This window comes from Litorilituus lipolyticus (assembly GCF_006439335.1).
Taxonomy (GTDB): domain Bacteria; phylum Pseudomonadota; class Gammaproteobacteria; order Enterobacterales; family Alteromonadaceae; genus Colwellia; species Colwellia lipolytica.
This window is the reverse complement of the sequence record NZ_SAWY01000041.1, coordinates 130,775-246,117: the sequence shown is the minus strand read 5'-3', so window position 1 is coordinate 246,117 and position 115,343 is coordinate 130,775. Positions and strand designations below refer to the sequence as shown.

88 protein-coding genes (1 of these 88 cut by a window edge) are annotated in these 115,343 nt (G+C 37.8%); 36 read left to right on the top strand and 52 right to left on the bottom strand.

All coding sequences use genetic code 11. The features are described from left to right. Positions 1–10: the 3' portion of a sensor histidine kinase gene (locus EPA86_RS17805; RefSeq protein ID WP_170309698.1), read on the top strand. The gene continues 1,637 nt to the left of window position 1, outside the view; the window shows 10 of its 1,647 coding nt (coding positions 1,638–1,647); its start codon lies off the left edge, out of view; it ends in the stop codon at positions 8–10. A gap of 117 nt (positions 11–127) precedes the next feature. Further along, the gene (arcA, locus tag EPA86_RS17800; RefSeq protein WP_140605731.1) at positions 128–832 is read left to right on the top strand and encodes a two-component system response regulator ArcA; all 705 of its coding nucleotides are present in this window, start codon (positions 128–130) and stop codon (positions 830–832) included. Positions 833–893: 61 nt separating this feature from the next. Here arcA and EPA86_RS17795 read toward each other — a convergent pair whose 3' ends face one another. Next, a complete protein-coding gene (locus EPA86_RS17795; protein WP_246058468.1) occupies positions 894–1,250 on the bottom strand; it encodes an Hpt domain-containing protein in 357 nt (118 codons plus the stop codon). A gap of 313 nt (positions 1,251–1,563) precedes the next feature. Here EPA86_RS17795 and folE2 point away from each other — a divergent pair, with 313 nt between their 5' ends. The 3 genes from folE2 to EPA86_RS17780 all read left to right on the top strand — a co-directional run bounded on the left by folE2 (position 1,564) and on the right by EPA86_RS17780 (position 8,981). Continuing rightward, complete coding sequence (gene folE2 / locus EPA86_RS17790; RefSeq protein WP_140605729.1) at positions 1,564–2,490, top strand: GTP cyclohydrolase FolE2; 927 nt, start codon at positions 1,564–1,566, stop codon at positions 2,488–2,490. A gap of 569 nt (positions 2,491–3,059) precedes the next feature. After that, entirely contained in the window at positions 3,060–7,520 is a 4,461-nt protein-coding gene (gltB, locus tag EPA86_RS17785; RefSeq protein ID WP_140605728.1) for a glutamate synthase large subunit, read from the top strand. 30 nt (positions 7,521–7,550) lie between these two features. Beyond that, positions 7,551–8,981: an FAD-dependent oxidoreductase gene (locus EPA86_RS17780; RefSeq protein ID WP_140605727.1), complete on the top strand. Its 1,431-nt coding sequence runs from the start codon at positions 7,551–7,553 to the stop codon at positions 8,979–8,981. A 288-nt stretch (positions 8,982–9,269) separates the two neighbouring features. Here EPA86_RS17780 and EPA86_RS17775 read toward each other — a convergent pair whose 3' ends face one another. The 5 genes from EPA86_RS17775 to rplU form a co-directional block, all read right to left on the bottom strand. Continuing rightward, complete coding sequence (locus EPA86_RS17775) at positions 9,270–9,947, bottom strand: hypothetical protein (RefSeq protein WP_140605726.1); 678 nt, start codon at positions 9,945–9,947, stop codon at positions 9,270–9,272. Positions 9,948–10,223: 276 nt separating this feature from the next. Next, a complete protein-coding gene (folA, locus tag EPA86_RS17770) occupies positions 10,224–10,715 on the bottom strand; it encodes a type 3 dihydrofolate reductase (protein ID WP_140605725.1) in 492 nt (163 codons plus the stop codon). 87 nt (positions 10,716–10,802) lie between these two features. Next, positions 10,803–11,960, bottom strand: coding sequence for an Obg family GTPase CgtA (gene cgtA / locus EPA86_RS17765; RefSeq protein WP_140605724.1), 1,158 nt, complete (start codon positions 11,958–11,960; stop codon positions 10,803–10,805). A 170-nt stretch (positions 11,961–12,130) separates the two neighbouring features. Continuing rightward, on the bottom strand, positions 12,131–12,388 hold the full coding sequence (rpmA, locus tag EPA86_RS17760; RefSeq protein ID WP_118959172.1) for a 50S ribosomal protein L27: 258 nt from the start codon (positions 12,386–12,388) through the stop codon (positions 12,131–12,133). Between the two features lie 16 nt (positions 12,389–12,404). After that, the gene (gene rplU, locus EPA86_RS17755) at positions 12,405–12,716 is read right to left on the bottom strand and encodes a 50S ribosomal protein L21 (RefSeq protein WP_140605723.1); all 312 of its coding nucleotides are present in this window, start codon (positions 12,714–12,716) and stop codon (positions 12,405–12,407) included. 242 nt (positions 12,717–12,958) lie between these two features. Here rplU and ispB point away from each other — a divergent pair, with 242 nt between their 5' ends. After that, on the top strand, positions 12,959–13,930 hold the full coding sequence (ispB, locus tag EPA86_RS17750; RefSeq protein WP_140605813.1) for an octaprenyl diphosphate synthase: 972 nt from the start codon (positions 12,959–12,961) through the stop codon (positions 13,928–13,930). 219 nt (positions 13,931–14,149) lie between these two features. Next, entirely contained in the window at positions 14,150–14,557 is a 408-nt protein-coding gene (locus EPA86_RS17745; protein ID WP_140605722.1) for a bacteriohemerythrin, read from the top strand. Between the two features lie 108 nt (positions 14,558–14,665). Here the strand turns inward: EPA86_RS17745 and mdh are convergent, their stop codons facing one another. Further along, complete coding sequence (gene mdh, locus EPA86_RS17740; RefSeq protein ID WP_140605721.1) at positions 14,666–15,601, bottom strand: malate dehydrogenase; 936 nt, start codon at positions 15,599–15,601, stop codon at positions 14,666–14,668. Between the two features lie 278 nt (positions 15,602–15,879). Here mdh and argR point away from each other — a divergent pair, with 278 nt between their 5' ends. Next, on the top strand, positions 15,880–16,353 hold the full coding sequence (gene argR, locus EPA86_RS17735; protein WP_140605720.1) for a transcriptional regulator ArgR: 474 nt from the start codon (positions 15,880–15,882) through the stop codon (positions 16,351–16,353). A gap of 60 nt (positions 16,354–16,413) precedes the next feature. Here argR and EPA86_RS17730 read toward each other — a convergent pair whose 3' ends face one another. The 5 genes from EPA86_RS17730 to EPA86_RS17710 all read right to left on the bottom strand — a co-directional run bounded on the left by EPA86_RS17730 (position 16,414) and on the right by EPA86_RS17710 (position 25,107). Beyond that, positions 16,414–19,689 (bottom strand): ATP-binding protein, encoded by a 3,276-nt coding sequence (locus tag EPA86_RS17730; RefSeq protein ID WP_140605719.1) that lies wholly within the window; start codon positions 19,687–19,689, stop codon positions 16,414–16,416. Positions 19,690–19,829: 140 nt separating this feature from the next. Further along, complete coding sequence (locus EPA86_RS17725) at positions 19,830–20,405, bottom strand: methyltransferase domain-containing protein (RefSeq protein ID WP_140605718.1); 576 nt, start codon at positions 20,403–20,405, stop codon at positions 19,830–19,832. Continuing rightward, complete coding sequence (locus tag EPA86_RS17720; RefSeq protein ID WP_140605717.1) at positions 20,389–20,784, bottom strand: hypothetical protein; 396 nt, start codon at positions 20,782–20,784, stop codon at positions 20,389–20,391. Before EPA86_RS17720 ends, EPA86_RS17725 begins: the two co-directional genes overlap by 17 nt. A gap of 135 nt (positions 20,785–20,919) precedes the next feature. After that, the gene (locus EPA86_RS17715; protein ID WP_140605716.1) at positions 20,920–21,984 is read right to left on the bottom strand and encodes an efflux RND transporter periplasmic adaptor subunit; all 1,065 of its coding nucleotides are present in this window, start codon (positions 21,982–21,984) and stop codon (positions 20,920–20,922) included. A 9-nt stretch (positions 21,985–21,993) separates the two neighbouring features. Continuing rightward, positions 21,994–25,107 (bottom strand): efflux RND transporter permease subunit, encoded by a 3,114-nt coding sequence (locus EPA86_RS17710; protein ID WP_140605715.1) that lies wholly within the window; start codon positions 25,105–25,107, stop codon positions 21,994–21,996. Positions 25,108–25,313: 206 nt separating this feature from the next. On the opposite strand from EPA86_RS17710, the gene EPA86_RS17705 reads away from it, so the two are divergent. Then, positions 25,314–25,871, top strand: a complete 558-nt coding sequence (locus EPA86_RS17705; protein ID WP_140605714.1) for a dihydrofolate reductase family protein — start codon at positions 25,314–25,316, stop codon at positions 25,869–25,871. A 63-nt stretch (positions 25,872–25,934) separates the two neighbouring features. On the opposite strand, the gene EPA86_RS17700 is transcribed toward EPA86_RS17705, so the two are convergent. Further along, positions 25,935–26,591 carry a nitroreductase family protein gene (locus EPA86_RS17700; RefSeq protein ID WP_140605713.1) on the bottom strand — a complete coding sequence of 219 codons (657 nt, stop codon included), beginning with the start codon at positions 26,589–26,591 and terminating at the stop codon, positions 25,935–25,937. Between the two features lie 244 nt (positions 26,592–26,835). On the opposite strand from EPA86_RS17700, the gene EPA86_RS17695 reads away from it, so the two are divergent. Next, a complete protein-coding gene (locus tag EPA86_RS17695; protein WP_140605712.1) occupies positions 26,836–27,558 on the top strand; it encodes a type 2 periplasmic-binding domain-containing protein in 723 nt (240 codons plus the stop codon). 76 nt (positions 27,559–27,634) lie between these two features. Here EPA86_RS17695 and EPA86_RS17690 read toward each other — a convergent pair whose 3' ends face one another. The 5 genes from EPA86_RS17690 to EPA86_RS17670 form a co-directional block, all read right to left on the bottom strand. After that, a complete protein-coding gene (locus tag EPA86_RS17690; RefSeq protein ID WP_140605711.1) occupies positions 27,635–28,033 on the bottom strand; it encodes a CBS domain-containing protein in 399 nt (132 codons plus the stop codon). Then, positions 28,030–28,380, bottom strand: a complete 351-nt coding sequence (locus EPA86_RS17685; RefSeq protein WP_140605710.1) for a P-II family nitrogen regulator — start codon at positions 28,378–28,380, stop codon at positions 28,030–28,032. Before EPA86_RS17685 ends, EPA86_RS17690 begins: the two co-directional genes overlap by 4 nt. A gap of 1 nt (position 28,381) precedes the next feature. Then, positions 28,382–29,173, bottom strand: coding sequence for a DUF1538 domain-containing protein (locus EPA86_RS17680; RefSeq protein WP_140605709.1), 792 nt, complete (start codon positions 29,171–29,173; stop codon positions 28,382–28,384). After that, entirely contained in the window at positions 29,174–29,914 is a 741-nt protein-coding gene (locus EPA86_RS17675; protein ID WP_140605708.1) for a DUF1538 domain-containing protein, read from the bottom strand. It lies immediately after the preceding gene. Positions 29,915–30,105: 191 nt separating this feature from the next. Further along, positions 30,106–30,951: a hypothetical protein gene (locus tag EPA86_RS17670; RefSeq protein ID WP_140605707.1), complete on the bottom strand. Its 846-nt coding sequence runs from the start codon at positions 30,949–30,951 to the stop codon at positions 30,106–30,108. 127 nt (positions 30,952–31,078) lie between these two features. Between EPA86_RS17670 and EPA86_RS17665 the strand changes: the two genes are divergently transcribed. Then, a complete protein-coding gene (locus EPA86_RS17665; protein WP_170309697.1) occupies positions 31,079–31,846 on the top strand; it encodes a substrate-binding periplasmic protein in 768 nt (255 codons plus the stop codon). A gap of 23 nt (positions 31,847–31,869) precedes the next feature. On the opposite strand, the gene EPA86_RS17660 is transcribed toward EPA86_RS17665, so the two are convergent. After that, positions 31,870–33,279 (bottom strand): PhoH family protein, encoded by a 1,410-nt coding sequence (locus tag EPA86_RS17660; protein WP_140605812.1) that lies wholly within the window; start codon positions 33,277–33,279, stop codon positions 31,870–31,872. A gap of 358 nt (positions 33,280–33,637) precedes the next feature. Here EPA86_RS17660 and rapA point away from each other — a divergent pair, with 358 nt between their 5' ends. From rapA to EPA86_RS17645, 3 genes are all read left to right on the top strand, one after another. After that, a complete protein-coding gene (gene rapA / locus EPA86_RS17655; protein WP_140605705.1) occupies positions 33,638–36,556 on the top strand; it encodes an RNA polymerase-associated protein RapA in 2,919 nt (972 codons plus the stop codon). Positions 36,557–36,579: 23 nt separating this feature from the next. Then, positions 36,580–37,248 carry an RluA family pseudouridine synthase gene (locus tag EPA86_RS17650; RefSeq protein ID WP_140605704.1) on the top strand — a complete coding sequence of 223 codons (669 nt, stop codon included), beginning with the start codon at positions 36,580–36,582 and terminating at the stop codon, positions 37,246–37,248. A 194-nt stretch (positions 37,249–37,442) separates the two neighbouring features. Beyond that, entirely contained in the window at positions 37,443–38,387 is a 945-nt protein-coding gene (locus EPA86_RS17645) for a DUF3530 family protein (protein WP_246058466.1), read from the top strand. Between the two features lie 32 nt (positions 38,388–38,419). Here the strand turns inward: EPA86_RS17645 and djlA are convergent, their stop codons facing one another. After that, positions 38,420–39,238, bottom strand: a complete 819-nt coding sequence (gene djlA, locus EPA86_RS17640) for a co-chaperone DjlA (protein ID WP_140605703.1) — start codon at positions 39,236–39,238, stop codon at positions 38,420–38,422. A 213-nt stretch (positions 39,239–39,451) separates the two neighbouring features. Between djlA and EPA86_RS17635 the strand changes: the two genes are divergently transcribed. The 6 genes from EPA86_RS17635 to EPA86_RS17610 all read left to right on the top strand — a co-directional run bounded on the left by EPA86_RS17635 (position 39,452) and on the right by EPA86_RS17610 (position 48,056). Continuing rightward, positions 39,452–41,731 (top strand): LPS-assembly protein LptD, encoded by a 2,280-nt coding sequence (locus EPA86_RS17635; protein WP_140605702.1) that lies wholly within the window; start codon positions 39,452–39,454, stop codon positions 41,729–41,731. A gap of 40 nt (positions 41,732–41,771) precedes the next feature. Beyond that, the gene (gene surA / locus EPA86_RS17630) at positions 41,772–43,079 is read left to right on the top strand and encodes a peptidylprolyl isomerase SurA (protein ID WP_140605701.1); all 1,308 of its coding nucleotides are present in this window, start codon (positions 41,772–41,774) and stop codon (positions 43,077–43,079) included. Beyond that, a complete protein-coding gene (gene pdxA / locus EPA86_RS17625; protein ID WP_140605700.1) occupies positions 43,072–44,052 on the top strand; it encodes a 4-hydroxythreonine-4-phosphate dehydrogenase PdxA in 981 nt (326 codons plus the stop codon). Before surA ends, pdxA begins: the two co-directional genes overlap by 8 nt. An 81-nt stretch (positions 44,053–44,133) precedes the next feature. Next, entirely contained in the window at positions 44,134–44,982 is an 849-nt protein-coding gene (gene rsmA, locus EPA86_RS17620; RefSeq protein ID WP_140605699.1) for a 16S rRNA (adenine(1518)-N(6)/adenine(1519)-N(6))-dimethyltransferase RsmA, read from the top strand. A gap of 16 nt (positions 44,983–44,998) precedes the next feature. Beyond that, a complete protein-coding gene (locus EPA86_RS17615; protein WP_140605698.1) occupies positions 44,999–45,835 on the top strand; it encodes a symmetrical bis(5'-nucleosyl)-tetraphosphatase in 837 nt (278 codons plus the stop codon). A gap of 202 nt (positions 45,836–46,037) precedes the next feature. After that, complete coding sequence (locus tag EPA86_RS17610) at positions 46,038–48,056, top strand: HAMP domain-containing methyl-accepting chemotaxis protein (protein ID WP_140605697.1); 2,019 nt, start codon at positions 46,038–46,040, stop codon at positions 48,054–48,056. 147 nt (positions 48,057–48,203) lie between these two features. Here EPA86_RS17610 and EPA86_RS17605 read toward each other — a convergent pair whose 3' ends face one another. From EPA86_RS17605 to arfB, 3 genes are all read right to left on the bottom strand, one after another. Beyond that, positions 48,204–49,073, bottom strand: coding sequence for an HDOD domain-containing protein (locus tag EPA86_RS17605; RefSeq protein ID WP_246058464.1), 870 nt, complete (start codon positions 49,071–49,073; stop codon positions 48,204–48,206). A 96-nt stretch (positions 49,074–49,169) separates the two neighbouring features. Beyond that, positions 49,170–50,021, bottom strand: a complete 852-nt coding sequence (locus tag EPA86_RS17600) for a DUF2797 domain-containing protein (protein WP_140605696.1) — start codon at positions 50,019–50,021, stop codon at positions 49,170–49,172. Between the two features lie 25 nt (positions 50,022–50,046). After that, the gene (gene arfB / locus EPA86_RS17595) at positions 50,047–50,460 is read right to left on the bottom strand and encodes an alternative ribosome rescue aminoacyl-tRNA hydrolase ArfB (protein ID WP_140605695.1); all 414 of its coding nucleotides are present in this window, start codon (positions 50,458–50,460) and stop codon (positions 50,047–50,049) included. 137 nt (positions 50,461–50,597) lie between these two features. Here arfB and EPA86_RS17590 point away from each other — a divergent pair, with 137 nt between their 5' ends. Together EPA86_RS17590 and EPA86_RS17585 are read left to right on the top strand one after the other, a co-directional pair. Next, positions 50,598–50,876, top strand: a complete 279-nt coding sequence (locus tag EPA86_RS17590) for a GIY-YIG nuclease family protein (RefSeq protein WP_140605694.1) — start codon at positions 50,598–50,600, stop codon at positions 50,874–50,876. Between the two features lie 107 nt (positions 50,877–50,983). Next, positions 50,984–51,721 (top strand): DUF3581 family protein, encoded by a 738-nt coding sequence (locus tag EPA86_RS17585; RefSeq protein WP_246058462.1) that lies wholly within the window; start codon positions 50,984–50,986, stop codon positions 51,719–51,721. Between the two features lie 249 nt (positions 51,722–51,970). On the opposite strand, the gene EPA86_RS17580 is transcribed toward EPA86_RS17585, so the two are convergent. After that, positions 51,971–52,543, bottom strand: a complete 573-nt coding sequence (locus EPA86_RS17580; protein WP_140605693.1) for a hypothetical protein — start codon at positions 52,541–52,543, stop codon at positions 51,971–51,973. An 89-nt stretch (positions 52,544–52,632) separates the two neighbouring features. Between EPA86_RS17580 and EPA86_RS17575 the strand changes: the two genes are divergently transcribed. Beyond that, complete coding sequence (locus EPA86_RS17575; protein ID WP_140605692.1) at positions 52,633–53,484, top strand: DNA ligase; 852 nt, start codon at positions 52,633–52,635, stop codon at positions 53,482–53,484. 99 nt (positions 53,485–53,583) lie between these two features. Beyond that, positions 53,584–54,474 carry a class I SAM-dependent methyltransferase gene (locus EPA86_RS17570; protein WP_140605691.1) on the top strand — a complete coding sequence of 297 codons (891 nt, stop codon included), beginning with the start codon at positions 53,584–53,586 and terminating at the stop codon, positions 54,472–54,474. 87 nt (positions 54,475–54,561) lie between these two features. Here the strand turns inward: EPA86_RS17570 and EPA86_RS17565 are convergent, their stop codons facing one another. The 4 genes from EPA86_RS17565 to putA form a co-directional block, all read right to left on the bottom strand. Continuing rightward, positions 54,562–55,986 (bottom strand): sodium-dependent transporter, encoded by a 1,425-nt coding sequence (locus EPA86_RS17565; protein WP_140605690.1) that lies wholly within the window; start codon positions 55,984–55,986, stop codon positions 54,562–54,564. Between the two features lie 226 nt (positions 55,987–56,212). Beyond that, entirely contained in the window at positions 56,213–57,055 is an 843-nt protein-coding gene (locus EPA86_RS17560) for an HDOD domain-containing protein (RefSeq protein WP_140605689.1), read from the bottom strand. Positions 57,056–57,190: 135 nt separating this feature from the next. After that, entirely contained in the window at positions 57,191–57,667 is a 477-nt protein-coding gene (locus EPA86_RS17555) for an Lrp/AsnC ligand binding domain-containing protein (RefSeq protein WP_140605688.1), read from the bottom strand. Positions 57,668–57,796: 129 nt separating this feature from the next. Next, complete coding sequence (gene putA, locus EPA86_RS17550; protein ID WP_140605687.1) at positions 57,797–61,609, bottom strand: bifunctional proline dehydrogenase/L-glutamate gamma-semialdehyde dehydrogenase PutA; 3,813 nt, start codon at positions 61,607–61,609, stop codon at positions 57,797–57,799. Between the two features lie 377 nt (positions 61,610–61,986). Here putA and EPA86_RS17545 point away from each other — a divergent pair, with 377 nt between their 5' ends. Further along, a complete protein-coding gene (locus EPA86_RS17545) occupies positions 61,987–62,928 on the top strand; it encodes a phosphotransferase (protein ID WP_140605686.1) in 942 nt (313 codons plus the stop codon). Positions 62,929–62,970: 42 nt separating this feature from the next. On the opposite strand, the gene EPA86_RS17540 is transcribed toward EPA86_RS17545, so the two are convergent. From EPA86_RS17540 to EPA86_RS17520, 5 genes are all read right to left on the bottom strand, one after another. Then, positions 62,971–65,562 (bottom strand): sensor domain-containing diguanylate cyclase, encoded by a 2,592-nt coding sequence (locus EPA86_RS17540; RefSeq protein WP_246058460.1) that lies wholly within the window; start codon positions 65,560–65,562, stop codon positions 62,971–62,973. 123 nt (positions 65,563–65,685) lie between these two features. Beyond that, a complete protein-coding gene (locus EPA86_RS17535) occupies positions 65,686–65,988 on the bottom strand; it encodes a hypothetical protein (RefSeq protein WP_140605685.1) in 303 nt (100 codons plus the stop codon). Positions 65,989–66,070: 82 nt separating this feature from the next. Further along, entirely contained in the window at positions 66,071–66,805 is a 735-nt protein-coding gene (locus EPA86_RS17530) for a 16S rRNA pseudouridine(516) synthase (RefSeq protein ID WP_140605684.1), read from the bottom strand. A gap of 11 nt (positions 66,806–66,816) precedes the next feature. Further along, the gene (locus EPA86_RS17525) at positions 66,817–67,254 is read right to left on the bottom strand and encodes a hypothetical protein (RefSeq protein WP_246058458.1); all 438 of its coding nucleotides are present in this window, start codon (positions 67,252–67,254) and stop codon (positions 66,817–66,819) included. Positions 67,255–67,267: 13 nt separating this feature from the next. Further along, entirely contained in the window at positions 67,268–68,371 is a 1,104-nt protein-coding gene (locus tag EPA86_RS17520; RefSeq protein WP_140605683.1) for a hypothetical protein, read from the bottom strand. A 161-nt stretch (positions 68,372–68,532) separates the two neighbouring features. Here EPA86_RS17520 and acuR point away from each other — a divergent pair, with 161 nt between their 5' ends. Both acuR and acuI read left to right on the top strand, forming a co-directional pair. Beyond that, on the top strand, positions 68,533–69,165 hold the full coding sequence (gene acuR, locus EPA86_RS17515; protein ID WP_140605682.1) for an acrylate utilization transcriptional regulator AcuR: 633 nt from the start codon (positions 68,533–68,535) through the stop codon (positions 69,163–69,165). Between the two features lie 74 nt (positions 69,166–69,239). Beyond that, the gene (gene acuI / locus EPA86_RS17510; protein WP_140605681.1) at positions 69,240–70,223 is read left to right on the top strand and encodes an acrylyl-CoA reductase (NADPH); all 984 of its coding nucleotides are present in this window, start codon (positions 69,240–69,242) and stop codon (positions 70,221–70,223) included. Between the two features lie 75 nt (positions 70,224–70,298). On the opposite strand, the gene EPA86_RS17505 is transcribed toward acuI, so the two are convergent. Further along, positions 70,299–72,584, bottom strand: coding sequence for a putative bifunctional diguanylate cyclase/phosphodiesterase (locus EPA86_RS17505; protein ID WP_140605680.1), 2,286 nt, complete (start codon positions 72,582–72,584; stop codon positions 70,299–70,301). Between the two features lie 195 nt (positions 72,585–72,779). On the opposite strand from EPA86_RS17505, the gene EPA86_RS17500 reads away from it, so the two are divergent. Continuing rightward, the gene (locus EPA86_RS17500; protein ID WP_246058456.1) at positions 72,780–72,968 is read left to right on the top strand and encodes a DUF1289 domain-containing protein; all 189 of its coding nucleotides are present in this window, start codon (positions 72,780–72,782) and stop codon (positions 72,966–72,968) included. Here EPA86_RS17500 and EPA86_RS17495 read toward each other — a convergent pair. Continuing rightward, a complete protein-coding gene (locus tag EPA86_RS17495) occupies positions 72,965–73,915 on the bottom strand; it encodes an ABC transporter substrate-binding protein (RefSeq protein ID WP_140605678.1) in 951 nt (316 codons plus the stop codon). The two genes, EPA86_RS17500 and EPA86_RS17495, sit on opposite strands and share 4 nt — an antisense overlap. 476 nt (positions 73,916–74,391) lie before the next feature. Between EPA86_RS17495 and EPA86_RS17490 the strand changes: the two genes are divergently transcribed. From EPA86_RS17490 to EPA86_RS17470, 5 genes are all read left to right on the top strand, one after another. Next, positions 74,392–75,630 carry an efflux RND transporter periplasmic adaptor subunit gene (locus tag EPA86_RS17490; protein ID WP_140605677.1) on the top strand — a complete coding sequence of 413 codons (1,239 nt, stop codon included), beginning with the start codon at positions 74,392–74,394 and terminating at the stop codon, positions 75,628–75,630. Between the two features lie 65 nt (positions 75,631–75,695). Beyond that, positions 75,696–76,406 carry an ABC transporter ATP-binding protein gene (locus tag EPA86_RS17485; protein WP_140605676.1) on the top strand — a complete coding sequence of 237 codons (711 nt, stop codon included), beginning with the start codon at positions 75,696–75,698 and terminating at the stop codon, positions 76,404–76,406. After that, positions 76,403–78,898 (top strand): FtsX-like permease family protein, encoded by a 2,496-nt coding sequence (locus tag EPA86_RS17480; protein WP_140605675.1) that lies wholly within the window; start codon positions 76,403–76,405, stop codon positions 78,896–78,898. The genes EPA86_RS17485 and EPA86_RS17480 overlap by 4 nt, the downstream gene beginning before the upstream one ends. 146 nt (positions 78,899–79,044) lie before the next feature. Continuing rightward, complete coding sequence (locus EPA86_RS17475) at positions 79,045–80,400, top strand: sigma-54-dependent transcriptional regulator (protein WP_140605674.1); 1,356 nt, start codon at positions 79,045–79,047, stop codon at positions 80,398–80,400. Continuing rightward, positions 80,390–81,661, top strand: a complete 1,272-nt coding sequence (locus EPA86_RS17470) for a sensor histidine kinase (protein ID WP_140605673.1) — start codon at positions 80,390–80,392, stop codon at positions 81,659–81,661. Before EPA86_RS17475 ends, EPA86_RS17470 begins: the two co-directional genes overlap by 11 nt. A gap of 53 nt (positions 81,662–81,714) precedes the next feature. Here the strand turns inward: EPA86_RS17470 and EPA86_RS17465 are convergent, their stop codons facing one another. Together EPA86_RS17465 and EPA86_RS17460 are read right to left on the bottom strand one after the other, a co-directional pair. Then, positions 81,715–82,587, bottom strand: a complete 873-nt coding sequence (locus tag EPA86_RS17465) for an alpha/beta hydrolase (RefSeq protein ID WP_246058454.1) — start codon at positions 82,585–82,587, stop codon at positions 81,715–81,717. Positions 82,588–82,632: 45 nt separating this feature from the next. Beyond that, positions 82,633–83,124: a VF530 family protein gene (locus EPA86_RS17460; protein ID WP_140605672.1), complete on the bottom strand. Its 492-nt coding sequence runs from the start codon at positions 83,122–83,124 to the stop codon at positions 82,633–82,635. Between the two features lie 186 nt (positions 83,125–83,310). Here EPA86_RS17460 and EPA86_RS17455 point away from each other — a divergent pair, with 186 nt between their 5' ends. Continuing rightward, a complete protein-coding gene (locus EPA86_RS17455; protein ID WP_140605671.1) occupies positions 83,311–85,515 on the top strand; it encodes a marine proteobacterial sortase target protein in 2,205 nt (734 codons plus the stop codon). Continuing rightward, the gene (locus EPA86_RS17450; RefSeq protein ID WP_140605670.1) at positions 85,502–86,086 is read left to right on the top strand and encodes a class GN sortase; all 585 of its coding nucleotides are present in this window, start codon (positions 85,502–85,504) and stop codon (positions 86,084–86,086) included. The genes EPA86_RS17455 and EPA86_RS17450 overlap by 14 nt, the downstream gene beginning before the upstream one ends. Here EPA86_RS17450 and EPA86_RS17445 read toward each other — a convergent pair. The 13 genes from EPA86_RS17445 to EPA86_RS17385 all read right to left on the bottom strand — a co-directional run bounded on the left by EPA86_RS17445 (position 86,079) and on the right by EPA86_RS17385 (position 109,948). Continuing rightward, positions 86,079–88,448 carry an EAL domain-containing protein gene (locus tag EPA86_RS17445; protein WP_140605669.1) on the bottom strand — a complete coding sequence of 790 codons (2,370 nt, stop codon included), beginning with the start codon at positions 88,446–88,448 and terminating at the stop codon, positions 86,079–86,081. The genes EPA86_RS17450 and EPA86_RS17445 overlap by 8 nt on opposite strands. A 141-nt stretch (positions 88,449–88,589) precedes the next feature. Next, positions 88,590–89,330 carry a substrate-binding periplasmic protein gene (locus EPA86_RS17440; RefSeq protein WP_140605668.1) on the bottom strand — a complete coding sequence of 247 codons (741 nt, stop codon included), beginning with the start codon at positions 89,328–89,330 and terminating at the stop codon, positions 88,590–88,592. 244 nt (positions 89,331–89,574) lie between these two features. Then, positions 89,575–92,100 carry a glycoside hydrolase family 3 protein gene (locus tag EPA86_RS17435; RefSeq protein ID WP_140605805.1) on the bottom strand — a complete coding sequence of 842 codons (2,526 nt, stop codon included), beginning with the start codon at positions 92,098–92,100 and terminating at the stop codon, positions 89,575–89,577. 43 nt (positions 92,101–92,143) lie between these two features. Then, complete coding sequence (locus EPA86_RS17430; protein ID WP_140605667.1) at positions 92,144–93,388, bottom strand: sugar MFS transporter; 1,245 nt, start codon at positions 93,386–93,388, stop codon at positions 92,144–92,146. 237 nt (positions 93,389–93,625) lie between these two features. Further along, complete coding sequence (locus EPA86_RS17425; RefSeq protein ID WP_140605666.1) at positions 93,626–96,589, bottom strand: TonB-dependent receptor; 2,964 nt, start codon at positions 96,587–96,589, stop codon at positions 93,626–93,628. Between the two features lie 70 nt (positions 96,590–96,659). Continuing rightward, on the bottom strand, positions 96,660–99,341 hold the full coding sequence (locus tag EPA86_RS17420; protein ID WP_140605665.1) for a glycoside hydrolase family 16 protein: 2,682 nt from the start codon (positions 99,339–99,341) through the stop codon (positions 96,660–96,662). A 266-nt stretch (positions 99,342–99,607) separates the two neighbouring features. After that, positions 99,608–100,450, bottom strand: coding sequence for a LytR/AlgR family response regulator transcription factor (locus tag EPA86_RS17415; RefSeq protein ID WP_140605664.1), 843 nt, complete (start codon positions 100,448–100,450; stop codon positions 99,608–99,610). A 2-nt stretch (positions 100,451–100,452) separates the two neighbouring features. Beyond that, positions 100,453–101,577: a sensor histidine kinase gene (locus tag EPA86_RS17410; RefSeq protein WP_140605663.1), complete on the bottom strand. Its 1,125-nt coding sequence runs from the start codon at positions 101,575–101,577 to the stop codon at positions 100,453–100,455. Between the two features lie 687 nt (positions 101,578–102,264). Then, a complete protein-coding gene (locus tag EPA86_RS17405; protein ID WP_140605662.1) occupies positions 102,265–103,356 on the bottom strand; it encodes a hypothetical protein in 1,092 nt (363 codons plus the stop codon). Positions 103,357–104,117: 761 nt separating this feature from the next. Continuing rightward, the gene (locus tag EPA86_RS17400; protein WP_140605661.1) at positions 104,118–104,786 is read right to left on the bottom strand and encodes a TetR/AcrR family transcriptional regulator; all 669 of its coding nucleotides are present in this window, start codon (positions 104,784–104,786) and stop codon (positions 104,118–104,120) included. Positions 104,787–104,936: 150 nt separating this feature from the next. Then, on the bottom strand, positions 104,937–106,244 hold the full coding sequence (locus tag EPA86_RS17395; RefSeq protein ID WP_140605660.1) for an amidohydrolase: 1,308 nt from the start codon (positions 106,242–106,244) through the stop codon (positions 104,937–104,939). 234 nt (positions 106,245–106,478) lie between these two features. After that, positions 106,479–108,206, bottom strand: coding sequence for a thiamine pyrophosphate-binding protein (locus tag EPA86_RS17390; RefSeq protein ID WP_140605659.1), 1,728 nt, complete (start codon positions 108,204–108,206; stop codon positions 106,479–106,481). Positions 108,207–108,247: 41 nt separating this feature from the next. Beyond that, positions 108,248–109,948, bottom strand: coding sequence for an FAD-dependent oxidoreductase (locus tag EPA86_RS17385; RefSeq protein ID WP_140605658.1), 1,701 nt, complete (start codon positions 109,946–109,948; stop codon positions 108,248–108,250). Positions 109,949–110,093: 145 nt separating this feature from the next. Here EPA86_RS17385 and EPA86_RS17380 point away from each other — a divergent pair, with 145 nt between their 5' ends. Further along, a complete protein-coding gene (locus EPA86_RS17380) occupies positions 110,094–111,056 on the top strand; it encodes a helix-turn-helix transcriptional regulator (protein ID WP_140605657.1) in 963 nt (320 codons plus the stop codon). A 16-nt stretch (positions 111,057–111,072) separates the two neighbouring features. Here the strand turns inward: EPA86_RS17380 and EPA86_RS17375 are convergent, their stop codons facing one another. Together EPA86_RS17375 and EPA86_RS17370 are read right to left on the bottom strand one after the other, a co-directional pair. Then, the gene (locus tag EPA86_RS17375; RefSeq protein ID WP_140605656.1) at positions 111,073–111,780 is read right to left on the bottom strand and encodes an outer membrane beta-barrel protein; all 708 of its coding nucleotides are present in this window, start codon (positions 111,778–111,780) and stop codon (positions 111,073–111,075) included. After that, positions 111,780–115,343: Ig-like domain-containing protein (locus tag EPA86_RS17370; RefSeq protein WP_140605655.1), on the bottom strand; the 3,564-nt coding region annotated here is incomplete at its 5' end. The genes EPA86_RS17370 and EPA86_RS17375, both read right to left, overlap by 1 nt.

Sequence of the window (115,343 nt, the reverse complement as noted above, 5' to 3'; positions counted from 1 at the left end):
TGATAACTAAAGCGCTGTCCTGATTGTTTTTTTGTAATGACTTAGCTAACATAGTTAATTAATTGTTAATAATGTCATGTACTTTAAGTTATTAGTTGTGACAAACAAAGCTGGTGTAAATATAAACATGGAAACTTACCAAATTCTCATCGTTGAAGATGAAGATGTCACTCGATTCAATTTACGAAACTTATTTGAAGCAGAAGGCTATCAAGTATTTGAAGCAATCGACGGTGAATCCATGGCTCAGCAGCTTGAGCAAAACAATATCAATCTTGTTATTATGGATATAAACCTGCCAGGCAAGAATGGTTTATTACTTGCTCGTGAGCTAACCAATAATCGCGAGTTAGGTTTAATCTTCTTAACGGGCCGAGATAGTGACATTGATAAAGTATTAGGTTTAGAAATTGGTGCTGATGACTATCTTACGAAACCTTTTAATCCGCGTGAGTTAACCATAAGAGCTAGGAATATTCTTAGTAGAATAGGCCAACAAAAGCCTGATGAAGAGGCTAATAGTATCATTACCTTCAATCAGTGGACGCTAGATGGTAACTCTCGCCAAATGACTAGTCCAACAGGTGAAGTCATTGCCATCCCTCGAGGCGAGTATCGCGCCTTAAACTTATTGATTAAAAATGCTGGGAAAATCATCTCTCGTCAGGAACTAATCAAAGAAATGACTGGCAGAGATTTAAGAGCAAATGATAGAACAGTTGATGTAACCATTAGAAGGTTACGTAAACATTTTGAATCTGTAGAAGATGCCAACGAATTGATCAACACCATACACGGTGAAGGTTACCGCTTTGTTGGTACTTTAGATTAATCAGGAAGTTTCAACTAAAAAGGGTGGCTATTAGCCACCCTTTTTAATTTATTAACCAGATTTAAACAGCCGTTAACCATTCTTCAAACGCTTGCAGTGCAAGAGCGTTTTCTTCCTTTAATTGTGTTAATAACTCAGCCTTTTCCACTTGCGACGCTGATGTCTTTTCCAGTACCACTAATTTTTTATGAAGCTGTAATAGACCTACACTCGCTGAAGCCCCTTTCATTTTATGGCAATGCTCTTGCCAACTTTCTTTAGCATCCTCACCTTGAGCTTTTTCAATGTCAGCCAAATAGACTTGAGCTTGCTGCTGATATAAAGCAAACATTTGCTCAACAATATTTTTCCCTAAACTATCTATATACCCTTGCAGTAGCGCTATATCTAATAGTGGTATTGTTTGCTCTGAATTCACAACAACCCCATTCTCAAACAGAAATAGCACCACTTTACCTAAATTTAGACACTTCAACAAGCAACAAAATCATCAAACCACCTCACCAACACATTATTTACAATTATTATTATCTCTATGTAAAATAAAGAGTTATTTAGATAATCTAGCCATTTACACTAACCAAAGCGCAACAATAGTTAGAACAATAATGATCCGCATTAAAAAATAAGCTAGAATATGCGCCCTTAGATTTACTTGTGGTGGGTACTAAGGTTTTTTGATTTATACCTACCTATTTATTTTATATATTTTTGATTTATGCGGAGCCGTAATGCCGACATCAATGCCTGATATTGCAAACCATACTAGAGCCCAAACCGAAGGTACACTTGATTGGGTTGGCATGAGTAATATAGAAATGCCAATTATGGTTGCCTCAAAAGGCGAAGCAGAGCGTATGGTTTCAGCTCACGTTGATGCTTTTGTAAACCTTAAAGAAGCACAAGCGAAAGGCATTCATATGTCGCGCTTATATTTATTATTAGATGAACTTTCTACAAACGGTACATTAACTTACCAAAGTTTGGTTACTTTACTAGATGGCTTTATTTCGAGCCACGATGATTTATCAGATCAAGCTAAGGTACAATTTAACTTTGAATATCATTTACGAAGAAAATCACTCATTAGTGGCAAAGAAGGCTGGAAAGCCTACCCTGTTACCGTTACAGGTTTACTTAATCAAGGTCAGCTTACTGTTGAATTAGCCATAGATGTTCGCTATTCGTCAACATGCCCTTGTTCAGCCGCGCTTGCGAGACAATTAATTCAGCAAGCATTTCAAGATAAGTTTTCTAAGCAAAGTGAGCTTGCTTTAGCTGATGTGCATGAATGGTTAGGAACTACAGAAGGGATTGTGGCAACACCTCATTCTCAGCGCTCTGTTGCCGAAGTTAAAGTGAAATTGAATAGCCAAGTAAGTGACTTCCCTATCACTAGCTTAGTTGATCTCATCGAAGACTCACTTCAAACACCAGTACAAGCAGCAGTTAAACGTGAAGACGAGCAAGAATTCGCACGCCTTAATGGGCAAAACTTAATGTTTTGTGAAGATGCAGCTAGGAGATTACAACACAGTATGAACCTAGCAACACAATACGATGACTTTTGGCTTAAAATCAATCACCTCGAATCTCTTCATGCCCATGACGCTGTGAGCATCACGACTAAGGGCATAAGTGGTGGCTACCAGCCATAAGCAAAGTAATGCTCTTCTCCAATTAAAACCAATAGTCTTGCTATTGGTTTTTTTATCACTAAATTTTGAAAATCATAATCTGAAGATGCTAAGTATTCTACAGAGTCTCATTGTACTTATAATACTTCGCGCTTATGACGAACTGGCTTTTTGCAATAAGAGAGAATATCTTTAACGCCTTAGCTTTTATTCACTACCAATAACAATCAATCCGCTTAAACCATCAATTGAATAAATACTGAATATTCCTTAAAACTATATAACCAATCAAAATGTAATAAAATTACAATATAAAACTCTTTTTTTGGTAGCAAAACACCAACAAAAACAAAACAACCCGCAAAAACAGACACTTAAAAATATCACTTAAAGCTTAAACTAATTAAAAGCTTACAATTAATGAAAATAAATTACGAGCAAAAGCTCTATTTTAATTGACCTTTCTGCTATAAGTGGGTAATGTTGAAAGTTCCACTTACTTTAAAGAAGAGTATTTATGCATTTTTTCCATGCCTTTATTCTTTTTTATTCGTCCTGTGAGTAAGTCGAATTTATTTTAGGAGAAAAAAATGCAGCTTTATGATCATAGCGTCCAAAAAGACAACTGTGGCTTTGGCTTAATAGCCCATCAACAAGGTGAAACCAGTCATAAACTTATTAAGACAGCTATTTCTGCTCTTGATCGTATGCAACATCGCGGCGGTATAGCTGCCGACGGTAAAACAGGTGATGGCTGTGGTTTACTACTACAAAAACCTGATAGTTTTTTCCGTGCAGTTGCCGAAGACAACAATTGGAAATTAGGTAAGAAATATGCTGTAGGTATGATTTTCTTAAATCCTGATCCTATTGAAGCTGCATTATCTAAAAAGGTACTAGAAGAAGAGCTAGCTAATGAAAGCTTAACATTAATTGGCTGGAGAACCGTGCCAGTAGATACATCGGTTTTAGGTGAAATTGCCCTAGGGAACTTACCTAAGATAGAGCAAGTATTCGTTGATGCACCTCCAGGTTGGAGAAATAGAGATCTAGAACGTCGTTTGTACATGGCACGTCGTCGTGCAGAGAAGCGTATCACCGATGAAAAGTTCTATGTTGCCAGCCTTTCCTGTTTAGTAACCATCTACAAAGGCTTAATGATGCCAGTAGATTTACCTAACTTTTACCTAGATCTTGCAGATATACGTATGCAAACTGCCATATGTGTATTCCATCAACGTTTCTCAACAAATACGTCACCACAGTGGCATTTGGCCCAGCCGTTCCGTTATTTAGCACATAATGGTGAAATTAATACCATTAATGGTAACCGTCAGTGGAGTCGTGCACGTACTTATCGTTTTAAGTCACCTCTATTACCTGATTTACAAGATGCTGCACCATTTGTTGGTCAAAGCGGTTCAGACTCTTCTTCATTAGACAACATGCTTGAGCTTTTCTTAGCAGGCGGTATGGATTTATACCGCGCTATGCGTTTACTTATGCCTCCTGCATGGCAAAACAATCCATTAATGGATGACGAGTTACGCGCCTTTTACGAGTTTAACTCCATGCACATGGAACCATGGGATGGCCCTGCTGGGGTTGTTATGACTAATGGCCGTCATGTTGCCTGTAACTTAGATAGAAATGGACTACGCCCTGCTCGCTATGTTATTACGCGAGATGGTTTTATAACTTTAGCCTCTGAAGTCGGTATATGGGATTATGGCGAAGATGAAGTCATTGAAAAAGGTCGCGTCGGCCCTGGTGAAATGCTCGCTTTAGATACCTACACTGGTAAACTATTTAATTCTTCTGATATCGATAACGACCTTAAAGAACGTCACCCATATCGTGACTGGCTAAACAAAAACATTCGACGCCTTGTACCATTTGATGAACTAGAAGCCAACTTAATTGGCACACGTGTCTTTTCTGATGAAGAAATGGCGCAATTTCATAAAATGTTCAATTATAGCTATGAAGAAATTCATCAAGTTATTAAAACCCTTGCAGAAAATGGTCAAGAAGCTACAGGCTCTATGGGTGATGATACACCAATGGCGGTATTGTCATCACAACCAAGAACCTTATACGATTATTTCCGTCAACAATTTGCCCAAGTAACAAATCCACCTATTGATCCGCTTCGTGAACGATACGTAATGTCATTGGGTACCTGTATTGGTCGTGAGCATAATGTTTTTAATGAAACATCAGGTCACGCTGATCGTATGTTATTTTCCACACCTGTTTTAATGTATACCGGTTTAAAGCAGTTAAAAGAATTAGATCCTGAGCATTATCGTTCAGACACCCTAACACTGAATTACGATGCTGAAGAAGGGTTAGAAGCCGCTATTATTCGTCTTTGTAATGAAGCAGAAGATCTAGTCAGAAATAAAGAAACGGTAATCCTTGTTCTATCTGACAGACAAATTCATCCAGGTTTATTAGTGATACCTGCACCAATGGCAGTCGGAGCGGTACAAAAACGGTTGGTAGATCAACAGCTTCGCTGTGACTCTAACATTATTGTTGAAACCGCTTCAGTGCGTGATTCTCATCAATATGCCGTACTTTTAGGCTTAGGCGCAACAGCAATTTACCCGTACTTGGCATTCGAAACTATTGAGCAGCTTGTAGAGCAAGGTCAAATTAATTTATCAGCTCGTGATGCTATTGTGAATTACCGCGAAGGTATCAATAAAGGCCTATTCAAAATTCTATCTAAAATGGGCATTTCAACTATTGCCAGTTATCGTTGTGCCGGTTTATTTGAAGTAATTGGCCTCAATGATGACATTATGGAACTGTGCTTTAGTGATTTACCTAGTCGAATCAAAGGTGCTAATTTTAAAGATATTGAGCAAGATGGTATTAACTTAGCGCGAAAAGCCTTCTTACCACATCAAAAAGTTAATCATGGCGGATTATTAAAATACGTTCATGGTGGCGAGTATCATGCATTTAACCCTGATGTCGTTAACTACCTACAACGTGCTGTGCAAAATGGTGACTACAGCGACTATCGAAAATTTGCCGAAGAGGTCAATGAACGCCCAATCGCCATGCTGCGTGACTTATTGCAATTTAAAGAAGGCACTGAGCAAATCAGCTTAGATAAAGTAGAAAGTGAAACGGAAATGTTTAAGCGCTTTGATTCTGCTGCAATGTCTATTGGTGCATTAAGCCCAGAAGCACATGAAGCCTTAGCTATCGCAATGAACCGTTTAGGGGGCTTCTCCAATTCAGGTGAAGGTGGTGAAGATGAACGCCGCTTTGGTACCGTTAAAAATTCTCGTATCAAGCAAATTGCCTCAGGTCGATTTGGCGTAACACCACATTATTTGGTTAATGCTGATGTGCTACAAATTAAAGTTGCGCAAGGTGCTAAGCCTGGCGAAGGTGGTCAATTACCCGGAGATAAAGTATCACCACTAATTGCTAAGCTTCGTTACTCTGTACCAGGTGTAACCTTAATTTCACCTCCACCACATCACGATATTTATTCAATCGAGGATTTAGCTCAGCTTATTTTCGATTTAAAACAAGTTAACCCAAAAGCGGTTATCTCCGTTAAATTAGTTTCTGGCCCGGGTGTAGGTACTATTGCCTCAGGGGTAGCCAAAGCTTACGCTGATTTTATTACCATTTCAGGTTACGACGGTGGCACCGCTGCTAGCCCCTTAACATCAGTAAAATATGCGGGTTGTCCTTGGGAGTTAGGTCTTGCTGAAGCGCATCAATCATTGGTAGAAAATGGTTTGCGTCATAAAGTTCGCTTGCAAGTTGATGGCGGCTTAAAAACAGGTGTGGATATTGTGAAAGCAGCTATTTTAGGAGCAGAAAGCTTTGGCTTTGGTACTGCACCTATGGTTGCTTTAGGCTGTAAATTTTTAAGAATATGTCATTTAAATAACTGTGCAACAGGTGTTGCAACTCAAGATGATGTTTTACGTGAACAATTCTTTAAAGGATTGCCTGATCAGGTAATGAACTACTTTAAATTTATCGCTCGTGATGTCCGCGAAATTTTAGCTAAGTTAGGTGTTGAAAGCTTAACAGACATTATTGGTCGAACCGACTTATTAGTACAAGTTGAAGGTATCAGTGCTAAACAGCAAAAACTTGATTTATCGCCTATTATCGCACCTGTTGTAGCCGGTGAACATACCGCATTACATCAAACTGAGGAAAATACTGCATTTGATGAAGGTAAGTTAAATCAACAAATATTAGCAGCATGCCAAGATGCCGTTGCACATAATAGCGGTGGTGAATATCGCTTTACCATTCAAAATACTGATCGTTCAGTAGGTGCAACCTTATCCGGTGAGATTGCTCGTCATCATGGTGACCAAGGTATGGCAGCTTACCCTGTGACTATCCATTTATCAGGCACAGCTGGGCAAAGCTTTGGCGTATGGAATGCTGGAGGTTTACACCTGAACTTAACTGGTGATGCTAATGACTATGTAGGTAAAGGCATGACCGGTGGTAAGTTAACCATCAAACCACCACGTGGTGTCGAATACTTAAGTCATAAAACTATGATCATGGGTAATACCTGTTTGTATGGGGCTACAGGCGGTAAATTATATGGCTGTGGTCGAGCTGGCGAACGTTTCGCTGTACGTAACTCTGGCTGTCATGCGGTTATTGAGGGTACTGGCGACCATGCATGTGAATACATGACCGGTGGCGTCGTTACCATTTTAGGTAAAGTGGGTGTCAACTTTGGTGCGGGTATGACAGGTGGTTTTGCCTATGTATTAGACGAAGCTGATGATCTTGATGTTCGCTTAAATAAAGAGTCTATCGAAATGCTCGCCATTGACGAACTCGCGATACATCAAGAACACCTTCGCGGCATTATCAATCAACATTTTGAAGAAACAGGTAGCTTAAGAGCACACGAAATATTGCATGATTTCGATACCTTTGCACCTATGTTCAAACTTGTTAAACCAAAAGCAACTGACGTGAAAACCTTACTTGGCCATCGCAGTCGCTCAAGTGCTGAACTTCGTGTTCAAGCGCAATAATTAATAAGTTGATAACAGAGGAAAAATATTATGAGTAAAAATGTTTATCAATTTATTGATGTAAAAAGAATCGATCCAGCTAAAAAATCAATCGCCGATCGTAAGATAAACTTTGTAGAAATATATCAACCACTAAGTAAAGACCAAAGTATCGGACAAGCGGACAGATGCTTAGATTGTGGAAACCCATACTGTGAATGGAAGTGTCCTGTCCATAATTACATTCCACAATGGCTTGAATTAGTTACTGAAGGCAAAATTTTTGAAGCGGCAGATCTATGTCATCAAACTAATAGTTTGCCCGAAATGTGTGGTCGTGTTTGCCCACAAGATAGGTTATGTGAATCGGCTTGTACCTTAAATGATGAGTTTGGTGCCGTCACTATCGGTAATATAGAAAAACACATTACCGATACTGCTATTAAGCAAGGTTGGAAGCCTGATTTATCCCATGTGGTTAAAACAGGTAAACGCGTAGCTGTCATTGGTGCAGGCCCTGCTGGCCTTGCTTGTGCTGATGTATTAACCCGCAATGGCGTTGATGCTGTGGTTTATGATAGACACGCGCAAATTGGTGGATTACTGACTTTTGGTATTCCATCATTTAAGTTAGAAAAAGGTGTTATTCAAACCCGCCGAGAAATATTAGAAGGCATGGGTATAGAGTTTCGTTTAAATACCAATGTGGGAACAGATGTTAGCTTTGCAGATATCAGTGAAGAATATGATGCGGTTTTCTTAGCCTTGGGAACATACAAGGATATGAGTGGCGGTTTTGAAAACGAAGGTGCGACTGGTGTCTATAATGCTTTAGACTTTCTTATTGGTAATACCCAAAAACTGATGGAAATCACCAGCGACAACTCTAGCCAAGCCAAGCCATACGTTAACTTTAGCGGTAAAAAGGTTGTGGTACTTGGTGGTGGTGATACCGCTATGGACTGTGTCCGTACATCTATCAGACAAGCTGCAACAGAAGTGACTTGTGCGTATCGTCGTGATGAAGCTAACATGCCTGGCTCACCTCGAGAGGTACAAAACGCCAAAGAAGAAGGGGTGAACTTTGAGTTCAACCTGCAACCGCTTGATATCGCCGTTGATGATAATGGTAAAGCCATTGGCGTTAAGTTCGTTAAAACTCAGCTAGGCGAACCAGACGCTAATGGTAGACGCAACCCTGAGCCTATCGAAGGGTCTGAATTTGTTATGGAAGCTGACGCTGTGGTTATTGCTTTTGGTTTCTTACCTAGCCCACCAAAGTGGATGATTGATGCAGGTGTAGAACTTGACCCTAAAGGCCGTGTTATTGCTAAAGATAATACTGAGTTTGCCTTACAAACCAGTAAGCAAAATATCTTTGCTGGAGGTGATATGGTACTCGGCTCAGACTTAGTTGTTACCGCCATTGATCAAGGCCGCAAAGCCGCGATTGGTATTTTAGATTATGTTTTGGCGCCATAATATTAGCCTTGGCTAAGTGCCACAAAGCAAACTAAGGTAATAAAAGAAAAGCCGATAGCTTAAGCTATCGGCTTTTTAGTTTAGCTTTGTTTCATGTTAGCTTAATGTTTACGTTATGATTAATTAATAATTAACTGTTAGCGTTAAAATCACTAACTATAATATCAAGCACTTGTTTACTATTGTCTTTATAAAGCAATTGACGAGCTGGTACCTCGTAATTATCTGAAACTAGACTGTAGAAAATTCTGCCATTTTTTACCATAGATACTAACTGAACATTTAGCACTAATTAACGATAAATTTTGTTTCAAAAAGGCATGCAGGATAAATGTCACTAGCGCTGCCTAATTGCACCACAGCCACTTGAATGGGTGAATTTTCTTTTATTACCGAGCGAGTAGCGAGGAGGTAGTATTGTTTGTTAAACTCGATAAACTCATATATTACCTGTGAGCCGAATGTCCTTACAAAATTACCCGATTCGAGATCATTAAATTCTTGCCATTGCCACAAAAAATTGGAAACATTACCCAGCTCTCGCTGTTTCATCATAAACTCTCCAAAACGAGAATATTTTTTACTGTCATATGCAGCTGTTAGCAAGTAAAAAGAATGTACCCAAATACTAGATAAATACCCGGTAGAGCGATAAACAAATTCATTGGTTCCATCTTTATTCAAATCAACCACAAATTCTTCAACACGCGACGAGTTTGCATTTTTTCCATGCATAACAGTTCTTGGGAGATTTAGCTCTGTTTGTATCAGCATTTCAGGCAACCCCAAATTGACTAACCCTCCCTCCCCCTTTCTCAGGCTTTCTTTATTTTTCATAAAGTTATGCTCTCTAGGCTTGTTTAAGCTAGCTAAAACATTAGAACAAATATCTTTATCTATTGAAGACTCAAGAAGGTAGAAAGAATTAGCTTCCCTAAATTTATTTAATTCTATTCGGCTTTTCACAGGTACAGTCTTTACTTTTTCCGGCTCTTTTACTTTAAGTTCTTCCGCGAGTGCGCACCAAAGCTTACTCCGAGATAGAAAATACAACAAAACACTTTAATCAAAACGGCAACTTCCTTACTCCCCAATAGATTCATTTTTTCACCTACCACAAAAATCAGAATAACAATGGCATTACAATTTTGTATACAATAGGTACTGTAAACCAAAAAAAAGCTCAATACCACTAAGTATTGAGCTTTATAAAACAGTTGAATTTTCGACTATTTTTAACGGTTAAGTGCGTTTTTCATAAACACAAAAGTCTAACTCATAAGCATTTTTATCGTCACTGTCACGTACTTCACTACTGACTTTTTGCCAGCTGCCATCATCGTACTCAGGAAAACGCGTATCACCATCAATGCTTGCTTTGATATGAGTTATATAAAGTCGAGTTGCCGCAGGTAAACAATGCTTATAAATTGCGCCACCGCCAATTACCATGATTTCTTCAACATCTTGCACAAGTGCTAATGCTTGCTCAACCGACGTTACCGTATCAATACCATCTCTTTTATAGCTTTCATCACGTGATATAACAATATTTCGACGTCCCGGTAATGGCCTACCAATAGACTCAAAAGTCTTTCTGCCCATAATTACAGGTTTGCCTAAGGTTACCTTCTTAAAATAAGCCAAATCAGCCGGTAAGTGCCAAGGCATATCATTGTCTTTACCAATCACATTATCAGCAGCAGTGGCTACTATCATAGATAAAATTGTCATATTGATCCTAAATATATGTTTTGATCATTTGCGATTAAAAAAGGCTGTAATTTAACAAATTACAGCCTTTTTTAGAATTTTTAATAATTAGGGACGATACTCAACTTCAACATCATAATCGTCTTCATCCCAGTCATCGTCGTCAAGATCATCGCCTAAGTCATCCATGGCATCTTGATGGTAGGTGTCCCATTTAAACTCAACAGCTTTGTCTTCAACGGTTTCCTCAACTTCATCTGGTAACTCTTCAATAAAGGTCATCACCCTTTGGCATAACTCTTCAGTACCCATTTTATTAAACGCTGAAATACTAAAGACATTACCTTGCCAATCTAATCCTTCAAGAATCGAGTTGGTTAGTTCTTCCGCTTCTTCTTCAAGTAAAAGATCTAATTTATTAAAAACTATCCAACGTGGTTTATTTGCCAGCTTTTCATTATGCTGCTCTAATTCACTGATAATTGTTTTGGCATTCTCTAATGGATCAGAGCCATCTGCTGGCATAACATCAATAACATGAAGTAATATTCGACAACGCTCTAAATGCTTTAAGAACTGGGTTCCTAAACCTGCACCGTCTGCTGCACCTTCAATTAAACCTGGAATATCGGCAATCACGAAACTACGTTGCGAATCTAAACGAACCACGCCTAAGTTAGGAACAAGTGTAGTAAAGGGGTAATCTGCTACTTTAGGCTTGGCCGCTGAAACGCTGCGAATTAGCGTTGATTTACCCGCATTTGGTAAACCTAACAAGCCTACATCAGCAAGTAAAAGTAGCTCTAGTTTTAAGTTACGGATTTCACCTGCAGTACCATCTGTTTTTTGTCTTGGCGCGCGGTTAGTACTGCTTTTAAAACGTGTATTACCCAGACCATGCCAGCCACCTTTAGCAACCATAAGCTTTTGATCTTTTACCGTTAAGTCACCTATTTGCTCACCGGTATCTTCATCAATACAACGCGTGCCTACTGGTACTTTTAAGAATAAGTCATCACTACTTTTACCGGTACAATTACGGCTGCGGCCATTCTCACCACGTTTGGCACGGTGAAAACGTTCAAAACGATAATCTATTAAGGTGTTCAAGCTTTCATCGGCAATAAGGTATACATCACCGCCATCGCCACCATCGCCGCCGTCAGGGCCGCCGAATTCAATATATTTCTCTTTACGAAAACTGACACAGCCGTTGCCGCCATCGCCTGCTTCAACTCTGATTTCAACTTCATCAACGAATTTCATGGTGTTTAAACAACCTTAACTTGTTAGTACATTAACCTGTACTAGTATAAACGATTTAGATCTGATACCAAATGATCTAAATTAATTAATCACATGCTGAGCTTAAATGATTATTTATGCAAAAAAAAACCTCGCTTAGAAGCGAGGTTTTTATCAAATCGTTTTCTTAATTAGTCAGCGATGATGCTAACGTATTTACGATTCTTTGGACCTTTAACTTCAAATTGAACTTTACCGTCAGATAAAGCAAATAAAGTGTGATCTTTACCGATACCCATGTTGTTACCAGCGTGGAATTTAGTACCACGTTGACGAACAATAATGTTACCAGCTAAAACAGTTTCGCCACCAAAACGCTTAACACCTAGGCGTTTAGCTTCAGAATCGCGACCATTTCGTGTACTACCTGCAGCCTTCTTATGTGCCATGTCAAAATGCTCCTAATTAGCCGTTAATACCAGTAATTTTCACTTCAGTGAACCATTGACGATGGCCCGCTTGTTTACGTGAATGCTTACGACGTTTAAATTTAACAATAGTAACTTTGTCTGCACGACCTTGGTTTACTACTTCTGCTACTACTTTACCACCATCAACGTAAGGTGCACCTACATTGATGTTTTCGCCATTGGCGATCATTAAAACATTATCAAACTCTACTGTTGCGCCTACTTCAAGCTCAAGCTTTTCTAGACGAACTGTTTGTCCTTCGGTTACACGATGCTGTTTACCACCGCTTTGGAATACCGCGTACATAGCTACTCCGTACTGCGCCAATATATGATGACGCTAAATTTAAAAATATAGGGCGCGAATTCTACGCGAAGATACGATGCAGGGCAAGTATAAATATGATGATTTCTTTCTTTTTTCTAAATTTTATTATTTTCTTCAATAGAATTAAAACTAAGGCCTTTGAAAACTTCATTCGACGCCAATTTCGTGTAAACTTTGTCGCATATTATACAGTTCACTTAACGGTCATTGATTTTCTCATTATGGATGTAAAAGCAATACAAGCATTAGCACAAGACGATATGACAGTTGTTAATGATTTAATCTATCAACAACTTCAATCTGATGTTGCTTTAATTAACCAACTTGGCATTTACATTGTCAATGGTGGGGGTAAGCGCATGCGCCCAATGCTAACAGTTTTAGCTGCACGCGCACTAGATTATTCAGGCAAAGATCATTGCGCGATCGCTGCGATCATCGAATTTATTCATACGGCCACCTTATTGCATGATGATGTCGTTGATGAGTCGAATATGCGCAGAGGCCGAGAAACCGCTAATGCCTTATTTGGTAATGGAGCCAGCGTTTTAGTTGGTGATTTTCTTTATACGCGCTCATTCCAAATGATGACTAAGCTTGCCAATATGCGCATTATGGATATTTTATCTGATGCCACCAATATTGTCGCAGAAGGTGAAGTTCTTCAATTAATGAATTGTAATGATCCCGACACAACAGAAGAAAGCTATCTACAAGTCATCTATTGTAAAACAGCAAAATTATTTGAAGCTGCAACTTGTTTAGCGGCAGTTATTTCTGATCAAGATGAACATGTTGAGCAAGCAATGACTGATTACGGTAAATACTTAGGCACAGCGTTTCAGTTAGTTGATGATATTATGGACTACACCGCTGACGCTAAAGAGATGGGAAAAAATGTTGGTGATGACTTGGCCGAGGGTAAACCGACCTTGCCATTACTCTACGCCATGAAGCATGGTAATGAGCGTCAAAAACAGTTAATTCGGGATGCTATTGAGCACGGCAACGGTATGGAGCATTTAGATGAGATCCTACAAGCAATGGAAGAAACAGGCTCATTAGTTTATACCCAAAAGCAAGCTGAAATTGAGGCAGATAAAGCGATTAACGCTCTTAAAGTGTTACCAGAGTCGCCTTACAAACAAGCCCTTGAAAATTTAGCGCATATTGCCGCAAATCGAACAGCCTAACGATAGATCTTTAAGAGCATTGGTATTAGTCCCAATGCTCTTTTAAATCAATAACCTTACCTTTCTCAATTTTTTTTTGATCCACATCAAGCTAGATAAGCTTTAAATTGTTCATTCTATCATCAGCAACTAACTTATAAGTATCCACTAATAATAATTGGCTATCTCAAATATGGCATTTGCTGTAAATAGAGGTATAGCTACCATAAAGGAGGTATTATGCCACTGATTACTTGGTCAAAAGATTTAAGCGTTGGTATTGAAAGTATTGATCAGCAACATAAAGAGTTAATAAGCATTATAAATACTTTAAATGATGCCATGAGTCTCGAAGATCCTCGAGATATCTTTAGAAAGTCATTTACTGATTTAACTCAGTACACAAAAAAGCACTTTGCTTATGAAGAAGAGTTATTCGAAAAATACGGTTACCAAGAAAATATTGAACATAAACGTCAGCACGATGAATTGATTGTTCAATTAAATGAGCTAAAAGATAAGTTTGATCATTACCAAATGGATATGACTGAACAAGTCATGCAATTTTTAAAAGACTGGTTAACTTACCATATTCAAAAAAGTGATAAAGATTACAGTCAGTTTTTAATTAGCTGCGGCGCTAAATAACAATTTTTATAATAACTAGAATCACAATAAACTTTAAGCATAAAAAAAACGCACTTTACTTTTAACAAGTAATCGTGCGTTTTTTCTTAGCACTAATAACAAATGTTATTAGTTAGCCATAAAATCAACACCTTCTTGGATGTCTTTGTTTAGTGTTTCAAGCATGTCATCTTTTGCTTTTTGCTCAAACGCACTTAATTCACCGTAAGATAAAATCTCTTCTACACCACCTTTACCTAAACGTACAGGGTGTGCAAAGTAAGGCGCATCGCCATCTTGAACTTCTACGTAAGCGTAATCAACTACATCTTCACCTTGTAAGCCTTTAACTAGAGACATACAGAAACGTGCTGCGGCTGCGCCCATAGAAAGTGTCGCACTACCACCACCCGCTTTTGCATTGACAACCTCAGTGCCTGCATTTTGAATACGCGGCGTTAAGGCAGCAACTTCTTCATCTGTAAAGCTTGCACCTTCAACTTGTGAAAGTAATGGTAAAATCGTTGTACCTGAGTGACCACCAATTACTGGTACTTTCACATCAGCAACATTTAAGCCTTTAAGCTCTGCAACAAATGCTTCACTACGGATTACATCTAATGTAGTAATACCAAATACACGGTTTTTATCGTAAGTACCTGCTTTCTTAAAAACTTCAGCAACAATTGGCACAGTACCATTTACTGGGTTAGTAATTATACCCACTAAAGCTTTAGGACAATTTGCAACAATACCTTCTGCTAATGTTTTGATAATACCAGCATTAACGTTGAATAAATCCGCACGATCCATACCTGGTTTACGAGGCATACCCGCTGGAATTAACACGATATCAGCATTTGATAAAGCAGCATCTAAATCATCACGACCAAAGCCAGCTACGTTAACTGCCGTAGGGATGTGTGATAAATCAACAGCAACACCAGGAACAACTGGCGCTACATCGTATAGTGATAAATCAGAACCCGCAGGTAATTGAGTTTTTAATAGTAAAGATAATGCTTGACCAATACCGCCAGCGGCACCTAAAACAGCTACTTTCATGTGATTTCTCCGAAGTGTTATGAGTTTTATTAGAGTATAATTCACTCATTGTTAAAAAGTTGAGTAATTACGTAAAATTTATTGCGCAAACGATATAGTATAAGCAAGTAAAAAACAATTATTATTAACTTACGGTGCGATAACGTATAATAAAACGAAAAATAACAATAAAGAACTCAACTTTAGTATTAGTGCAGTTATTCTAACTTTTGAAGTATAGCAACTTTCACTGGTATAAAACTTGATTACAAGCAATTAGAAAGGTTTTTTAGAAAATTATGAGCGGCCAACAAAAACAAGAAGTGCTAGTACAAGCATTTAAAGATTTATTAAAACAAGAACAGTTCGGCTCACAAGGCGAGATTGTTGATGCATTAAAAGCGAATGGTTTTGATAATATTAGCCAGTCAAAGATTTCTCGTATGCTAAGTAAATACGGCGCAGTACGAACACGTAATGCTCGCCAAGAAATGGTGTACTGCTTACCAGCTGAGCTTGGCGTGCCAACCGCACAAAGCCCACTAAAGCAACTTGTTTTAGAAATAGAACATAACGACGTCATGATCATTATTCAAACTAGTCCAGGTGCGGCACAACTGATTGCTCGTTTATTAGATAGCTTGAGTAAAAGTGATGGCGTTTTAGGTACTATAGCCGGTGACGACACTATTTTTATCGCTCCGACTGACGTAACCAAAATTAAAGATACTATTAATAAGCTTGAATTACTTTTTTCAAAAAGCTTAAGCTAAACTGAGATGCAACGCACAATGTTTTAATTTATACAAAACATTGTGCGCTATTACAGAACACTATTTTTCTAATAACTGGAGAATACTCTGACATAAGCTTTCCCTAGTTACAGGTTTAGACATATGCAAATTCATACCTACATCTAAACTGTTTTTAATATCTTCATTTCGCGCATGTGCAGTCATCGCTATAATAGGAAGCGTTTGATAACATGCTTGCTCCCTTATTTTTTTAGTTGCTGTTAAACCGTCCATTATAGGCATTTGAATATCCATCAACACGATATCAAATGATTGTTGTGCTAATAAATCTAAAGCTCGTTGTCCATTATCAGCAATTGTGACCTCAGCATGCATATTCAACAAAAGTTCCTTCGCCACTAACTGATTAACTAAATTATCTTCTACCAGTAAAATACGCACACCTGACAGCTCTTCGCCCATAGTAGCCGTTGATTTGTCATCATCAGGTATAACTTTATCTATATTCTTACCTAATAAATTAGGCTCATAAATATTTTGCTCATGCTTACTATTATCATCAAGGACGGCATATATTTGTGACAGTGTAAAACGGTACAGTGGTAGGTCGAGCAAAGTATAAGGCATACTTAATTGAGCAATATGGTGTGAAGTGTCTTGTGATAGCTCTGCCATAGCTTCATGGCACAAAGCTAAGAGTGAAATTCTGTCGTAACAAACTGTCAATAAAGCATTTTCTAATTCAAATATTTTTTCATCAACTAACAACACAATAGGCTCTTGAATACTTTGCTGCAAAAACGCCTCTACGGAGTCAAAATAATAGTACTTTGCCCCGCTATCTATAATTGTATCAATAAAACTATTGGTTAATTTTTGCTTAAGATTACAGATACTAACCTCTTGAGGCTCAGGTTTAATTTCTGAGTTGGCCAATTTGAACGGCAACACAAAACTTAATTCGCTACCTTCACCAAGTGCGCTTTTAAGGCTAATTTCACCGCCAAGTAACTTAATAATTTGTTGGCAAATAGATAAACCTAAACCAGAGCCACCATATTTGCGAGTCATAGACTCATCAGCCTGACTGAATGCTTTAAACAATAAGCCTTGTTTATCTTTAGCAATACCAATACCTGTATCTTTCATTCGAAAACGTACTAAAACGTTATCTTCACCTTTACCAATATTATCAACTGTTAATGAAATACTACCTTGCTCGGTAAATTTAATGGCATTATTAAATAAATTTGCAATCACTTGTACCAAGCGCATCTCATCGCTGAAAACATCATTGGGCACATCTGGGGAAACCTCAACTAATAACTCAACACGCTGATGGTCAACATTGACAACATTAAGCTTGAGCGCTTTATCAATGACTTGAGCAAGGTTCACAGGCTCTTTACTGATAACCATTTTACCCGCTTCAATTTTTGATAAATCTAATAGCTCATTAACCAAATGCAATAAGGTAACAGAAGCTGTTTGGGCATTTGTTAAGTAGTGATGCTGTCGAGTATTTAAAGAAGTAGTCAAAAGTAAATCCATCATGCCTTGCATAGCATTAATAGGCGTTCTAATTTCATGACTCATATTTGCCAAAAATTGAATCTTAACTTTGTTGGCATATTCCGCCTGATCTTTCGCTTTTTCTAATGCGGTTTGCGTTGCATGCTGCTTCGTCACATCTCGTAAAATGGTGATAGTTCCCAACACTTCATCATGCTCATTGATAAACTGGTTACAAAAGCCCTGATAGATATATGCGCCAGCTTCAATTAATGCTTGTTGAGGGTATTGTTCTTCAAAGTTAGCATTAAGATAATTTATTTCAGCGGCTAAAGCTTTCGGCATAAAGATAACGGCCTTTTTACCTAACATTTGCTGTTCTTGATGCTTGGCTATTCGTTCAAACGCTTGGTTACAACCTATCATTAACCCTTGCGGATCATTAAAAACAATGAGTTCTGGGATGGCATTCATTACTGAGCGTAACAACACATAATCTCGTTGGTGCTTGGCGCTCGTTTCTTGTAACGCCATAGTTTTCTCAATAACTCGAGTATCTAGAACGTCGTTTTGCTCCCTTAATTGCAGTAAAAGGCTACGGTTTTGAGTAAAAATATCTTCCACCACTTGAAACCAATGTAACCAATCTGAGCTAGGTTTAATTTTGCCAGGGTCGCCTTGCGCACAATATTCAATATGACGGATAAACTCCGTGGTAGGAGCAATAAAGGTTCTTCGTGTCATGGCATTTACTAACATTAAAAAAGCCAGCAAACCAATAAAGAGCAAAGCAAATATGAAAATAAATCGACTACGAAGTGGCTGAGTAAAGTCATCATAATCTTGATATTTTAATAAAATCCAACCATTCACTGCTAACGGTTGCTTCTCAATAAACCAGTCACCAAATCTAACAGAGTCACCCGATTGCTCAAGGCTTGTCGCACTCAATTCACTAAGTGATTCAGGCAGCAATTCTTGCCATGAAGCTCTATAAGTTAACGGCCCTTTTCCTAACCGTTTATAAAGAAAAATATGATTATTCTGGTTATATAAAACATAACCTTGATTAGCCTGATTTAATGTCGGTAAGCTCTGATGCAAGCGAGCTAAGTTAATATCAATAACGACTGAGCCAAGTAGTTTTCCTCGATAAAAAACACCTTTACCCAGTGAGGCGTTCATGCCGCTACCAGCCGAGTCTAAATACGGGGGTGACCAAACGATATGATTATTATACTCAGTTAATTGACGTAAAGCAGTGTTATGAGGGTTAGTTAACATTTCATTATTATATTGCCAAATGTCTCTATCTACCCAAGGGTACAAATTTACAAATTGCTGATAAGACACATAATAGAACCACGTTGCTTGTTCAATGATTTTTTGTGCCGAAATAAAGGCAGGCGTTAACGCATTAGCCATAGCAATTTCACGCTTTTTCAGCTCACTAAACTCCTCCACTTGACCAAAACCAGTAATATTAGCGCTAAGTCTTCTACCACGCTGAATAACATCATATTTAGCTTTGTCTAAATAAAAGAACTTACCATCTTGGGCGAGTTGTGGAAAAGGCGGGTTAACATGTTGAGGAGACTCTAAAGTATATTGAGCAAACTCTTGAATGCCATCAATGGCAAATACAGACTGTGTCAATATAGTATTTAACTGCTCAGCCTCGCTTTTAAGTGACTGTAAATCATCAGCTTTATGTTGAGAAAGCTCATTGTAGTAGCGTAGCGTTGCGAGTGATAGAGCAATTAAAATTATGGCAATAAAAGCAACAACTACCGCAATATTATAACGCCTAAAAACAGTGTTTTTTGTTGCTTGATTAAACAAAAGGCTAACCTTAGCTTACCAGTGTGGAGTCAATAGAATAACTCTAACTTAATGCAGTAAAGCTATTGAAACAAGGGAAATATGTATTGTTAATGGTTTTACTTACCATTAATAATACATATGCAAGATAACATCAAAAATCACTCTGGTTTTATAGCGATAATTTGTGCAATGGCCTGTGAGTTATTATTATTTGATTTAACAACTCCTTCAAAATAATGCAAAACCTTCCAATCCGAAAAATATGTTTTCAACTCATTTTCTTTTAATAAGAAATCAGGATTAGAGGGCTTACCAAATTTTGCTTGCTCGGTTGTAAAAGTTTCATAAACAATCAAACCACCCGGAATAATAGCCTGCTTAATTTGTTCAAACAAAGCTCTATGTAAATAACGAAACACCACAATAGCCGAATATTGTTTCTCTGCTAATTGCTTAAAGTTTGCTTGCTCAAAGTCTACATGCCAAAAAGAGGCATATTCTTTACTCTCTTGATAGAGTTCATGACGAAGTGACTTTTTTATATACGCTAAGGACTCTAAGCTCCTATCCGCAAATACCACATCATGACCACCTTCAAGTAAACATAAGCCATTTCGCCCATGCCCACAGGCTAAATCTAATATTGGATAGTCAATACTTAATGGCGCCAAATAAGCCAAACTTTTCAGTAATAATTCACTCGCTGGCTCGTTGATATTAACCTTTGATGTCATGAATAGACTGTACCTTTTTGAAATGAACGAATGAAAAATACCTTAATGAACTTGGCGCATGTGAAATAATGCCAGACATAATGATAATTGTGATAAAGCTATGCAAGGCATAACTGGGGTAGAGAAAAACAATGGCGAGTAAGATTAATTTTATATACATAAAAAGCGCTCTAACTTGCACAAACCATAACAAGTTAGAAAAGGCTTCAACGACCAATAACCCCACTCCTGAAGCCAGCATAATCACCCAATAAATTACTTGAGGTTCATCAAACAAAATATAGGCAAATACTCCTGAGAACCCAACTAAATGGATGCTTCTCAATAAAATTTTAAGCCAACGCTTACCTTTAAATGGTGGAAAAATTGCTAAATTCATCAGTTATTACGTCAATTGTATTCACTAGCACGGTTTTCTTCGTAGCCAATACTAGTGAATGCGAAAAAGCTTGTCAAAGCTCTCTAATAAATACTTAACTTGGGTTAAGTTCGACACTGTTACTGAATATTGTGGTTATTGAATAACAACAGTTTCACCATCGTTTAAACGTTCAGCACCACGAATAGCCACTTTATCACCATTATTTAACGCGCCTTTAATGGTTACTCGCTCTTTATCACCTTGACCCACTTCCACTAACAAACGACTTACCTTATTTTCAGCATCAACTTTTACGACATAAGTACCATCTTTACGTAAAATCAATGCGTCACGATGTACAGTCAATCCTTCTTTTGCAGCTTGTGTAGGCACAGTAACACGTACCAATTGACCCGCTGCCCAATAATCATTTAGTGACTTAGGAATAGTCAATCTAACTTCAAAGGTTTGTGAACGAGGATCAGCACGAGGTATTTTAGCAAAGACAACCCCCGAAACTGACTTATCGCTAGCAGTCATACTTAATTCATCACCTTTATTAACAAAGGCTAAATATTTAATAGGAATATATAACCTTGCTTCAAGATTTTGTGTATCAAGTAACTTGAGTAATACGTCACTTCTATTTACATCAGTGCCAGTTCTAACAAGACGCTCTGTCACTACACCGGCAAAAGGAGCTTTTATAATAGCTCTTGCTAATTGATCTTCGACTTGCTTCAACCTCAAACGAGCAATGTCTAAATCAGCTGACGCTAGCTCATATTCTGAACGTGTTTGATCTAACTGAAATTGTGAAGTCGCCTTAGTTTGGCTTAACTTTTCTAGACGAGAAAGCTCCTTTTTCAAATAAGCTAAATTAATTTGCTCGCGCTTAATTTGAGCTTGCTGCTCTGCTTGCCTTAACTGTAAAGGTACTAAATCTAAACTTACCAGAACATCGCCTTTTTCAACAAAGGCTCCCGGCTCAGCGATACTATCCAACCTGCCACTTACTCCAGCAGTAATAGGAATATGAGAGCGACTATATAAAGTTGCATTTAAGTCTGTCGTTGAAGCTAATACCATGCGTTGCACTGTATCGACTTTAACCGGTTTACCAGCATTATTAGCAGCACTAACAGTGAATGATGCCACTAATAGTAAAGCACTGCTCCACGCTAATTTTTTTATCTTATTTTGAATGTCATTTAACATAGCGCTCTCCTAGCGGTTACTCACGCGTAATTCTTCTGCTGGAACAATAGGCACAACTTGCCCGTTATCATTTTTCTTAGCTGTTTCAGTAAGTCTCAATAAGCTTGGAAATAATATCAAAGTAAATAAAGCACTTACTGTCATTCCACCAACAATCACCGTGGCTAAACCACGATATATTTCACTACCTACACCTGGCATTAACATCAGCGGCAACATACCAAAGATGCTAGTCAATGTACTCATATAAACAGGTCTTGCTCTAATGCGAATAGCTTGTGCCACGGCATTACAGCGTGATAAACCACTAAATTCAGCCTGTCTTGTTTGATCAACCAATAAGATAGCGTTATTAACCACTAAACCTAATAAAATAATAAAGCCAATCATGGTTAATAAATCGAGTGACTGATAGGCAAAAATATTCAGGACACTCAAGCCCATGACCCCACCAGAAACCGCAAGTGGCATAACTAATAAAACTAAAATACTGTCTTTGGCAGACTTAAACAGTGCTGTCATCAATAAGAACAATATTACTAAGGCTAAAATAAAGTTTTTCACCATATCAGAAATAGCAGAAGCCATTTTGTTGGCATTACCGCTTAATAATATGGCGGCATTCTCTGGTAGCTGCTTTTCCATTTCAGGAATAATTTGCTCATTCAATATTGCGATGGCTTCTTCTAACGACATCGTCGCTGGTGGTGATACTTGAATACTTATCGTTCGCTTACCATCAACACGTCGCAACTGTGTTGGCCCTGCTGTTCGATTAATTTGTGTCAACTCTCCAATGGTTTGACTACCCGCTAATGGTGAGTGAATAGGTAATGCTGCCAACTCATCAGGTGTATCCCACTGTTCGCCTCGTAATATCACATTCACTCTGTCGTTACCATCAAAGTACTCACCAATGAATAAACCACTGGTATAAGCCCTAATCGCATTAGCAACGTCTCGACGAGTCAAACCAGCTTGAGTGATCCGTTGATCATTTGGAATCAAATTAAGCTCAGGTTCAGCTAAACTTAAACTAGGAATAGGAAAAGCCGTTGTCCCCTGCATTTTACTCTGAATTGCATTGATACCTACTTGTGCAACGTCCATTAATGCTTCGATGTCTGAGCCATTAATATCAATATCAATGGTTCTGCCGTTGCCACCACCAGAAACATTAATCATTGACCCTCTAAACAAAAACACTTGCGTATCGGGTAAGTCTGATAAAACTTCGGTACGCACTGCATTCATCAGCTCTTCAACACGAGTAGGATCGTCAGAATAAATAAAACCGCCAGTCGAACCAGAGCCAAAAGAGTAGAAATTATAACTTTTAATTTTGGGTAATTTCTCACCGGATAAGTAAGGCGCTAAGCGTGATTTAACCAATGTCGCCATTTCATGCTCAATAAAATCAACATTACCGCCTGGTGGCATATTTAGGCTATAGAAAAAGCCATCAATAGGTGCTCTAGGCATAAAATCAGTTTTAGGTAATAAAACAACACTGATGGCAATAGAGCCACCCAAGAGTAAACTAATCCAACCTATACGTTTAACTCGGTTATTCGTTAATCTCATCACAATAAGCGTTAATTTCTGCCAATAATGAGCAAATGGGTCGACTTCTTTTTCTTCTTTAAGCCAATATTTACTAGCAATAGGCAATACGGTAATAGCTGCTAACAATGAAGCAATAACGGCTATGGATAAAGTCAACGCAAGATCAGAGAATAACTGCCCCTCTATACCTTCCATAAATAAAATTGGCAAAAAGATAGCAACACTTGTTGCCGTAGAAGCAAACAACGCACCAGTTACCTCAAGCGTGCCCTTTAAGACAGCCTTATGATTTTCCATGCCTTGGCTTCGCAAACGAACAATGTTTTCTTGCACAATAATCGCAGCATCTAAAACTAAGCCAACAGAAAACGCTAAACCCGCTAAAGAAATGACATTTAATGTGCGTTCAAAAACGGTTAATGCAACAAAAGCGACTAATAAAGAAATAGGAATGGTGGTGGCAATAATTAAGGTGTTTCTAACTCCTCTAAGAAATAGCCATAATATAATTAACGCTAATATCACCCCTAAACCCAAGTTATTCTGTACCAACTTTAGCGCATTTCGAATATGCACAGAAGAATCAAAACTTAAATCAATAGTTAATCCAGCAGCCTTCATTGGCCCTTCGTTTAATTCTTTTATGGCAATATTTATTTCATCAAGTAACTGCACCGTATTAGCATCATTTTGACGAACTAAAGTAAAATAATAGGATGGCTGACCGCTACGTAAATTAAAGCCAAAACGATCAACTAAGGTATTCTCTACTGTCGCAATATCTTTTAAATAAATAGGTCTATCATCACTATAACCTATGATCATTTCAGTTAAGTTATCAATGCTATATTGGCCAGAAAATCTAACGGTATATTGCCTTCTTCCAACATTAGCCACACCACCCGATACATCACTCGATCGAGAAATTGTTGAACTAATATCGGCAATGGATAGCCCTAAAGAGGCTGCTCTGACTGGATCAAAAGTGATACGAAGCTCTCTTGGACGATGACTCGCCAGATTAACTTGTCCCATACCAGGAATACGAGCAAAACGAGGTTGCACTACATCCTCAATAAGTTTTTGATATTGTCCTAAATCTTCTGCAGGATTATCTGGCAATGTCTTAATCATTAATGAAGCTGTATTTGGACCTCCTCGACCACCACCGGCTGAAACCACGGGTTCAATCGCGTCTAGGGGTAATGGAGGCGCCTGATTTAAATTGTTAATTACATCAAGCATTGCCTTTTGCATGTCGGCACCAACGTCAAAAGTTAAGGTAATGCTACCAAAGCCCTGTCCGATACTTGTGGTCACTTTAGTTACCCCTTGAGTATTTTTAACAACATTCTCAATAGGTTCAATAATCACCGATTCAAGCTCAGAAGGTGCGGCGCTGCGCCAGCCAGTAAAAATACTAATTTGAGGTTGTTCTATATCAGGTGTTAACTGCAGAGGTAATTTAAAGACACTCATCATGCCAAATACCATGACCAAAGCCACAATAACGATGATGGCAGCAGGGTTTTTTAAGGCGACCCGTGTGTAATTCATATTTTTTAACTCAATCCTTTTTTATAGACCTAGTATATTTATAGTGCATTTAAAAAGAAAAAAGTTGAGCTAAGTTAGCTAAAAAATACGATGAACAGTGTTAATGAAATACCTAGTTACATTTAGTGGCTGTTATGGCGTAAAATAATTAAGCTATCTTCGATAGTTAGCTTAAAGTTTTTCACCAAAAATCTACAGGAGTGTTTATGAAATGTTCAGCCTTTATTGCCACAAGTTTAGATGGTTACATTGCAACAAAATCAGGCAGTGTGGATTGGCTAGAAAATGCTGGAGATAAATCAGTAGATTTAGCTGAAGACAGCGATATGGGCTTCAAGCAATTTATGACATCCGTTGATTGCATGATTATCGGGCGAAAATGCATGGAGAAGTTATCTAGCTTTAACTTATTACCTGCACAATGGCCCTACGGTGATACTCGTATTATGGTTTTGAGTAATACCTTAACAACCTTACCCGAGAACCTGCAGCAATATAACATGTCACTTTATTCTGGCGATATAAATCAGTTAGTTCAACATTTAGAAGACGACGGCTTAACCCATGCTTATATTGATGGCGGGACCACAATTTGTTCTTTTATTAAATTACAACTCATCAGTGACATCACGATTACTGTAGCACCTATCATTCTAGGTGAAGGCATCCCATTGTTTAGCCAAGTCACTGTAGCGTTAGAGCAAGCAAGAGCCAAAGCTTTTGCCAATAACTTCACCCAAATAACGTATCGCTTTAAATATTAATCATTGCGTGAACCAAACAATAATTAACGCAAGCGCTGAATTTAACAGCGCTTGTTATTATAATTAAATTTTTACGATAATATCTTCAAATGCTAGTCGTGATTTAGGTAGTTTGGCATTAAAGTCATCTTCTTCATGATGATAGCCAATGGCTAATGCAACATCACATTGATAGCCCGCTAATTCTGGTTTGAATTCTTCATTCACTAAAAGGGTATCAATTCCCTCAAGAGGAGTCGCATCTATCTTCATACGCGCTAAAGTATGAAGGGCATTGCCTAAAGCAATATACGTTTGTGCTTTTGTCCAAGCACTGGTATCACCATCTGCTAAGGTATTCATTTCAGCGAATGAATAAACAGCAAATGCAGCTTCTCTATTTTCAGGATCTACTCGTTGATCAGCAATCCCCTTATCAACTACTTTGGCATAATCCTCACGTGTATATTTAGGGTTATAGGCAAATAAAATAATATGAGAACTATCAAAAACATGAGGCCTATTATAGTGGTGCATATTAACGAAAGTCTTATCCATACGGCTTTTCGCCTCATCACTTTCTATCACAATAAACCGCCAAGGTTGAGAGTTAATCGATGAAGCAGACAAACGTAATGCCTCTAAAAATATGCCCAGTTCTTCTGGTGAAACCTTACGCGTTGCATCATAACGTTTTGTTGTTCTTCGCCATTTTAAATCATTGATTATTGGGTTATTCATAATTTTCCAAAAACTTTGTTATTGCTCAAATGTTCAGTGTTTACTAATGAAGTGTAGAACTTACTGCATATTTAGCTCATTAGTTCAGCAAACAAATAAAAGTCTTCACCTGTTCACTCATTCACATTCTCTTGTCTATACTTTGTTTCACTAAACATTTAAATTTACATATTATTTGATGCCTAAAATAAAGGTCACAAAGCAGTTCATTGCATTATTAAGCTTATGTTTATTAATAGCAAGCTTGAGACCTGCCTTCGCAGAAAATAGTCCGCTTACCTTTTTATTTTGCTATGAAAATAAAGAGTTTTACCCACATTTCACTGGCAACTCAACCACAGTTCCAAGTGAAAATGCCGGGACAGTCGTCGATATTCTCATTGAGCTCAATCAAAAGGTGAATGAAATTAATATTAATTTTATTAGAAAACCATGGGCGCGCTGTTTAAGTATGCTAAAAACAGGAGAAGTAACGGCCATCATAGGCAGTTATTCAAAAGATAGAGCGACTTATGGACGCTACCCTATGAAAGGTAAACAGTTAGATAACTCTAGAGCATTTGAAGTATTATCAACCTGTTTGCTAAAACACGACTCTGCACTCTTAAGTTGGGACGGTAAAAAGCTATTTTTTGAGTCACCGCCAGTAATAGCAATCCCTTATGGCTATCATATAACAGAACAATTACAACAACTTGGTTTTATCGTTTACAAAACTGATTCACTCAAAACAGCTTACACTCTCCTAAAAGGAAAACGTGTATCCGCTTCCATCATTGATTGCAAGACAAAAGCAATACCTGACAATAGTCAGTTAAACACAACCCCTATTAGGGAGCATGATGGTTACTTCATTATCAATAATGATTTCTATAATGCTCACCCAAACCTATCAGAAAAGATTTGGAATACATTAAGTCAAATTAACAAGAAAGAGCATTATAGCAACTATAAACTTGTTCAATAAAAACGAGTATTTGTTGGGTAATATTCTCTCACTCAACAAGTTAGTTGCTATTTACAGCTAAAATAAAACAGCATTTCTATTCAGAATACATACCCTTAAGCACAATATCTTCATAACCAACCATGCCCAATACCTCTTCACCATCTATTACAGGTGCTTTCGAAATACCAAAGCGTTCAAATAGTCGAGCACAATAACGAACATCCATATCAGGCCTAACTCCTAAAACAGGTTTAGCCATTATTTCATACACATTAACTCGCTCTGGTGACTTATCTTTACTAATCACTTGCTTAGCAATGTCAGCTAAAGTAACAAAACCAAACTCATCATGATCATGACGTTTCTCAATAACTAATGCTTCACTGCCGTATTTCTGTGCTACTTTCATTGCTTCCAACACAGTTAATTTACCATCAACCATATGAAATCGATCATTCAATACATCTTTGACTTGTACAAGTTTATGGCTCATATCTCATCCTCAATCTTTTTATATAATTCGCTTACCTGATGTTTAACACCAACGACATCATCAATATCTAAACTAAAGGCAATACCTGTGCCTGCAGTCTCATCGAACTTACCTTTTTTATCAATGGTTTCAAGGATATGACGACAAAGGTGTTGCTCAACCACAAACAGCAAAACATCTCGCTGCGTTTCTAGGCTCATACCGAAAAATGTTTTCTTGGTATTTAACCCTTCACCACGCGCATTATTGATTACCGTTGCGCCAGTTGCGCCTGCTTCTCGCGCTGCTTTCATTACAATATCGGTTTTACTATCATCAACAAAAGCAACAATAAGTTTAAAATGCATATTATTTACTCTCTTCTTGTTTAATCTTGTTTTGTTTATCAGCATACCATTGGCTTAATTGTGCGTATGCCATTACAGTGATCATTGGAAATAAACTAGCAAAGGCAATTAAGCCAAAGCCATCAATTAACGGGCTTCTGCCAGGAATTGTTGATGCTAACCCGAGCCCAAGTGCTGCCACAAGTGGCACAGTAACCGTAGACGTTGTTACACCACCAGAATCATAAGCAAGTGGTACAATTAACTTAGGCGCTTTAAAGGTTTGGAATATAACAAAAACATAACCTGTGGCAATATAGTAATGAATAGGGTCTCCCACAATAATGCGGTATACGCCTAAACTTATCCCTATTGCGACACCTAAAGCCACTGATATTCTCAACCCCCAAGGATGAATAGCCCCACCCGAGACTTCATGAGCTTTTATCGCAACAGCCATCAATGATGGTTCAGCTATGGTCGTACTAAAACCAATAGCAAAGGCAAAGATATAAACCCAATAAAAGTCCCCCCAATGAATATCACTATAACTGGGAGTATCGTAAATAAACTCTGAACTGGTCAATTGTGTCGCCATCAATTCACCAAGAGGAAACAGCGCTTTTTCAAGCCCCATCAAAAAGAGTGTTAGCCCTAATAATACATAGAAAAATCCAATACCTAACTTGATAGGGTTCGCTAATGGTCTGCGAATTACAATAAACTGAAATGCTAAAAATATGGTGATTATTGGAATAACATCATAAAAAGTATCAGCGAAGGTCATCAAAAATTGCTTAATTAGTTCAATCATTTAACCTCCTATCACTATGCCGTAAATCATAACAAAAATCATTGGTGTGAGAGAAGCAAATGCGATTAAGCCAAAGCCATCTATCATGGGATTTCTACCTTTAATCGAAGAAGATAATCCCACCCCTAAAGCGGTTACTAAAGGCACAGTAATTGTCGATGTAGTAACACCGCCAGAATCATAGGCAATACCTATAATTTCTTTCGGGGCAAAAAAGGTAATTGTTACCACTAAAACATAACCCGCAATAATTATGCGATGAATAGGCCAGCCCTTTATAATACGGAGCACACCTAAAATAATGGCAAAGCCAACAGAGAATGCTACTGTATACCTTAAACCCGAGGCATAACTTTCTTTAGCATCAGCATTAGCTAGAATAATCCCTGCTTCTGCTGCAACATCTGCCGCTTCATCAGCTACAGCAATTAAAGCTGGTTCAGCAATTGTCGTACCAAAGCCCAAGCAAAATGCAAAAGTCATTAACCAAAAGATACTACCTTTTTTAGCTAAAGCATTGGCCATTGTTTCACCAATAGGAAACAGGCTCATTTCTAGGCCAATAATAAAAAAAGTCAAACCTAATACCACTAGTAAAAGGCCAATTAAGATATTAAAAAAGTCAGGCAAAGGCTGTTGCAGAACAGCAAGTTGAAAAAATGCCACAACAAAGACAATGGGCAATAAATCCCGCAGACTATTTAAACAAGCCTGTAAGAAATTAAGCAAAGAAGATTTCATTTCTTATTACATACCTCCGTGGTTGTTTACCACTGTAGGCTATTTTTTACACGGGTAAAATAGGAAAAAAGTCTAATTTTGAAAATAGTGAATTTATCACTAAGTTTATTGATCTATATAAATAAAAAGGCTGTTAAAAGCCTCTCATTAGACAGAGATAATTAAATAAAAATGTGAGATAACAAAGTAAGCTAGTGAGAAGATAAAAGATCTTGATAAACACGTTGATAATAAGAGCGAAAATAATCTTGTTGCCTAGGACTCATGCCATTCAAATGAATATTGTACATAGTTTGATCTTTTACTAAGGCTTGAATTTTGGCATTAACTTGTTTTATAAAGGCTTCATTTTCAACGGTAGGTGCACACATCACGTGACCAACTATATATGGCTCAACATGTTTGATTTCATAACTATTTGCAGTAAATTCATAGCCTTCACCAACAAATTCCTGCGGAGTGAATAACGCATATTCTGCACGCTTTTTAAGAAACATTTCAATAACTCCTCGATTTTGGCTTCCTGAGTCGCGCACAATAATATTTTTTTTGGGAATATCCTTAATAATTTTATCCAGCTCATCACCATAAGATAGCTGACTAGAAACTATCAGCCTTCGAGATGGAAACTGATTAAAAAGCTCAGACAAATCCACAGGAGAAGAAGATAAAGGCGCTAAATCAGCTAACTGATATAAACGGCGGTTTATAAATATATTCACTGGATAGCTGAATAAATATTCTTTAGCACGTTTTTCTGTTTTTATACGATTCAATACACAAACAGATTGTCCATCTTCCATAAATTTCAGCGAACGTTTAAAAGGTACAAGTGCTAAGGATAAATTTTTATCGGGTAGTTCCAATACGGCTAAGTTACTTTCAACTGAGAGACTGGTAGGAGATAAACTTAATAAGCTTTCAACATCGAATGCATTATCAGAGTGGATTTGAATCTTTGCGGCATCAACAAACAATGAGAAAGCACCAAGCAAAATAAATATAGAAAAACGAATAATTACTCCACTTATTTGCATAACCACCTCTCAACATACTATAAACAATAATACAGAAGTGATAAAAAAATTATAGGTTATTATTCAAAACTTGCTATGAAGCGAAATACATTTACTAACCTATTCTCATATGAACAAACTTATCAATATGAATAACGTTTCACTAGCATTAGGCTTTGTAAGTAGTTACCATCAAAAAATGAAGTACTTTTTCCTTATATATCTTGCAATCTTTTATAGCTCTTTTGGACAAGCGAAAGACCTTGAACTTGAAGTAGTTAGTGAAAGCTGGCCTCCATTTATCATTGCTGATAAAGAAGTCAGCGGGATTGTGACCGATCAAGTCAAAGAGATCCTGAATAAATCAGGCATTAACTACCATATCAATATTTACCCATGGGCCAGAAGTTATCATATAGCAATAACTAAACCGAATGTGTTAATTTATTCCATCTATAAAACTGAAGAAAGAAAACCTCACTTTCATTGGTTTTGTCCAATACATAAAGCCACCCCTATACATATTTATAAGTTATCAACCAACAAGATTGACGTAAATTCATTAGCCGCATTAAAGAAAGCCGTTGTAGGTATCATGCGTGGTGACAATAGCCATCAATATTTATTAGATAATGGCTTTAAAGATGGCATTAATTTAGATGTTTCTGCAAACGAAGAAACTAATCTATTAAAGCTATTAAATGGTCGAGTTGATGTGGTTGTTCAATCTGAAGAATCCTTCCGCTATCGTTTAAACAACTTAGGCGAAAAAGATATTGATTTTCTCGCTGGCCTGACCATTCATAAAGGAAAGCAAGCAGAACATTGCATGGCATTAAGTAAAGGGACTGACCCGCAAATAATTAAGCAGGTCAGCCATAGTTTTGAGCAATGGAAGAAAGCTAATCAGTCATAATCAACCTACTGTGTTGATTATTGCTACAAATTTTCTTCCGCAAAAGAAGCAAGTCGACTTCGCACTACACCATTAAGGTTAACTGTGGCACTACCAGGAAAGTCTTTAAATCTTTCAACAATGTAAGTTAAACCCGATGTTACAGCGGTTAAATAGTTACTATCAATTTGCGCAAGATTACCACTACAAATTAACTTAGTTCCTTCACCACAACGGGTAATAATTGTTTTCAATTGAGAGGCTGTTAAATTTTGACACTCATCGAGTAACACCAGAGCATTTTGAATACTACGCCCTCGCATAAAGTTTACCGATTTAAACTGAATGTTTGCCTTGTCCATTATATAGTTAAGGCTACCATTCATATTTTCATCTTGAGAGTGCAACACCTCAAGAGAGTCAGTAATTGCCGCCAACCAAGGCGCCATCTTCTCTTCTTCTGTACCTGGCAAAAAGCCAATAGACTCAGCTATTTCAGGCGTACTTCGCGTCACAATTATCTTGTCATAAAGCCCGCGTTCTATGACTTGTTCAAGGGCTGTAGCTAGGGCAAGTAAGGTTTTACCGCACCCTGCCGGCCCTGTAAGAATAACCAGTTCAATATTGGGGTCAAGTAAGGCATCCATCGCCATACCTTGATAAATATTCTTAGGGTGGATTCCCCAAGCATTTTTACCCATTAAGCGTTCATAACTTAAATCTAACATTGATATCTTTTCATCATCAAAGCCCGTCACTTTCGCAGCAAAGTGCTCTGTTTCATCAATGAGATATTCATTAATATAAGTTAAAGGTAAAGTAGCTTTATCAATAATATGAGTGGTTTGTCGCCCTTCTGTTTCACTCTCACAAGCCGTTACTTGTTGCCAGAAGTCACCTTCAAATTGATGATAACCTTTAGTTAAAAACTTAACATCATCAATGAGTTGATCTGTTCTATAATCTTCAACATGTGCCAGCCCTGCTCCCTTCGCTTTCAGGCGCATATTAATATCTTTGGTGACTAGCACGATTTTTTTATTTGGATTTTTCTTTTGTATATGAAGCGCCGCATTAATAATGCGGTTATCATTTTCATTGAACGATAAGGTATTGGCAGTTTGCTCTAACGAGTAATCATTAATAATAGATAAACAGCCACTAGGGTGCTGCTCATCGTTTTCTGGTAATTTCACCCCTGCTAACACTTCTTCAGGACTAGCGTTTGATAGTGTATCTTCAAGTGCTCGAATTGCTACGCGAGCATCTCTTGAAACATCTTTACGCCTATCTTTTATTGAGTCTAACTCTTCTAACACTGTCATAGGGACAACAACGTCATGTTCTTTAAAAGACAAAAAGGCAAAAGGTTCGTGAAGTAATATATTAGTATCTAAGATGTAGATAATAGGTTGTTCAAAGGAAATACTGGGTGTCGCTTTTTCATTATTCATATTCTTCTCAGCCATAAGCAATCTCCATGATTAACTGACAAAACCGATACAAAAAAATAAAAACATTGAGAAAATAAGCTTTCTATTTAACGCCATGTTAATTATAGCTTATTAGAAATTACTGCTTAGATAGTTAAGCCAAAGAGATTAAAAATCCTTGTTTCGACTATCATTTTCTAATTATCTCACCTTCACATTGCCAGTAAACTCAGCAACTAGCAAGTAGATTTTTTAGTGACTTTAGTTATTTTTTTAATGATCACTTCTATGATTAAGAGTACTATAGCGCCCCTTTTTTATCCCTGAGTTTATTAGGGATTTTAGTTAGCCATTTTTTAGTAGTTGGAGAGAATTTCCTATGCCATTTCAACCCGGTCAACGTTGGATTAGTGACAGTGAATCAGATCAAGGTTTAGGTACCGTTACCGGTGTCGAGCACCGGTTTGTCAACATCATGTTTACTGCAACAGGTGAATCTCGTCAATATGCCAAAGAAAATGCGCCATTAACACGCGTTATCTTTAACAAGGGCGATATCATTCCTAGCCATGAAGGTTGGATGTTAAAAGTTGAAAGTGTAAGTGAAAATAACGGCCTATTAACTTATCAAGGTGTCCGCCAAGATAACGGTGAAACCACGGCATTAAAAGAGGTGATGATAGATCACTTTATAAAATTCAATAAACCACACGATAGATTACTCAATAGCCAAGTAGATAGGTTAGATTGGTTTAGACTACGTAAAGATTGCCTACAGCACCAATTTCAGCAACAACAGTCTGACTTAGTGGGCTTAACGGGTGGCCGTGTTAGTTTAATACCTCATCAACTCTATATTGCCGATGAAGTCGGCAATCGATTTGCGCCTCGTGTATTACTTGCCGATGAAGTCGGTTTAGGTAAAACCATTGAAGCGGGTCTAATTATTCATCAACAACTGGTTACAGGCCGAGCTAAGCGAGTCTTAATTATTGTACCTGAATCATTAATGCATCAATGGCTCGTCGAGATGCTTCGCCGATTCAACTTAAAATTTAGCATTTTTGATGCTGATCGCTGTGTTGAAACCGCTGGTGATGAAAACGAACAAACCAATCCTTTTAGCACTGAACAACTGGTACTCGTTAATTTAGGTTTCATTACCGATAACCCACAGTGGTATGAAGCACTCATTAGTGAAGAGTGGGATTTAATGGTGGTTGATGAAGCACACCACCTTAACTGGCAACAAGGTAACCCAAGCATTGAATATCAATGTGTTGAACAATTAGCACAAGTAATACCGGGTGTTCTATTACTAACAGCTACGCCAGATCAGCTTGGCCATGAAAGCCATTTTGCCCGTTTACGTTTACTCGATCCTGATCGTTTCTATGATTATGAAAAATTTACCGAAGAAGAGTCTCATTACAGCGAAGTTGCTGATGCCGCAAATGCTTTAGTAGAGGGTGAGAGACTGACTGAAACTCAAGAAGCAACACTCATTGAATTATTGAAAGAGTCAGATATATCTGAGCACTTAACAAGACTTAATACGAGTGAAGAATCAGCTCAAACTAGCGCAAGAAAACAATTACTCAACCAGCTGTTAGATCGCCACGGCACAGGCAGAATATTATTTCGTAACTCGAGAAATACCATCCAAGGATTCCCGGCAAGACACCTTGTTCCTAAAGCTTTACCTATGCCTGAGCAATATCAAGAAAGTATTAATGAGTTCATGCTTAGCGATTGTCCTGAATCATTGGTTAACTCAAAGCAGGCAAAAACAATTTTTACACCAGAAATATTGTTCGGATTAGATCACCAAACTGATTTTTGGACAGATTTTGATCCTCGTGTAAGTTACTTAATTGATTTACTTAAATCATTAAATAAAGAAAAAGTTCTGGTGATTTGTGCTCATGCACAAACTGCTATTGATTTAGAAGCAGCATTACGAGTTAAAGAAGGCATACGTTCTGCGGTTTTCCATGAAGGCTTATCAATTTTTGAGCGTGACAGAGCGGCCGCTTATTTTGCTCAAGACGAAGACAGTGCGCAATTATTATTATGTTCTGAAATTGGCAGTGAAGGTCGAAACTTTCAATTTGCTCATCACTTAGTATTATTCGATCTACCAAGTAACCCTGATTTACTTGAGCAGCGTATTGGTCGTCTTGATCGTATTGGTCAAACCCAAGAAATTCGCCTGCACGTACCTTATTTCGAAAATTCTGCCCAAGCATTACTTTTTGATTGGTATCATCAAGGCATGCAAGCTTTTGAGCATACTTGTATTACTGGTCGTGTCATTTATGATGCCTTTGGTAAAGAGTTACTATCCTTAGCCTTAAGTGGAGAACAAAACTCTGCGAATACCGAACAGTTAATTACTGATAGTTGGCAAAAGCATTTAGCGGTAAAAGCTGAGCTAGAATCTGGCCGTGACAAGCTGCTTGAACTTAACTCTTCAGGCCAAGGCCGTTCACATGAGTTGGTAGAAAAAATTGCCCAAGTCGATCAACAAATTGAACTCCCTCAATTTATGTTCCAAGCATTAGATGTATTTGGCGTACAACAGGATGATAAAGCTGATAACGCTATCGCATTAAATCAAAGTGAGCATATGCTTAATAGCAACTTCCCTTGCTTACCAGAAGATGGCACCACCATCACTTTTAATCGTGATACTGCGTTAGTGAATGAAAATTACCAACTGCTCACTTGGGATCATCCAATGGTGCGTGGCGTCATGGATTTAGTACTTAGTGATGAGATTGGTAATGCCAGTATTGGTTTATTAAAAAATGAAGCGTTACCTGTAGGCACTTTTTTCCTTGAGTGTTTATTTACCATTGAAGCAACAGCGCCAGCGCACTTACAGTTAAACCGCTACTTACCTACAACGCCTATTCGCATTTTGGTGGATAAAAAAGGTAACAACCTCGCCGATAAAGTCAGTGAGTCGGTACTAGATAAGCAATTAGCACCGGTGAAAAAGCAAATGGCTTTACAGTTAATTAAAGCGCTAAAATCCCAAATTGGGCCGTTAGTCACTAAAGCTGAAAGCCATGCTGAACAATATATTAGTGAAGTACAAGTGAAAGCACTGGCCAGTATGCAAGATAAGTTAACAGAAGAGCACCAACGCTTAGCTGCACTCAAAGCAATAAACCCAAGTGTTCGCCAAGCTGAATTAGATTTTATAATTCATCAACAAGAAGAGCTTACTCATTACATCGAACATGCACAGCTGACTTTTGAAGCTATTCGAATGATAGTAGTGACTCACTAACAAAGTAATACAGTAGAAGAAAGATGGCGGCAAACCCCGACTTTATTTATCAACCACCTATGACACCTTATCTTGATATTATTTATCAAGATGATGATCTTGTTGTGGTCAATAAAGCCAACGGTTTGCTGTCTGTGCCTGGTCGCTTACCTGAACATCAAGACTGTTTACAGCACAGAGTGCAGCGTGTACTGCCCACGGCAACCATAGTACACCGTTTAGACATGGCAACTTCTGGAATTATTTTACTGGCATTAAATAAAAAAGCGCATGTCGCTATTAGCCAGCAGTTTGAGAAACGTAAAACCAGTAAAAACTATATTGCTCGTATTTATGGCCATTTAAAAGAAACACAAGGCAGTGTTGATTTACCCTTGATTTGTGACTGGCCCAATCGACCTAAACAGAAAGTAGACTTTGATTCAGGCAAGCCTTCGCTAACGCACTTTAAAGTATTAGCTCATGAAAGTAGCAGCACGCTAGTTGAGCTAACTCCGGTGACTGGGCGCTCTCATCAGCTACGCGTGCATATGCTTGCACTAGGTCATCCAATTTTGGGGGATAGGCTTTATGCCCATGCACAAGCGTTAAAAGCCAGCAAAAGGCTGCAACTTCATGCCCAAAGTCTCACTATATATCACCCAATGACTAATGAAGTGATTGAGTTTTATTCACCTTGCCCATTCGCTTGATTTATGCAAAATTAATTTATCAGCTAGAAATTACCTAATTAATCTTTTCCCTTTACTCGCCGATAAAAACTCAGTAAAACAAATAATGTTAAACATTATAAATACCAAGCAGGATAAGAAAGTGATCGCTTCTTTATACTCAATGGTATAACACTTGAATGAAACGCTACTGACCATAATTATTAGGATTTTCTGTGCAACTTAAACACATCATCTTTGTATCGCTATTTTCTTTCATGCCACTTTTCGCCATGGCAGAACAGCAAGAACCAGCAAAGTCTGAACAAACGACAGAACAAAAAAGCGAACAAGAAACCTCAAATCCAGCGCAGGAAAAAAGCAGCTCTACGCAAACAAAGAAATCTAACCAACCATTACCAATAAAAGAACTCGATCTGCAAAAACAAGACCTAAAACATTACTTATCTAAAGAGCGTATTTCGCCTTTATTGGTGGGTCCAACAGAGTACGTAACATTAATTAAAAACTATAGCAGCGCAAACAGTAAAGGAGTTGCTATTTTACTACCTGATTGGCAGCAAGGTGCAACTAATCCTAAGGCAATAAACTATTTGGCCAACACATTGCCTGAACACGGCTGGACAACAATAACTATTCAGCCTGATAATAAACCCGATAACTACCCTTCCATTGCTATCAACACGACGGAACAAAAAAAAGCCAATGAAGAAATCATTAGCACATATAAAAATGATTTTAGTTTGTTAATTAAAGCGGTTATGGCAAAAGCCAAAGAATACCCTGGCATAGTGATAATTGTTAGCCAAGGTATGCATAGCACGTTATTAATCGATATGTTTAGTCAGGAAAATAGTGAGCCAGCGAATGCTTTGATCTTGTTAAGTAGCTACTTTGACACAAGTGCTGAGTTCGCTTTTGAAGAGAATAAACGTTTTGCCCATCAGCTTGCTATGAGTGAATACCCTGTTCTGGATTTGTTTTTGAAAAATGATCATCCTAAAGCAATAACCTATGCTAAGCAGCGAAAATCTATAACTGAGCAAGAAATGAAAGTGTATTACCGTCAAAGGCAGCTAAATAATACGGTCACGGGTTATTACCCAGAAGTTGAACTACTCAGTCAAATTCACAGTTGGTTAAGAGCCGTTGGTTGGTAGTCAAATTTTAAGTAACCTATTTAAGCCGTTTACTATTTGGCTTGTTTCACAATGACATCGTAGGCTGCTTGAATATCTTGTGCTTTTTCTTTAGCACTCTCCATCATTTCTGGGGGTAAACCTTTCGCTATAAGTTTATCAGGATGATGCTGGGACATGAGCTTTTTATAGGCCTTTTTAATGTCTCTCATTGGCGTGTCTTTTGCGACCCCTAATACTTTGTATGCATTAGCAATTTGTTGTTCGCTTTTAACTCCTTGACTGCCTTGATACTGCTGATAGCCACCTTGCTGATGAAATGCAGCACCCGCAATAATCATTTCTAGTAAATTATCAAGCTCTCGCGCTGAGTAACCTAAATGCTTAGCAATAGTGTGCAGCACTGTGCGCTCTTGACTATCCAGTTCACCATCAGAAAAAGCCACTTGAATTTGAATTTCTAAAAACATTAATAATAAATCATGACGATTCCCCATTAATTGTTTGAATTTTCTTAATCTTTCTTTTAGTGGAAAGTTTGCTGACTTACCTTCTCTAAACGCATCTTGAGCCTGCTGCTTTAACTCACTGGTTAAACCCAACTTATTCATATACGCCGTAGCAAAAGCAATTTCATGACTAGTCACTTGCCCTTTTGCTTTGGCTACATTACCCATAACTGAAAACGTAGTATAGAAAAACGCAGCCTGACGTGAAACTTCATCTTCTTTGCCGCCAACAACCCCATTAAAATCAAAGCCTCGGCCTTTATCAAACAAGTGCCCTAACCAAGTACCTACTAATGCCCCGATAATGGTTTTGCTCAGCATAAAGCCAAAGATAAACCCTAAAATTTTTCCCCATACACGCATAGAATTAATAAACCTTAAAGCAAAAACTGAATGTTTGTCGGTGCAGACATTCGCATCAATAAAAAAAGTGCTATATCATAAAGCAATTAGCCGTTAAAATACTTGATTCATCACGATAAACAAATCAAATAATAACAATTTTCAATTTTTTTCGGACATTAAATGCTTTTTCCCCCACAAATAGTTTTTATTTTCGCTATCTTTTTGGTCTTTATGCCCTTTACAAAGACTTTAGCTGATACCAATGAAGCCAATACCAATGAAATAAAGAGTGAAGCGCCTGAAGCTAGGCCTATGAACTGCCCAATACCGACCTTTACTGAGATTGCGGCGAATACTCCTGAAGTAACAGACGACAGTATTAATATTTTTTCTAAATATGCCAGCATAGAAAAAGATCAAATAACCGCTTTTAGTGGTGGCGTCACTCTTATTGATAAAAACCAAAAAATTATTGCCGATGAATTAGCTTTCAATCGCCTTTCAATGCAACTAGATGCCATTGGTGATATTCACTATCAAAGCAATAATATTAATATCTTTGCCGAAACACTAAATGCCAGTAAAGCGCAAAAATCTACTTTAATGACTGCTGCATCATACCAGCTAGACGGCAATCCAGGACACGGTAGTGCGGCCCAACTATTTATTTCAGCTGATGGTCAACTCAACTTAGTTGACTCAACTTTTACCACTTGTTTGGATGAAACACCTGATTGGCAGATTAAGGCGAGTGAAATAAACCTTTCTGCTAATGGTGATTTTGGTGAAGCATATCATGCGCAATTTAGAGTGTTAGACGTACCTATTCTATATATTCCTTATTTTTCATTTCCGGTATCTCAAAAGCGAACTACAGGCTTTCTCTATCCCAAAATTAAAAGTTCAAGTAATTCTGGGCTTGAAATTGAAGCACCTTTTTATTGGAATATTGCAGAAAACTTAGATGCCACTATTACGCCACACTATATGTCAAAACGTGGTTTACAGCTGCAATCAGAATTTAGGTACTTATGGGGTACTCAACAAGGACAAGTCGACTTAGAATATCTTAATAAAGATAAGGCGCTAAAAAATAACAATGACCCCCGTTATTTAGCCCGTTTGCAACATATTGGCAGTTTCTCAGACGGTTTTAGGGCTTATGTTGATTACACCACAATGAGTGATGATAACTACCTAGTAGATATTGGTAGTAGGCAATATAACTCTAATGATGCCTACTTGTATCAAATGGGTGAACTCGCTTACTTTGGCGAACAATGGCAAACAACACTTAAAATTCAAGATTTCGAGGTTTTGGGTAGCCATTCTCCAAGTTATAAAACCTTGCCGCATTTAGAAATTTCAGCGCAACAACCTATCAACTTTTTAGCAGGGCAACTTGAACTTTATTCTGAACTAACAAGCTTTCAAGCAGCTGAAAAATCGCAGGTTGAAGCCAATAGGTACCATGTAGAAGCAGGTTTATTGTTCCCTGTTTCAACTCCAGCTTGGTTTATAAACTCTGAAGTTAAATTAATGCACACCTATTACCAACAAGATAACATCCAATTTAATAGTGATTTAGAAGAGACAGTCCAACGTACACTCCCTAAAATTCGTTTTCATGGTGGTATAAACTTTGACCGACAAATGACCGCTTTTGGTCAGAATTACCGCCACACCTTTGAACCACAACTACAGTATTTATATATACCCGATGAAGATCAAAGCAATATTGGTCTGTACGATACAACGAATCTTCAAGATGACTATAATGGTTTATTTAGAGATAGACGGTTCAGTGGTTTAGATAGGATTGCTGGAGCAAACCAATATACATGGGGTATTACCAGCCGCGTATTAGATGAGTCCAACCTTGAGGTTTTCAGAATAAGCTTAGGTCGCATTCAATATATAACCACAAACAAAAATACTGTAGACACCCTTTTAGCGGATAATAAATTCTCTCTAGAAAACCAGCAATCATCACTTGCTGCTGATTTGTTTTATCGTATAAACCATCAATGGCAAATCAGCGGTGACATTCAATATAATACTGAAGAGAGCTTTACCAACAAAGGACAAGTAAACCTCGATTATCAATTTAACAAATATAATACAGTTCAATTGAACCATAGGTATACTCGTAATGTCTCAGGTAATAGTTTAGAGCAAGTTTCTTTACTAACCAGTGTGGCAATAAATACAGATTGGGCCTTTGTTGGTCGGTTAACCCAAGATTTAAGACAAGATCGTAGCTTAGAGAGTTATGCTGGTTTTCAATATGAAAGCTGTTGTTGGGCGGTTCGTTTAGCTTATCATCGCCATATTAACTCAAATCTTGACGATGAAGACTTCATCAATGAAAACCGCGATGAATTCGATAGTGGTTTTATGATACAGTTCATCATCAAAGGTCTTGATGGAAAACAATCTGCCATTGGCACACAAGAAATGTTTGACGACAGTATATTTGGCTACAAACGACCTTATTACTTAAATAATTAGCGCTATTAATAGCGAACGATAAAGAAGAAATGATAACTACATGAAAAATACATTCAAAACATTAGCATTGGTGAGCAGTTTACTCGTTGGCGCTTTAACCCAAGCACATGCTAAAGAAGAACTGTTAGACAGAGTAGCTGCCATCGTTAACAGTGGCGTTGTACTCGAATCAGAAGTTCATGACTTATTTACCAGTATTAAACTTCAGGCAAAAAAGAATAATCAAAGCTTGCCATCAGATTCTGCATTAAAAACTCAAGTCATGGATAAGCTCATCAATGACAGTCTAATCACTCAACTGGGTGAAAGAATGGGTGTGCAAGTTAGTGACGCGCAGTTAGATCAAACAATTGCTAACATGGCAAAAGAGAACAATTTATCACTTACACAATTTAGGGAAAGCATTGTTGCAGATGGACTAGAATACGACAAATACCGTGAAAGTATTCGTACCGAGTTGATTTCAGGTGAAGTACGCCGTAACAGTGTTCGACGTCGAATATTCATCTCTCCTCAAGAAGTTGAAAATTTATTATCGGTAATGAAAGAACAAACCAATAACGATATTGAATATCACCTTGGACACATCTTAATTGAATTTCCTACTGATGCCACTCAAGAAGATATGACTAAGGCCAAAACTCGTGCCGATAAAGTTATTGAATTACTTAATGGTGGTTCTGACTTTAATAAAATAGCCATTGCTTCATCAGGTGACGCTAATGCACTAAAAGGTGGTGACTTAGGTTGGAAAAATATTAATGAAATGCCAACCCTATTTTCTGAGCTTATTGATGGTAAAGAAAAAGACACCATTGTTGGACCAATAAGAACAGGTCTTGGCTTTAGTATCGTAAAAGTTCTCGATATTCGAGGCAGACAAGTGGTTGAAGTTGAAGAAGTTAAATCAAGTCATATCATCATCAAGCCATCAATTATTCTAAGCGATGACAAAGCTAAAGCCATGCTACAAGATATGCTTGATAAAATTGAAGCGGGTGAAGCAGATTTTGCCGAGCTAGCCAAAGAGCATTCAGAAGATGGTGCTGCCCTAAAAGGTGGAGACTTAGGTTGGGCTGATCCTAGCACTTATGATTCAGCTTTCTCAGATGCCTTAGCAACCATGGAAGTTGGCGAATATCATAAGCCATTTCGCTCATCATTTGGTTGGCACATTATTCAATTAAATGGCCGCCGTATGGTAGATGTTACTTCGCAAATGAGCGAAAACAGAGCCTATCAAATTCTTTATAACCGAAAGTTTGGTATTGAAAGTGCGCGCTGGATAAAAGAAACACGTGATGAAGCCTATATAGAAATCTTTGAACAGGAAGAAAGTGATGACTAAACGCATTGCTATTACCCCCGGCGAACCCGCAGGTATAGGCCCAGACCTAACTATTACAATTGCCCAACAGGATTGGCCTGTAGAAATGGTTGTGGTTGCCTCTAAGCAATTAATAGCAGAGCGTGCTAAGCAGTTAAATTTGCCACTAACTTTAATCGATTATGATGCCAACAAGCCTGTAGTTGCGCAAAAAGCAGGCACCATAACTATTTTAAACATTGATTTAGGCAGCCCTTGCGTTGCCGGTACTCTTGATGTAAATAATGGTGCTTATGTCGTAGAAACATTACGTGTTGCCAGTGAAAAGAACATGACTGGCGAATTTGATGCTGTTGTTACAGGTCCTGTACATAAAGGCCTTATTAATAAAGCAGGCATTGCATTTAGCGGTCATACCGAATATTTTGCTCACCAAGCTAACTGTAGTGATGTTGTTATGATGCTTGCTACAGAAGGTTTAAGAGTCGCATTAGTCACTACACATATACCGCTCGCTTATGTTTCAAAAGCGATAACTTTTGAACGCTTACAAAAAGTCACTCGTATTCTTTATCATGACCTAAAAGAGAAGTTTGCTATAGCTTCGCCTAAAATTTATGCCTGCGGTATAAACCCTCATGCTGGTGAAGACGGGCATTTAGGGCGTGAAGAAATTGAAACCATGGAACCAGCATTTGCTGAGTTACGTGAAGAAGGTATTGATATTGTCGGCCCGTTACCTGCTGACACTATTTTTCAAGAAAAATACCTAAAAGAAGCTGACGCTATCTTGAGTATGTATCACGACCAAGGCTTACCTGTTTTAAAATATAAAGGCTTTGGTGCTTCTGTGAATATTACTCTTGGGTTACCTTTTATCAGAACGTCTGTTGATCATGGTACTGCTCTCGAATTAGCAGGTACCGCAGAAGCCGATTCTGGCAGCTTTTTAGAAGCTATTAAAAATGCGATAAATTTAGCAAGCAATAGCTAATTTGCTAGTTAACCTATAATCACTTAAACACATTAAATAGTTATTAAGTAATCTAATAACTTCACTCAAATGAGTACAAATATGAGCAGCAACGCCCATTTAGGCCATCACGCTAAAAAACGCTTTGGTCAAAACTTTCTCCATAACGATGCCATCATCAGCAGCATTGTAGATGCTATTAACCCAGAGCCAAACGAAAACCTTATTGAAATTGGTCCTGGCCTTGGTGCATTAACAGAGCCCGTTATTGAACGCGCTGGCAATTTGTCTGTTGTTGAACTTGATAGAGACTTAGCGCATAGGTTAAGGCACCATCCTTTTTTGGCACCCCACTTAACGATTTATGAAATCGATGCTCTAAAATTTGATTTTGCTGAATTAGCCACAGATGAAAAACCTTTAAGAATCTTTGGTAATTTACCATACAACATTTCAACACCACTTATTTTTCATTTACTTACCTTTAAAGATAAAGTGCAAGACATGCATTTTATGCTACAAAAAGAAGTTGTTGAGAGGATGGCTGCAGGACCTGATTGTAAAGCATATGGTAGATTATCTATCATGACGCAATATCAATGTCAGGTCATTCCGGTTATGGAAATTGGTCCAGAGGCATTTAAGCCAGCACCTAAAGTTGATTCAGCGATTGTTCGCCTTATTCCTCACAAAGAAATTAAGAACCCGGTTAAAGATCTTAATGCATTAAATACCGTTTGTTTAACCGCTTTTAATCAACGAAGAAAAACCATTCGAAATAGCTTTAAAAAACTTATCAGCGCAGAGCAATTAATTAGCTTGGATGTAGATCCTACTTTAAGGCCTGAAAATTTATCTATTGATGAATATATTAAATTGGCCAATTTTATTGTAGATAACCCACCTGAGTTACCTGAACCTAAAAGTAAAAAGCGCTCAGCTAAAAAATAGATTAAAAAAATATCTTATGGCAAATTATATAGTTGGCGATATTCAAGGGTGTTTTAGTGAACTAGAAGCACTATTAAATAAAGCTGACTTTGCCCCTGAGAAAGATACACTTTATCTAGCAGGCGATTTAGTAGCCCGCGGCCCAGACTCATTAGCGACCTTACGATATGTTAAATCACTAGGAAGTTCTGCAAAAATTGTGCTGGGCAACCATGATTTACATCTACTCTCTGTTTATCATGGCATTAAAAAAGTTAAACAAAACGATAAATTAGATCGATTACTTTCCGCTAACGATGTCGACGAGCTAATGAGCTGGTTAGCAAAGCAACCCTTAATCCAACAAATTCCCAGTAGTATAGATAATAAAGAAGTTGCCTTTTTAAGCCACGCAGGCTTGCCTCCACAGTGGGATATAAGCTTAGCTTTAAAGTGTGCCGCTGATGCTGAACAAAAACTCGCTTCAGCTGAATTAACATCATGGTTAACAATTATGTATGGCGAACAGCCTAACAATTGGCACGAAGTAACTAATGAGCAAGAAAGGTTTCGATATACTGTTAATGCTTTAACACGCATGCGGTATTGCTTTAGTGATGGTTCATTAGAGTTTTCCAATAAAGCTGCACCAATGAAAAATCAATACGCAAATAACCAAGCCATTTACCCTTGGTATAGCTTAGAAAAAATACCTAAATGTACTCATTGGCTGTTTGGGCATTGGGCATCTTTAATGGGGCAATGTGAACAAGATAATATTCACCCATTAGATACAGGCTGTGTTTGGGGGAACCATTTAACAATGCTTAGATGGGATGATAAAAAGATATTTATTGAACCTGCACACCAATGACAAAATAATAACACTAAATCCCCCCGAAAGGGTGAAAAAGCCATTTAGCTTGTTATAATGGAAATAAGGTTAAGTTTTTAATTGATTTGGTCGATAAAACTTGATGTTATGCTAAAGAAAATAATGGCATATTTAAAAAACCGTTAAAAATTAATATAAAATAATATAATTAACGCATTACTAACTTCAGTCGGTGGTATCTATGAATTTGACCGTAGCTATGAAAATTATTGGTGGCTTTACCATAATTTCTGTTTTACTAATTGCAACCAGTATCATTTCATTGTCCAATTTGAATACGATTAGTGATTCTACCAATCAGCAAAATGAATTAGCCATTCCTACCTTAAAAAGCAGTAACATACTTGCTTTAGAGTTAAGTCAATTAGCTAACTTTTCTTTGAAGGGCTATTACGAAACTGATTTAGCAAAACTGGCAACAGGGCTAAATAACTTTAAAAGCAAGGATAGTAAATTCTCAACAGAACTAAATGGCTTAAAAACTATTGTAGCGAAAGAGAACAATTTATTATCTAACCTCAAGCAGGTTGATAGTGCCTATGCCTCTTTTAGAGCGTCTTCTTTAGCTGTTTTTGAAAATCACAAGAACAGTATAGAACAACAAAATGCACTTATTGAAAAAGTCGATTTACTTGAAGAAAAAGCTGATGATGCTGTGATGCTACTACTTGATCTGGCCGATCATGATTTAGCTGACACCAAACTTCAACGAGCTATTAGTTTGAGTGAACAAGTAGAAAATCAATTTAACTCTATTGTCTCTTCTGCCTTCGAATACCGAGATACCTTATCAATTAGCACTGCTGATTTAATCGAAAGTGAACTTTCTTTTAGCTCTGAAGAAGCAACACAATCTATTGATGAGATTCTAGCTGAACTGAAAATGAACAATGTTTCAGGCATCACTGAAGAGTTATCCAATGCTTTTGCAGAGATAAATTCTCTGCTTTCAAGCACCAATGGTATTGTAGCTCATAAAAAATCTCAATTATCAGCGAATACTTCAGCAAAAAATAAGTTAGCTGAATCTGAGAAAAATGCTCAACAGGTAAATGACATCTTAAATAAGCAGGTGAATCTAGCTAACCAAACAACCATTCAAACGAGTGAATTAGTAGAGAGCTCAGTAAGCCGAGGTACCAGTCAAACTATCTTTATCTCAGTAGCTTCAATTATTATCGCTATAGTTATTGCACGCTTTACTTTATTAAGTATTACCCGACCTCTAGCCAGAGTTAACGATATGCTAAATGTTGTTTCCTCAGGAGATCTATCACGTAAGCTAGATGAAAGTGGTAAAGATGAGTTTGCCCAGTTATCAGCGAACTGTAACTTGCTTATCGAAAGTTTAAGAACACTAATACAAAGTATCGTTAGCCGCTCTACTCAATTGGCAGCTGCCGCAGAACAAACATCAGCGGTAACTTCACAAAGTACAAGCGCAATTGAAGAGCAACGCAATCAAGTTGAGCAAGCTGCTTCTGCAACAACTGAAATGAGTAGCACATCACAAAGCGTTTTATCAAGTGCCAACGATGCACTTGGTGAAATAAAGCATGCTGATGATGAAGCCGAGCGCGTTAAAGTTATTTCTGAACGCAATCGTCATACTATAGAGGAGCTAGCAGCAGAGGTTGATTCTGCTGCACAAGTCATAAACCAATTACAACAAGACAGTGCTTCTATCGGTAGCATTCTTGATGTTATTCGCGGCATTGCAGAGCAAACTAACTTACTTGCATTAAATGCTGCAATTGAGGCAGCCCGTGCTGGTGAACAAGGTCGAGGATTTGCCGTAGTTGCTGATGAAGTACGTACCCTAGCAAGTCGTACTCAAGAGTCAACCTCAGAGATTCAAACTATGATTGAAGCACTTCAATCTGGTGCAGGTAAAGCAGTAACAGTGATGGACACAGGTAAGAATAAAGCGTCTGATTGTGTACATCAAAGTGAAGAAGCTGATAAAGCTTTAGAAACTATTACTCACGCAGTTCACGAAGCATTTGATAGAAGCTCTCAAATTGCAACAGCAGCAGAAGAACAAAGTGTCGTTGCTCATGAAATCAGTGAAAACTTAGAATCTATTGTAGCAATAGCAGAACAAACAACTGCAGGCTCTCAACAAACAGCCGCTTCAAGTAGTGAAGTTGCAAAACTTGCCGAAGAACTACAACAGTCAGTTCAAGAGTTTAAACTATAAACGGAAGTAGTTTATTAAGACTAATAAATCATTAACGTTAATAAAATAAACAAATAGATAATAATAAACCCGCTCATTGCGGGTTTTTTTTAACTAAAACATAGAGTTTTGTTTTTGCTAAATGTTAATCATCCATTAACTTAACGACTAAAAGACCATTGCAGCACTTGGATTTAAAATTGATAACATCCCTAAGCGTTCAAGGTCACAAAAATCTGCAGCTGCGGTAAACACTCGATTATCTAAACCAAGCTCTTCCATTAAATCCGCTTCAATAATGTCTGTATAGTTAGTTTGTTTAACCACAACATTCTTATGCATAATACGTTTTGCAATATGGAGTAACTGGGTCTCAACATTATAGTGGTACCATTCTGGCTGATCTTGATGTCTAATCGGTGAAAATAAACTATAAGGTAGCTGCCAAAGCTTCATCAATTCAGCTGTACATTCCCCGTAAGTAAAACCAAGAATGCTCTGCTGCTTTTGCCAAGGTAACTCTGCTAAATCATTCACTTCACATTTAGCAATTAACTCAGGCGTCACTTGTTTAACAATCAACTCTCCCAAATTATGAAGTAAGCCTAAAATAAATAATCTCTCAGCATTGGCTACATGCAAATGGGTACCTAAGAATTTAATCAACAAAGCGCAATCTACACTTTTTAACCAGAATAAATCTAAATAATCTGCACCAGCATCAATTGCTTTGAATGCTTCTTTGGTGAAGTAAGCGATAACCAAGTTATACACTTCAGTGATTCCAAGCACTAATACCGCTTTAGAAATAGTGTCTATCTTTCCTGGATAATTAAAAAATGAGCTATTAGCGAGTTTTAATACTGTAGCAGTAAGGGCAGGATCAAGCAGTATAACATCTGAAATGTCATCAATGGTTGACGACTCATCGTCAATTAACTCTTTGATACGGAGAAACGAATCTGAAAGCACAAAAATATCACTTGCTTTCTCGGCATACTGTTCCGCACTCATCATAATCACTTGCTCTGCATTCATATAGATATAACCTTAAATATAATTTCTTATTGATAATGCTTACCTATATACAGTATAGCTTAAACCATAACGAGTGCTGGCTGTTAATTCAAAAAGTTAGTACTCAATACTAATTTGATATGAACTAAACTTTCTCATATTAATAACACCGGTATCAAAAATTAAATACTGCCCTTTAATTCCGATTAGCTTACCAGTCACCGTCGGTGTTTTATCAAAATTAAATGATGATATTTTAGTTAAGTACTCATCAACTGGGTAAGATATTTCAGTTACTTCTTCATCAAGTAACTGAATAGCTTCTTCACCAAATTTAAGTTGCAACTCAGCTAATTTATTAGCTATTTTAGGCACTAATTCATTAGCAATAGCTTTCAAATCAATTGGTTCAGCAACGCCTTTTAACATTGCTCGCCAATTTGTTTTATCACTAATAAATTCTGCTAAAGCAATTTCAACTAAGCCCGATTGAAGACGACTAGAGACTTTAAAAATTGGCAATGCCTGCGTGGCTCCCTGATCAATCCAACGCGTGGGAATTTGTGTATGACGAGTGATACCTACTTTTAAACCTGAACTATTAGCCAGGTACACATAATGATCAACCATGCAATGTTTGTCGCCCCAAGACGGCTCTCGACAGGTACCTAAATGGTGATGGCAAGTTTCAGGCTTCATTATGCACATATCACACTGAGCCAACTTAGTCATACAGGGGTAACAAAAGCCTTGAGAATAACTTTTCTTTGTTCCTTTTCCGCAATGTTTACATGCTATCTTCCCAGAAAACTGTAAAGTAATAGTTTGACCAATTAATGGATTTAACTCGATTGACTGTGCACTACTTTGCTCCTCAATAGCAGCTAAAGGTAACTGGTACTGAACTTGGGTATCACTATTTAATTGGGCGGTTAATTTCGCTAAGGAACCTATTTCACTAATTGGCATTAATACTCTCTTTATAAAAATTAGATTAGAATTTTACTTTCTGACGACTCTGTTTCACTGACTTTCTATTAGCCTTGCTCTCTAGCCTGCGCTTTACAGAACCTTTTGTTGGTTTAGTTGGCTTACGTTTTTTCTGCACTACCAATGCTGATAATATCAATGTTTTTAATCGCTCTAATGCATCTTGTCTATTCATCTCTTGAGTTCTATGAGATTGAGACTTAATAATAATAACCCCATCAGCCGTTATTCTGCTATCGGATAGTTTTAAGAGCCTTTCTTTATATATGGCAGGTAATGTAGAGCGCTTAATATCAAAACGCAAATGTATTGCAGTTGCGACTTTATTTACTCGTTGCCCGCCACTTCCCTGCGATCTGATCGCATTGAGTTCGATTTCCCACTCAGCAAGACTTACGGTATGTGAAACTTCTAGCATGATTTCATTATTTTAATTGAGCAAAATGACATTGAATTTTTATAGCAACGTACTGATAAGTTTTCATATATTCCAGCAAAGTTTATATGGTATAACAGACCCTGTGCTTAACATTAACACTTGCCCAAACTAATCACATGAAAAAAACTTGGTACGCCTATTTCGTCAGATGCAATGATAGTAGTCTTTATGCTGGCATAACTACTGACGTATCACGTCGGGTCGAGGAACATAATAGCAGTAAGTTAGGTGCCAAATATACCCGTAATAAGCGCCCTGTCGAACTGGCTTATGCTACTAGTGTAGAAAACAGAAGCCAAGCATGTAAACTTGAATACGCCTTAAAGAAATTATCAAAAGCTGAAAAAGAGCAACTTGTCGCACAATACTCAGCCCATCAAACAGAAAAACCGTGACCATTAGTGGTCTGCTTTCTCTTACTTTCTTGCATTTTACTTCGATTTAGCTGCCAAGTACTGATAGAATGCGGCGTTTTTGTTAAAAATTGAAGTTGCTACACCATATGTCTATAGAAAATACACCGACTAGAAAAATGTTCATTGAAAATTACTGCGCAATTGATCAAGAGAAAATTAGTTTTACTCGCGAGCAAGGCAGTACATTTGCTAAACAAGTTGCTGATGACTTTAACCCTCTACACAATGAAGATGCAAAAAAATTCTGTGTGCCAGGTGATTTATTATTTTCAATTATAATTGCTAAATCAGGCTTACATAAGCAAATGACGTTCGATTTTTCTGGTATGGTCAGTGATGGCGTAGCTCTGACATTTCCAGACGAGATCACAGACAGCGCTGATATTGTCGATGACAATGATAAAACCTATTTAAGCGTACATGCTAGTGGCGAAAAAACCCACTGCCCGGCCTTAATAGACGCCTTAACGAAAGCTTATGTTGATTTTTCAGGCCATACCTTCCCTGGTATTTTAGTTAAGCTTATGGCTGAAAATAATGTCATGATCAATCCAGCTAGACCCATGGTAATGTATCAAAGCATGTCTATTGATCTATTTAGATTAGATGTTGAGACATTAGAATTAAAACTCGCTGAAACCAGCCTAACTATTGACGGAAAACGTGGTGATACTTGGTTAGAGTTTGATTTAATTTCAAATGGGGAACATGTAGGTCATGGCAAAAAGCACATGCTTATGAGTGGCTTGCGTGAATATAACCAAGACAGTATCGATTCACTCGTTGAACAATACCGACAAAGTAAAGCAGACTACCAAGCTTAACTGGCTAACATCTAACATTAGCTGGTTGATGCGATTTTTAGAAAAAAAGAGCTGTAACAAAGACAGCTAATAGAATTCTAAAATTACAATACCTTAATATGCGCGGCAACTATGAACTTGAAACAGTCTATAGTTGTCATATTCTTCAACGTCAGCTTTTCGTTTATAGTTATCTAGCAAACACTATAAATCTATCATTAAAAAAACTTTCCGATTAGGTTTGAACGACAAGCTCTTAGACAGCGTTATTTACTCTTTATAACTCTGCTCAAAAGCGATTTTTTGTGCTAAGCGATCTTCGCTACAATAAGCAAAGGTTGCAATAGCTTTGGGTTTTACACACTGTTTCGGCTGTTGATAATAACTAAGCCAAGCTTGCTGCATTTTTCCTTCATAGCTACTCTTCAACGAGATTGCTCTTTCTGTTTTAAAAGGAGAATCAGCATACTTTTTATCTTTATAGTTAAATGATCGCGAGGAGTTTTTCTTCATTGAATAATTCACATAGCGCTGTTGATTATTTACTTGATGTTTAAACTTCTTTTTTGATGATTGCTGCTTTTTACTTTTACTGTAGTTTTTACCTTTACTTTTGCCATAGCTAGGATGCTCACATTGCCACCACTTTTCTCGAGCTTTATCTTCTCTTGCTCGCAAGCTTTGGCCTCTTTTAGCTGAGTAACTGCTGCGTTGTAATGATTGAATATTATGAAGTTTTTCAAGAAGAGGTTTACATTTCTTTTTGGCTTGAGCATTGAAACTACATAGAAAACATAGCAAAACACAAACATAAAACCATTGAGTGTAATCCTTATTAAACATGACACATCCTTGTGAAAAAAAATAAGTTTTTAAATTATAGTCTAAAATGATTCATTGTACTTACCTCAACATAAACAAGGATGTTTATCATGAATAATTATCTATACTGCGTACTAATTTTTATAGCGATAACTTCAAATCTCGCCGCTCAATCTCACCATAAACCGTCTATCCAGCATGGCATAAGCTACAACGAGCAAAGCGATTTAACTAAAAATATTCAGTTATATTTTGTCTCAGAAAAGCTTGATGGCATGCGTGGCTATTGGGATGGAAACACACTTTATTCAAGGCAAGGTAACAAAATCAACACCCCCACTTGGTTTACCAAAGATTGGCCCGAAACCCCGTTTGACGGTGAATTATGGATGGGACGAAATAGCTTTCAACGCTTAATGTCTTGCGTAAAATCGACTAACAACAGCAATTGCTGGCAATCAATACGCTTTTATCTCTTTGATATGCCACTTCATCAAGGTAATTTTCAGCAACGACTCGCAGCAATGAAACTGGCTGATACCCAATGTAAATCTCCTTACCTCACCGTAATAAAGCAGTTTAAAGTAGCCAGTATGTCAGCGTTAGAGTACAAGCTAAACAACATTACCGAACAAGGTGGCGAAGGATTAATGCTGCATAAAAGTACGGCATTATACAAAGTAGGTAGAAATACCGATTTAATTAAACTTAAAAAGCATCAAGATGATGAGGCAATTGTTTTAGCGCACAACTTAGGTAAAGGAAAATATCGTAATAAACTCGGCTCATTACTGGTTAAAAATCGACAAGGTATTACCTTTAAAATTGGCTCAGGTTTCACTGATCACGATCGAAATTATCCACCAGAAATTGGTAGTACCATTACTTATAAATACAATGGAACTACCGATGCAGGTATTCCGAGGTTCGCTCGTTACTGGCGTATTAGAAAAGATAAATAACAACTATAACCACCTGACTAAACCATACGGACACTTATACAAAGCAGCGCATTATTCACGTATAATGTCCCTACCTTATCGTTTTCCTTAATCACAGCTATGCTTTCATACATTTCTGCTAGCGATCTTTCGCAGTGCCAACGCTTATTTCACGGGCGTGGTCATGCCTACCCTGAGTTATCTCACATAAATATTGATTGGTTTGCTCCCGTCATACTTGTCACCTTGTACCAAGAAGTCGAACCAACATGGTTAAGTGATTTAGCTGAGCAATTAAAAACTGAAATAACTGAATGTAATTCAGTACAAGTACAATACCGCTGTAGAAAGTTTGCCCCCACAGAAGTATTACTAGGTGAAGACATTGAGCACACCGTTGTTAACGAGCTAGGACAAGATTACAATATTCACTTTGGTAAAGCGCAGAACTCAGGGCTTTTTCTCGACATGAGAAACGGACGAGCGTGGGTAAAAGAAAATGCTCACGGTAAAAATATACTCAACTTATTTTCTTATACTTGCCCCTTCTCTGTTGTCGCCATTGCTGGTGGAGCTGAAAAAGTAGTTAACATAGATGTCAGTAAATCTTCTTTAAGTAAAGGACGAGAAAACCATCGTTTAAACCAACACCCATTAGAAAGAGTGAAGTTTGAAGGTGTAGATATTTTTAAATCTAATAGCCGAATTAAAAAACATGGCCCTTACGATATTATTATTTCAGATCCACCGACATTACAGTTTGGCAGCGTTAATATTGTTAAGGATTACGCAAAAATAATTAGAAAAATCCCTCAATGGTTAAAACCAGGTGGGCAAATCATGTTATGCCTCAACTCACCCGATTTAACTGAGGACTTTTTATTAGAGCAAGTGGCACAGCACTGCCCTGAATGCCAATTTGAACAACAAATAAAGCCGCCAGAAGTCTTTAAAGAGGCTCATCAAGGGAAAGGCTTAAAGGTACTTATTTTTACCTATTTACCAGAATAGGTAGCTATTAAGTTGCACAAAAAAACCTAGCAATTTATTGCTAGGTTTTTTTACGAGTATTAATAACGCTACTGAATATTTACACAGCTACAAACCAAACAAGTTATAGCCAAAGAACTTAATAGCAACGGTATTAATAAAAATAGCTAACACAATAACTGGTATAAAAGTGCCTAACGAAAAGTTAATATACTTTTCCACCCAAGATCCTATGTAGCCTTCATTACCCACACTTAATTCTTCAGAAAGTTGTTTTTTCTTCCAACGGTAGCTAACGAACACACATAATAAGAAACCATTTAGCGGTAAAATAGTGTCGTAAAAAACATCATAAATTACATCAAAGAATGACTTATTAGCTCCTGCATATTCAGTGAACTCAGTGAAGAAAGGCACCATACCAAATGAGGTTGTCGCAAAGAGGGTCAGCACCCCCGCAGTTAGCGTTAAAATGAGTAATGCTTTTTTACGGCTATGGTTTTTCTCTGTCACTAAATAAGAAACAGGCACCTCAATAATAGAAACGAGTGAAGTAATCGCAGCAAAAAACACTAAAACAAAGAAAAAAGTTGCCACAGCACTTGCACCGAAATAACCTATTGAGCTTTGTAAAGCTAAGAAAATTTTAGGTAAAAAGGTAAAAATCAATGACACAGAACTATCACTTAATTCACTGGTATTTACATCAGGATTAAAAGAAAACACTGCTGGCAATATCATCAAGCCTGCAATAAAAGCAACACCGGTATCAGTAATAGCAACTAACTTTGCTGAATTTGGAATGTTTGTTTGACGGTTTATATAAGAGCCATAAGTTAGCAAGATCCCCATACCTAATGAGAGTGAGAAAAAGGCTTGTGACAAAGCACCGTTTATCACACTTGGGGTTATCTTTGAGAAATCTGGTACAAGGAAGAACTCTATGCCAGCAAAAGCGTTATCAAGGGTCAAGACAAAAACCACCATAATAACTAACATAATAAGTAACGATGGCATTAATATTTTTGCTGCTTTTTCAATACCATCTTTCACGCCTGCTACTAAGATAAAATTAACAATGCCGGCAACAGCAATCATAGCAACAAACAAATATGGGCTATTAATAAACTCACCAAATCCAGCGCCACTCGCTAAGTAATCAAGATTACCTGAGACGGTTATCACAATATAACCAAAGACCCACACGGTGATTACCATATAAAAAACAGCAATCATAAAAGGTGTTAGTACCCCAAGAAACCCTGCCGCTCCCCAAAAACCACTATTATGGCTTAATGATTTATATGCCCCAACAGGCTCCTTTGCCGTTTTTCTACCCACAGCCATTTCAGCAATCATCACAGGTAGGCAAATCAGAAAGACAAACAAGGCGTACATTATTAAAAATGCACCACCGCCATTTTTGGCAGCATTTACTGGAAAACCGACTAAGTTTCCTATACCGACGGCAGAGCCTGCCGCGGCTAATATAAATCCAATGCGTGAGCTAAAATTCTCTCTAGTTGAGGCCATACGTTTCCTTCATTATTTTTATTATCTTAATTTTTTATACTTATTTTAATAGTTGTTCTTATTGTTAGATTTTAATGCTTGTTGTTAGCAACAATTAAAAACGCCTTAGATGCTAACAAGCTTTATCAACGATGTCTTGCTAGAAAGGAAAAAGCTTTTCATGAAAATGTAACTAAAGCCTGCCATCAAAACACTCGTTTATAATAAGCCAAATAAAAGCAAAAACTTATTGAGAGAATAACTTAGGGTTCATCATAGTTAAAATGCTCGCAGCTTCTTTACTTGCGCAGTCAGCAACATGATTCAAATCATCTTCAGTTAACGACAATGCATCGCAAATAGAGTCGTCAATGAGATCATCTATGGTGAATTTGTCAGGGTGACTATCCACTAATGCTAAACGGGATGCTATATATAACACCTTCACATCTTTGTTAATTTGAATATCTTTTGCTTCATTGAAGTGTCGAATAGGCAAAATGATCTTTTCAGGTATTTGCCATATTTTAAGTAGTGCGGCCGATATATCGGTATAAGTAAAGCCAAGCGCTAATTCTTGTAGTAACCAAGGAAGTTTATCTGCGCTATATTGTTCGCAGCGTTTAGCCGCATCCGGGGTGATTTTAGCGACTAATAACTCACCGAAATTTTGCAATAACCCTGCGACAAACAAACGCTCTATATCTCTAATACCTGAATGAATCGCTAAATATTTACTCGCTAAACCACAATAAACACTCATTCGCCAAAATCTTTTTAAATCAATCGCTTGATTTTCAAAATGTTTAAATGCCGACGCAGCAACATCGACTAACATCATATTATAAATGGCTTGAGTACCAATAATTGTGATGGCGCGTGAAATCGTACTGATTTCCCCAGAGAAACTGTAAATAGCACTATTGGCAATTTGTAATAATCGGGAAGTCATCGATGGATCAACACCAATAACATCAGCAAAGTCTGTAATTTCTGAGCTTTCATCTTCCATCAATGCTTTCACTTTAAAACAAGCATCAGGTAAAGCAAATGAGCCATTTGCTTGTAGAGCATATTCATGTGCGTTCATTTAAATCCCTTATTTCTATTAACAATGCTATGCGAGCAAGTGAGGTGAGGTTTATTCGTTGCTACTATTAAAAGTATCATAAAAACTATATTTTACTAACCATGCCACCTTCTTTAAAAACTCATGAAAGCTACATTAATCAAATGGTATACCCGTATCCTGCTTAATATGCTCTGTTACCATATAAGTTTGTGTTTGTGCTATGGCAGGTAAACTTGAAACTTTTTCTAGTACCAAACGGTAACCTTCAATATCAGCAAAGCGAATTTTAAGTAAATAGTCATACCCGCCTGCAATTAAATGACATTCAACCACTTCTTTCATCAAAATGACTTCTTTTTTGAAGTGTTTAAAAACATCTGCTGTGGTTCTATCAAGAGTCACCTGAATAAAAGCCGTCATGCCAAAGTTCAGTTTTCGTGCATTTAAAAAGGCACCATACCTTTCGATATACCCTTCTGTTTCTAGGCGCTTAACTCTATCTAAACAAGGGCTGGCACTTAGGTTAACTTTTTTAGCTAACTCAACATTAGAGATACGACCAAATTTTTGTAACGTAGATAAAATCACTTTATCAATCCTATCTAAGGGTTTTGTTTTGCTATCAGGCATAAGAACAATACTTTGTACTATATAGTTTAGAAATTACATACTTTAATACTGACATAAATTTAGATCAAAAAAAAGCGAGCACTGATGTGCTCGCTTCTCTCATTTATATGCCTTATGAAATAGACAAAATTACTCGTCTTCTTCTACTAAGGTCATTAACGAAGTATTACCGCCTGACGCTGTAGTATCAATACTGATGGTTTTTTCTGTGACCAATCGTTGTATTAAATGATCAAAATGCTCTGAAGTAATAACAGGTAATATAGCGCCTTGACGTTGTGATAGTTTATCGCTCATGTAATGCTTACGATTACATTGGCTATCAACTACAACACCAGCAAGGATTGGGTGCGCTAACATAGTTTCTAAATGACATAATTTAGCCACTTGTAATACGCCTTCACCTGCTCCTGTTGCAATAAATTTATTTCTAAATTCTAACGCTTCTTCATAGAATAAATCTGAAACAACCGTTACCACAGTGTTACCTGTAGCTAATGCTGTCACCAATGAAAGTACCCAGAAGTGAAATGAAACATCTTTATCAGCGAAACATAGCACAATACCGCGGTTTTCTAGGTAAATAATATTCGACTCACCCGTTGGCCCAGGTAGTTGCGTTGGCTTTTTCATACGCTTTTCAATATCAATCAGCTGATTACGTGCCGATGCTAATGTACGGTTTAAGTCGTCGGCTAAATCTTCAACAATATCAACATGAGCAATTTTCGCTAATAACTGTCTTACACAAGAAATACGGGTATTAAGTTCAGTCAAGCGCCAATCTTTTTCAGCCCATTCTGCTTTGGTCATTAAACGTGTTGCTTCATGCTTCTCTTCAGCATTACCGCTTAATACTGCAATTTTATTATCAGTAATTTCTTCAACTGGTGTTGCTTTTTCTTTTACTAAACGTGTTAAGTAATTTGGACCACCAGCTTTTGGACCGGTACCAGATAAGCCTCGACCACCAAAGGGTTGAACACCAACAATGGCGCCAATCATATTACGGTTAATATAAATATTACCTGCACGAGATAGTTTTGCTAATTCAACAGCGCGGCTTTCAATACGTGTATGAATGCCCATAGTTAAACCAAAGCCCGTACTATTAATTTTATCAACCACTGACTCTATTTCGTCACCTTTAAAGCGAACTACATGGACACAAGGACCAAACACTTCATCTTTTAAAACGCTGATATCTTCAATTTCATATAAACGTGGTGCAAAGAAGTAATGATCGTTATCAGCCACTTCATCTGAAATTTCACATTGGTAAATTAACTTACCGTGTGTTTCCATATATTGAGCATGAGCCGTTAATGAGTCATGGGCTTTTTGATCAATTACCGGACCAATATCTGTGCTTAATTTTGCAGGGTTGCCAACATGCATCTCCATTAAGGCACCTTTAATCATATCAATGACTTGATCAGCAATATCTTCTTGTAAGAACAATACCCTTAATGCTGAACAACGTTGACCTGCACTTTGAAAGCCTGATGAAATAACATCATCAACAACTTGCTCTGGTAAAGCAGTAGAGTCAACCACCATACAGTTTTGGCCACCCGTTTCAGCAATTAAAGGTACTTGATCACCACCACGCTCAGCTAAGGTTTGAGAAATACGCGTACCTGTATCTGTTGAACCGGTAAACATAACCGCTTGGATTCTTGAGTCAGGAATAACCACATTACCCACTTGGCTACCACGTGCAATTAATGCTTGTACAACCCCATCAGGTAAACCAACTGATTCCATTAGTTCAATAGTGCGCAAGGCAATAAGGCTAGTTTGCTCTGCAGGCTTTGCTAATACCGTATTACCCGTAGCAATTGCCGCAGCTACTTGTCCTAAGAAAATCGCTAATGGGAAGTTCCAAGGGCTAATACATAGCACTACACCACGTGCTTCAAGACGGTCATCTTCATTAAGTTCAATAGCACGAGCAGCATAATAGCGACAAAAATCTACTGCTTCACGCACTTCATCGATACCATCTTGTGCCACTTTACCGGCTTCTTTAATACATAGTGCAATGAGTTCATCCATATGACGCTCTAAAATATCACCGATGCGGCACAATAAATCAGCGCGTTCTTGCACAGGCGTTTTCGACCAGGTTTCGAAAGTCGCTTGTGCTTTATCAATTTGAGCTTGCATTTGCTCAGTGGTTAAATGTGTTTGATAACCAATAATTTCACTATGGTTTGCTGGGTTTTTAACTGCTTTTGCGCCATCTGGCACATCATTCTTGTTAAGTAAGTTATCAACAAACCAATTATCTAACGCGGCTTTAAGTGGTGTAATCTCAGTGATATCGGTTAAATCTAGCCCTTTAGAGTTATCACGTTCAGCACCATATAAATCAATAGGTTTGATGATTTGCTTATTGTACTTATCTTTTAAGCGCTGAGTTTTTTCAACAGGATCTTCTAATAAAGACTCAACGGGTTGAGACTCATCAACAATAGCGTTTACAAAAGAAGAGTTTGCGCCATTTTCAAGTAAACGACGTACTAAGTATGCTAACAAGTCTTCATGATGACCCACAGGCGCGTAAATACGACACTGAATTCCTTCTTCACTAACGATTTGATCATAAAGCGAGTCACCCATACCGTGTAAACATTGAAACTCGAAACCTTCTTTATCATCACCTGCTAGTTCAACAATAGTAGCTGCTGTGTAGGCATTGTGCGTAGCAAATTGCGGATAAATGCTGTCACGATATTCAAGTAACTTGTTTGCACAAGCATGATAAGACACATCGGTTGATGACTTACGGGTAAATACAGGAAAGTGACTTAAACCATCTTTTTGCGCATTCTTAATTTCGGTATCCCAATAAGCACCTTTTACCAAACGAACCATCATTTTGCGATCAACACGAATAGTTAATTCACGTAACCAATCAACAACATGAATCGCTCGTTTTTGATAGGCTTGCAGAGCAATACCAAAACCTTGCCAATCACCTAAATCACTATCAGAGAAAACTGCTTCAATAATATCTAGAGAAATATCTAAACGCTCAGATTCTTCAGCATCTACAGTCAAGCCGATATTATAGCTTTTCGCTTGTAAACAAAGGGCTTTAAGCTTAGGTACTAACTCTTCCATCACGCGTGCTTGATGAGTAAATTCATATCGAGGATGAATCGCTGATAGTTTAACGGAAATACCAGGAGTTTTACGCGGGTCGTTTTTCCCCATACCTTTACCCGCAGCCACTTTACCTATTTCATCAATCGCATCTTGGTAGGCTTTTAAGTAACGCTCCGCATCTTTCATGGTACGAGCGCCTTCACCTAGCATATCGTATGAATACACGTAACCTAACTGCTCTTTTTCTGCAGCACGTTCAGTTGCAGCTGTAATGTTTTCACCCATAACAAACTGCTTGCCCATCACTTTCATGGCATAGTTCATTGACTTACGAATAACAGGTTCACCTAAACGACCCACTGTTTTCTTCAATAAACCAAATCGATCTTGATTACGTTTATCAGCATAACCCACCATAGAGCCTGTAATTAACAAGCCCCATGACGAAGCATTTACAAATAACGAATCACTTGAACCTAAGTGGGAGCTCCACTGCCCTTGAGAAATCTTATCTCTGATTAACTCATCTTGTGTGTTCTTATCCGGTACACGCAGTAAAGCTTCTGCTAAACACATCAATACTACACCTTCTTCAGATGAAAGTGAGTACTCATTAAGTAAAGCATCAATGGCACCATTGCCTTCTTGATCTTTACGAATTTTCAATACCATCTTACGCGCACGTTCCCACGCTCTACTACGCGCACTTACATTCACTTCAGCTGAAGGTAAGATATGATCTACGGCAACATTTTCATCTATACGATAAAACTCACGAATTTTTTGTCTAATTGGGCAGTCAGTTGTTAATGAACCAGTAAAAAGCATGTAAATGTCCTCAAAACAGTTTTGTTAAGGCAATAACGACCTGTTCTAGTTATAGTCGTTTCTTAATGATATACAATTTGTGGGCGAATTTTATGAAAAAAACAACAGAATGTGCTGGTTAAATTCTGCATTTAACCAAATTAAATTATGAAAAAGACAACTTTAACCATAGAAAATACTGTATAATTAAAGTTAATACTCTAACTATAACTCCATTGGTGTTATCAGCTCTTATTGGATACGCATACTGCGAATGGTGCGCTATCGTTTTGTACCATAGGCGTAGGTTACGCTTTAAGCAAATGAAGTACATTGTTTCAATATATTAACCTCGTTATAATTCTTTGCCTTATAACAACAATAATACAACGTAAACGATGATGGATATTTTAGACTGGGAATCTGCTGAATGGCTGGAGTCTGTTCAAAAGTGGACTAATCAAAGTTTAACTGAACATGGTTTAGAGCCTATAGGTAACCTTGAACGAGTTTCTGGTTGGGCACTAGGTCTAATCTTAAAACAAAAAACGGATGCAGGCTTTTACTACTTTAAATCCACAGCATTTCTGCCACTTTTCTCTAATGAATCACAAGTTTGTGCTTCATTATCAAAATTATTACCCAAGTTTGTTCCTGAAGTCTTAAACGTTTCCCAAGACAACCAATGGATGATTACTAATGACTTTGGCGGTAGTTTACCTGAAGACACTGATAAAACTATTTGGGCTAATGCCTTCGAGGTTTTTGCACTTTTTCAAATTAAATCAATTAACCACTTAAATGAGCTAAAACTAAATGGCTGCTTGAATCGACCAATAGCAAATATTCCAGCGCAATTAAATGAGTTGTTGAATAACGCTACCATTACCCAATGTTTACCTAATGAGATTGAAGCGAATAGAGACAACATCATTTTGTCTGTGACTAAAGCTATTAAAGCATTAGAGAAATTCCAGATGCCTAATACGCTTGTTCATGGAGATCTTCATATAGAAAACATTGCAATTAGCAATGGAAAGTATCTTTTCTTTGACTGGAGTGATTCGTGTATTTCTCACCCTTTTATAGATGGGACGTATATTTTTAGAATGCCTGAAGGTGAAGAAAAACAGAACATTGTTAAAGCATATTTAACTCAATGGATTCATCTAGCTGACTTTGAAACACTTTTAAAGGCTTGGCATCAAGCCGAATTAGTCTGTTATGCACATCAAGCCATTACCTATGGCTCTATGAAGAAAGCCTTAAGTGAAGCGCAAATGCAAACTTTAGAACAAGCATTTTTCAATGCATTTAATAGATTAATATCAACTGTATAAATAGGCGATTTGCTGCCTAAGTGAGCAGATCTACATATCGATTTAGTTTGTTAACATACTACCAATATAAGAGGTGCAATCTAGTGCTGACATGGGTTTAGCAAAATAATACCCTTGCCCATATAAACAATCCATTTGCTGTAACAACTGTGCATCTGCTAGATTTTCAATCCCTTCACCAACCGTTGCCATTTGTAAATTGGTTGCAAGATCAATGATGGTTTTTATGATAGCTCGATGGTTTTCATGTTCGTGAACATTACTAATAAATGATCGGTCAATCTTGAGTACATCAATTGGGAAGCGGTGTAAGTAACTTAAACTCGAATAACCCGTTCCAAAATCATCGAGCAAAATCTTTACGCCCATTCTTTTAAGCGCTTGCATATTAGCTAACACAACATCAGCATTTTCTAACAATGCTCTTTCTGTAAGTTCAATCCGTAAATTTTGCGGGGCGAGTCCTGTTGAGTGCAATATTTTTTCTATATCGCGCGGCAAGCTAGAACTGAAAAAATGCTTACAAAACAAATTACAACTGACATATAAGCTGTCATCATCAAACATGTTTTGCCAATGCTTAATTTTTTTGCACGAAGCTTCAATAATTTGCAGATCAATTTCAAGAATTAAGTCAGTCTCTTCAGCTAACGGAATAAAGTCATTCGGATAAACAAATCCTCGTTTACGTGATTGCCAACGAGCAAGGGCTTCAAATCCTTTTAACTTATTATCTGCTAATTGCAGAATAGGTTGAAAATAAGGTTCAAATTCATTCCAATCTATCGCTTCACGAATGTCTGATTCTAAGCTTAATGCATTTTGTACTTTCTTATGCATACTCGCATCAAACACTTCATAACGTCCTTTGCCACTATCTTTAGCATGATACATAGCGGTATCAGCATCTCTTAACATGATATTGGCATTTTCATAACGTTCATCACTAAATAAAATACCGATACTGGTACCGGTATAAACCAATTGATTATCAATAGTGAAAGGTTGTTGTAAAAATTCAGTGATCCTATCTGATATTTCAAACGCTTCTTGATTCGATTCTAAATCTTCAATCAAAATAACAAATTCATCACCACCTAATCGAGCAACCGTATCCTTATCACGGACGAGGGCTTGTAGTTCAGCCGCAATAATTTTCAGTAATTTGTCACCCGCATGGTGACCCAAACTGTCATTAACCATTTTAAAGCGATCTAAATCGAGAAAGAGAATAGCAAAAGAAAACTCATCTTTTCGCTTCTTACAAGCAATGGCATGATTCAATAAATCAATAAATACAGTACGGTTAGGTAACCCCGTTAAACTATCATGAGCTGCTGTGTGTTTAAGTAGCTTTTCTGCTTGCTTACGCTGAGAAATCTCTTCTTCCAGTGCTAAAGTTCTCAGCTTAACTTGCTGCTCTAACAGCTCATGGCTTCTACGTTCAAAATCAGCTAATTCTCTTCGTTTTATTGCCGCAGAAACATGATGGGAAACAAAGTTTAATAATTCACCATCTTGCTTACTATAGGTCGTGCTTTGGGTATAACTTTGAATCACCATTACCCCAAGTATCTGCCCACCATAAATTAACGGCACACCTAACCAAGAATGTGTTTCCTTATCAGGTTCAATAGTTTGACCTTGCCGATAAAGCTCTTGCATCTCCTGCTGAGAGAGCAAGATTGTCTCTTTTCGCTTTAATACTAATTCTGAAAAATGATTCGATAACTTCCTAGATTTAAATTCGCCATTTCGCGCATCTCTTTTCTCATCAACATAGTAATAAAAATTTAAAAGCTGATTATCTGCATCATACTTTGCGATATAAAAATTCGTCGCATTAATGAGCTGGCCCACGATATTGTGAACTTTGGCATAAAATTCATTGATTTCTAGTTCAGCATCGTTACTGAGCTCCGATATTCTATACAAGGATTCTTGGAGCAACTCAGACTTCTCACGCTCACGAATTTGTGCCATGAGCTCTTTAGTTCTAGCATCAACAGCATTTTTTAAACGTTGCTGATCTTGCAATCTAAGCATGGCGCTGACGACATGTTGTGCGGCAAAGGTAAGCATATTAAGATCTGGCTCTGTATAGCGAATACTTTCGCTATAACTTTGCACAACAATGACTCCAATAACTTCATCACCATGCATAAGTGGTACACCTAACCAATCTGTACCTTGAGAGCCAAACTCAACTATTTTTTTATTTTCAATAAGTTGCTTTCTCAGTGACGGTGTTACCAATAACGCTTGCTTTGACTCTACAACTAAGTATGTAAAAGATCCTTCAAACTCAGTAATTTCGAACACCCCTTCAGGTCGTTCATCTTTTTCATCAATATAATAAACGAATTCTAAGGTGTTAAAGGTTTGCTCATAAAGTGCAATGTAGAAGTTTTTCGCCGTCATTAAAGAGGCTATAGTGCGGTGTACTTGAGGATAAAAATTTGCGAGTTGGTCACATTCTTGTGAGAGTTGGTTTAACCTAAAAAGTGCTGTATATCGCGCTTGCAGTTCTCTATTTTGTTGGCGTAATAATAAAACCTCTTCGGTTAAATCACCTGGTTGTTCAGTGCTATTATTGAGTTCTTCATTATGTTTATCTTTATTTGAATTATTCATAAAGAAATAAGTTCATCCCAATAAAAATTTATTTAAGCATTGGTATTCATTAGTAAAATACCCACTAGCAACCTTTAAGGCACTAATGGATATTACAACAAAAAATACAACTAACCAATATGGCTATTGTTTCGCCTCAGCTTGAGCTGATTCACGAATTTTTTCAACTTTATGCTTATTACCACATTTAGCTAATTGCTGATCATCACGGTAATAACGAATATCAATACAATCTTTTTGATATCTGCGTTCTAATTCTGTACGCAAAATAGGCTGACCTTTTGCATTAATTATTTGCTTATGCAAAGACTGGCACTGTTGCAGCTGTTCTGCTGCCATTGTTATATCTTCACAAGCATTGTCTGAACTTGAACATCCCGCTAATAAAGTAACTAAAGTCGCCGTCACTAAAACTCTTTTTTTCATGTTTCTCACACTCACCATCAATGGATTTTTCTTTTTAATTGATTATACGCAAAGCAAGTGAATATGAGAACCAACAATACAATTAAGTACAGCAATTGATAGCAGATAAATCAAATATTGTCTTTACTTCACTAGCTGTTAATTCTCGACTTTGCCCTACCGTTAATTGTTCGTCTAACGCTAAGGACCCTATTGAGTGTCGATGTAGGGCAACAACAGGGTTTCTAAATCGACCAAACATTCGCTTAATTTGATGATAACGTCCTTCCACTAAACAAACTTCAGCTTGATAAGTTGATAACTTAGTAAATTTTGCTGGTTTAGTGGTGATATCCTCGTAAGGAAAGTACATTCCTTGCTCAAAGGCCTGTGCATAGTCTTCATAAATTGCATTTGCCAAAGTCACAATGTATCGCTTTTCAACTTTACTCTCTGGCTGAGTTAATCGTTCAGACCAACGACTGTCATCGGTTAATAACACTAAACCCGAAGTATTTAAATCAAGCCGACCTACGATATGAAGCTGTGCTTTATAACTATACTTAAGTAAGTCCATTACGGTTTTATGTTTAGTATCTGTTGTGGCGCAAACAACACCTATAGGCTTGTGCAGCATAACGTAATGCGGAATATTATTTTGTAAAACAACACCATCAACTTCAACTTTAGTGAAGTAATCGATTAAGCAATCACTTGCTGTTTCTATAGTGTCATTAATAACAACACGTTGCTGGGCAAGTAGTAAGCGTACACTGTGTTTATTAAACTGAGGAAATTTACATAAAAAACGATCTAAACGTGCGCGACTAATAGCCATTAAGTCACAACCTAAATTGTTGGTAACTGATAATGATCAGCGATTAAATTAAGCACTTTAGACAATTTAATGCGAAGAAAATCCGCAAGTAAACTAGGCTTTTCCTGCAACAGAGATAATTCAGACTGTGTTAAGGCAATATAGCAGACGCTATGTCTAGTTTTTGCATAATTCAGTACATCATCAGAAAAAAAGTCAACTTGAACATCATCTTGTTGGTTAGTACTAGTAATAGTTTCTTTGCGTTCATCAAAACTTTCTGGGGATTCTACATACAGTTCTATAGTCAGGATATCTTCTTCATCACCATACCAATTAGCTGTTAAGGTATGGAAATTTAATTGCGCTTCTAATTTATTTATCACGGAGTTGAGCTTGCTAAATTGTGCCAATAAATCTGCAGAAATATGAATCGTTAACGGCAACTGCTCTGTCATAATCTCATTCATTGCTGTATCTACCTTAAAACCTATAGCCCAACTGCATCATGAATTGCTGTCTGTCACTAAAGGCAAAATTCGTTTCAGCAATAACAGCCCACTCTTCTGTGATATTCCACTGTGCACCAATTAAATAATTATATGGCGAACTGACATGCTGGTCGATAACTACAGCAATATCTGTGGTGGGTACTGGCAAATTAAGCGTTTGTTCAATATCTTGCTTCATGGCTCCCACCCATATTTGACCTTGAAAAAGACCAATCTTACCATTCCAACCAAGACGAGCTGAATATACCGTTTGCTTAGATTTATCTATGGCAATATTGATATCAGCTTCTGTGTAGTTCATATCAAACATACCAAAAAAATCACCGTAGCCACCCGCTATCGTTGTGCCATAACCTAAAACAGTACCTTCAAAATGCAAGGTAGTATCAATACCTCGTGATGACAATAAGCATGAGCCAGGCGCGGGTCCTGTGTAAGGCAATTCAACACTTTCACACCTTTTTGCATTTAAACCATTACCAATCCCAGCAGCAATTAACAAAGGTGTAGGTATTGGCAACTCAAAATCCAGTTCGAGTTCAGCTTTACCCTTAGTACGTCCAACTAAACCATACACATTCCAAAAAGGAAGGATCCAAGCATCAAGCCTTAAATTTAGCGTACTATCTGACACCTCTAAATTCTTTGCTTCAACGACTTCCCCAATAAAATCATTGAGGTTAGAGTCTTCTTGACCATCAAAAGCTAAACCTATTTTTGATACTTCAAATGGTTGTTTTTGTGTTAACCCCACTAAAGAGATACCAAAAGGTAGGGGTAATAAGTAACCCTGTTCTCTCGCTTCTTTTCCCAAAATAGGCAAAAAGTCAGACCATCTATTTCTGGGAGGAAGCGCGCTCGGGTTTACTGGCTCGTAGCCAACACTCGATACAGGGTTTTGCCTTTTTTCTATTTGCTTTAAATATGAATTTTCTTGTTTTTGCTCACAGACTTTATTGCATTGCTCTTTCACTAATTCCTTCTCTGAAGGCACTGAATTATCAGCTGCAAAACCTGTAATCGGATAACTAGTGAAAGTTAAAACCATCAGCAAAATCATTTTACAATCAATCATAAACACCCAAAAAAAGCTTAATTAAATTAATCATATAACAACCCAGTAAAATTAGACACGAAAAGCTTCCCCTGCAACAGTTCTTTTACCTTTCAATGATCTTTTCATACGAATATTATTAACACTTGTTACTTAATAGACGATCGGTCTATAATCATAAAATGATCACAAAACAAACAACAACTCGTCGTGGCAGACCCCCTAAAATAGCCAGAGACAGTCAAGATACAAAAGCTGAGTTATTACGTAGCGGCCTAGAGCTATTAACAAAGCAAGGCTTTACTTCTTCGGGAATTGATTCAATTCTTAAAAAAGTAGGAGTACCAAAAGGCTCTTTTTATCACTACTTTGACAGCAAAGAAGCCTTTGGCCGTGAAGTAATCAACAACTATGCGAGTTACTTTGAGAAAAAACTTAACACCCATTTACTCAATACAGCATATAAACCATTAGAGCGCTTAGCTAATTTCGTTAATGACGCTAAATTAGGCATGGCACAATATCAATTTGAGCGAGGCTGCTTAATTGGCAATTTAGAACAAGAAGTCACACTTTTACCGGTCAGTTTTCGCACTCAACTTGCCGCCGTACTCAGTGACTGGCAAAGCCAAGTTGCAACGTGCTTAGAAGAAGCACTAAATAATGGTGATATTTGTAAAACTGCAAACTGCACCGTGCTAAGTGAGCTATTTTGGATCGGCTGGGAAGGTGCGGTAAGCAGAGCCAGATTAGTGCAAGATACCAAGCCACTAGACATTTTTTTCAACCATTTTATTAATAGTTTATCGAAGTAATTTTTAACATTATCAATGTAATAGAGCATTGTTTTTACCATTAAAAGACGATCAGTCTAAATTAAGGGGTTATTATGATTTCAGCAGTAGTTATTGAAAAAGACGAACAAGGTTATCGAAGTAGCTTACAAAACATAGATGAAAAATTATTACCTGAAGGTGATGTCTCTGTTGAAGTGCTATATAGCACTTTAAACTACAAAGACGCTTTAGCCATTACAGGTAAAGGCCCAGTCGTGAGAAAGTTTCCAATGATCCCGGGCATCGATCTTGTCGGCAAGGTCATTCACAGTGATAGTGACAAATTCTCAAAAGACGATTTGGTTTTACTAAACGGTTTTGGTGTAGGTGAAACTCATATGGGCGGTCTCGCTGAGAAAGCGACATTATCAAGTGATTGGCTTATTCCTTTGCCTAAAAAGCTTTCACCAAAACAAGCGATGGCAATAGGTACTGCGGGCTATACCGCTATGCTTTGTGTTATGGCGCTAGAAAAAAATGGCGTAACACCTGAAAAAGGCGAAGTTCTAGTCACCGGTGCCAACGGCGGAGTGGGTAGTTTTGCTGTTGCCATATTAGCAAAGCTTGGCTATCAAGTCGTTGCATCCACAGGTCGACTTGATCAAAGTGAATACTTAACGGCTTTAGGTGCAAAAGAAATTATCGATAGAAAGACCTTATCGGAGCCAGGAAGACCATTAGCGAAAGAGCGCTGGGCAGGTGCAATTGATTCTATTGGCAGCCATACACTAGCCAATATTTGTGCCAGCATTAAATACGGTGGCACTGTTGCAGCGTGTGGTTTAGCACAAGGTATGGACTTACCGTCAACGGTAATGCCATTTATTTTACGTGGAGTTACACTTGCTGGCATTGATAGTGTCATGCGACCACTTGAAGATAGAACCGAAGCTTGGCAGCGTATTGAAGATTTACTTAGTGACTCTGTTTTGAATGAAATAAGTCAAACAATTTCCCTGAAAGAAGTCATTGAGGTAGCAAACCAATTGATGGACGGACAGGTAAGAGGCAGAGTCATTGTTGATATAAACAAATAAAACCCAAAAGCGCTTTAAGTATAGCTAGAGCGCTTCATTTTCTATAAATTAAAAAAATTCTTAGTTTCAAGCAGACTAAGAAGCAAACCCTTGTGATGTTTGAGTATTAATATCACCGCCCTTTTCAATCAATAATTCAATTAAAGCTTCTGGTTCAACGGGTCTACTAAACCAATAACCTTGAATCTCATCGCATTGCAATTCTTTTAAGAAGTCGACATGGACTAGTTCTTCAACGCCTTCAGCAATAAGTGATAAGCCAAGACTTTTCCCTAACGATACAATAGTGCTAATAATTGCTTTATCTTCATCATTATTGTGGCATTCTCGAATAAATGATTGATCAATTTTCAACTTATCGATCGGAAAACGCTTTAAATATGATAAAGAGGAATACCCGGTGCCAAAATCATCAATAGACAAATGTAATCCCATGGTTTTTAGCTGTTGAAGCACAGATAAAGTATTTTCTTCATTATGCATAAATACTCCTTCTGTTATTTCTAGTTCCAAATTTCTTGGTGCAAGGGCTACATCTTTGAGTACTTGCCTAACCATAGCGCAAAATTGTGGATGACTAAATTGCCTAGGTGAGACATTTACCGCCACAATAATGTCGTTATACCCTAATCGTACCAACTGCTTAGCAAACTGACAGGCCTGAGTTAAGATCCATTCTCCTATTGAGACAATCAATCCTGATTGTTCGGCTAGAGGAATAAAGTCAACGGGTGAAACGATATGTCCATCATGTTTCCAGCGTACTAGCGTTTCAATGCCAGTCACTTTATTCTCTTGAATATCCAACTGAGGTTGATAAACCAAAAACAATTCATTATTCGTTAACGCATGCCTTAAGTTATCGGTAAGCTCATTACTGCGTTGAATGCCCTCACTAAACTCAGAGTCATATACGGCAAAATTTTCATGCTCATTATTTAATGCAACAGCCAGTGCCATATGAGCACCTTTGATCAAATTATTTCTATCATCACTATGTTGCGGATAGCTGCTATAACCAAAATCAAGCTCAACAAAATACTCACCACTTTTTGTCGCTATTGAAGATTCAGCAACAGCGGTAATCACCATAGTTAACTTTTGTAACGCTAATTGCCCTTTGCTTTTGGTACATAATAAGGCAAATTGCCCATCAGCCACTTGATAGAAATGCACACCACTGGGTAATGAACTGGCAATAATATTGGCTAACTCATTGACGAGTTCAGTTATTGCTTCACCTCCCAAGGTGCTGACCTTATTATCAAAGTCTCTTATCGCAATAACACCGATGGAGAATGGCTGCTTACTTGCGATAGTATCATCAACATCGTTATTTAATTTATATTGATTAGGCAAGTTGGTTTCTTGGTGGTAAAAAGCTAAGTGATTCACTTGCTCTTGCGCTATTTTTGCTTCAGTTACATCTTTTATATGAATATCATAAGCATCGATTTCTTCATGCCAATAAATACTTATTTGTAAAATACGCTCACTCAATTCTTGATCAAGCACTAAGCTATGCTCTGGCGCTCGACTTAACTTTTCACGCAAAGATAAAAAGTTACTCGGTAACAAGGCTTCAACGTTATCAGATGAATAACCAACACAACTCAGTAATTTATCACAAGCAGGGTTAGCAAATAGCACTTCACCTAAGTTATTAACACTGATGATAGGGTTCGGGTTTTGTTGAGAAAATAATGCTAAACGGGTGTTTTTCGCTTGCGTTAACATATATTGGCGAATGTACCAAGACACTAATCCCGCAATTAATACAATAGAAATGCCATAAGCAATAACCAATTGATGTGAAAATGCCATTTGAGCTAGGGTCGCTTTATGACCTTCATCAACGGTCTGCCGTGTTTGTTGTTCGATCGATTTTAAGGTTGGCAATAACTGTGTTCGAATAACTGACACTTGCATTAATATATCGCGCATTTCATCCCAATTATCTGTATCAAGCTGCATTGCTTGATAAAAGTCCATAAATAATTGCTCAATTTGCATTTGTCCTGCGGCAATTTCTTGCGATTGCTTTTGAAATCTTGGTTGCGAAAGCACAGCTGTAAAGTGCATATTAAAGGTTTGACGAATATTCTGTGAAGACTCAAGAAACATATCGCCATTTTGCGAGCGATAGTATTCATAAATAATTCGTTCTTGCTCACTTAGATCAGCTACTAACTCATTGATACTTATTAGTATAGGTATACGTTGCTCGACTACATCAATAGCATTGGTTTTTACTTTGGCTGTTGATTGATAAACAACCCAAGATAAAGCTAATCCCATGAATATTACAGAGATAGCTAATAAAGAGGCGCGTTTCAAAAACGGCGTTGTGATTGATTTCATAAATAGTGCTGAGCTCCTTTTTATTAGAGGACAGTGTTTCTTCAAATAAAATTACAGCTAAATGTATTTTTCTCCATTCACTGTCAGTAAAGGTAAATCATACTCATTTTGCAAACTTCACAAGATATTTTCTTTTAAAATAATCAAGTACAACCGTTATACTAATAACATACATCTCTTATTTTGAGAAAAACATTGAATAATGTTCAATCACCGTGCGTAAGAAACTGTTGTTTAAATGAGCAAGATATTTGCCTAGGTTGCTTTAGAAGCTTAGAAGAAATTAAGCAGTGGGGGTTGGCGACTAACCAAGAGAAACAAACCATAGTCTCTCAGGCCAACTCGCGAAAGATGGAACATGAAATGAAATCAAAACCTTACTAACCTCTAAGACAAGTTTTACTTAGCCATTGTACTATCTGACTTTGATATTTTTTCATCCATAAACTAGCTGCTTGATGTTCAGTATTATTCTGCGTTATAACAAATGAAGCTGCATCAGCAATCATTTCATTACTTAGGTTAACAGTTTTTACAAATTGAAAAACACAAGGGTTATATGCCTTTAATCCAGGCCATGCTGCTTTTTTAAGCCAGCCATCTTTTGGATTAGCACAATCTCTAGTTAGATGTTTATTGATGCCCCATTCAGGTTTGGTTTCACATTCAGGTGCATAAGCAGGAAACTGAATAAATCGACCAGATAAATGCTTATCAGTCCAATTTGGACTCCAATTCAAGATAATAATAGGTTTTTTCTGTTTAATAGCTTTTGATAATTTTTTCCACAGCACCATTTCACCGCTAGATCGGTTAATAGTAAAATCTAATTTCAGCGCTCTAATAACATCAGCATCGTTATAATCCCATGGGCCAGCGTAATATACCCCTTTGCCCTTTGAATCTTTTTCAACAAAAAGAGACTTACACGTAATAAGAGCTCGCCAATGAGGTAATTCAGGACAAAGCTCTTCCACATACTTTGGATACCACCAATCCTCAGTAACTTTAGCGTCATGCAAACCCATATCAACAATCGCTTGTTTAGCCGTAAGTTGACTAAATGCTTGCGCCATTGAAGGCTGCCACACTTCTAGCTGAAAGTGAATTTTACCCCGCTGTAATGCCCCCCACTGTTCATCAACACTTATATTGATATATTCAACCTGCACACCATGATTTGATAAAACGTCTCCCAAAGCTTGAGAAACCACACGTTGGCTAGTCCACTGGTTTAAGGGGATGTAAGCTTTCTTGCTCGAAGCAGTTGTCACATTAAATAATGAAATAAAAATGAATAATACAGGTATAAAAATCAACGCTCTAATCATATAAGAAGTTTCACATAAGCAGCAATATCACTACCGTTTACATTAGCAGTAGTTGTATAAATCCTTTTACCATTATTGATGAAAAGCCAGCCAATAAGTATGCGGCAAATACAAACCAAGGTGAATTAGACATTAGTCTGGTGACTTTATAATACGAAATACTATGATTATCGTTAATTTAACTGTGTTTTATTTCCCTCTAGTTAAAAAGGTAATAATTTACATAAGCTATAGTGATCATTTAGTTATTATCCCTTTGAGTTTACAACAGCATATATGTCTATTAGCATCTCCCGTCGCACTCGACAACGTAATTTACTTAATAAGCATTAAAACCGAACAACGACAAAATAAAACCGAACAACAAAACTGTAAAAACATAACAGAAATAACACAAGTTATTGTTTATTAACGACAAATATTTTTGGCACAGTTATTTCATTACTGATAAAAAATAAATAGTGAAATCAGTAACAATGAAAATAGAATTAGCCCCAAAACGTGACACAAAAAAAATTATAGCATTCTGTAGCTTTATCGTTTTACTCGGATATGCTGGCTTTGCTTTAAGCTCTAAAGCAACTAAAGATGTCTCAGCATCTCAATTACGCTTTCAAACAGTTAAGCAAAGTCATTTAGATATCTATACGACGGCGTATGGTGAATTATCATCAGCTAAGGAAAGGTTATTAACAGCTCCTGCTCAAGGTAAAGTGTCTGAAATATTAGTTCGTCCCGGTACAAAAATACTGCCTGAAACAGTTATTTTAACACTCGCCAACCCAAGGTTAGAGCAGGAAGTAAATGCCGCAAAGGGTCAGCTTGCTCAGCAACTAGCTCAAAGGGAAGCCTTTAAATTTGAACAGCAAAGTGAGCGTTTAAACTACCAAGGTAGAATTGCAGACATTGAAGCAGATATAGAAAGAGCTGAATTAGAACTTTCAGTCAATGAAGATTTACTTAATTTAGGCGTATCGTCAAAAATAGAGTTACAACGCGCAAAACTATCAGTAAAGCAAGAAAGTAAAAAGCTTGAGTTTGAGAAGAAAAAATTTGATCAATTCGTTGAAATGCAAAGTTATCAATTAACTCAACGTGATATCACCATCGAACAGCAACAGGCACAAGTAGCACTCCTTGAACAGCAACTTGATGATATGAAGGTCAAGGCAGGCATTAGCGGTTCATTACAAAACTTATCCGTTGAATTAGGACAAAGCGTACAATTAGGTCAATCCCTAGCTAAAGTAGGTAGTGACGAAGCCTTAATTGCTCGCTTACGTCTACCTCAAAACCAAGCAGATCAAATAGATATTAATGCTCCCGTTATCATTGATACACAAAAAGGTTATATCAAAGCGCATATTAACCGAATTGAAAGTGTCGTTAGTAACGGTACTGTCTTAGCTGAAGCTATACTTGATGATGCCTTAACTTCAAACGCTCGCCCAGCATTATCAATATCTGCTCAAGTTTTTGTTAAACATCAACAAAACACATTACATATTGAACAAACTCCTGGTTTAAGACCTCGTAGCAAGCAAGCTATTTTTGTTCGAAACGCCAACAACCAACTACAGCAAAAACAAGTGACGTTTGGTGAGCTATCAAAAGGACAATTAACCATTACAGACGGATTAATTAGCGGTGATGAGTTAGTTACATCAGATATTAATAAATTACTATCTTATCAAAAACTTAATATCGTAGATTGAAGTTTTCAATCGCTATTTACATAACAACAAATCAGAATAATAAGCACAACAGAAAGGAATATAAAATGAAAAATGTAGTCACCATGAACAATATTCATAAACGTTACGACAGCCAACAAATTGAAACCCATGCCCTTCAAGGTGTTTCTTTAGAAATAAATCAAGGAGAGTTTGTGGCAATTACTGGTCCTTCAGGTTGTGGTAAATCGACTTTATTATCTATTATGGGGCTGATGGACTCTGCCACTGAAGGCGAATATCAGCTAGCAAACATTGATACCACCGGACTGAAAGTTGACCACCGTACTCAAATTCGAAATGAACATATCGGCTATGTTTTTCAATCATTTAATTTAATTGATAACTTAACAGTCTTTGAAAACGTTGCATTACCACTTGAGCACAGGGGCACCAATAAAGCAGAAATTAAACAGCGTGTTGAAGAAGTGCTTGAACAAGTTGATATGCTACCACGCCAGCATTATCGCCCGAACCAGCTCTCAGGTGGCCAGCAACAGCGTATTGCCATTGCGCGTGCATTAGTAGGAAAACCTGATCTAATTTTAGTTGATGAACCTACAGGTAACTTAGATAGTAAAAATGGTGATCAAGTGATGTCTTTACTTGAGCAATTGAATAAACAAGGTTCTACCATTGTAATGGTGACCCATGATAGTCGTTATTCGCAATGTGCGAATCGTCAAATTCAATTACTTGATGGTCAAATTGTCTCTGAAATTAATGCTGAAAATAAAGCATTACAGGGGGTTGCATGAGTTTAATGAAAAAATCACTCTATCAAGGAATTGTCAGAATATTTTCTATTCCAAGGCTAAGTATTCCATTAATTTTAACGCTAGGGTTAACATTAGGTGCAGTGCTTACTGTCATTGCAATTGCTTCAACGTTTCTGCATCAGCCATTGCAAGGTGTTAAAGAAGAAGCACATTTACAAACCTATGAGTATCGCTTTCAAATGTCAGATACCTTAAGTGTATCGTATTGGAATATGAACCGCTTAATTGCCTTTAGCGAGCAATTTAAAGATTTAGGAGAATGGGCAGCTATTGCGCCGGCAGAACAAGATATTGAAATCAACAATATCACCTATACTACAACCCGGTATGATGCCTCAAGTAACATAACCTCAGTACTAGGAAGCCAATTATTATTGGGTGACGATGTTACAATTGAAGCCCCTGAAAAATATATTTGGATCTCTAATTCGCTATGGCAACAAGCTTATGGCGGTCAAAAATCTGTTCTTGGCAAACAAATCAGCATAGCAAATCAAAACTATATAATTGCTGGTGTAATTGAAGATGTCATGGCAGTAAAAAGTGGCCCTGCGATACTGCCTCAGCAAGTTTGGTTTATTGCTAATCTAGCGCAAGTGAAACAACAGCAAGATAGCGTTGGCGCAATAAGAAATGAAATTGACTTTTTAATTCTTAAATCACCAAACGGTCAAGCTATCCTCCCAACCAAAGAACAAACTGATGCTTGGTTAACAGATTATGTCAGTCAGAATGTATCTGGTGATCAAGTACAAATGTTCCTAGATTTTTTATCGAATACTAAAAAAGTAGTTAAAGCGAGTGACTATCGCAGCAACTTACTAGGAGAAAGCGAAGGATTGATTGTGGCCTTATTTGCTGCCGTAACGGGTTTATTGTTAATGGCAACCCTAAACTTACTAAACCTCTTTATTGCCCACTACCAAAGTAGAACCAAAGAGTTTGCTATTCAAATTAGTTTAGGTGCTAGTTTAAACAAAGTCCGCACATTAGTGTTACTTGAAAACTTACCGAGTTTTATACTGGCAGCTATAACAGGGTTATTAGTGACGGGTTGGGCATTAAGAAGCTTGCCATTAATCGCAGGAGATAGTTTACCAATGATCGATGCCATCACGATTAATGGTCTAACTATTTTAGCTTCGGTACTTATTATTTTCTTATTAAGTGTTTTATTTAGTGCTTTAGCTATAGTCGACATAGACAAGCATGCATTAGCCAACAACTTAAATAGCAGTGGTAAAGGTATCCAAGCGCAAAGTAATCAATGGTTAAGCCGAGTATTAATGATTTTCCAATTATCAATCGCTTCTATCTTATTAACGGCTTCTGTTATGGTCGCAATGCAAAGCTATCAGGCCGTTTATCAAGAACTCGGGTATGATATTGGCAATAGCTATAATATATCTCTATCAGTCAGTGATGATGAATACATCACTCAATTGAATGACTTTGAAGATTATGGCAAAAGTGAAACTAAACAGCTTTTGAATAACTTAAGTGCTCTTATTGAAAAACAAGTCGCAAATAGTGAAGTGGTGGTTGCCGATTACGGTCCATTGTCTGGCTCGTTGCAAGTAAGCGCTTTTAGGAATAACGAGAATGGTGGTCAACGTGTTGTTCATCAAGTCAGAAGTTTAAGTGCAAACTTTTTCACTACCTTTAATATCGAAATGCTAGCAGGGGCTAACTTAACCCAAGCACAAATTGATAATAACGAAAATCGCGTTGTCATAGATGCCAGCATGGCTAAAACTTTATTTCCAGCACTCAGTTATCAAGAAGTCATTGGAAAAACATTTCAAACAAGTCAAGATCCCGAAGCACCTGCAACAATTATAAACGGCATAGTAGCAGATACCATTAGCCAAACAGGGATCGCTGAGCCTCTTGGTTTACCTGCTGTTTATTCACATCGCATTCGAGTCGGTGGCAATATACAGTTAACGGTAATGATGCCTGAGGGCAAAAATATCACGCCAGAGATGATCGATAGTGAATTAAAGCGTCAACATCCAAGGTTAACCAATTTACAAGTACAGAGCCTACACGACATTTGGTTAACACAAACATTAAATCAACGAGTAAGTTTATGGGTGGTATTAACCATGACAGCATTAACATTATTTTTAGCTGCCATAGGTGTTGCAGGTTTAACGCAAATGACTACAAACCATCGAAAATATGAATTAGCGGTTCGCATGGCAACAGGTGCTAAGCAGTCGAGATTAGTCAAATTCATTCTTAAAGATGCCCTAATCATGTTAGCTTTAGGACTTGGCTTAGGGTTTATTTTTTCTGTTTTTGCCTACCAACACATGGAACAAACACTTGAGATGTTGCCTAACTTCAATTGGTTGGCGATGACATTACTCGATGTTGCCTTGATTATTATTGTGCTTATTTCGGTAATATTACCTGCATGGCGTGTAATACGTAGCGATCCTATGCAAGCCCTAAGGGAAGAATAAACGTCAACATAATCTCTAGAAATCAGTAAGCTATGTTTTTTGATTTCTAACTGAACGCTATGACCATAGCTATTAATAGGCTATGATAAAATCTTAAGGGAAGCGCCCAAAGCGTTTCCCTTTTTTACTTAAGAATGGAAAACTGTATGCTCAACGCCACCATATTAATAGCCGACGATGATGAAGATATTCGTTTAGCGCTAAATTTATTATTAAGCGCACATGGTTATAAAATTATTGAAGCAAGTAACGCAAAAGAGATCACAATAAAGGCACAAAGCCAACAACCTGACTTAGTTTTGCTCGATATGAATTTTTCACTCGATACCACAAGCGGACAAGAAGGTTTAGCGATTCTAGCGCAATTAAAGCCTTTAGCTATACCGGTAATTTTAATGACGGCTTGGGGCTCTATTGAATTAGCTGTTGAAGGTTTACAAAACGGTGCAAATGACTTTATTGAAAAACCTTGGAATAAAATTAAGCTGCTAAATAGTATTGAACAACAACTAAAATTATCTAAAGTAACTCAACAAAACCAAGGGTTTAAACAATTACTTTCTAATGAAACCAATAAGCATTGGGTCAGTCAATCTCAGAGCATGCAACAAATAGAACAGCTAGTTGAGCAAATTGCGCCAACAGACGCTAACGTACTCATTTTAGGCGAGAACGGCACCGGAAAATCACAACTTGCAGAGCGAATTCATCAATTATCATTACGTCAACATGAACCGTTAATTACGGTAAATATGGCGGCGATTCCAGAGAACCTATTTGAAAGTGAATTGTTTGGTCACCAAAAAGGGGCCTTTACCGATGCCAAACAACATAGAACAGGTCGTTTCACCTTAGCTGATAAAGGTACATTATTTTTCGATGAAATTGGCTCATTACCAATATCATTACAACCTAAATTATTACGAGTATTAGAAACAGGTCAATTCGAAGTACTAGGTTCCAGCCAAACTCAAACGACGAATGTTCGATTAATTAGCGCAACTAATGCTGATCTCGATAAGCTCATTGATGAAGATAAATTTCGTCAAGATTTACTTTATCGTTTAAATACCTTGGTTATCACCTTACCCGCTTTAAAAGATCGTATTGAAGATATTCAACCTCTGTCAGAGCACTTTATTGCTTTGTTTTGCCAAAAATACAAGAAAGCACCACTTGCCTTTACAGACAATGCATTAAAAAAACTCAAGCAACATAGTTGGCCAGGGAATGTACGTGAATTAAGTCATGTTATCGAACGAGCTGTATTACTTGCAATGACAGATAGCATTGATGACAAGCAGTTGATGATAGAACAAACCACCAACAAAGCAGCTGGAGATATTACCTTACAACCTCTAGAAGCGGCTGAGCAACAACTTATAGAGAAAGCCTTGAAGGTAAGCAGCGGACAAGTAAGTGAAGCGGCTAAATTACTAGACATTTCTCGCAACGCTTTATACCGTCGATTAGAAAAATTTGGCATTCAATATGAAGCATAAATTTAGCCACGAACATTGGCTTTTATTTACCCTATCCTGTTTAGTCTTAATAATTCTCGCTTTAAGTACCGCATTGGTGTGGCACTTAGGCTGGAGTTTACTTGCTATTGCGACGCTAGTTTTCGTTATTTCTTATCCGTTAATTTGGTTAGCATGGCAAGGAGTTCACTTATGGCGAGACACCATTATGCAACTCACTACATATACACAGGTATTAAAAGAAGGTGACGTTACCTTAAAGTTTAAAGCACAGCACCAAGATAATTTACTGGCAGAATTGCAACGAGAAATTGCTAGCTTAGCCATGACAAGCCAGCATAAAAATCAACAGAGCCAAAGCTTGGAAAGCTTACTCAGTCATATACTCGATTCTTGGCCAATCCCGGTTTGTTTATTCGATGAAGAGAATAAGCTCACCTACCGCAACACAGCAATGAAAGAAAAAATTCAACAACCTATGTTAATGGGTTCCTTAGCAAGTGAATTGGGGTTTCTTTTAGAACACGATCGACTATCTCATCCTCAATTTGATCATCAGTGGCAATGTCAGAGCATTAGTTATTTATACCAAAATAAAAAATGCCATATCTTCTCAGCATTAGATATTTCTAAACCTTTACATCAGCAACAAAGCGCAACTCAACAGAACTTAATACGCGTACTTGCCCATGAACTACGTAACTCTTTAACACCGATGGCATCAATGGCCGATACATTATTATCGACAGATACGTTTAATGAAGAACAAGTAAAGCTAGTACTTCAAAGGATACAGCAACGAAGTAATCGCTTACTCAGTTTTATTGAAGAATACACTCAATTAAGTCAATTACCGGCTCCAAAGAGTACTTGGTTCAATTTTAATGAAGTAGTTGATGAAGCAAAATCAATGACTTTAGGCCAATGTAAAGTGAGTTTACAAGGTAATGAACAGTGTTTTGCCGATAGTAAACAAATGTCTCAAATTTTAATTAATTTATTTAAAAATGCACATGAAGCATGTGATAAAGAGCATTGTGAAATTAACATCAAAACTTACTTCCAGCATGAAAAACAAGTTATCGAAATAGTTGATAATGGTCCTGGTTTTGCTAATTTAGATAACGCCCTAACCCCGTTTTATACAACAAAACACCATGGTTCAGGCATAGGCTTGTCATTATGTGCAGAAATTGCACGTAACCATGGCGGTGAACTTACTATCATTAACAATGCATCGTCAGGTGCTAAAATCACCATGATATGGCCAATAGGACCTTAACAAACTCAGTGCATAAATGATTAGCACGTTAATAGCACTTTGATTTTCCTAAGCTATTCATTTTCGGCTAATGCCCAATATAACCCTTGAGTTACCGTAGTTGGAAAAGCGGTTTGATGGTTAGCATGCGGAATGATAAATAGCTTAGATTTAATCTCATGATTTCCTTCAGCTTTCTGCCATTTAGTGAGTAATTTATAAAAATCTTGGGCATCTTCCACCATAGTATATTGGCTTTCTAACGCTTTTGTTTCACGTTCACCAATGGCAATAAAAACATTAGCCTCACCCCCTCGACTTTTAGCAAGCAATGGCTCAGCTAAATCAAAAATGCTTTTGTTATGAAACCAATAAGAGGGGCTTCCAATAATATAATGACGAAATAGCTCAGGCTTAGTTAATAAAATATAACTTCCGAGTAAGCCGCCTAATGAATTTCCTACAAAAACCCTATTGTTGGAGTCTGCACGGTAATTATTTTCAATATAATTAAAAACATCACTTTCAATAAATCGAATAAACTTCTCAGCACCGCCGGTATCCTTTCGCCATAAAGGGCTTTTTACAGGCGTATAATCATAAACGCGACTTGTATCGCCTCTAGAATCTTTTTCATAAGAAATCCCTACAATAATCGCCTCAGCCATTTTGCCACTATTCATAGGGTAACGAGTTGCACCTGATACAAGCTGAAAACTATACAATGCGTCGGTTAAATAAATAACTGGATAATGCTGCTGAGGTGAGCGCTCATAAGACTTTGGCAGCTTAATAAATAACGAATAGCTACGCTTTACATGGCTATCTTGTATTTCAACAACTTGGCTTCGAGGTATTTCAAATGGCGTTCTGCTTTCCAAGCCTATGGCCTGAAAATTTGCGCCAAAGCTGCAAAGCAACATGATTAGAATAGCTAAGATACGCATGATGAAATCCTTTAGTTTATGAGCAAGATGCTAAGCTGCAACTAATTACTCGCCCCAAGGATTATGCTTTGCTTTATTCGTTGTTTTATTACTTGAGGTATTATTTGATTTTTTACCCCAAGGATCTGCGGGTTTATCTCCCCATGGATTAGCTTTTCCAGATGCTCTTTCTCGCGTTTTTTTAGCTCTTTTAAGTCTTAACTTTTCAGCATCTTCAAGACTCAATTCTGCAGGCTCGCCAGGCTTTTGGTGCATAGGAACAATGCGATCACGAGGTGGCTTTTCAAATTGTTCATTGTCAGCTTTAGGTAAGCTTTTAAATTGATAAAGATAGAACGCTTCAACCTTATCTTTTGCCCAATCGGTTTTCTTTAAAAACTTTAAACTCGACTTAATACTTGGATTGGTCTTAAAGCAATTTAAATTTAGGTAAGCGAATAATATTTCCCAACCGTAATGATCAACTAACTGAGTTAACACCTCTTCTAACTTAACACCGTGAAGTGGGTTATTTTGATACTCTTCTTCGCTATACATCACAATTCCTTACCGTTATTACTTTGAGAAGTGTCAATTATAAAATTAGCTAAGCAATATAGATAGCCCTAACCGAGGCCATTGCCATTATTTCGCCACTATTGCTCAGCAAATTGCCATATTTCTGTCGAAAATGCGCCTAAGTTGCTTGTTTTAATAATCGTTAATACTTCAAGGAGAATTAACGTGATCAAAGCAACGCCAAAAGAAAAACAGTCTATTTATTATCAAAGTTATCATCAATACAAAAAGCCGCGTCGAAAATGGCCCATCGTCGTTTTATGTATAACCGTTATTGTTGGGGCGTTGTTTAATTTAAATAAAAGCTATGCTCAACGTGTTAACTTTGATAGTGCCCAAAGGCATGCTTCATTACTCAATGATGTCGGTACAGGGCAACTATTATTTAATGAGCACCTCCCTCTTAACCAAACAGAAAAGCACTCTACTTATAATAAATCTGCCCTATTAATGAACTCAAGGGCAAGTTTTGACATCAATGGGCTTATTGCCAAAGTCACCGTTGAGCAATCATTTTTAAACCAAAGTGATCAGCTGATTAATGCAATTTACGCGTTTCCTCTGCCTGATAATTCAGCCGTAAATCAACTAAAAGTGCAAATTGGTGAAAGAAAAATCATTGGCAAAATTATGGAAAAAAGCCAAGCCAAGAAAGTGTTTCAAAAAGCATTAAAAAGCGGCAAAAAAGCAAGTTTAGTAGAGCAACACCGCCCCAACCTGTTCACCAATAAAATAGCGAACATCGCTGCTAAAGAACAAATTACAGTAACGTTAACCTATTACCAGCATATTGATTTTAAAAACGATATGTTTAGTCTTCGTTTTCCAATGAATATCACCCCAAGATATCAACCAAACAGAGTCAATAGCCAACAAGGCTTAGAAGGCTCAATGGCTGAACAACTCGCTTTTTCTGGTAGCAAAAACAATAAGCAAAATATTCAACTGTCAATCAGCTTAAATGCGGGCGTTCCATTAGCCGCTATCAAGAGCCCTTCCCATGATATTCAAACCTTTCCCATATTGAGTAATAGCGTGAAGAGCACACCTAATGACGAAGAATATAATTCAACCTCCGCTATTGCTCGTCCTATGTCCATTAAACTCAGCAAGGGGCAAACCGTAATGAATAAAGATTTTATTTTACAGTGGCAAGCCAGCCCTTCAGCCACCCCACAGCTTGCCGTATTTAAGGAAGAAATTAATCAAGAAACCTACGCCCTAGCGATGATTTTACCACCGCAATTATCATTCACTCCTGATCAGGATGAGAGAGTGAACCAGCAAAGCTCTGATGACTTTTCTCGACATATAACCTTCGTTATTGATACCTCTGGCTCTATGCAAGGATCGTCAATCATTCAAGCCAAACAAAGCTTACTGTTTGCCTTAAACACCTTAAATCCCCATGATAAATTCAATATTATTGCCTTTAATTCAAGCTATCAAAGTAGCTTTTCACAACCGCAACCAATCAATCAACAAAGCATCGAGGCAGCAAAGCACTTTATTAATCAATTACATGCCAACGGTGGTACGCGCATGTATGAACCTTTAAGCAAAGCTTTAACTACCTCCGCATTAGGCGAAGCAGCCATTAAGCAAGTTATCTTTATAACGGATGGTGCCGTCAGTAATGAGCTAGAGCTGTTTAAACTAATTCATCAAACACACAATTTACCGCGATTATTTACTGTCGGCATTGGCTCAGCACCTAACAGTTATTTTATGCGTAAAGCCGCACAATTTGGTCGTGGCACCTTTACTCATATTGGCAACGTCAATCAAGTACAAAAGAAAATGACTGAACTGTTAACACAAATTAGTCAACCCGCATTACGCAATATCAACTTACAGTTTCAACCACTTCATGTTGGAACCATTGAACAATACCCCAGTAAGATTCCAGACCTATATCAAGGCGAACCCTTGTTAATCGCGATAAAAACTAAAATGATGCCCGCAAGTATTCAAGTATTTGGTGAACTAGCAAATCAAGGATGGCATCGAGAAATATCTTTAGTAAAAGAGCAGCAACATACAGGTATTTCTACCATTTGGGCAAAAGCTAAAATTACCGATTTACTCGATGGTTTGGTCACAGGAAAAGATGCTGATACGGTCAAAAAGACAGTACTTAAAACCTCGTTACAACATCAAGTTATATCACCCTATTCAAGTTTCATTGCTGTAGAACAGGCGCCCGAAACTCCGCACTCACTACCAATGGAAGAACAGTTAACGGCAAAAACAGCAACGCCATTTCCTAAAACAGCACTTGGTTGGCAAGCGCCATTTTTCTCAGGGTTAGTATTACTCATTTTCTCGCTTTTTTGGCAATGTAAGCGTGCTCAAAATGCTAGTGCATAAATTCAAACCGCGTCGGCATATTAAAGCCTCATTGCTAACTTGCTTTGCACTCGGACTAATTGTCCACAGTGCATGGCTCCCCTGTAAAGCATGGTTATCTCAGCAACTGATTAACTACAGCTGGCACCAAAGCCAAGGAACCGCAAAGCAAATAACACCTTGGCCTTGGGCTGATACCCACCCTGTGGCAAAGATGGTTATTGCTCGACTTAATAAAGAACTGATTATTTTGCAAGGTGTAGACCCAACAACATTAGCCTTTTCAGCTGGCGCAATGCACCAATACAGTCGCCTTGCTCTTAATAAACCCTTTGTTATTGCGGGCCATAAAGATTCGCATTTTAGTTTTTTACAGGATTTACAAATGAAAGATATTATTTCACTCACCGATAAAGAAGGAAAAAATCAACTTTACCAAGTTGAACACATGGAAATCATTGACAGTGAAGAACAAGCGTTAAAAATAATTGAACAAGACCCTAACCTTGTGCTCATCACCTGTTATCCATTTAACCCTTTAGAGTCAGGTGGCAGTCTGCGCTATGTTATTACCGCCAAATTAATCAGTTGAATTGCTTATTTTCAATAAGCAATTGCGCTAATTCTTTTGACGTTACTGGTTTAACCATATAATAGCCTTGTCCTTTATCGCAATTTAATTGCTTTAACGAATTAAATTGCGATTGTGTTTCAATACCTTCAGCCACAGTTTTAATTCCTAAAGATTTCGACAACTGAATAATCGTTTCTAAAATAATCGTATTATTAGGGCCTTTGATTAAGTTATTAATAAAACTGCGGTCTATTTTTAATATATTAAAAGTGAAGTGATTAATATAACTCAATGAGGAATACCCTGTACCAAAATCATCAAGCGCTACTTTGACTCCCATGGTATGCAACTGCTCTATTGTTTTTTGAGTTGCTTCAACATTATCAACTATCGTTTGCTCAGTAATTTCAATACATAAATGCGACAGTAAATGACTTGAGTACTGATAATAATGTTGAATTTTTTCCATCAATTTAGGCTCTGAAAAGCCCTGGCCTGATATATTAATATTTAAACAGAAGTCATCACCAAGTTGTGCTTTATGAGCCGTTATGAATGCCATTGCTTTCTCAAAAACATAAATATCAAGATCGGGTAAATAACCACTACGGTGCAACTCTGGTAAAAATAAATCTGGCGCCAATAACCCATGCTCATGATGATGCCAACGAATTAACGCTTCTGCGCTACATATTTTTCCTAGCTTAAGATCTATTATCGGTTGAAAAACTAAGTAAAGATCTTCTTGTGCAATCGCCGATAAAAAGTCTCGCTCTAAACGATAACTCGCAGAATAACTTTCTTCATCACTGGCTTCATAATAAAACGCCTGATTACGACCGTTTAACTTAGCTCGGTACATTGCCTCATCAGCTTGAATGAGCAAGTCTTTGGTTGAGATTTCGCCGTGCTCATAAAAAGTCACACCAACACTCGTAGAGGTATTAATATTGCCCTTATCAAAACTGACTTTTTGTTGAACTGCTTCAATAATATAATTAACAATTTTTTCGACATCTCTTTTACTGCGAATATTCTCTAATAACACAGCAAATTCATCACCACCCAATCGACAAAGCGTATCAGAAGCGCGAATACAACCTTGAATACGTGTTGCAATAGTTTTCAGTAGCTGATCGCCTATGTAATGCCCGTATGTATCATTAACCTGTTTAAATCGATCTAAATCTAAAAACAGTACGGCAATCAATCCATTATTGTTACGTTTTGTACGTACAATAGCTTGCTCAACCCGATCACTAAATAGTAAGCGGTTAGGTAATTGCGTAAGAGGATCGTGCAAGGCAAGAAACTGTAGATCAGATTTTGTTTGCATACGCTCAATAGCGTTATGAATATGTTTAGCAACAAAGGAAAGTAATTGTTCATCTTTTTCAGTAAATATATAGCCACTGGCATAACTTTGCACCACAACGATGCCCCTTAACGACTCATCACCAAACGGGACACCAAGCCAAGCCTCAGGTATGCTGCCAATAATGCAAATTTCACCATTAGCTACTCTTTCTTCAATTTGTTCTTTGTTGATCAGTAAAGGTAAGTTACTTTGTAACACATACCCAGAGATACTAGGTATTCCCCCTTCTAATGAGTGCTGCTCATTTTCGATAAGACCGTCTTTCTCATCGACGCAATAGGGAATAAGAAATGACTTCTCATCTTCAGCCAGTAAAGCAATATAAAAGTTATTGGCAAACGTTAAGCGACTAATAGCTTTGTGCAATTTCTTATAAAAGGTTTGAATATTATCGGTAGTGAAAATAAGTTCAGCAATTTCAAATAAACTATCTTGGATCTTACTGCTGTATTCTAACTTATCAATTACTTTTTCTAACTGTATTACCATATCAAAATGGCTAATTTGCGTTGCCATCATAGAGGCAATAGCCATAACAACTTTTAATTGTTCTTCATCGTAGAAATTTGCTTGTGGATGTTCTGAATCGATTACACCTATCAGTTTACCGTCCACTACCATAGGCACTGTTAATTCAGAAAGCCTCACTTCATCATCAACAATATATGACGTTTCTAGACGGGTATCGGCAATAATTCTCGCTTGTTGTGATAAAGCGACTTGGCCAACGATACCTTGGCCAAGAGTTATTTCCAGCGGTGATAAAATATCTTCTTCACAGGGGTTTTTATTGCCATAAGTGGCTGCTTGGATCAGCTTGCTTTTTCTTTCGTTGTAGAGATAAATAACAACATCTTCAAAACCTAATTTAGCCACTACATTCTTAGCTGCATGCCAAATAATCTCATCGATGGTATTCATTTTGAGTAGGTCAATAGCGAAACTACTCACAATATTCAAGTAGTCTTGTTCACTAGGCAATATCTTATTTTTTAACAACATAAACTTATACCGCTCTATCGAAGAATGCCTTACTTACTTAGATTACTCCTTGTTAAACCTGACTGTAAAGGGGACTGATGTGCCATTCACAGCTAAGTAAAATTATATGTTGTCCTTAATGCTCCTAAAAAGTTTAGCTATTTACTGATAATTTAATAATGATTGCTGCCAAAGTTTATCATTAGGCAACTTTTCAACTATTTCAGATAATTTTTGGTGTAAAGCCCTTCGATCTTTTGTTACTAATATGCGTCGCTCAAAAGAATCATGAGGCTCAGTAGATAAATGAAATACATCATGCCATTGTGTTTCCTTCATCATATAACCATATGCGGAGCGCCCAATGATGGCAACATCAACCCGCCTTTTCAATAACATAGGAAAAAGATCAAGCTCCTTCACCGTATCTACACGCACAGCTTTACCTGCTTTAACTAACTCATTTATTCCATAATAATAAAACCCTCTAACGCCACCTATCACCATACCTTCAAGAGAAGCAGGTTTATTATATTGAAAGGGATTAGAGTTTAGAGAAATAATTTCATCTCTATCATGCATAAATGCAGCAGTCCATAAGTACTTTGTTTGGGCTTTGTCTTTAAACCAAGTCGGGTTTACCCCTAAGACCACACCACTAATACGATTTTCCGACAACATCCTATCAAGCCGTTTACGTGGTAAAAAAACAACCTCAAAATGATAACGTGCGGTTAGTTTATTTAAATACCTCGTAAATTCAAAATATAAGCCCGTCTCATCCTCTAAATTAATAACTAATGGAGGCTGCATATGATAAACATAAACATTGATCGGTATTTTAGATGCAGCCTGCGCCCAGCCTGAGTACGCTATCAGTAGTAAAAACAAATATTTATTCATATAAGACAAAATAATTAAACGTTACAGTAAGCATAGCAAAACTATAAAAAACAACATGGTAATATCATAGTGACTAGATCAAGACATATTCAATTATGCTATACGAAAACTAGAAATAGTAAACTTAATTAAATGCGTAAAAGAGGCAATTACAGAGGAATTCAATACTTAAAAAATAAGTGCGGATAAGACTGGGTCAATATTCGCACTATCATGTAGTCAAACGTTTTTTTAATAAACCTTATTAATTACATTGAATATGAGCAGGTGCATCTGCTTCACTTTGAAAATGAATTTGGCTTATTGATAAACTCAGCGCCCCTTCACTTCTTAACTCAAAAGGCACAACAATCTTATCAAATGAAACACCTTGCTTGGCAAAACAATTCAAATCAATAGCAATATCACTCCATTGACTTTGCGCTGTTTTATTGAGGGCTTCAGTTATATTAACATCTGCTCGACAACTACCTTGAGCATCCCCTTCACTTTCACAATTCATTGAAATATAAACTGGCGATTTAATTGGATTTTCTCGTTTTAACTCAACCACTAAAGCTGCTTTCTTTTCTTGCTCAGCAGATAAGTCTTCACGAAAGCCATTAGCACTCATAAACTGAATACCTGCATTATGTTGCCCACCTAATGCTAATTTAAAGGCATCTTCCTGTATCACTTTATCTATCGTACGATACTTAATACCCGTCAAGGTTTGCGTACTTGAATTAATAGCAACTTGCTCATTACCTGACAATAAGTTCATTACCCATGGCTTTTGCACTTTGCCATTAAAGACTTGTGTCCCAACGGATAAATCTTCTGAGAGTTGATAGGTTTCCTCTAATTCTGAAGATAACAACGATGCGTCACCGTATGTTAATCCAAAACCATAAGGTAACAATGGTTCATACACTTCATCATTGCGATTAACTATTTGCTCAGGCGATTTAGGCCATGAAAAGGATAACTTCCCTTTAAAATCATGATTAATTTTTTCATCACTGCCTTTTAGTAACACATCGGCAACCGCTTTCCCCTCAGTGCCTGGCAACCATGCTGCGACAAAAGCATCACTGGCATTAAGCTCAGCATTGACCCACATAGGTCGACCACTAATAAAAACAGAAACTACAGGTATACCTTGTGATTTAAATTGCTTAAGTAAGGCTAAATCTGTTTTATTACCTCGTTGATAAACAAGATTTGCTCTATCGCCATGTCCTTCCGCATACGGCTCTTCGCCAAAAACAACCACAGCAACATCAGGCTTATTAATATATGAGCCATCTGGACTCAATACTACTTGACCGCCAGCGGCTTTCACTTGAGTGGCAAAACCATCATAAATTGATGTCCCACCGGGGAAATCACTATTTTCATTATTAGTGCCTTGCCAGGTAATTGTCCAACCACCTGATTGCTTGCCAATATTATGAGCGGCATCACCAGCAACAAGAATATTCATCTTAGGCGATAATGGTAAAATATTGTTATTGTTTTTCAACAAGACTAACGATTCTCGTACAGCTTGCTGGGCAATTTTACGGTGGTCGTCATGACCAATAAGCTCTATTTTTCCTGAGTACTGTCGTTTTGCCGGACTTGGTTTATCAAACAACCCTGCTCTAAACTTAACGCGTAAAATACGAGATACCGCATCGTCAATTCGCGACATGGCAATATCGCCTGCTTGCACTTGTGCAATGGTATTTTCAAGTAATGGCTTCCATGCATCAGTTGGCACCATAAAAATGTCTAACCCAGCATTTACAGCTTGTGGACAGCTTTCATTGCTACACCCAGCAATTTGACCATGACCATTCCAATCGCCCACTACGAAGCCGTCAAAGCCCATTCTGCCTTTAAGCACATCATTGAGTAAGTACTTACTGCCATGTATTTTTTTCCCATGCCAGCTATTAAAAGATGCCATCACAGACTGTGCCCCTGCAGTTAACCCGCCAACATAGCCTTGAGCATGAATGTCAAAAAGTACTTGCTCTGATGCAATATTATTTCCTTGATCATCACCTGCAACTGTGCCGCCATCACCAATAAAATGCTTCACGGTACTAATAACACGATCATTACCTAAAAAATCTTTCCCAGCTTGACCTTGTAGGCCATGAACAATCGATGCAGCATATGACTTCACTATTTCAGGATCTTCTGAATAACCTTCATATGTTCGACCCCAGCGATCATCTCTTACTGTTGCAACCGTCGGTGCAAATACCCAATCAATACCCGTTGCCATCACTTCTGTGGCTGTCGCTTTCGCTATTTTCTCAATTAACTCAGGGTTATTTGCCGCCCCTAAGCCAATATTATGGGGAAACAGTGTCGCGCCAATGACATTATTGTGACCATGTACGGCATCGGTGCCCCACATGGTTGGAATAGTACTGCCATCAATAGAGTCATCAATTGAGGCTTGATACATAGCTTCAGCTAAGTCAATCCAGTCCTGTGGTGTTGAATGTTTATTGCCATTAGGAAATGAACCCCCGCCATTTAGGTATGAACCAAAGCCATATTTACGCATATCTTCAGCAGTAATATCACGAATTTCAGGCTGTATCATTTGAGCGACTTTCTGCGCTAAAGTCATAGTAGATAAAAGCTGTTGCACTTTAGCTTCTATCGCATCATCTTTAGGCACTTCAGAAACGATAACAGGCCAAATTTCAGTGTTACTTTGCTGAGTTTTTGTCAGCTCTTTATCCGCAGAAGTATCATGTGTACAGGCAAATAGCCCTGTCATTGACATTGCCGCAACAACTAGTTTTTTTGAAATATTCACGAGATTTACCTTATGATTTATCTGTAATAATTTTAGAGCCACTCAGGCCGTAGTAAACAATATAGGCATAACAAAAAGCAGGCAGAATAAAAGCTAATTGCACACCAATAACATCCGCTAACATTCCTTGGAATAAAGGCACAATTGCTCCCCCGACAATGGCTAAGCACAACACTCCAGCGCCATTGCTAGTCGCTTCTTTTAACTCATTAATAGCCAAACTGAAAATGGTAGGAAACATAATAGAATTGAATAGGCCAACAGCGAGAATAGACCACATAGCTAAACTACCGTCTGTTGTCATGGCGATGATTATTAAGGTAATAGACATAGCGGCATTAAAGGCAAGTACTTTACCCGCAGCCACCTTTTGCATCACCACAGCTCCTATAAAACGCCCCACCATAGCTCCGCCCCAATAATAGGCAATAAAACGAGAAGCTTGAGATTCATTCATGCCGGCAATAGTGGGTTCATGTAAAAAGTTAATAAGAAAGCTACCAATAGCGACTTCTGCACCAACATAAAGAAATATCGCAATAGCACCGAGTTTTAAATGACTATACTTCCACGCTTTTGCAGGAGACAGTTCAGCTTGTTCGGTTTTACCTAAGTCAGGTAATTTCAAGAAAGTGAAAACAATCGCTAATAAAAATAAGGCTGCCGCAAGCATCAAGTAAGGTAATTGTACCGCTGTCGCACCAGCAACTTCTGTTTGTTCAGAGCCACTAAAAATAAGCCAAGCACCAAAGAAAGGCGCAACCGTTGTTCCTAACGAGTTAAAGGCTTGTGTCATTGTTAAACGTGATGATGCGGTTTTACTTGAACCTAAAGCACTGACATAAGGATTAGCTGAAACTTGAAGCACCGTAATGCCTGATGCTAAAACAAATAAAGCGAATAAAAACACAGTATAATTTGCAATTGCCGCAGCAGGATAAAACAATAAACAACCAACACTGGCAATTGTTAAACCAGTAACGATGCCTTTTTTAAAGCCTATTTTTCCGACTAATGCTCCTGCGGGTAGAGAAACAATAAAGTAAGCCCCAAAAAAGCAAAACTGCACTAACATGGCTTGGGTATATGAAAGATCAAATGCACCTTTCAAATAAGGAATTAAAATATCATTTAAGCAGGTAATAAACCCCCACATAAAAAATAGTGACGTTAATGACGTTAATGCAAAAGTAAAACTTCCACTTTCATTATGTTGTAATGGCTCTTGTGAAAGCCCTGCAGAACTTGCTGCCATAAATACTCCTACTCTTTTATTTACGGGGTGTATAGATAAAAAATTTGCCAGTTTATTTTGCAATTTCTTTTCATCTTGACGGTTTATATTTTGAATATACCATCATTCCACACAAAAATGTAAGCGGTTACATTTTAAATATTTTGATCCGTACTTAAAGAATTTCCAAATTAATTATTGATTAAGTGATGCAAAATTTGAGAGCAGAGAGGAAGGATATCCTCTCTGCTTTACTGGCTAGTTAAAGCTGTAACGAACACCTAATGCGTATCGAGGACCATATTCTCGTGCGAATAAGAACTGCTCTTCATATCGACCAAAGCCTTGTTCTGTCTCGTTATTAAGGTTGATCCCTTCGAAAAAAACAGTGAATCGCTCTGTGACGTCATAATTAACGCTCATATCCCACTGACCAAACTCTTTAGCAAATTGCGGCGGGTTATCTGATGAGCCTTGGCTTTGACCTACCCCGATAAGGTATTCATCACGCCATGCATAAGTCACTTTCACTGATAAACCGTGTTTTTCATAAAACGCTTGGAAGTTTGCTGAGTCACTTAAACCTGTTAATGGTGTTTGTTGACTCAAGCTATCAACATCAAACTCAACATCACCGTCAACAAAAGTAGCATTCACCCCAACACCGAAGCCGCTATCACCTATTAAGTGCTGTAATGCCACTTCAAAACCATTCACCGTCTTAGTATCAGGTGCATTAAATGGACGGGTAATATCCCATACCATTAATGGATCCTCAGCTGTCGGCTCTAAATACCCTTCATCGTTAAGTGCAGAGCCATTCGCTTGTATTTGAGCAAATATGGCATCGTTAGTCGCTTGATCACCACGCGCTTCAATATCAGACACCGCTTGCTGCCAACGAGGACCTTGGTATATATCTCTAAAACCATCTATGGTGCTTGAAGTGATTTGACTACCAATAAAGTTTTCAACATCTTTATTAAAGAAACCAACCGCGGCATAACTCCCTTCTCCGTAATAATACTCAAGACTTAAATCAAAGTTGGTCGACTCAAAGGGTTGAAGATTAGTATTCCCTTCACCACCATTTCGCGAACCAATTTTTGGGCTGCCTGATAAGCTTCTGCCGCCAGCTAAAGAACCTAAAGGCGCACGAGAAATTGTCTTACCCCAAGAAACACGGCCAACAATGTCATCAGTTAAATCAACACGTAAATCCAGCATAGGTAAGAAGACATCATGCTCACCTTCCATAGTTAAGAAGTTGTTTTCGCCCGGTAAGTATTGCGTATGCCATTCACTACCGCCTTTCCACCACACACTGGTTGGCACAGGCTGAAGAACTTGGCTAGTTACGTCGGTTTGCTCATAACGTAACCCCGCATTTATTTGCACAGGAAAGTCTGCAATATCAAATTCCCATGACGTATCAATATAAACACTTGTAGTATCTTCATTAACGGAGCCTTGAGAAAAAGTCCCCATATCATGGTATGCCGTTGTAGCGAAATAATCATTACCGCCGAGTACTTCATTGGTTAAGAATGCTTCAGAGCGGGCAACCGCTTCATCGAAATCAAATGTATAATAATAATGCGGGTTAAGCTGAGCACCACCACCATCAAATGCATCTAAAAAGTCACCCGTATCATTACGTGTGAACATACCATCTGGAAAAATTTCTGGCCATGAAGGGTTAAATAAGAATCCCCCAATTAAACCACTCCACGCATGTGAACCGCCCATTTCTTGTTCTGTTCTAGCGACACCAAACTTCACATCAACCAAGCCAATATCCACGAGATCATTTTCCCAGACACCATCAACTTGTAACTGTTCTACTGTGGATTTACCCGGAGAATGAATAAACTGACTAAAATGCGAATCAATTTCACTTGGCGCTAATTCGTTAGTGCCATTTTTCCACAATATTTCGCCGTGAGGTATTTCACCAGTACGATAATCATAGATTTTAGTATTTAACTGATCAGAGCCTAAAACTAATGTGCCATGACTACCTAAGCCTTTATCAGCACCATTATCGGTTTCACTGCTTGAATCATGATAATCAAGGGTTAAAAATAGCGTGTCGCTAACTTGCCAATCAATGTTTAAACCAAAAGACTGCTCTTCGACTTCGGTAGTTGCTCTTGATGCAGAATAAGAACCATCATTGCCACTGATATCTGCATAAACCACGGTACCATTCTCATCAAGTTCATAGCCATTGATGTTACCACCGTAATCATTCCACATACCCCAGCCAATAGAGTTCATTCCGGTAACGGCTTTAGTGCCGGTATAATCAGCAGAGATAATTAAATTATCTATCGGCGCATACTGCACGACCACATGACCATTGGTTCTTTCACGTTGAAAATTACCAATGCCATAGTTCATATCACGTGGAAAGAAGTGATTACCTATACGGTTACCTTCCTCATCAAGTGGACGAGGGTCTATCACTTTTGAATCATCAAGGTTTGAAGGTAAATCGACATTCGCTTGCCAGCCCTGAATACTGGCACTTTGTTGTTGAAAATCTCGACGATGGTGGTTAAATGAAAAACCAATACCAAAACTATCATCAGCAAAGGTATTAGAATACACGGCGGAGAATTCAGGAGTGACATCATCACCCTCTTCATTTGACGTGTCATGTATTGCTTTTGCTGATAAAGACATTTTTTCGCCCGGGCTAGCTAAAGGCTTGCTCGTCACGATATTTACCGTGGCACCTAAGCCACCCGTTGGATTTTCTGCACGTGCGGTTTTATAGACTTCCAGTGCTGAAACGCCATCTGACGATAAGTTTTCAAAACTATACGAACGACTATTACCTGTACCTGGCATTTGACGGCCATTCAAAGTCACTAAGTTAAAATCAGGACCAAAACCACGTACAGTAATTTGACTGCCTTCACCGTTACTGCGACTCACTGTAACGCCAGTAATACGCTGTAAAGACTCTGCTAAATTAGTGTCAGGGAATTTACCCATTTCTTCTGCTGAAATGGCATCAACTACGCCTGACATATCACGCTTAACATTCATTGAGCGTACTAAACTTCCCTTGATACCTTGAACTTCAATAACTTCAACGTTGTCTTTTTTTACTTCTGTCGCTTCCTCAGCTAGCACACCACTACTTGTACCTGTGGCTAAAATAGCTGAAATATAAACTGCTAAACGCTTCTTAGAAAATTGTAAATGTTTCATGTTAACCCTACTTTCTTAAAATTTTTTAATGAGAGCGGCTTTCGCCACTCAACTATTTTTTAACGTGCGATTAAGGTGCTTTAATAACGACATTATCTAGTCGATACACAGCGCCATCACCCGTTCCCCAAGCAGGGAAAATCATTAAGACATCTATTGAACTAATATCTAAACCAGCATCAAATAAACTCTGTAAAGAAAACGTATAGGTTTGCCATTGGTCTAGCACTGGGGCTGCACCTTCTTGGCTTGCGGTTAAATCCAGCTCAACGGCCGTGCTAGCATCACCAGATTCAATTTTAAATTTCCACACTGAACTTGCATCGTTAGGTGCAGATAACACTTTCATTTCAAATTGCACGATACCAGTAGCCAGTAGGTTAGAAGCATCTAAGTAAACATCATCATCAGCGAGTAATCCCATTACCGTTGGCGAACTACCAATAACAAATTCAGCGGTCATACCATGCTCAGTATCATCATTTTCAAGGGTCGGCGTTGAACCGCCACAGCAATCCCAAATACTCCACTGTGCTTTGACATCATCGGCAAACAAAACATGGCCAGCAAAATCATCGGCAGCATTAGGATCATGAATCATGACATTATCAACACGATAAACGGCACCATCACCAGTGCCCCATGCTGGAAAAATCATTAATACATCAATAGCACTAACGTCTAAGCCTGCATTAGCTAAATCAGCAAGGTTGAATGTGTAGGTTTGCCATTGTTCAGCAACAGGCGCAACACCTTCTACACTGTCGCTAAGCGGTAATTCAACAGCGCTTTCACCACCATTAGACTCCACTTTAAACAACCAAGGTGCACTTGAATCATTCGGCATTGATGTCACTTTCATTTCAAATTCAATAACACCATTAGATAAAATAGCGCTTGCATCAAAAGGAGCTGGTTGTGCTTCTGGGTCGACAATATTGCCTTCTCTTGAAATAAAGCCCATAACCGTGGGATTAGCTCCAATCATAAATTCAGCAACATTACCGTGTGCTTCATCGTCTAATTCAACTGTAGGCATTGAACCACCACAGCAATCCCATAAAGGCCAGCTTGGGTTTTCTTCGTCAGTAAATACCACAAGTTTTGGTGCTGATATATCTGCTGAAATCTCAAGATTATTCACTCGGTACTGAGCACCTTCACCCGATCCCCATGCAGGGAATATCATCACGACATCAATAGCACTGATATCTAAGCCGCCATCAGCTAATGATTGCAAAGAAAATTCATAATTTTGCCATTCACCAACAACGGGTATAACACCAGCTGCATTGTCAGTAAGTAGCACTTCTACTGCAGTTGCCCCTTCAGTACTTTCAATTTTAACTAACCAAGGTGCGTCAGCAGTGTTTGGTGCAGTAATAATATTTAAATCAAAGCTTACCGTACCTGACTCAATAATAGGTGATGCATCAAATGGGCTCGGTTTACCTTCGGGGTCAGTTATGAAGGCTTCACGTGAGATAAAGCCATTAACTGTAGGAGATGCTCCTACAACAAACTCCATCACATCGCCTTGTTCATCATCTGCAACAATTGCGGGGGTTGAGCCACCACAACAGTCCCATGCAGGCCAGTTTGGATTAATGCTGCCAGAGAAAATAGTTAAGTTTTGAGGAACACCACTTGATGGCGGTGAAGGAATAGGAGCTTTACCGATGACCAAGGCACCATTTGGAAAATCTTCAGTTGCTTCTTGATCCCAACCACCACGAACGGTTTCACAACCTTTACCGGTATCAGGATTTTGCTTACATTGATAAACACGTACATAATCAATTTCGAATGTTTGCCCGTTTGCAAACGCTTCGGCATCAATCCCTAAATTGTTCGTGTTTTCAGGCCAGCTACCGCCAACGGCAAAGTTCAAGATCATAAAGAAGTCTTGATCAAATGGCGCATTGTCCCAATGCGTGGTTAGTTCTCCTGTCACAGCATCGTAATACTCTGCAAACCAGCCTTGGTGTGCAAGGCCTACCGCTTCATCTTTACTGTTGTAGCGTACTTCTGATCTACGTTGGGTGGCATATAAATAATTATCAACATACCAGCGAATTTCACCTTCTTGCCATTCAATAGCATAAGTATGAAAGTCATCAGCAGGATTAATACCGTCAGGTAAACTATAAGCTTTACCTGAATGCACATTATCTGGCCATTCTTTACCATAATGTAATGTGCCATAAATTTGATTTTCAACTACACCTTCTGCATCAACAGTCTTTAAATTCACCGCCTCTAAAATATCAATTTCACCCGATTTAGGCCAACCACCATAGGTTTCATCGGTTGGTAACATCCAAAATGCTGGCCAGCTACCTTGACCACTGGGAAGTTTTGCTTTTACTTCAAAGCGACCATATTTAAAATCTGCTTTATTTTTACTAATAATGCGCGCAGAGGTATAAGGCAGTTCAGCGCCTTCAGCTGCGGGTAATGCCACAATTTTTAATGTACCATCACTTACGTAAGAGTTTTCAGGGCTGTCGGTATAACATTGCTTTTCATTGTTACCGCCACCTTGGCAATTGACTTCATGCTGCCAATTGTTTTCATTAATTACCGTACTATCAAATTCATCACTCCACACCATTTCCCAATCACTGACGGGTTGTTGAGGGTCAATTTGACTCGTATCTGTATTCGTTTCAGCACTACCACCACAACCTACTAACGTAGATGCTGTAGCTAATATGCATAGTTGTGAAATTCTCTTTGCAACTTTAATCATAATTTGTATTCCAAATACCTGACTAGTTCTGTTGTGTCACGTAATTAACAATGTTGTAGTTTTTTTTCTCTAGGCTTGTTAACTAGGTGCTTGAATGTAAAACAGCGATACAAGGTTTCTTTTGTTGTATATGCTATCCCCTACAATCATCTTGGTAAAAATGACAAAAGCTTACAATTGAAATGCGCTATGGTGAGAGACAAACGAGGTATTAGGCTTTACTCGATAAAAAGAACGATAAGGCGAGATATTATTGCGACAACAGGTTAAAGCTGTTTTGATTCAACAAGCTGTTGTATCGCTGAACTGTAATTACGACTAACTTTTAATTGCACATTATCACCAAGCTCTAAAACACTCTCACTATTGCGTAAAGCTTTTACGCTTTTAATACAATGTATATTCACCAATGTTGATTTATGAATACGCTTAAAGACTTTATCATCAAGCTGACTTTCAAGTTTTTTCATGGTAATGCGTACAATGTGAGTTTCTGTATCGGTATGCACACACATATAGTCGCCTGCAGCATCAATCCAACGAATATCTTTAACGGGCAAGAATACTTTTTCATTGTCACTGTTTTTAATGACTAATTCTTTACAATAAGCACTTGGTAATGGTCCATCGGTATTAAGCCACTCTTCCAATTCTGAAATGGCAACACCCGAACTTTCTCCCAGCGCTTTAAGAAGCTTATATTTTTCTTTGGCTTGTTCTTTATCGACATTTTCAGGCGAACGACGCGCAAGAATTCTTTCAACGGTTTTTTGCAGCCGCCCTAAATTTGCCGGCTTTAACACATAGTCAATGGCATTCAGCTCAAAGGCATCTAAAGCGTACTCTCCATAAGCACTGACAAAAACAACCATAGGTAAAATATCAGATTGAAGTGCTTGCACCACTTCTATGCCATTTAACCCTGGCAACTGTAAATCAAGAAACAATACATCAGGAGAAAGCTCATGACACAATTGAATGGCTTGATCACCATCACTAGCTTGCGCAATAACTTTCAATTCAGGAATTTTTTCAAGACGAAGCTTTAATCCTTCTAGGGCTAAGGGTTCATCATCCACAATAACAGCAGTTAACACTCGATCACTCATGGTTAGGTCTCTATTGGCATGGAGATATTGACACTAACCCCTTTATCTTCATGGGTTAATAAATTAATTTCATAATCTCCATTAAACATAGCATCTAATCGTGCTTTAGTATTACTTATCCCAATACCAAAACCTTGCTGCTTCGATTTTTGAATGCCTTGCCCGTTATCAATCACTTGCACATTTAACCTTTGAGCAAGGCAATATGCCTTGATTGTTATCATCCCACCTTCTTTTATTGGTTCGATAGCATATTTAATGGCATTTTCCACTAAAGGTTGCAGCAACATATTAGGTACTTGGCAATTCATTGCTTCATCTTTTATCACCATCTCCACATTGAGCCTGTCACCAAAACGAACCTTTTCAATAGATAAATACAAGGCTAGTAAATCTAATTCTTTCTTTAATGACGTTTTACTCTTTGCTTTAAAATCGAGGGAATAACGGAAAAACTCACATAATTTATCGAGCATTTCATTGGCTTTATCATTTTCATGCTTATAAATTAACGTTGAAATGGCATTCATGGTGTTAAACATAAAATGAGGGTTTAATTGATAACGAAGCATTTGAAGCTGAGCATCTGTCGCTAATGTTTGGGCGCGAAGCAGTTGTGCATGCTCTTTTTGTAGCTTGTGATTATAAAGCATAATAAAGAAAATTGAGGTCCAGACAAACATGGTTGAGAGTGAAAACAACAACCAGCCACCAAACTCAAGCATGTCCCATGCTTCATTCCATTGCTGTTGATAAACAATGACTTTATAGCAACTTAACTTAATAACGTTATAGAGCAGCCCTAAAACGGCTGATGAGGTAAAACTAATGATGAGCATCTTATTTAACGGCAAATGCACAACACGTTGAATAAGCTGCCATTGCAAATAAGACAAGCAAAAACCACTGAAGGTCTCGGCAAATAAATTAATAAGCTGTCTGGTTAAATCAAAATTAGGATCATCGAATTGCGGTCTAATAATGGCGATAAAAACCACCAAAAAGTAGCCTAACCAACCGGTTATTTGTATAGTCCAAAACTGATGGCTTTGCTTAGAAAAAGCTTGAGGTTCTATATCGAGCAGGTTTTCTTCTTTAGGTTGAACTTGGGCATTCTGTAAATTCATTGAGTCAATAACAGCAATAATTAAACCTGTTACTAGATAAGGTATATCAATACATGAAAAATAGGAAATTTTTGCGACAACACGTGCATGCAGTGAGACAACCTGTGCTACCTAGATTTATTAAATGCTCTACTAATCAAACCGGTTATATTGAAGATAAGGTTTTTATCAATTAATGACAGAGCAACACTAGAAACATGTTTAACATTCACCTTAAAAACCTTCACTTGAGCTGTCATATGTAATTAATGAGATTGAATAAAATATGACAGTTGTGTGAGTACCAATAGCAGAAATTAGAGTTACATAATAAAACTACTTTTGATGGACAGCTCTGCCACCATTGCAGACATACGTCAGATACAAAAAAAACGCATAGAAAGACGGCTTTGTGCCAACAACGGTCATTGATGCCTTTAAGAGTTAAGGTAAATTGAGTATTATTTCTATCACTTTTTCGCTTGCAAAAAGAGATAATGCTAGTCTTAGTTTTTAGAAAAAAATAAACCTAAACATAAATAAACACTATTTGCTCAAACTTCCTCTGATAGCGTTTATTTAAGTTATTTATTTTTCAAAAGTCTGTATCATCAGAGCCTAATTGACACTAATATTTTGTAAATTTTCCCACTATATCTGTACTATTCAGCCATTCGTTGGGTTGAAAATAGTCTGGAAAATTTTTATCTACAAAATAACTTTTTTCTTTTGTATGTTTTCTCGTTTATCTTTAATAAATTTATCTAGCTCTTTTCTCATTTCTTTTTCCATTTTTTCTTTAGCTTTGTTGCTGATAGAATTAGAATTGAAGGTTATATGAAGTTTAGCGCCGTTCTTCTCTTGATTTAAATACATTTTTAGCTCGGCTACTGCTTCTGGTATATTTTTGTTTTTCGAACGTTTCAAACGTTTGACGTTTTCATAGTTGTAGTTGAGATCCTCAAAAACAAAGTACATAAATCGGGTGCCTTTTTCAGTATTCATATTATCTGGCTTCCCAAACTTATCATTGATAGCTTTCGAAACGTCTGATATTAGTGTGTTTGGATAAAATTTAAATGCTGAAAAAAAATAAATGTCTTTATCTTGAGTAGCAAGTAACTCTTGCAGGTTCCATTGGTCTTCCAGTGGATATTCCTTTATGAGGCGAATGCGATAACCAGAATTGTTTGGTTGTTTGTATTTTTCTTGTAAATCATTTGAGTACTCAGAAAAGTCGTCTAAAACCTCCCCCTTTAGGCTTTTAAGTGAGGTTCCTATAATTTTTGCAATATCACTATCAATTGATTTAGGTATTTCCTTGTAATTATTAATTAGTATCTCAGGAGCTTTTGTTCCAAGCCCTAGACCGCCAAACTTTGTTCCTAGAATAAATTCATTTCTTTTTAATAATCTTGATTTTACTAATTGCGGATTTGTAACTGTATCTGAGGATATACATAAAACATTTGAAAACTCATTTTCCTTAGGTGTATAACTGTAAATTCTTCGCCTATTTTCGTTATAAATGTATGTTTCACCTTTATCAACAGTAACTAAGTGATCAAACCCAGATACTTGAGTTCTAACTAACTTCATTAATTGATGGTAGTTAGGTAGCCACCAGTTATTTACTCCATCAGAATTTAACTTTAGACAAAAACTAGCAACTTCTAGATCTGGCACCTTTGTTATAGTGCTAGACACCTTATATTCATGTCCTCTGAAATGGAAGGTTTTAAGATCTGAAGCACGATTAAAAAAACTTATAAATAAAAGTGCGGCGAATAGGTATTTCATTATTATCTCCTTATATAGCCTAACCGATGCTCTTGTTTAACATATAAAACCATAGCTAACAATAACCTTACAATTTTTTTGGGCATACCACTACTCTTGAAAGAAATAATATTGTCTATATGGCTCTGGAGTTTGAAGTTAGTCATCAAAAGTAAAAACTGACAGACTGCTTATCGCTCAAAGGGGACTGTTTTCACATTAAATTGAAAGACTATAATAAGCTTGAAGCGGCGCATAGAAAATATAAAGCTAACAGTCTGCTTTTCGCTCATAACAAATCAATCCACTATACGATTAACTCGAATCCAGAGTTGAAAAATATCAGACTAGTTATGAGCTTTTGTAATTCACATGTTTCGAGAAAAATTCTAGTCATTATTTTACTGCAACGTACTCAACTTCAACTATTGCATCAAATGCTAACGTACTGAGCGCAAATGCACTTCTTGCAGGGCAAGTCAGAATAAAGAATCCAAAACACACTTCAATGAATGCTTTAATAGCACAGGAAACGATTGTTTTCTCTTTTGGATGAAAGCCGATTTGAACTGATAAATACTATTGTCTGTTGCCACCACAAACCGCTTCAAAAAAGAGCAAATTAGCGCTGCTTGGTTGACTATTTTAAAACTCAACCTTTGAACAAGCTAGAGCAGTAGTAGAGAAGTTCATACAGAAAAGCCGAATCACAGCTCACAAAACTTATTAAAATTAAGCCAAATATGTGCTTGTTATTTATGTTTGTGTGTTGGAAAAAGTAATTAACTTTGATAGGAGAAATAAGCAAATAACAGTTTAGGTAATTCTTCAATAAACTCTGTCTCAGGCATAGTCACCGCAACAGCAGGGGTTAAATGAGGGTAAATTGTTTTATCGAGTAAAGTGGTAATTAAGGTAAATACCACCATGTCTGCCGCCTTAGATTTATCGTTAGCGGTAATTTCATCTTCATACCGTAACATAATGGCTGCCAATCGTTTATAAATAACTCGTCTGTCAACATGCGTATCTACACTGAATAACTCTGAATGAAGCCGAGCATTCAAATGTATTGTTCGAAACACACTTTTTCTGCTCGACAAAAAAATAAACATTTCACCCGTAAGTTTTTCTAATACGTCACGCAAGCTAGTAAATTCTAGTGCCTCCATATCGCTAACCCATGCAGATAAATCATCACCAAAGTCTTGATATAACAACGGCAGTAGCGACTCTTTGTCTTTAAAGCGACGATAAAAAGTGCCCACTGATACACCCGCATGCTGCGCGATATCTTTGATACTTATTTGTTCGAAAAATCTATCTTTAAGGCAGCTATGTAGCGCATCCAATAACTTTTGTTGAGTATTTTGGCTTCGTTGTTGTTTGGGTTTAATAATAGCTTCATTAACTGGCAACGATTTCACTTTGCTTTCACTATCTTTAGACATGATTTCTCAAATAAAATATAAACAATACGCGTGTGGCGATTACTATAGAGAATTGTGCTCGCTTTAAAAAAAAACGGCAATATAATTTGTTAAATTTATATTGCCGTTACTCGCTTCGTTAGCTATTTGAGTTAATCCCCAAAATTCGAATTACTTTACCCCTTGCGCCATATAATCTAAGGTTAGCTGTGTTAATGCTTTAGTACCTACTTTAAAAGAAGATTCATCGGCAAAGAAATATGGCGAATGGTTTCCTGCCACTTTCTTTGGATCTTTATCTCTTGGTGTGCCGCCTAAAAAAACAAACAAGCCTGGCACTTCTAGTGCGTAAAATGAAAAATCTTCTGCACCACCAATTTTACCCATTATTTGCAAATTATCTTGGCCTGCCGCCTTTGCTAAACTTGGCACCATTTGCGCAGTAAGCTCAGGGTTGTTTACTGTCACAGGATAACCTTTGAAAATTTCTACTTCTGCTGTGGCCCCTGATGCTTGAGCAATATGAGTCGCAGTGGTTTTTATTTTCTCAAATATTTGTTCACGGTTATCCATATCAAAATTACGTATGGTACCAACCATTTCAACTTTTTCAGGGATAATGTTATTGCGTACGCCACCAGCAATTTTACCAAACGAAACAATTGCAGGTGCTTTCGTTGTATTAATTTGACGACTAACAATATGATTTACACCTGTAACGATTTGCGCGGCTGCAGCGATAGGATCTGCACCTTTCCATGGTGTAGAGCCGTGAGATTGCACACCATTTACGGTGATTTCAAACTTATCGGCACTAGCCATAGCAGGGCCACTACGATAGCCAATTACGCCTGACGGTAAACTGGCAGTAATATGTAAACCAAATGCCACTTCAGGTTTATGTTTAATGAAGATACCTTGCTTAAGCATTAATTCAGCACCGCCTTCTTCACCTTCTGGTGCGCCTTCTTCAGCTGGCTGGAAAACAAACATTACATTGCCATGTAATTCGTCTTTCATTTTTGCTAACACTTCAGCAGCCCCCATTAGCATAGCCACGTGAGTGTCGTGACCACAAGCATGCATTACACCAACATCAACGCCTCTATAATTAGTACGTTTAGTCGATTTAAAAGGTAAATCTACCTTCTCAGTAACTGGTAATGCATCCATATCTGCACGCAGCATTACCGTTGGCCCAGGCTTGCCCCCTTTAAGAAAACCAACAACACCGGTATAGGCAATATTGGTTTCTACTTCCATCCCCAAAGATTGCAAGTGCTTCGCAACAATACTTGCTGTTCTCGTTTCTCTATTACCTAATTCAGGATTTTGATGAAAGTCACGTCGCCACTCAATAACTTTACCTTCAACGCTTTTTAATAAAGACTCCTGAGCAGCATTAGCAGCATTAGCAGCAAAGCTACTTGAAAATAAAGCCGCAAGAGATAAAGCAGAGGCAATTAATGGCAATTTCATAAAATGTCCTTGTGAATGTGTGTGCAAAGTTAAGCGCGATAAATGATAACAAGTTAATGTAACTTACCTGCCTGTATTGTTATAGCACTAATTATTTTTTAATATCGTTACTGCTTGTAGAATAGATGCCTATTAACTTCAAGCAAAAAACTTAGCTATAACGTCTCTTATCAAAAAAGCACCGTAATAATATTACAGTGCTTTTAGAATATTCACAGAACCTTTATAGGTAAACTATAACCTGCGCCACAGTGCTCGACTGATCATGCGCACTTTTGTTGGTAGTTTCATGCGTTTTAAATTTGTTTTGATGATGCCTTGAGTGAAGCGTGTCTTCTTCGAATAATCAACATTCACATCTAATACCACAGGCTGTCCAGCATCAGCATAACTTAATGCCTGCTTAATTTTATCGTCAATATCAGCATTACTTTCAATACGTACATACTGACAACCACTGGCTTTAGTGATCGCTTCAAATCGTAAACTTGGCAATGTAGTACAAGTTTTTCGATTATAAGGTGTTTGCTGGGCTTGAGATATTTGAGCTAACTCACCATCATTAAAGATAGTAAAGATAACTCCTAAGCCTTTATCTGCAGCAGTGAAGAGCTCTGTTTGACTCATCAAAAAGGCCCCATCTCCAATAATACCAACCACTTGATTATCAGGATTCGCCAATTTAGTACCTATTACCGCAGGAATGGCATAGCCCATACAGTTAAAGTCTGTTGGACTAAAAAAGTGCTTGGCTTGATAGCACGGCATCAGCTCTGCCGTTAAAAAAGTATGATTACCATCATCAGCAAGTACATAAGCATCATCTTGAATTTGTCCTCGCAGTGACTGGAAAAAGCGTGCTGGGTTAACTCTATCACCGCTGTCATGCTTGAACCATTCCTCAGTATATTTTGCTTTATCTTCTTTTATACATGTCAAAATATTCTGACTTTTCTCCACAATACTTTGCTTCATTAACTCTGCATATAACATTTCCAGTACTAAGCTAGCATCGCCCTCAATCGCAAGTTTTGCTGGATAATTTGCATTAAATACCTGTGGGTTAATATCAATGTGAATTAAGTTTTCAGGAACAGTAACACCAAAACTTCCGGTGGCGATTTCTGCAAATCGAGTACCTATTGCCAATAGACAATCACAACCTTTAAATGCATTGGTTGCCGCAGGAACCGCGGCTGGACCAAAGCCCATTCCCGTATGAAGCGGATGTTTAGCACTAAAACTACTTAATCCTTGTAAGGTAGTTGATACTGGCGCCGTTAATAGCTCGGCTATTTTTTCTGTACTTTCTATGGCGTCAACACCACCCCACCCTACAAAAATACCCGGGTTAGACGCTTTTGCTAAAATTGCTGCAGCTTGACTCAATTGCTCTTGCACGTGCTCAGCTAATGGCGCGGTTTTTGTTTGATATTCAGGTAGGTTAGATACGTTACCTAAATCCAGCTGTAAATTAACAGGGATCTCAACAAAAACAGGGCCGGGTTCACCTGACGTGGCTTCATCAAAAGCAGCATAAATAGTACTGACCACTTCATCATGACTCATCACTTTGTAGGTCTTCTTAGTGATAGGCGACATCATGGTATGTTGGTCCATGTCATGAAGTTGATAAGCGAACTGTGAATCGGTTCTTACGCCGCCACTTATCACCAACATAGGAATGCCATCAAGGGAGGCTTCACCAATACCACTTGCCGCATGAGTTGCTCCTGCTGCTGGAACAATCACTAAAGTACCAATGGAATCACTAGAGCGACTGACGGCATCAGCCATAAAAGCGCCATATCCTTCATGCGTTACTAAAACTGGCTCGATGCTATCTGATTTATCTAACTCATCATAAATTTCGGTATTGTGTACCCCTGGAATACCAAACGTGTGAGTCACTTTTAGTTGTTCAAGGGCGTAACGTACTAACCAAGCTGCTGTTTTTTTCATGATTAACTCTTTTTGTTATTTATAGGTTAATAAGTGGATATCTATTTCGATTGTTCGGCAAGGATTGCTTGAGCCGCATTTCTTGCAGTCAAGATACAGGCTGATAAAAACGTACCTTCTAAAGAACGTTTACCATTAACGCCACCCCCGCCAAATCCCGCGGCCTCTCCAACACAATATAGCCCTTTAATAGGCTGTTGTTGCTCATTTAAGACTTGAGAAGCTAAATTGGTTTGCACACCACCTAAACTTTTTCGGCTAATAAGTTGTAATTTAATCGCGATAAAATTATATGGGTGACCCGCTTTTTTAGCTTTTATTGGCGCGGGCTTACAGGTTCTTAATTTATCTGGTCGCCATTGTCTTGCATGATGAATTCTTCTCACTTGATCGTCATTTTCAATGACCGTACCGTCAGTAAATTGCGTATTGTACTTATCAATTTCTCGCTGAATTTGCCCATCACAAATATAATTTTCATCAGTTGATGCATTCATTTTGCTGGTCAAGACATCAATTGAATCGCCAACAAGCACATCATCCGACTCACTAATAAGCTGATTGACTAAACGTGTATTACCTAACAAGATTTCCTTAAGGAAACTCAATAACTTTTTATCTCTAATTGAAGGGTTATGTAAAGAGCCCGAAACTGCTAGCTCTTTAATTGCCATATCCCACGTTAGAATTTGCCATGTCCAAGGTTTTTCTTGCTTGGCCACTTGCTGACATAAATCATGGGTATCAAAGCCTGTAATTAAGGGCATTGGTCCAATGCGTTTCCCTTGATGATTAAGCCAAAGCGCCGATTTACTGGGGATTAAACTTAAACCATGACCTTTAAACTCTTTTTGCGGATGCTTTATACCTGCGGCATAATTCCACATATGCTCTGCACGGGTAATATTACCACCCAGGCTGGCAACTTCATCGTGGAGTTCACCGTCAGAAATAGGGTTAGCACCATTAAGTATTGCTTCTGTTTCATCAGGCCAAGGTGACTGCCAATTCTGTTTGACACGTTCAATACTGCCATTTATGCCACCGCAAGCAATAACAGTACTATCAGCAAAAATAGAAAACTCATTTTGCTCGTTCATAGCTGTGGAAGTTTCTGAGGACGGTACTGATACCGACTCATCGATAACATTCACTCCAAGTACTTGCTCATCCTCTTTAATAAGGTTAACCACCTTATGTTGATGTTTAATTATTAATTGTTTATTCGTTATATACGGGGTGAGCTTTTCAATCACCTTTTCAACTAACCCCCAACCTGTGCCCCACAAAACATGGTATCTTGGTACTGAATTACCTGGGGTGTATAAACCGCGCTCAACCCAATTTACCGCAGGTAAAAACTTAAGCCCTAAGGCTTTTAACCATAAATATACCTTGTCATGATTATGATTAGCGTACTCATTAGCCCACAGTTTTGGCCAATTATCTTGCTCATTAAATTCAGCAAAGCTATGCCAATCTTCTAACAACCTTTTACTTGAATCAGGTATTTTCATACGCTGTTGTTCGCTGGTATTACATAAGGCCATGCCGCCAAATGCCCATCGGGCTAAACCACCTAACCGCGCTTTGGTGTCTCTATCTACAATACAGACGGTCTGCCCTGTTGACACAAGCTCTAATGCTGTAACTAAGCCAGCAATTCCGCCACCTGCAATCACAGTATCATAGGATTCTGTTTGGCTAGTTCTCTGTGAAACTTTTATTTGTTCTGTTGCCATATAAATCTTTACCACTTAGCGTTAACGTCAATAACATTAGTTTGGACTACCCAAGATGGGTTGAAAATGGTAAAAATTACCTAACCTGTTTTCGAACCATAAAGTAGACTACTTTTCATAATTCACTAGGCGTTGATTGAACAGCATGACAGATAAACTTTCAGCAAATGAGTTCATTTCCCAGCTATATTGTAAAGCTAACGATATTCCACTAGCCGATTTTGCTACTTGGGCATTAGATTTATTACAACAAATTATTCCCTTTGATGGTGCAATTTGGGGCACTGGCCATACTTCAACAGAACAGTTTCATACGCAAACCACTGTTGATGTTTCACCTGAAATATTTGCCACACTGAAAAAACATGTTGATATCAATCCCATTTTCGAAACATTACTTTCAACAACAGGCAAGGCCGTCGATATGGCCGATGTCCTTAGCGATAAACATTTTTATCAATCAACTATTTATAAAGAGTGTTTTCAACCGTTTGGTATAGAGCGCATATTAAGCTCAATTCATATTGATGACAGAAGTGGTATTTTTACCTTATTAACCTTATACCGATACGACAGAGAACAAGGCTTTACCACGCAAGAAAAATCTCTACAGAACAGTTTGTTATTTCATTTGATTAAGGCCTTTTCTCATCGCCAATTATTAGCATTAAATGAAAATACTGTAGTAAGCAAAAAAGAGTTGTCTTGTGCGCTGTGTGATAATCAAGGCATTTACCATGCTGTAGAGGCTAGTTTTCTCAATATTGTCGAGCAACATCAGCATTTTAATAAACAGCAAGCCTTTCCCATGAGTTTATTTACTGATAAAAACCAAACAAGCTTTGATAACTTACATTTTGTTAAAGAGAAGTTTGGTGATTTATATAGAATTTCAGTGCGAATGAAAAACCCTGCCGATGATTTATCAGCAAGAGAAAAACAAGTAGTCGCTGGTATCTGTCAAGGCAGCACCTTCAAACAAATAGCTAAGGAGTTAAACTTATCGCCTTCAACGGTCTCTAATCATTTATATCGCATTTACGATAAGCTCAATATCCACAGTAGAAGCGAGTTGGTTGCTTTGGTGCAACCCACCTCACCTAACTAGACCAAATTAGACCAAACTAAAATGTATAACGAATACCAACACCGTAAGCGTTATTCTTTATCTCCTCTAAACTAAACTGCTGAGCGTTAATATATAACTGACTTCGTTTATTAAATTGATAGCCCAAAGAAACACCAAACCATAGATCATTACCTTGCTTAGTGCTTGACCCTATTTCGCTGACATTTTGTTGGGTAATATAATCTCCTTGCCAGTGCCAGTAACCCAGTTTACCTGAAAGTAGCAGCTTAGGTGATATTGGCCAAAAAGCCACTAAAGCTGCAGAGATTCCCTTTCCTGATTGCGGGTAAATTTGCTCAATATGACCAGTGAAGTTATCTAAATCGGTCGTTTTACCGATAAAATCAACTGAGCGCTCGCCTAAATCGACATAGCCAAGCTCTACGGCAAAATAACGGTGATATTGATAGCCCAGATAAATACTGGTAAAAGTGTCACTTTTATCAAGCTCAATACTTTGCGCATTAATTCCAGCATCTTGATACAGACTATCCAGTTCTGCCGCTGTAATATCAGTTATAGCAACACCTAACTCTGCGCCAAGATACCAAGCTGGCACTATGAGTATTGCTTCTTGATAGTCACTAGACTCTCGCTCATTAGCATAAACCCAATGGCTCCAAAGCGTCATAGAATATAACAGCACAGCTCCTAAAAGCGTTTTAGGCAATTTTTTATGATTGACCATTGCTAAAGTGCTCATTAAACACTCCTTGATGATCGGACAGTTTTATAAATTACAGAACGAGCAATAATACTTAGCATTAAGGTTAAAATGAGCCAAAATAATGCCCCGCCTCCGCGCGTAGTTCCTTCAACGACAACAACTTCAACAACCTGAATGTGCCATTGGCCTACTCGAGTATTTCCTACTTCATCTGAAACGGTATAGTTAATGGTTATGTCGCCATGAAAGTTTGCATTAGGAGTAAAAGTTGCTTGGCCATCCGCTGAATAACTCACTGAATCATTATCAAGATGAATAAGCGATAGCGGCATCGCTTCAGGGTCACTATCATTGGCCAATAAGTTGATAGTGACACTTTGACCTTGATTTATTTGGCTACTTTCATTGGTGACTATTGGCGCTTTATTCAAAATGGTTTCAATATAAACCGTCGCACTATCTACACCACCTTGCAGATCACTAATGGCGTACTGCAGGGTAATATTACCACCATAATTTTCAACGGCTTGATAATGGAGCAGCCCATCAATGATGGTGACTTGACCAATACTCGCGCTTGCAAAAACGACTTCTATCAAGTCGCCATCTTGATCAATATCATTTGCTAGCACATCAATGATTAACTCATTCACTTCCAATGTTTCATTGAGGTGCATTTCAACCATATCGTCATTAGCAACAGGTGCATGATTTGAACTTAACATTACGGCAATACCACCTGGGTCTACAACGATGCCGTTTGCAATAAAGTCATCATCGTTTTCACCACCATCTTCAATGATTTGCAAAATACACCAATGCCCTGCTGTTAATCCTGACGACCAAACGATACCTTTAGGTGATGGACTCGGCGGAGGACAATAACCCGGCTCACCTTGAGTGGACCATAAGCTATTACGCTCATTTTCAACGAATGTATTCCAGCCATTTACAGTTGAGTATTTACGATAAAGAGCATTATCAGGAATCGCTTTTTCCTGAGGGATCACAACAGCAATACTTGAGCCCGCTTTTTCAATGTTATAGGCAACATAATCAAAAATGCCCCCTGAATTCATTGCATTAGGATCTACTGGGGTATTTTCATTACTGATAATTTGAGCGCCACCAGAACTATCACCTAGAGAGAATTGTCCTCTCCGTAAACAAATACCCGCTTGCGTCTCTATTAGGTGACTAAAATTTTGTTCACTCTGTTGCAGCAAGACATTACAGTTTCCATCTCTATCAAGATAGTCAGCAATTCCATTACCATTACTGTCTTGATGCCCTTCTACATTATCTGGAATGCCATTTTTATTACTATCTTTGGATGTTAAATCGGCTAACTCGGCTACCACTTCAATATGAATAGTTTCACTGTCCACACCTACAGGTTCTTTATTATCAGACACATTAAAAGTCAAAGAGTAAATACCCATTTCAAGATTGCTCGGGTCAAAAATAAACTGCTTATCTAGCTCCGATACATTAACTAAATCTTGATGAATAGTTGTCCAATGGTAGTCAAGAACATCTTGTTTATTAGCATCATAAAGCTCTGCACTCACAGTAACCTCACCATCAACTTGACTGACTTGTACTCTTTGCTCTTGTTGTTGACTCACACTCAGGTTAACAGTAGGGGCAATGTTTTCATGCTTAATATATATAGTGTGTTGATATTTTTTACCGAGGTTCAGCACGTCATGTAAATGTATCTCAATAGAGCCATCGTCAGTGATATTCTCATTTTCAAGAATATCAAAGGTAATACTGCCCTGAGTGCCTGATTCAATCACCACCTCACGCGCTATCAATGTATGCTCTACATTAGATGTGATCACATCAAAAGGAATCGTCATAGGGTAACTAGGTGCCGAGCCATTTAGATAAAAAACAACTTCAAGTCGCTCACCTAGCATTGCGTCTTGATCAGCAGCGATAGATACCTGTGGCGAGACACATACTCGCTGTACTTTAATTGCAGTATTACCTTCGCTATCTGTCGCTTGCCAATAAATATCATTTGCACCTGGTGGTAACAACAAATGATCATTAATTAATGAGACGGGAATTTTATTGCCATGGCGATCAACAGCAGAGACTACATCTAGTTCAACTTGGGTATACAATGCAATAGCATTGATTGTTGACTCATCACACATATGATTCGGTGGCAAAAAGATAGGACCTTCATCAGATTCAATATTAACTATGACAATAGCCTTAGCTGTATTCCCCACAGGATCTTTAATGGTATAGCTAATAGCTAACTCGCCACTTATTCCCTGCTGAGGTTGAAAGATTAACTTATCATTGTTTATGCTCACTTGACCAAAATCAGAGTAAGCACTAACCAACTCAATATTATCCCCCTCAGGATCATAATCATTTATTAGTACATCAAGTGATACTTCTTCACTAGAAGTTAATGTAAACTCATCATCAACAGCGACCGGAGGAAGATTTTCTGGCGCTACTATAGTGACAAAAACCCTCGCCTGATCTTGACCGCCTTGGCCATCGCTAATTTGATAATGGATGATATCAGTCGCCAGGCTATCGATTAAAGGTGTGTAAACTAGACGATTATCTTCTCTGATCACCACAGTGCCCGTGTTGGCACTTGCTTGAATCACCAGCAACTCATCACCATCAATATCACTATCATTAGCTAAAACAGTAACCATATTTTGTGAGCTATTTTCAATAACAGTTACATCATCATCTAGGGCAACAGGTGCAAAATTCACTTTATTTATTGTTAAGTTAACGCTAGCGACATTGGAGTCTACCATGCCATCATTCACTTTAAAGGTGAATGAGTCACTACCAAAATAATTGTGCTGACTTTGATAAACTAAATTAGGTGCGCTACCTGAAAGCGTTCCATGTTTAGGTAAAGCAACAACGGTGTAACTTACCGAGTCCCCTTCAGGATCAGACGCAGATAATAAAATATTTACACTGGTATTTTCATCCAGAGAATAAACCTGTTCAATGGCTGTCGGTGCATCATTGACTGGCGTAACACTGACTGTAAAGATTTCATTATCAGATAACACGCCATCACTAACGGTTAAAGTAACCGCGCCTGAGCTTAATATGCCTTCGGTAGGTGTCCACTGTACGACACCGACTGACGATACTGTCATTCCCGTAGGGGCATTAGTCAATGACCAGGTTAAATCCACACCATTATTACTATCATCACTGTCACTAACACTGGCGGCATAACTGTATTGAACATCTTCTGTCGCCATTGTGCCTGCTGTTGAAGTAATACTCGGTGCATCATTAACTGACGTAACACTGATAGTAAAGATTTCATTATCAGATAACGCGCCATCACTAACGGTTAAAGTAACCGCGCCTGAGCTTAATATGCCTTCGGTCGGTGTCCACTGAACGACACCAACTGACGATACTGTCATTCCCATAGGGGCATTGGTGAGTGACCACGTTAAATCCACACCATTATTACTATCATCACTGTCACTAACACTGGCGGCATAACTGTATTGAACATCTTCTGTCGCCGTTGTGCCCGCTGTTGAAGTAATACTCGGTGCATCATTAACTGACGTAACACTGAG

Bases quoted from the DNA above. Each gene is read 5' to 3' on its own strand.
- EPA86_RS17505 (WP_140605680.1), bottom strand. From the start codon at position 72,584: ATGAAATCAATCACAACGCCGTTTTTGAAACGCGCCTCTTTATTAGCT.
- EPA86_RS17600 (WP_140605696.1), bottom strand. From the start codon at position 50,021: ATGCCAATTAGTGAAATAGGTTCCTTAGCGAAATTAACCGCCCAATTA.
- EPA86_RS17375 (WP_140605656.1), bottom strand. From the start codon at position 111,780: ATGAGCACTTTAGCAATGGTCAATCATAAAAAATTGCCTAAAACGCTT.
- EPA86_RS17425 (WP_140605666.1), bottom strand. From the start codon at position 96,589: ATGAAACATTTACAATTTTCTAAGAAGCGTTTAGCAGTTTATATTTCA.
- EPA86_RS17540 (WP_246058460.1), bottom strand. From the start codon at position 65,562: ATGAATAATTCAAATAAAGATAAACATAATGAAGAACTCAATAATAGC.
- EPA86_RS17610 (WP_140605697.1), top strand. From the start codon at position 46,038: ATGAATTTGACCGTAGCTATGAAAATTATTGGTGGCTTTACCATAATT.
- arcA (WP_140605731.1), top strand. From the start codon at position 128: ATGGAAACTTACCAAATTCTCATCGTTGAAGATGAAGATGTCACTCGA.
- EPA86_RS17635 (WP_140605702.1), top strand. From the start codon at position 39,452: ATGCCCTTTACAAAGACTTTAGCTGATACCAATGAAGCCAATACCAAT.
- EPA86_RS17665 (WP_170309697.1), top strand. From the start codon at position 31,079: ATGAATAACGTTTCACTAGCATTAGGCTTTGTAAGTAGTTACCATCAA.
- EPA86_RS17470 (WP_140605673.1), top strand. From the start codon at position 80,390: ATGAAGCATAAATTTAGCCACGAACATTGGCTTTTATTTACCCTATCC.
- EPA86_RS17405 (WP_140605662.1), bottom strand. From the start codon at position 103,356: ATGAAATACCTATTCGCCGCACTTTTATTTATAAGTTTTTTTAATCGT.
- EPA86_RS17575 (WP_140605692.1), top strand. From the start codon at position 52,633: ATGAATAATTATCTATACTGCGTACTAATTTTTATAGCGATAACTTCA.
- EPA86_RS17490 (WP_140605677.1), top strand. From the start codon at position 74,392: ATGAAAATAGAATTAGCCCCAAAACGTGACACAAAAAAAATTATAGCA.
- ispB (WP_140605813.1), top strand. From the start codon at position 12,959: ATGGATGTAAAAGCAATACAAGCATTAGCACAAGACGATATGACAGTT.
- gltB (WP_140605728.1), top strand. From the start codon at position 3,060: ATGCAGCTTTATGATCATAGCGTCCAAAAAGACAACTGTGGCTTTGGC.
- EPA86_RS17400 (WP_140605661.1), bottom strand. From the start codon at position 104,786: ATGTCTAAAGATAGTGAAAGCAAAGTGAAATCGTTGCCAGTTAATGAA.
- arfB (WP_140605695.1), bottom strand. From the start codon at position 50,460: ATGCTAGAAGTTTCACATACCGTAAGTCTTGCTGAGTGGGAAATCGAA.
- EPA86_RS17450 (WP_140605670.1), top strand. From the start codon at position 85,502: ATGCTAGTGCATAAATTCAAACCGCGTCGGCATATTAAAGCCTCATTG.
- EPA86_RS17480 (WP_140605675.1), top strand. From the start codon at position 76,403: ATGAGTTTAATGAAAAAATCACTCTATCAAGGAATTGTCAGAATATTT.
- rplU (WP_140605723.1), bottom strand. From the start codon at position 12,716: ATGTACGCGGTATTCCAAAGCGGTGGTAAACAGCATCGTGTAACCGAA.
- EPA86_RS17680 (WP_140605709.1), bottom strand. From the start codon at position 29,173: ATGATTGAACTAATTAAGCAATTTTTGATGACCTTCGCTGATACTTTT.
- EPA86_RS17565 (WP_140605690.1), bottom strand. From the start codon at position 55,986: ATGGCCTCAACTAGAGAGAATTTTAGCTCACGCATTGGATTTATATTA.
- putA (WP_140605687.1), bottom strand. From the start codon at position 61,609: ATGCTTTTTACTGGTTCATTAACAACTGACTGCCCAATTAGACAAAAA.
- EPA86_RS17420 (WP_140605665.1), bottom strand. From the start codon at position 99,341: ATGATTAAAGTTGCAAAGAGAATTTCACAACTATGCATATTAGCTACA.
- djlA (WP_140605703.1), bottom strand. From the start codon at position 39,238: ATGCGTGTATGGGGAAAAATTTTAGGGTTTATCTTTGGCTTTATGCTG.
- folA (WP_140605725.1), bottom strand. From the start codon at position 10,715: ATGACAATTTTATCTATGATAGTAGCCACTGCTGCTGATAATGTGATT.
- EPA86_RS17545 (WP_140605686.1), top strand. From the start codon at position 61,987: ATGATGGATATTTTAGACTGGGAATCTGCTGAATGGCTGGAGTCTGTT.
- cgtA (WP_140605724.1), bottom strand. From the start codon at position 11,960: ATGAAATTCGTTGATGAAGTTGAAATCAGAGTTGAAGCAGGCGATGGC.
- EPA86_RS17670 (WP_140605707.1), bottom strand. From the start codon at position 30,951: ATGCAAATAAGTGGAGTAATTATTCGTTTTTCTATATTTATTTTGCTT.
- EPA86_RS17445 (WP_140605669.1), bottom strand. From the start codon at position 88,448: ATGTTGTTAAAAAATAAGATATTGCCTAGTGAACAAGACTACTTGAAT.
- EPA86_RS17590 (WP_140605694.1), top strand. From the start codon at position 50,598: ATGAAAAAAACTTGGTACGCCTATTTCGTCAGATGCAATGATAGTAGT.
- EPA86_RS17650 (WP_140605704.1), top strand. From the start codon at position 36,580: ATGGCGGCAAACCCCGACTTTATTTATCAACCACCTATGACACCTTAT.
- EPA86_RS17530 (WP_140605684.1), bottom strand. From the start codon at position 66,805: ATGGCTATTAGTCGCGCACGTTTAGATCGTTTTTTATGTAAATTTCCT.
- EPA86_RS17380 (WP_140605657.1), top strand. From the start codon at position 110,094: ATGACAGATAAACTTTCAGCAAATGAGTTCATTTCCCAGCTATATTGT.
- EPA86_RS17725 (WP_140605718.1), bottom strand. From the start codon at position 20,405: ATGACATCAAAGGTTAATATCAACGAGCCAGCGAGTGAATTATTACTG.
- EPA86_RS17465 (WP_246058454.1), bottom strand. From the start codon at position 82,587: ATGCGTATCTTAGCTATTCTAATCATGTTGCTTTGCAGCTTTGGCGCA.
- EPA86_RS17555 (WP_140605688.1), bottom strand. From the start codon at position 57,667: ATGCCTGATAGCAAAACAAAACCCTTAGATAGGATTGATAAAGTGATT.
- EPA86_RS17495 (WP_140605678.1), bottom strand. From the start codon at position 73,915: ATGATTAGAGCGTTGATTTTTATACCTGTATTATTCATTTTTATTTCA.
- EPA86_RS17675 (WP_140605708.1), bottom strand. From the start codon at position 29,914: ATGAAATCTTCTTTGCTTAATTTCTTACAGGCTTGTTTAAATAGTCTG.
- rsmA (WP_140605699.1), top strand. From the start codon at position 44,134: ATGAGCAGCAACGCCCATTTAGGCCATCACGCTAAAAAACGCTTTGGT.
- acuR (WP_140605682.1), top strand. From the start codon at position 68,533: ATGATCACAAAACAAACAACAACTCGTCGTGGCAGACCCCCTAAAATA.
- EPA86_RS17535 (WP_140605685.1), bottom strand. From the start codon at position 65,988: ATGAAAAAAAGAGTTTTAGTGACGGCGACTTTAGTTACTTTATTAGCG.
- EPA86_RS17720 (WP_140605717.1), bottom strand. From the start codon at position 20,784: ATGAATTTAGCAATTTTTCCACCATTTAAAGGTAAGCGTTGGCTTAAA.
- EPA86_RS17440 (WP_140605668.1), bottom strand. From the start codon at position 89,330: ATGAATAAATATTTGTTTTTACTACTGATAGCGTACTCAGGCTGGGCG.
- EPA86_RS17460 (WP_140605672.1), bottom strand. From the start codon at position 83,124: ATGTATAGCGAAGAAGAGTATCAAAATAACCCACTTCACGGTGTTAAG.
- EPA86_RS17700 (WP_140605713.1), bottom strand. From the start codon at position 26,591: ATGAATAACCCAATAATCAATGATTTAAAATGGCGAAGAACAACAAAA.
- EPA86_RS17520 (WP_140605683.1), bottom strand. From the start codon at position 68,371: ATGATTGATTGTAAAATGATTTTGCTGATGGTTTTAACTTTCACTAGT.
- EPA86_RS17705 (WP_140605714.1), top strand. From the start codon at position 25,314: ATGAAATGTTCAGCCTTTATTGCCACAAGTTTAGATGGTTACATTGCA.
- EPA86_RS17580 (WP_140605693.1), bottom strand. From the start codon at position 52,543: ATGTTTAATAAGGATTACACTCAATGGTTTTATGTTTGTGTTTTGCTA.
- EPA86_RS17410 (WP_140605663.1), bottom strand. From the start codon at position 101,577: ATGAATTTACAGAATGCCCAAGTTCAACCTAAAGAAGAAAACCTGCTC.
- EPA86_RS17395 (WP_140605660.1), bottom strand. From the start codon at position 106,244: ATGAAATTGCCATTAATTGCCTCTGCTTTATCTCTTGCGGCTTTATTT.
- EPA86_RS17690 (WP_140605711.1), bottom strand. From the start codon at position 28,033: ATGAGCCATAAACTTGTACAAGTCAAAGATGTATTGAATGATCGATTT.
- EPA86_RS17570 (WP_140605691.1), top strand. From the start codon at position 53,584: ATGCTTTCATACATTTCTGCTAGCGATCTTTCGCAGTGCCAACGCTTA.
- EPA86_RS17485 (WP_140605676.1), top strand. From the start codon at position 75,696: ATGAAAAATGTAGTCACCATGAACAATATTCATAAACGTTACGACAGC.
- surA (WP_140605701.1), top strand. From the start codon at position 41,772: ATGAAAAATACATTCAAAACATTAGCATTGGTGAGCAGTTTACTCGTT.
- EPA86_RS17585 (WP_246058462.1), top strand. From the start codon at position 50,984: ATGTCTATAGAAAATACACCGACTAGAAAAATGTTCATTGAAAATTAC.
- EPA86_RS17390 (WP_140605659.1), bottom strand. From the start codon at position 108,206: ATGAAAAAAACAGCAGCTTGGTTAGTACGTTACGCCCTTGAACAACTA.
- EPA86_RS17560 (WP_140605689.1), bottom strand. From the start codon at position 57,055: ATGAACGCACATGAATATGCTCTACAAGCAAATGGCTCATTTGCTTTA.
- EPA86_RS17715 (WP_140605716.1), bottom strand. From the start codon at position 21,984: ATGTTAAATGACATTCAAAATAAGATAAAAAAATTAGCGTGGAGCAGT.
- EPA86_RS17780 (WP_140605727.1), top strand. From the start codon at position 7,551: ATGAGTAAAAATGTTTATCAATTTATTGATGTAAAAAGAATCGATCCA.
- mdh (WP_140605721.1), bottom strand. From the start codon at position 15,601: ATGAAAGTAGCTGTTTTAGGTGCCGCTGGCGGTATTGGTCAAGCATTA.
- EPA86_RS17385 (WP_140605658.1), bottom strand. From the start codon at position 109,948: ATGGCAACAGAACAAATAAAAGTTTCACAGAGAACTAGCCAAACAGAA.
- EPA86_RS17430 (WP_140605667.1), bottom strand. From the start codon at position 93,388: ATGGCAGCAAGTTCTGCAGGGCTTTCACAAGAGCCATTACAACATAAT.
- rpmA (WP_118959172.1), bottom strand. From the start codon at position 12,388: ATGGCACATAAGAAGGCTGCAGGTAGTACACGAAATGGTCGCGATTCT.
- EPA86_RS17525 (WP_246058458.1), bottom strand. From the start codon at position 67,254: ATGAATGAGATTATGACAGAGCAGTTGCCGTTAACGATTCATATTTCT.
- EPA86_RS17745 (WP_140605722.1), top strand. From the start codon at position 14,150: ATGCCACTGATTACTTGGTCAAAAGATTTAAGCGTTGGTATTGAAAGT.
- rapA (WP_140605705.1), top strand. From the start codon at position 33,638: ATGCCATTTCAACCCGGTCAACGTTGGATTAGTGACAGTGAATCAGAT.
- folE2 (WP_140605729.1), top strand. From the start codon at position 1,564: ATGCCGACATCAATGCCTGATATTGCAAACCATACTAGAGCCCAAACC.
- pdxA (WP_140605700.1), top strand. From the start codon at position 43,072: ATGACTAAACGCATTGCTATTACCCCCGGCGAACCCGCAGGTATAGGC.
- argR (WP_140605720.1), top strand. From the start codon at position 15,880: ATGAGCGGCCAACAAAAACAAGAAGTGCTAGTACAAGCATTTAAAGAT.
- EPA86_RS17415 (WP_140605664.1), bottom strand. From the start codon at position 100,450: ATGAGTGATCGAGTGTTAACTGCTGTTATTGTGGATGATGAACCCTTA.
- EPA86_RS17605 (WP_246058464.1), bottom strand. From the start codon at position 49,073: ATGAATGCAGAGCAAGTGATTATGATGAGTGCGGAACAGTATGCCGAG.
- EPA86_RS17660 (WP_140605812.1), bottom strand. From the start codon at position 33,279: ATGAATAATGAAAAAGCGACACCCAGTATTTCCTTTGAACAACCTATT.
- EPA86_RS17685 (WP_140605710.1), bottom strand. From the start codon at position 28,380: ATGCATTTTAAACTTATTGTTGCTTTTGTTGATGATAGTAAAACCGAT.
- EPA86_RS17615 (WP_140605698.1), top strand. From the start codon at position 44,999: ATGGCAAATTATATAGTTGGCGATATTCAAGGGTGTTTTAGTGAACTA.
- EPA86_RS17435 (WP_140605805.1), bottom strand. From the start codon at position 92,100: ATGTCAATGACAGGGCTATTTGCCTGTACACATGATACTTCTGCGGAT.
- EPA86_RS17475 (WP_140605674.1), top strand. From the start codon at position 79,045: ATGCTCAACGCCACCATATTAATAGCCGACGATGATGAAGATATTCGT.
- acuI (WP_140605681.1), top strand. From the start codon at position 69,240: ATGATTTCAGCAGTAGTTATTGAAAAAGACGAACAAGGTTATCGAAGT.
- EPA86_RS17710 (WP_140605715.1), bottom strand. From the start codon at position 25,107: ATGAATTACACACGGGTCGCCTTAAAAAACCCTGCTGCCATCATCGTT.